The 113,554-nt window shown below is 71.8% G+C and carries 104 protein-coding genes, 1 pseudogene and 1 riboswitch (1 of these 106 running past the window's edge); of the genes and pseudogenes, 22 read left to right on the top strand and 83 right to left on the bottom strand.

The genetic code is table 11. The features are described 5' to 3' along the window. The first annotated feature begins 142 nt into the window (after window positions 1-142). Window positions 143-577 (top strand): hypothetical protein, encoded by a 435-nt coding sequence (locus ABB07_RS32160; RefSeq protein WP_055706973.1) that lies wholly within the window; start codon window positions 143-145, stop codon window positions 575-577. Between the two features lie 6 nt (window positions 578-583). Here ABB07_RS32160 and ABB07_RS32155 read toward each other — a convergent pair whose 3' ends face one another. From ABB07_RS32155 to ABB07_RS32145, 3 genes are all read right to left on the bottom strand, one after another. Further along, on the bottom strand, window positions 584-1,681 hold the full coding sequence (locus tag ABB07_RS32155; protein WP_208902005.1) for a phosphotransferase family protein: 1,098 nt from the start codon (window positions 1,679-1,681) through the stop codon (window positions 584-586). Between the two features lie 14 nt (window positions 1,682-1,695). Next, entirely contained in the window at window positions 1,696-2,796 is a 1,101-nt protein-coding gene (locus tag ABB07_RS32150; RefSeq protein WP_208902004.1) for an Rv3169 family protein, read from the bottom strand. A gap of 343 nt (window positions 2,797-3,139) precedes the next feature. Beyond that, window positions 3,140-4,312, bottom strand: coding sequence for an acyl-CoA dehydrogenase family protein (locus tag ABB07_RS32145; RefSeq protein ID WP_208902003.1), 1,173 nt, complete (start codon window positions 4,310-4,312; stop codon window positions 3,140-3,142). 345 nt (window positions 4,313-4,657) lie between these two features. Here ABB07_RS32145 and ABB07_RS32140 point away from each other — a divergent pair, with 345 nt between their 5' ends. Further along, window positions 4,658-5,890, top strand: a complete 1,233-nt coding sequence (locus tag ABB07_RS32140) for a glycoside hydrolase family 18 protein (protein WP_208902002.1) — start codon at window positions 4,658-4,660, stop codon at window positions 5,888-5,890. Between the two features lie 57 nt (window positions 5,891-5,947). Here the strand turns inward: ABB07_RS32140 and ABB07_RS32135 are convergent, their stop codons facing one another. The 5 genes from ABB07_RS32135 to ABB07_RS32115 form a co-directional block, all read right to left on the bottom strand. After that, on the bottom strand, window positions 5,948-6,601 hold the full coding sequence (locus ABB07_RS32135; RefSeq protein WP_208902001.1) for a TetR/AcrR family transcriptional regulator: 654 nt from the start codon (window positions 6,599-6,601) through the stop codon (window positions 5,948-5,950). Between the two features lie 127 nt (window positions 6,602-6,728). After that, window positions 6,729-6,875, bottom strand: a complete 147-nt coding sequence (locus ABB07_RS32130) for an SCO1431 family membrane protein (RefSeq protein ID WP_208902000.1) — start codon at window positions 6,873-6,875, stop codon at window positions 6,729-6,731. A gap of 80 nt (window positions 6,876-6,955) precedes the next feature. Next, window positions 6,956-8,326 carry a peptidase C39 family protein gene (locus ABB07_RS32125; RefSeq protein WP_208901999.1) on the bottom strand — a complete coding sequence of 457 codons (1,371 nt, stop codon included), beginning with the start codon at window positions 8,324-8,326 and terminating at the stop codon, window positions 6,956-6,958. Window positions 8,327-8,593: 267 nt separating this feature from the next. After that, window positions 8,594-10,138, bottom strand: a complete 1,545-nt coding sequence (locus ABB07_RS32120; protein ID WP_208901998.1) for an amino acid permease — start codon at window positions 10,136-10,138, stop codon at window positions 8,594-8,596. A gap of 63 nt (window positions 10,139-10,201) precedes the next feature. Beyond that, window positions 10,202-11,158: a hypothetical protein gene (locus tag ABB07_RS32115; protein ID WP_208901997.1), complete on the bottom strand. Its 957-nt coding sequence runs from the start codon at window positions 11,156-11,158 to the stop codon at window positions 10,202-10,204. 224 nt (window positions 11,159-11,382) lie between these two features. Here ABB07_RS32115 and ABB07_RS32110 point away from each other — a divergent pair, with 224 nt between their 5' ends. Next, window positions 11,383-12,003 carry a uridine kinase family protein gene (locus ABB07_RS32110; protein ID WP_208903700.1) on the top strand — a complete coding sequence of 207 codons (621 nt, stop codon included), beginning with the start codon at window positions 11,383-11,385 and terminating at the stop codon, window positions 12,001-12,003. A 429-nt stretch (window positions 12,004-12,432) separates the two neighbouring features. Beyond that, window positions 12,433-14,295: an AAA family ATPase gene (locus ABB07_RS32105; protein ID WP_208901996.1), complete on the top strand. Its 1,863-nt coding sequence runs from the start codon at window positions 12,433-12,435 to the stop codon at window positions 14,293-14,295. A gap of 186 nt (window positions 14,296-14,481) precedes the next feature. Here ABB07_RS32105 and ABB07_RS32100 read toward each other — a convergent pair whose 3' ends face one another. The 9 genes from ABB07_RS32100 to ABB07_RS32060 all read right to left on the bottom strand — a co-directional run bounded on the left by ABB07_RS32100 (window position 14,482) and on the right by ABB07_RS32060 (window position 21,902). Beyond that, on the bottom strand, window positions 14,482-15,579 hold the full coding sequence (locus tag ABB07_RS32100; RefSeq protein WP_208901995.1) for a hemolysin family protein: 1,098 nt from the start codon (window positions 15,577-15,579) through the stop codon (window positions 14,482-14,484). Continuing rightward, on the bottom strand, window positions 15,576-16,910 hold the full coding sequence (locus ABB07_RS32095; RefSeq protein ID WP_208901994.1) for a hemolysin family protein: 1,335 nt from the start codon (window positions 16,908-16,910) through the stop codon (window positions 15,576-15,578). Before ABB07_RS32095 ends, ABB07_RS32100 begins: the two co-directional genes overlap by 4 nt. A gap of 225 nt (window positions 16,911-17,135) precedes the next feature. After that, window positions 17,136-17,600: a PH domain-containing protein gene (locus ABB07_RS32090; protein ID WP_208901993.1), complete on the bottom strand. Its 465-nt coding sequence runs from the start codon at window positions 17,598-17,600 to the stop codon at window positions 17,136-17,138. Window positions 17,601-17,613: 13 nt separating this feature from the next. Beyond that, on the bottom strand, window positions 17,614-18,462 hold the full coding sequence (gene hisG, locus ABB07_RS32085) for an ATP phosphoribosyltransferase (RefSeq protein ID WP_208901992.1): 849 nt from the start codon (window positions 18,460-18,462) through the stop codon (window positions 17,614-17,616). A gap of 54 nt (window positions 18,463-18,516) precedes the next feature. Beyond that, window positions 18,517-18,789 (bottom strand): phosphoribosyl-ATP diphosphatase, encoded by a 273-nt coding sequence (locus tag ABB07_RS32080; RefSeq protein ID WP_208901991.1) that lies wholly within the window; start codon window positions 18,787-18,789, stop codon window positions 18,517-18,519. 34 nt (window positions 18,790-18,823) lie between these two features. After that, a complete protein-coding gene (gene ribH, locus ABB07_RS32075; protein WP_208901990.1) occupies window positions 18,824-19,309 on the bottom strand; it encodes a 6,7-dimethyl-8-ribityllumazine synthase in 486 nt (161 codons plus the stop codon). Window positions 19,310-19,375: 66 nt separating this feature from the next. Beyond that, window positions 19,376-20,659, bottom strand: a complete 1,284-nt coding sequence (locus tag ABB07_RS32070) for a bifunctional 3,4-dihydroxy-2-butanone-4-phosphate synthase/GTP cyclohydrolase II (RefSeq protein ID WP_208901989.1) — start codon at window positions 20,657-20,659, stop codon at window positions 19,376-19,378. Next, on the bottom strand, window positions 20,656-21,297 hold the full coding sequence (locus ABB07_RS32065) for a nicotinamide mononucleotide transporter family protein (protein ID WP_208901988.1): 642 nt from the start codon (window positions 21,295-21,297) through the stop codon (window positions 20,656-20,658). The genes ABB07_RS32070 and ABB07_RS32065 overlap by 4 nt, the downstream gene beginning before the upstream one ends. Then, window positions 21,294-21,902 carry a riboflavin synthase gene (locus tag ABB07_RS32060; protein WP_208901987.1) on the bottom strand — a complete coding sequence of 203 codons (609 nt, stop codon included), beginning with the start codon at window positions 21,900-21,902 and terminating at the stop codon, window positions 21,294-21,296. The genes ABB07_RS32065 and ABB07_RS32060 overlap by 4 nt, the downstream gene beginning before the upstream one ends. 154 nt (window positions 21,903-22,056) lie before the next feature. Beyond that, window positions 22,057-22,187: riboswitch (FMN riboswitch) on the bottom strand. A 339-nt stretch (window positions 22,188-22,526) separates the two neighbouring features. On the opposite strand from ABB07_RS32060, the gene ABB07_RS32055 reads away from it, so the two are divergent. Continuing rightward, entirely contained in the window at window positions 22,527-23,417 is an 891-nt protein-coding gene (locus tag ABB07_RS32055; RefSeq protein WP_208901986.1) for an RNA polymerase sigma-70 factor, read from the top strand. A gap of 102 nt (window positions 23,418-23,519) precedes the next feature. Next, on the top strand, window positions 23,520-24,263 hold the full coding sequence (locus ABB07_RS32050) for an SDR family oxidoreductase (protein ID WP_208901985.1): 744 nt from the start codon (window positions 23,520-23,522) through the stop codon (window positions 24,261-24,263). Window positions 24,264-24,453: 190 nt separating this feature from the next. Here the strand turns inward: ABB07_RS32050 and ABB07_RS32045 are convergent, their stop codons facing one another. Then, window positions 24,454-25,776, bottom strand: coding sequence for an ROK family transcriptional regulator (locus ABB07_RS32045; RefSeq protein WP_208901984.1), 1,323 nt, complete (start codon window positions 25,774-25,776; stop codon window positions 24,454-24,456). Window positions 25,777-25,917: 141 nt separating this feature from the next. On the opposite strand from ABB07_RS32045, the gene ABB07_RS32040 reads away from it, so the two are divergent. After that, window positions 25,918-27,132, top strand: coding sequence for an MFS transporter (locus ABB07_RS32040; RefSeq protein WP_208901983.1), 1,215 nt, complete (start codon window positions 25,918-25,920; stop codon window positions 27,130-27,132). Here ABB07_RS32040 and ABB07_RS32035 read toward each other — a convergent pair. Continuing rightward, a complete protein-coding gene (locus ABB07_RS32035) occupies window positions 27,092-27,550 on the bottom strand; it encodes an acyl-CoA thioesterase (RefSeq protein ID WP_208901982.1) in 459 nt (152 codons plus the stop codon). The genes ABB07_RS32040 and ABB07_RS32035 overlap by 41 nt on opposite strands. 87 nt (window positions 27,551-27,637) lie before the next feature. Next, complete coding sequence (locus ABB07_RS32030) at window positions 27,638-28,894, bottom strand: alginate lyase family protein (protein WP_208901981.1); 1,257 nt, start codon at window positions 28,892-28,894, stop codon at window positions 27,638-27,640. Window positions 28,895-29,040: 146 nt separating this feature from the next. Here ABB07_RS32030 and ABB07_RS32025 point away from each other — a divergent pair, with 146 nt between their 5' ends. From ABB07_RS32025 to ABB07_RS32015, 3 genes are all read left to right on the top strand, one after another. Next, the gene (locus tag ABB07_RS32025) at window positions 29,041-30,447 is read left to right on the top strand and encodes a uracil-xanthine permease family protein (RefSeq protein ID WP_208901980.1); all 1,407 of its coding nucleotides are present in this window, start codon (window positions 29,041-29,043) and stop codon (window positions 30,445-30,447) included. 127 nt (window positions 30,448-30,574) lie between these two features. Continuing rightward, window positions 30,575-31,261: a DUF5995 family protein gene (locus ABB07_RS32020; RefSeq protein WP_208901979.1), complete on the top strand. Its 687-nt coding sequence runs from the start codon at window positions 30,575-30,577 to the stop codon at window positions 31,259-31,261. 97 nt (window positions 31,262-31,358) lie between these two features. Further along, complete coding sequence (locus ABB07_RS32015) at window positions 31,359-32,288, top strand: LLM class F420-dependent oxidoreductase (RefSeq protein ID WP_208901978.1); 930 nt, start codon at window positions 31,359-31,361, stop codon at window positions 32,286-32,288. 39 nt (window positions 32,289-32,327) lie between these two features. On the opposite strand, the gene ABB07_RS32010 is transcribed toward ABB07_RS32015, so the two are convergent. Together ABB07_RS32010 and ABB07_RS32005 are read right to left on the bottom strand one after the other, a co-directional pair. Beyond that, window positions 32,328-34,025: a flavin monoamine oxidase family protein gene (locus tag ABB07_RS32010; RefSeq protein WP_208901977.1), complete on the bottom strand. Its 1,698-nt coding sequence runs from the start codon at window positions 34,023-34,025 to the stop codon at window positions 32,328-32,330. Window positions 34,026-34,078: 53 nt separating this feature from the next. Then, window positions 34,079-34,867 carry a carbon-nitrogen hydrolase family protein gene (locus tag ABB07_RS32005; RefSeq protein WP_208901976.1) on the bottom strand — a complete coding sequence of 263 codons (789 nt, stop codon included), beginning with the start codon at window positions 34,865-34,867 and terminating at the stop codon, window positions 34,079-34,081. A gap of 212 nt (window positions 34,868-35,079) precedes the next feature. On the opposite strand from ABB07_RS32005, the pseudogene ABB07_RS41085 reads away from it, so the two are divergent. Next, window positions 35,080-35,366: pseudogene (locus ABB07_RS41085) on the top strand (Repetin); the annotation flags it as partial. Between the two features lie 27 nt (window positions 35,367-35,393). Here ABB07_RS41085 and ABB07_RS32000 read toward each other — a convergent pair. From ABB07_RS32000 to ABB07_RS31965, 8 genes are all read right to left on the bottom strand, one after another. Beyond that, complete coding sequence (locus tag ABB07_RS32000) at window positions 35,394-35,774, bottom strand: DUF742 domain-containing protein (protein ID WP_234357790.1); 381 nt, start codon at window positions 35,772-35,774, stop codon at window positions 35,394-35,396. A gap of 7 nt (window positions 35,775-35,781) precedes the next feature. Further along, window positions 35,782-36,219 carry a roadblock/LC7 domain-containing protein gene (locus ABB07_RS31995; protein ID WP_208901975.1) on the bottom strand — a complete coding sequence of 146 codons (438 nt, stop codon included), beginning with the start codon at window positions 36,217-36,219 and terminating at the stop codon, window positions 35,782-35,784. Then, window positions 36,209-39,241 (bottom strand): sensor histidine kinase, encoded by a 3,033-nt coding sequence (locus ABB07_RS41080; RefSeq protein WP_244189576.1) that lies wholly within the window; start codon window positions 39,239-39,241, stop codon window positions 36,209-36,211. The genes ABB07_RS31995 and ABB07_RS41080 overlap by 11 nt, the downstream gene beginning before the upstream one ends. Window positions 39,242-39,335: 94 nt before the next feature. After that, window positions 39,336-40,802 carry an HAD-IA family hydrolase gene (locus tag ABB07_RS31985; RefSeq protein ID WP_279617410.1) on the bottom strand — a complete coding sequence of 489 codons (1,467 nt, stop codon included), beginning with the start codon at window positions 40,800-40,802 and terminating at the stop codon, window positions 39,336-39,338. A gap of 14 nt (window positions 40,803-40,816) precedes the next feature. Then, the gene (locus ABB07_RS31980; protein WP_208901974.1) at window positions 40,817-41,887 is read right to left on the bottom strand and encodes an ABC transporter ATP-binding protein; all 1,071 of its coding nucleotides are present in this window, start codon (window positions 41,885-41,887) and stop codon (window positions 40,817-40,819) included. Between the two features lie 5 nt (window positions 41,888-41,892). After that, on the bottom strand, window positions 41,893-42,714 hold the full coding sequence (locus ABB07_RS31975) for an ABC transporter permease (RefSeq protein WP_208901973.1): 822 nt from the start codon (window positions 42,712-42,714) through the stop codon (window positions 41,893-41,895). Continuing rightward, on the bottom strand, window positions 42,699-43,598 hold the full coding sequence (locus ABB07_RS31970) for an ABC transporter permease (protein ID WP_208901972.1): 900 nt from the start codon (window positions 43,596-43,598) through the stop codon (window positions 42,699-42,701). Before ABB07_RS31970 ends, ABB07_RS31975 begins: the two co-directional genes overlap by 16 nt. After that, window positions 43,595-44,755, bottom strand: a complete 1,161-nt coding sequence (locus ABB07_RS31965) for an ABC transporter substrate-binding protein (protein ID WP_208901971.1) — start codon at window positions 44,753-44,755, stop codon at window positions 43,595-43,597. The genes ABB07_RS31970 and ABB07_RS31965 overlap by 4 nt, the downstream gene beginning before the upstream one ends. A 213-nt stretch (window positions 44,756-44,968) precedes the next feature. On the opposite strand from ABB07_RS31965, the gene ABB07_RS31960 reads away from it, so the two are divergent. Beyond that, window positions 44,969-45,709 carry a GntR family transcriptional regulator gene (locus tag ABB07_RS31960; RefSeq protein WP_208901970.1) on the top strand — a complete coding sequence of 247 codons (741 nt, stop codon included), beginning with the start codon at window positions 44,969-44,971 and terminating at the stop codon, window positions 45,707-45,709. Between the two features lie 178 nt (window positions 45,710-45,887). Here the strand turns inward: ABB07_RS31960 and ABB07_RS31955 are convergent, their stop codons facing one another. The 11 genes from ABB07_RS31955 to fmt form a co-directional block, all read right to left on the bottom strand. Then, window positions 45,888-46,340 carry an Lrp/AsnC family transcriptional regulator gene (locus ABB07_RS31955; protein WP_031174468.1) on the bottom strand — a complete coding sequence of 151 codons (453 nt, stop codon included), beginning with the start codon at window positions 46,338-46,340 and terminating at the stop codon, window positions 45,888-45,890. 27 nt (window positions 46,341-46,367) lie between these two features. Next, complete coding sequence (locus ABB07_RS31950; protein WP_208901969.1) at window positions 46,368-47,858, bottom strand: amino acid permease; 1,491 nt, start codon at window positions 47,856-47,858, stop codon at window positions 46,368-46,370. Between the two features lie 288 nt (window positions 47,859-48,146). Continuing rightward, a complete protein-coding gene (locus ABB07_RS31945) occupies window positions 48,147-49,589 on the bottom strand; it encodes a GuaB1 family IMP dehydrogenase-related protein (RefSeq protein ID WP_208901968.1) in 1,443 nt (480 codons plus the stop codon). A gap of 153 nt (window positions 49,590-49,742) precedes the next feature. Further along, window positions 49,743-50,171: a hypothetical protein gene (locus ABB07_RS31940; protein WP_208901967.1), complete on the bottom strand. Its 429-nt coding sequence runs from the start codon at window positions 50,169-50,171 to the stop codon at window positions 49,743-49,745. Further along, window positions 50,168-50,569 (bottom strand): P-loop NTPase family protein, encoded by a 402-nt coding sequence (locus ABB07_RS31935; RefSeq protein ID WP_208901966.1) that lies wholly within the window; start codon window positions 50,567-50,569, stop codon window positions 50,168-50,170. Before ABB07_RS31935 ends, ABB07_RS31940 begins: the two co-directional genes overlap by 4 nt. An 89-nt stretch (window positions 50,570-50,658) precedes the next feature. Beyond that, on the bottom strand, window positions 50,659-50,964 hold the full coding sequence (locus tag ABB07_RS31930) for a barstar family protein (protein ID WP_208901965.1): 306 nt from the start codon (window positions 50,962-50,964) through the stop codon (window positions 50,659-50,661). Continuing rightward, the gene (locus tag ABB07_RS31925; RefSeq protein WP_208901964.1) at window positions 50,961-51,404 is read right to left on the bottom strand and encodes a guanyl-specific ribonuclease; all 444 of its coding nucleotides are present in this window, start codon (window positions 51,402-51,404) and stop codon (window positions 50,961-50,963) included. Before ABB07_RS31925 ends, ABB07_RS31930 begins: the two co-directional genes overlap by 4 nt. A 364-nt stretch (window positions 51,405-51,768) precedes the next feature. Continuing rightward, window positions 51,769-52,812 carry a sugar-binding transcriptional regulator gene (locus ABB07_RS31920; RefSeq protein WP_055704927.1) on the bottom strand — a complete coding sequence of 348 codons (1,044 nt, stop codon included), beginning with the start codon at window positions 52,810-52,812 and terminating at the stop codon, window positions 51,769-51,771. Between the two features lie 90 nt (window positions 52,813-52,902). Further along, window positions 52,903-53,589, bottom strand: a complete 687-nt coding sequence (gene rpe, locus ABB07_RS31915; RefSeq protein ID WP_208901963.1) for a ribulose-phosphate 3-epimerase — start codon at window positions 53,587-53,589, stop codon at window positions 52,903-52,905. 133 nt (window positions 53,590-53,722) lie between these two features. After that, window positions 53,723-55,141, bottom strand: coding sequence for an RsmB/NOP family class I SAM-dependent RNA methyltransferase (locus tag ABB07_RS31910; protein ID WP_208901962.1), 1,419 nt, complete (start codon window positions 55,139-55,141; stop codon window positions 53,723-53,725). 79 nt (window positions 55,142-55,220) lie between these two features. Next, window positions 55,221-56,153, bottom strand: coding sequence for a methionyl-tRNA formyltransferase (fmt, locus tag ABB07_RS31905; protein WP_208901961.1), 933 nt, complete (start codon window positions 56,151-56,153; stop codon window positions 55,221-55,223). Between the two features lie 582 nt (window positions 56,154-56,735). Here fmt and ABB07_RS31900 point away from each other — a divergent pair. Next, window positions 56,736-57,284, top strand: coding sequence for a hypothetical protein (locus tag ABB07_RS31900; protein WP_208901960.1), 549 nt, complete (start codon window positions 56,736-56,738; stop codon window positions 57,282-57,284). A gap of 184 nt (window positions 57,285-57,468) precedes the next feature. Here the strand turns inward: ABB07_RS31900 and ABB07_RS31895 are convergent, their stop codons facing one another. Beyond that, complete coding sequence (locus ABB07_RS31895) at window positions 57,469-59,628, bottom strand: primosomal protein N' (RefSeq protein ID WP_208901959.1); 2,160 nt, start codon at window positions 59,626-59,628, stop codon at window positions 57,469-57,471. Window positions 59,629-59,852: 224 nt separating this feature from the next. On the opposite strand from ABB07_RS31895, the gene ABB07_RS31890 reads away from it, so the two are divergent. Then, window positions 59,853-60,644, top strand: a complete 792-nt coding sequence (locus tag ABB07_RS31890; protein WP_244189575.1) for a S1 RNA-binding domain-containing protein — start codon at window positions 59,853-59,855, stop codon at window positions 60,642-60,644. A gap of 81 nt (window positions 60,645-60,725) precedes the next feature. Here ABB07_RS31890 and metK read toward each other — a convergent pair whose 3' ends face one another. The 13 genes from metK to pyrR form a co-directional block, all read right to left on the bottom strand. Then, window positions 60,726-61,934: a methionine adenosyltransferase gene (gene metK, locus ABB07_RS31885; RefSeq protein ID WP_208901958.1), complete on the bottom strand. Its 1,209-nt coding sequence runs from the start codon at window positions 61,932-61,934 to the stop codon at window positions 60,726-60,728. A 251-nt stretch (window positions 61,935-62,185) separates the two neighbouring features. Next, window positions 62,186-63,388 carry a bifunctional phosphopantothenoylcysteine decarboxylase/phosphopantothenate--cysteine ligase CoaBC gene (gene coaBC / locus ABB07_RS31880; protein ID WP_208901957.1) on the bottom strand — a complete coding sequence of 401 codons (1,203 nt, stop codon included), beginning with the start codon at window positions 63,386-63,388 and terminating at the stop codon, window positions 62,186-62,188. Between the two features lie 89 nt (window positions 63,389-63,477). Then, the gene (gene rpoZ, locus ABB07_RS31875) at window positions 63,478-63,750 is read right to left on the bottom strand and encodes a DNA-directed RNA polymerase subunit omega (protein WP_003982715.1); all 273 of its coding nucleotides are present in this window, start codon (window positions 63,748-63,750) and stop codon (window positions 63,478-63,480) included. A gap of 53 nt (window positions 63,751-63,803) precedes the next feature. Next, complete coding sequence (gmk, locus tag ABB07_RS31870) at window positions 63,804-64,397, bottom strand: guanylate kinase (protein WP_208901956.1); 594 nt, start codon at window positions 64,395-64,397, stop codon at window positions 63,804-63,806. A 60-nt stretch (window positions 64,398-64,457) separates the two neighbouring features. Continuing rightward, entirely contained in the window at window positions 64,458-64,781 is a 324-nt protein-coding gene (locus ABB07_RS31865; RefSeq protein WP_003977346.1) for an integration host factor, read from the bottom strand. Window positions 64,782-65,081: 300 nt separating this feature from the next. Beyond that, window positions 65,082-65,927: an orotidine-5'-phosphate decarboxylase gene (gene pyrF / locus ABB07_RS31860; RefSeq protein WP_208901955.1), complete on the bottom strand. Its 846-nt coding sequence runs from the start codon at window positions 65,925-65,927 to the stop codon at window positions 65,082-65,084. After that, on the bottom strand, window positions 65,924-67,030 hold the full coding sequence (locus tag ABB07_RS31855) for a quinone-dependent dihydroorotate dehydrogenase (RefSeq protein ID WP_208901954.1): 1,107 nt from the start codon (window positions 67,028-67,030) through the stop codon (window positions 65,924-65,926). Before ABB07_RS31855 ends, pyrF begins: the two co-directional genes overlap by 4 nt. 65 nt (window positions 67,031-67,095) lie before the next feature. Continuing rightward, entirely contained in the window at window positions 67,096-70,404 is a 3,309-nt protein-coding gene (gene carB / locus ABB07_RS31850; protein ID WP_208901953.1) for a carbamoyl-phosphate synthase large subunit, read from the bottom strand. Beyond that, window positions 70,397-71,539, bottom strand: coding sequence for a glutamine-hydrolyzing carbamoyl-phosphate synthase small subunit (gene carA / locus ABB07_RS31845; protein WP_208901952.1), 1,143 nt, complete (start codon window positions 71,537-71,539; stop codon window positions 70,397-70,399). Before carA ends, carB begins: the two co-directional genes overlap by 8 nt. Beyond that, window positions 71,536-72,096, bottom strand: a complete 561-nt coding sequence (locus ABB07_RS31840; protein WP_208901951.1) for a PH-like domain-containing protein — start codon at window positions 72,094-72,096, stop codon at window positions 71,536-71,538. Before ABB07_RS31840 ends, carA begins: the two co-directional genes overlap by 4 nt. After that, window positions 72,093-73,379: a dihydroorotase gene (locus tag ABB07_RS31835; RefSeq protein ID WP_208901950.1), complete on the bottom strand. Its 1,287-nt coding sequence runs from the start codon at window positions 73,377-73,379 to the stop codon at window positions 72,093-72,095. The genes ABB07_RS31840 and ABB07_RS31835 overlap by 4 nt, the downstream gene beginning before the upstream one ends. Before the next feature lie 5 nt (window positions 73,380-73,384). Next, window positions 73,385-74,371, bottom strand: a complete 987-nt coding sequence (locus tag ABB07_RS31830) for an aspartate carbamoyltransferase catalytic subunit (RefSeq protein ID WP_208901949.1) — start codon at window positions 74,369-74,371, stop codon at window positions 73,385-73,387. Window positions 74,372-74,462: 91 nt separating this feature from the next. Further along, complete coding sequence (gene pyrR / locus ABB07_RS31825; protein WP_208901948.1) at window positions 74,463-75,041, bottom strand: bifunctional pyr operon transcriptional regulator/uracil phosphoribosyltransferase PyrR; 579 nt, start codon at window positions 75,039-75,041, stop codon at window positions 74,463-74,465. Between the two features lie 253 nt (window positions 75,042-75,294). On the opposite strand from pyrR, the gene bldD reads away from it, so the two are divergent. Then, window positions 75,295-75,798 (top strand): transcriptional regulator BldD, encoded by a 504-nt coding sequence (gene bldD / locus ABB07_RS31820; protein ID WP_014671524.1) that lies wholly within the window; start codon window positions 75,295-75,297, stop codon window positions 75,796-75,798. A 230-nt stretch (window positions 75,799-76,028) separates the two neighbouring features. On the opposite strand, the gene nusB is transcribed toward bldD, so the two are convergent. The 13 genes from nusB to ABB07_RS31755 all read right to left on the bottom strand — a co-directional run bounded on the left by nusB (window position 76,029) and on the right by ABB07_RS31755 (window position 89,063). Beyond that, window positions 76,029-76,457 (bottom strand): transcription antitermination factor NusB, encoded by a 429-nt coding sequence (nusB, locus tag ABB07_RS31815; RefSeq protein ID WP_208901947.1) that lies wholly within the window; start codon window positions 76,455-76,457, stop codon window positions 76,029-76,031. A gap of 2 nt (window positions 76,458-76,459) precedes the next feature. Then, window positions 76,460-77,026, bottom strand: a complete 567-nt coding sequence (gene efp, locus ABB07_RS31810; protein ID WP_208901946.1) for an elongation factor P — start codon at window positions 77,024-77,026, stop codon at window positions 76,460-76,462. Window positions 77,027-77,075: 49 nt separating this feature from the next. Next, a complete protein-coding gene (locus ABB07_RS31805) occupies window positions 77,076-78,182 on the bottom strand; it encodes an aminopeptidase P family protein (RefSeq protein ID WP_208901945.1) in 1,107 nt (368 codons plus the stop codon). A 179-nt stretch (window positions 78,183-78,361) separates the two neighbouring features. Further along, on the bottom strand, window positions 78,362-79,279 hold the full coding sequence (locus tag ABB07_RS31800) for a Pro-rich N-terminal domain-containing protein (protein ID WP_208901944.1): 918 nt from the start codon (window positions 79,277-79,279) through the stop codon (window positions 78,362-78,364). 176 nt (window positions 79,280-79,455) lie between these two features. Beyond that, window positions 79,456-80,547 carry a 3-dehydroquinate synthase gene (gene aroB, locus ABB07_RS31795; protein WP_055705432.1) on the bottom strand — a complete coding sequence of 364 codons (1,092 nt, stop codon included), beginning with the start codon at window positions 80,545-80,547 and terminating at the stop codon, window positions 79,456-79,458. Continuing rightward, a complete protein-coding gene (locus ABB07_RS31790; RefSeq protein WP_208903697.1) occupies window positions 80,544-81,026 on the bottom strand; it encodes a shikimate kinase in 483 nt (160 codons plus the stop codon). Before ABB07_RS31790 ends, aroB begins: the two co-directional genes overlap by 4 nt. A 32-nt stretch (window positions 81,027-81,058) precedes the next feature. After that, window positions 81,059-82,243 (bottom strand): chorismate synthase, encoded by a 1,185-nt coding sequence (gene aroC, locus ABB07_RS31785; RefSeq protein WP_208901943.1) that lies wholly within the window; start codon window positions 82,241-82,243, stop codon window positions 81,059-81,061. A gap of 164 nt (window positions 82,244-82,407) precedes the next feature. Next, window positions 82,408-83,247, bottom strand: coding sequence for a shikimate dehydrogenase (locus tag ABB07_RS31780; RefSeq protein ID WP_208901942.1), 840 nt, complete (start codon window positions 83,245-83,247; stop codon window positions 82,408-82,410). Next, entirely contained in the window at window positions 83,228-84,916 is a 1,689-nt protein-coding gene (gene mltG / locus ABB07_RS31775; protein WP_208901941.1) for an endolytic transglycosylase MltG, read from the bottom strand. The genes ABB07_RS31780 and mltG overlap by 20 nt, the downstream gene beginning before the upstream one ends. Window positions 84,917-85,039: 123 nt before the next feature. Beyond that, window positions 85,040-85,504: a Holliday junction resolvase RuvX gene (ruvX, locus tag ABB07_RS31770; protein WP_055705437.1), complete on the bottom strand. Its 465-nt coding sequence runs from the start codon at window positions 85,502-85,504 to the stop codon at window positions 85,040-85,042. A gap of 73 nt (window positions 85,505-85,577) precedes the next feature. Next, window positions 85,578-88,250: an alanine--tRNA ligase gene (gene alaS / locus ABB07_RS31765; protein ID WP_208901940.1), complete on the bottom strand. Its 2,673-nt coding sequence runs from the start codon at window positions 88,248-88,250 to the stop codon at window positions 85,578-85,580. Next, window positions 88,250-88,621, bottom strand: a complete 372-nt coding sequence (locus tag ABB07_RS31760; RefSeq protein ID WP_208901939.1) for a hypothetical protein — start codon at window positions 88,619-88,621, stop codon at window positions 88,250-88,252. The genes alaS and ABB07_RS31760 overlap by 1 nt, the downstream gene beginning before the upstream one ends. Window positions 88,622-88,637: 16 nt before the next feature. Then, the gene (locus ABB07_RS31755) at window positions 88,638-89,063 is read right to left on the bottom strand and encodes a DUF948 domain-containing protein (protein ID WP_055705440.1); all 426 of its coding nucleotides are present in this window, start codon (window positions 89,061-89,063) and stop codon (window positions 88,638-88,640) included. Window positions 89,064-89,225: 162 nt separating this feature from the next. Between ABB07_RS31755 and ABB07_RS31750 the strand changes: the two genes are divergently transcribed. Then, the gene (locus ABB07_RS31750) at window positions 89,226-91,418 is read left to right on the top strand and encodes an ATP-binding protein (protein ID WP_244189574.1); all 2,193 of its coding nucleotides are present in this window, start codon (window positions 89,226-89,228) and stop codon (window positions 91,416-91,418) included. A 124-nt stretch (window positions 91,419-91,542) separates the two neighbouring features. Here the strand turns inward: ABB07_RS31750 and rpsD are convergent, their stop codons facing one another. The 3 genes from rpsD to ABB07_RS31735 form a co-directional block, all read right to left on the bottom strand. Next, window positions 91,543-92,157 carry a 30S ribosomal protein S4 gene (gene rpsD / locus ABB07_RS31745; RefSeq protein ID WP_031161776.1) on the bottom strand — a complete coding sequence of 205 codons (615 nt, stop codon included), beginning with the start codon at window positions 92,155-92,157 and terminating at the stop codon, window positions 91,543-91,545. Between the two features lie 317 nt (window positions 92,158-92,474). Further along, complete coding sequence (locus tag ABB07_RS31740; RefSeq protein WP_208901938.1) at window positions 92,475-93,830, bottom strand: replication-associated recombination protein A; 1,356 nt, start codon at window positions 93,828-93,830, stop codon at window positions 92,475-92,477. A 47-nt stretch (window positions 93,831-93,877) separates the two neighbouring features. After that, entirely contained in the window at window positions 93,878-94,534 is a 657-nt protein-coding gene (locus ABB07_RS31735) for a vitamin K epoxide reductase family protein (RefSeq protein ID WP_208901937.1), read from the bottom strand. Window positions 94,535-94,678: 144 nt separating this feature from the next. Between ABB07_RS31735 and ABB07_RS31730 the strand changes: the two genes are divergently transcribed. Genes ABB07_RS31730 through ABB07_RS31715 form a run of 4 tightly spaced genes read left to right on the top strand, consistent with a single transcriptional unit; the run spans window position 94,679 to window position 98,209 of the window. Then, window positions 94,679-95,545, top strand: a complete 867-nt coding sequence (locus ABB07_RS31730; RefSeq protein ID WP_208901936.1) for an ABC transporter ATP-binding protein — start codon at window positions 94,679-94,681, stop codon at window positions 95,543-95,545. Then, window positions 95,542-96,387, top strand: a complete 846-nt coding sequence (locus ABB07_RS31725) for an ABC transporter permease (RefSeq protein WP_208901935.1) — start codon at window positions 95,542-95,544, stop codon at window positions 96,385-96,387. Before ABB07_RS31730 ends, ABB07_RS31725 begins: the two co-directional genes overlap by 4 nt. Beyond that, window positions 96,384-97,586, top strand: a complete 1,203-nt coding sequence (locus ABB07_RS31720; RefSeq protein ID WP_244189573.1) for a sensor histidine kinase — start codon at window positions 96,384-96,386, stop codon at window positions 97,584-97,586. The genes ABB07_RS31725 and ABB07_RS31720 overlap by 4 nt, the downstream gene beginning before the upstream one ends. Beyond that, entirely contained in the window at window positions 97,583-98,209 is a 627-nt protein-coding gene (locus tag ABB07_RS31715) for a response regulator (RefSeq protein ID WP_208901934.1), read from the top strand. The genes ABB07_RS31720 and ABB07_RS31715 overlap by 4 nt, the downstream gene beginning before the upstream one ends. Window positions 98,210-98,251: 42 nt before the next feature. On the opposite strand, the gene hisS is transcribed toward ABB07_RS31715, so the two are convergent. Together hisS and ABB07_RS31705 are read right to left on the bottom strand one after the other, a co-directional pair. Continuing rightward, complete coding sequence (gene hisS, locus ABB07_RS31710) at window positions 98,252-99,514, bottom strand: histidine--tRNA ligase (RefSeq protein WP_208901933.1); 1,263 nt, start codon at window positions 99,512-99,514, stop codon at window positions 98,252-98,254. Between the two features lie 11 nt (window positions 99,515-99,525). Next, the gene (locus tag ABB07_RS31705) at window positions 99,526-100,233 is read right to left on the bottom strand and encodes an MBL fold metallo-hydrolase (RefSeq protein ID WP_208901932.1); all 708 of its coding nucleotides are present in this window, start codon (window positions 100,231-100,233) and stop codon (window positions 99,526-99,528) included. Between the two features lie 170 nt (window positions 100,234-100,403). On the opposite strand from ABB07_RS31705, the gene ABB07_RS31700 reads away from it, so the two are divergent. Together ABB07_RS31700 and ABB07_RS31695 are read left to right on the top strand one after the other, a co-directional pair. Further along, window positions 100,404-101,228, top strand: coding sequence for a peptidylprolyl isomerase (locus ABB07_RS31700; protein ID WP_208901931.1), 825 nt, complete (start codon window positions 100,404-100,406; stop codon window positions 101,226-101,228). Window positions 101,229-101,383: 155 nt separating this feature from the next. Continuing rightward, on the top strand, window positions 101,384-102,613 hold the full coding sequence (locus tag ABB07_RS31695) for a DUF349 domain-containing protein (protein WP_208901930.1): 1,230 nt from the start codon (window positions 101,384-101,386) through the stop codon (window positions 102,611-102,613). A 67-nt stretch (window positions 102,614-102,680) separates the two neighbouring features. Here ABB07_RS31695 and ABB07_RS31690 read toward each other — a convergent pair whose 3' ends face one another. The 10 genes from ABB07_RS31690 to pdxT form a co-directional block, all read right to left on the bottom strand. After that, complete coding sequence (locus ABB07_RS31690) at window positions 102,681-105,218, bottom strand: RelA/SpoT family protein (protein WP_208901929.1); 2,538 nt, start codon at window positions 105,216-105,218, stop codon at window positions 102,681-102,683. Between the two features lie 745 nt (window positions 105,219-105,963). Continuing rightward, complete coding sequence (locus ABB07_RS31685; protein WP_208901928.1) at window positions 105,964-106,503, bottom strand: adenine phosphoribosyltransferase; 540 nt, start codon at window positions 106,501-106,503, stop codon at window positions 105,964-105,966. Continuing rightward, on the bottom strand, window positions 106,500-107,603 hold the full coding sequence (secF, locus tag ABB07_RS31680; RefSeq protein ID WP_208901927.1) for a protein translocase subunit SecF: 1,104 nt from the start codon (window positions 107,601-107,603) through the stop codon (window positions 106,500-106,502). Before secF ends, ABB07_RS31685 begins: the two co-directional genes overlap by 4 nt. Before the next feature lie 3 nt (window positions 107,604-107,606). Further along, complete coding sequence (gene secD, locus ABB07_RS31675) at window positions 107,607-109,412, bottom strand: protein translocase subunit SecD (RefSeq protein WP_208901926.1); 1,806 nt, start codon at window positions 109,410-109,412, stop codon at window positions 107,607-107,609. A 141-nt stretch (window positions 109,413-109,553) separates the two neighbouring features. After that, window positions 109,554-110,057, bottom strand: a complete 504-nt coding sequence (gene yajC / locus ABB07_RS31670) for a preprotein translocase subunit YajC (protein ID WP_208901925.1) — start codon at window positions 110,055-110,057, stop codon at window positions 109,554-109,556. A 188-nt stretch (window positions 110,058-110,245) separates the two neighbouring features. Continuing rightward, window positions 110,246-111,340, bottom strand: a complete 1,095-nt coding sequence (gene ruvB, locus ABB07_RS31665) for a Holliday junction branch migration DNA helicase RuvB (protein WP_208901924.1) — start codon at window positions 111,338-111,340, stop codon at window positions 110,246-110,248. A gap of 26 nt (window positions 111,341-111,366) precedes the next feature. Then, on the bottom strand, window positions 111,367-111,972 hold the full coding sequence (gene ruvA, locus ABB07_RS31660; protein WP_208901923.1) for a Holliday junction branch migration protein RuvA: 606 nt from the start codon (window positions 111,970-111,972) through the stop codon (window positions 111,367-111,369). Further along, window positions 111,969-112,508 (bottom strand): crossover junction endodeoxyribonuclease RuvC, encoded by a 540-nt coding sequence (gene ruvC / locus ABB07_RS31655; RefSeq protein ID WP_208901922.1) that lies wholly within the window; start codon window positions 112,506-112,508, stop codon window positions 111,969-111,971. The genes ruvA and ruvC overlap by 4 nt, the downstream gene beginning before the upstream one ends. A 124-nt stretch (window positions 112,509-112,632) precedes the next feature. Next, window positions 112,633-113,385, bottom strand: a complete 753-nt coding sequence (locus ABB07_RS31650; RefSeq protein ID WP_208901921.1) for a YebC/PmpR family DNA-binding transcriptional regulator — start codon at window positions 113,383-113,385, stop codon at window positions 112,633-112,635. 60 nt (window positions 113,386-113,445) lie between these two features. Further along, window positions 113,446-113,554, bottom strand: partial view of a pyridoxal 5'-phosphate synthase glutaminase subunit PdxT gene (gene pdxT, locus ABB07_RS31645; protein ID WP_208901920.1) — the 3' portion only. The gene runs 485 nt beyond the window's last position; 109 of the gene's 594 nt are visible here — the last part of the coding sequence; its start codon lies off the right edge, out of view; its stop codon occupies window positions 113,446-113,448.

The raw sequence follows: 113,554 nt of genomic DNA, 5'->3' as shown, positions 1-113,554 counted from the left end.
CTGCACATGGCATGTGACGAACACCACACGCCCGCGGTGAGCTCCGTGATGTTCTCGTGATTACCGCCGAGGGCTGGCGGGAAGTGCTTGCTGTGGTCGAGGCCGCAGCGCCGTAACGGCCCAGCCTTAGGGGGAGAATCCCATGCAGAGTGTCCATCGCCCTGGTCGATCCGCGTCCAAGCGGCAGCAGCCCGTCGTCGAGCCCGAGCCGGAGGGCGTCGAACCCGACGCCTTCGACGACGAACCGGACGCCTACGACACCTTCGAGATGTACCGGGTGATCTGCCCGGACTGCGCCCAACCGATCGCGCTGCTGGCGGACGAGCAGGTCCTGCCCGAGCACGCGCTGTGCGCCTCGCCGTGGAACCCGTTCGGCCTCACGGTCTGCGCGGGCACGGGCCGTGCGGCGGCCGACGCCCGCCCCGCGGACGAGTCCGGCACGCCGCAGGAGCAGGACACCGCCCTGCTGCTGACGCTCCCCCAGGGTCTTGACTGGCGTACCCAGCCCTTCTCGCACGTCGGCGGCCCGGGCTCGCGCCCGATGCGCGTACCGGCGATGCGCCGCCAGGCCGCCTGAGCCGCCTCACCGCGTCCAGTACGTGCCCTGCACCATGGCACGCAGGCTGTCGTGGTGCAGGATCAGTGTGTCCGGGTCCGCCGGGACGGCGGCCTCCCCGAAGTGCACCTGCCGGTAGGCGACGCGCAGCATGACGATCGCGTGCCGCAGGGCGGCGTAGAGGGTGTGGAACTCCATGTCCCGTGGGGTGTGGCCGGTCAGGCGTGCGTAGCGGGCCTCGACGCGGTCCCGGCGCAGGAAGTCCGGCAGGCCGCGCTGTCCGGAGGCGACCGTGAGGTCGTGGAAGAAGCGGTGCAGATAGACGAGCCAGCCGAGGTCGACCTCGCGCGGGGCGAGTGCGGCCATCTCCCAGTCCAGGACGGCGACGGGGTCGAAGCCGTCGTAGACGATGTTGCCGATGCGTGCGTCGCCCCAGCTGAGGACGGGTTCGCCCGCCTCGCGCGGCCACAGCTCCGCCAGCCGGTCGAAGGCGGCCTCGATGAGGGGTGAGCGGGGCAGGCCGTCGATCACCCAGGCGTAGTAGGCGCGTTGGGCGGTCACATGGCGGCGCAGCGCGTCCTGCACACCGGACGGTGCGAGGAACTCGGCCTCCGTGAGCGGCACTTGGTCGTGCAGGCGGGCGAGCAGACCCACAGTGGCCGCCTCCAGGTGCTCGCGCTCGGCGTCGCTCGCCCCGTGCAGCCAACTGCCCTCGTAGGTGTACGGCATGACGTCCGGCGGCACCCGCCCGGCGACCCGCTCCATGACGAAGAACGGCGCTCCGAGCGGTCCGGGGTCCTCCTCCAGCCACAGCACGCGGGGTACGGGCACGTCGGTGCGCTCGGCCACCAGGCGCAGGGTGCGGTACTGGCGGGCCATGTCGTAGACGGGGAAGACGGTGTACGCCGCCGGGTCCGCCGCGAGCCGCAACGCGCAGGCGGTGCAGGGCGCTTCGGGGTGCTCCAGGTCGAACAGCAGGGTTTCGCTGGACATGCCGTTGGAGGCGGGGACGGTGACGCCGGTGGCCTTGGCGCCGGGCAGCCGGGTGCCGAGCCAGGCGGTGAGGCGCCGGGCCAGGTCCTCGGGGTCGCGGGTGGTGGTGCGGGGGCGCGGTGCCGTGGCCATGCGGAGCCCCTTTCTCACGGTGCGACCGAGTCGAAGCCGGTGAAGCCGCTCGGATCGTGCCGGCCGAACGAGCCGTGCTCGAAGATGCCGTGACCGGTCTGTTCGTCCAGCCGGAAGCGGGCGGAGTGGTCGGTGACGCCGTAACCGGCCAGGGGGTGCGGCCGGGTCATGTCGTAGGTGCGCCGGTCGGTCCAGCCGGGCCCGCGCCAGGTCCCGTGCTGCCAGTCGTCCGCCGGCGGGTAGCCCGCGCCGAGGGCGAGTGGCGAGGAGGTGAGGATCTCGACGTCAAGCTTCCGTGATTCGCGCGCGTCCCCCAGATGGATGACCGCGCGTTCCGGGTGGCGGGTGCCGGAGCGGTAGCCGATCTCGGCCTGCGGCCAGCCCAGTTGGCGGTCGCGCCGGCCGGGGCGGACCAGGGTGGCGTCGTTCAGAGAGCGGTGTCCGTCGGCGTCCTCCTGGGTGATGACCATGAGGAAGCGGTCCTCGAACCGGACCGGGCACCAGATCCAGTGGAAGCCCTCGGCGGGGTGGTCCGCGGCGAGCCGCCCGCCGTCCTCGCCCGGGACGGGGCGCACGCCCCAGCTGCGGTCCCGGGTGCCGGTCCAGTCGTCCCCGGTGACCCGGAACTCCGCTCCCCCGGCCCGGATCACGCCCTCCGCGGTGCCCGCCTGGACGAAACGGCGGCCTTCCAGGGTGAGCCGGTCGCCGCGGCGCTGGAGGTGGTGCGGCTCCCAGAGCGCGGGGAAGGCGGCCGTCCAGGTGAGGTCGTACGACAGCCGCTCGTCCTCGCAGATCAGGCGCAGTTCCCGCAGCGGCCGCGGGACCTCGATGCGCAGCGGTCCGACGGCGAGCCGCATCCGGTCCTCGCCCAGGGCGTCCGAGGCGCGCACGGCGTGCAGGGTGTCCCCGGTGCGCAGGGTGGCGTAGGCGTCGATCACGCCGAGGTTGGGGTAGACGCCGAGGCCGAGGATGAGCAGGGCCCGGCCGGCGTGGTCGAAGACGTGGAAGATGCAGCGGTCGTACGCGTTCCGGTCGCCGGTCGCCACGTGCTTCATGGACAGCGGTACCTGGTGCACCGGATACTCGTCGAGCGGTACGGGACGGTCGTCGGCCACGGACACCCCCTGCAGCGATGGTCGGCTGACGGTACGTCAGTTGACCGCAGGAGGCCAGAGCGGGGGCGGGACGCGCATGAACTGACGCTCGATTCCGCGGGGCGGTGACCTGTCCGGGCGCCGGCGCGTTGCGCAGGTATGACCGCCTTGCACTCGGCCACCGGGCGTCAGCGCCGGATCTTCGTCCCCCGCCCGGCAGAATCGGTTCCCCCGCCCGTGCCGCAGGACCCGCCCATCTACCGCGATCTCATGCGGACCTGGGCCGACCGGGGCCGGACGCTGCCGGGCCGCCACGATCCGGAGTGGATCAGGCTGGCGGCCCCGACCGTGCTCACCGGGCAGTTCAGCGGCCTTCGGGTCCCGCCACGTGACGTGCGATGACCATCCGCTGGATCTGGTTGGTGCCCTCGACGATCTGCAGGACCTTGGCCTCGCGCATATAGCGCTCGGCCGGGAAGTCGGCGGTGTAGCCGTAACCGCCGAGTATCTGCACCGCGTCCGTGGTGACCTTCATGGCCGCGTCGGTGCAGTGCAGCTTGGCCATGGCGGCCTGCTTGGCGAACGGCTTGCCGGCGTCGCGCAGCCGGGCCGCCGCGAGGTAGAGCGCGCGGCCGGCCTCGATCTGGGTGGCCATGTCCGCGATCATGAAACGCAGGCCCTGGAAGTCGGCGATGGGGTGGCCGAACTGGCGGCGCCCGGTGGCATAGCGGACCGCCTCGTCCAGCGCGGCCTGGGCGAGGCCGATCGCGCAGGCCGCGATGCCGAGCCGCCCGGAGTCGAGGGCGGACAGGGCGATGGAGAAGCCCTGGCCCTCCTCGCCGATCCGCCGGTCGTCGCCGACCCGGACGTTGTCCAGGTGGACCTGCGCGGTGGGCGAGCCCTTCATGCCCATCTTCTTCTCGGGCAGCGCCCCGCTCAGCCCCGGCGCGTCCCCGGGGACCAGGAAGGCGGTGATCCCGCGCGGGCCGTCCTCGCCGGTGCGGGCCATCACGGTGTAGAAGTCGGCGATGCCGCCGTGCGTGATCCAGGCCTTGGTGCCGTTGATCACCCACTGGTCGCCGTCACGGACCGCCTTGGTGCGCAGGGAGGCCGCGTCGGAGCCCGAGGACGGCTCGGAGAGGCAGTACGCGCCGAGCAGGCCGCCGCCGAGCATGGCGGGCAGGTGCTCGACCTGCTGCTGCTTGGTGCCGTAGGTGGCGAGTGCGTAGGAGGCGAGCGTGTGCACGCTGACGCCGAGGCCCACGGTGAGCCGGGCCGCGGCCAGCTCCTCCAGGACCTGGAGGTAGACCTCGTAGGGCTGGTCGCCGCCGCCGTACTCGGCGTCGTACGGCAGGCCGAGCAGGCCCGATTCGGACAGCAGGGTGAAGACCTCGCGCGGGAAGCGGCCCGCGTCCTCCTCCTCGGCGGCCTTCGGCGCGATCTCGCGCTGGGCGATGTCCCGGACGAGGGCGAGCAGATCCCGCGCCTCCTCCGTCGGCAGCTGACGCTCCACCGGCTGCGGGTCGCGGTCGGACATGGCGTCGGTCTCCTCCCTGGTCGGGCACCGGCGGTCTGGCCCGTCGGGTGGGGGCGGCTCCGCCTGGTCGTTCCGTGATGGCCGAAGGCGCCCTCTTCCGGGTCTCGGAAGCGGCTGACCAGCGGCTGTGCGCTGTGAGTATGCCCGATCAGCGACCTCCCGTCACCAGTTAACGACCGCTTACTCCAAGAATCCAGCCGGAACGTTACACACGGGTGGAGCGGCGGGCGAGATTGGTCCGAACCATTGACTGATTGGTCTAGTCCTCCTACTGTGCATGACCAACGCTTTACCGCGTTCATGCCAATCGGCCCGCGTTCCCCTCACCCCACGAGGAGACACCCGATGCACACTCCCCACCGCTCGCGCCTGCGGGCGTTCACCGCGACCGCCTGTACCGCCGTCCTCGGCGCCGCACTGCTCGCCGGCGCGGGCACCGCCACCGCGGCGGCCCCGGCCGCACCCCAGGCCAAGGCCGGCTCGAAGGTCGTCGGCTACTTCACCGAATGGGGCACCTACGACCGCAAGTACTACGTCAGGAACATCCAGACCTCGGGCTCGGCCGCCAGGCTGACCCACATCAACTACGCCTTCGGCAACGTCACCGGCGGCAAGTGCGCCATGGGCGACTCCTACGCGGCCACCGACCGCGCCTACACCGCCGCCGAGTCGGTGGACGGCGTGGCCGACACCTGGGACCAGCCGCTGCGCGGCAACTTCAACCAGCTGCTGAAGCTGAAGAAGAAGCACCCGGGGCTGAAGATCCTGTGGTCCTTCGGCGGCTGGACCTGGTCCAGCGGCTTCGGCGAGGCCGCGAAGAACCCCGCCGCCTTCGCCCAGTCCTGCTACGACCTGGTGAAGAACTCCAAGTGGTCCGGGCTGTTCGACGGCATCGACATCGACTGGGAGTACCCGAACGCCTGCGGCAACACCTGTGACACCAGCGGCCGTGAGGCCTTCAGGAACGTCATGGCGGCGCTGCGGTCGAAGTTCGGCGGCAGCGCGCTGGTCACGGCGGCGATCACGGCGGACGCCTCCGGCGGCGGCAAGATCGACGCGGCGGACTACGCGGGCGCCGCGCAGTACGTGAACTGGTACAACCCGATGACCTACGACTACTTCGGCGCCTGGGACGCCACCGGCCCGACCGCCCCGCACTCCCCGCTGACCTCGTACTCGGGCATCCCGAAGGCGGGCTACAACACCTCCGCGACCATCGCCAAGCTCAAGGGCCTCGGCGTCCCGGCGTCCAAACTGCTGCTCGGCATCGGCTTCTACGGCCGCGGCTGGACCGGGGTCACCCAGGCGGCACCCGGCGGGACGGCCACCGGGCCGGCGGCGGGGACGTACGAGCAGGGCATCGACGACTACAAGGTGCTCAAGGCCAAGTGCCCGGCGACCGGCACCGTGGGCGGCACGGCCTACGCCAAGTGCGGGAAGGACTGGTGGAGTTACGACACACCGGCGACCATCGCCACGAAGATGACGTACAAGAACCAGCAGGGCCTCGGCGGCACCTTCTTCTGGGAGCTGAGCGGCGACACCGCGAACGGTGAGCTGATCAAGGCCATCGACTAGCCCCCGGGACGGGGGACTTGGGAGCGGAGGACCACGAGCCTCCGCTCCCCCGGTGTGTCAGGTGTCCCGGCGGGCCGGCTGCGGCGCCGGGTAGGCCGGGTCCAGCTCCTCGACGGCGCGCAGGGCTCCGCCGAGCGTCTTCACGAGCAGCTCGCGCATGGTGTCGCGGGACAGCTCGGAGTGGTCGATCCAGTCCAGGGTCGCGCCCTCCACGCTGCACACCCAGGAGAGCAGGCCCATCCGGGCGAGCGGGCCGATGTCGCTGCGGCCGTAGGCCCCTTCGGCGATGGTCGCGATGATCGCCTCGCGGACGCCGTCCCGGATGGCGTGGACCTCGGCGTCGAAGCCGACGCCGCCGCTGACGATGGTGCGGTAGGCGGCCTGGTGGTGCTCGGCATAGCGCAGATAGGCGTCGATGGTGCGGTGGACCCGGTCCACGGCGGGCATCTCCAGGCCCTTCGCGGCAAAGGTGACCAGGTCGGCGACGGAGTCCTGGACGATCGCCAGGTAATAGCCGCGCTTGGACTGGAAGTAGTAGTAGATCAGCCCCTTGGCGACATGCGCCTGGCGGGCGATGTCGTCCATGGACAGCGCGTCGTAGGACGTGTCGGCGAACAACTTCCGCCCGATGGCGATGAGTTCGGCGCGACGCGCCACCGAGCGCTCGGTACCGCGCGTCCGGGGACGGACGGCGGCACGCTGATGCGGCATGTTCACGTTCGGCCCTGTTCCAGGCGGTCGGCGGGACCTCCGCAGTATGTCAGAACATGCCGCACACGTGAGCGGTTCGACTCGGAGCAGGCCGAGCGCGGGCGTCAGAGCAAGCCCAGCCCGGGCGTCAGAGCAGGCCGAGCTGGGTCACGAGCATCGCGAGGACCGCGACGAGCACCCAGCCCATGACGTGCTCGAGGATCTTCGGGCCGTCTTCGCGGGGGCCGCCGGTGCGGACGCGGGGGCCGGTGGCCGGGTGTGCGGTCGTGTCCATGCGGCCACCTTGCCACCCGCGACCGCGTTGGCGGCGATGAGCTTGCTCACACGGTCGTGCTCGCTGGTCGTACTCGCTGGTCAGTGCACACCCACCGCCGCCAGCGCCTTGCGCTGGCGCGGGCTCGGACGGGCCGGGAAGTAGAGGTAACAGACCCCTCCGGTGCCGGAGACGACCTTGCCGGAGGCGTTGTACCGCTTGGTGCGCAGCCAGATGTTCTCGAACTCCCGGCGCAGATAGACCCGGCGTACCGCGTCGTCGGTCGGCGAGGCCGGGTCGTTGGCGATGACGTCGCCGTCCGCGGTGAAGCCGATCACCGTCATCAGATGGCCGGAGGTGCCGTAGCCGGCGCCGGTCAGCTCGGTCTTCAGGAACGACTGGGACGTTATGGCCGGGATGCCGGCCGCGATCAGCGTCTCCAGGTCGGTCAGCGAGGCGAGGCGCGTGACCACGCCCTGCAGGCCCTCGAAGGTGGCCGCGTAGGCGGCGTTGAACGGCCAGTTGCCGCAGCCCTGGTACTGGTAGTCGTAGGTGAAGCGGGCGGCGTTGTCCACCTGGGGGTCGGTGTAGGAGGGGTCGACCCAGGACAGCTGCCCGGGGGTGAGCCGGCCGCCCCAGTACTCGATGATCATCTGCGAGGAGGTGGGACTGCACCAGGCCTCGCCGCCGTTGTCGTACTGCGGGTACTGGCCCTTGTGGATCTCCTGCGAGTAGCGCGGTACGGCCAGTTCCTGGGCGAGGCCGGGGGTGGAGGCCGGGACGGTGAAGCGGTCGGGGATGTCGGAGCCCATGGCGCCGAGCCGCCACACGGTCGGCGTCAGGTGCGTCCCCGGCCTGCGGTAGAGGGTGAGCCGCAGCCGGTACGACGTCAGGCGCAGGCCGGTGCTCGCGTCGTCGATGGCGAAGGTGTCGGTCCAGATCGTGCTCTTGCCGTCGGCCTGGCCGTCCACCGAGGTCCGCCTGATGTCCTGGTCACCGGCCGCCCAGCGGCCCATCACGTACCACGGGGTCTCGGTGCCGTCGGAGTACGTGCCCCGCAGTTCCACCTGGAGCCAGGTGCCCTCGGGGGTGTGGGCGTTCCAGGAGGAGACGACCTCGGTCGCGGGGACGGCGAGCCGGTGGACCGGGGAGGTCCAGGTGGCGTACTCCCAGGTGGCGGTCGTCCCGGTGTGCGGGTCGGTGTAGTCGGTGCGGCCGGCGGGGGCGCCGATCAGGACGCCGGGGCGGGAACCCGCGACGGCCCGGACACCCTGGGCGGCGCCGAGCCGCCACTCGCCGTACGTGGTCCAGGCGTGGTAGTCGATCGGGCGGGCCGGGGCCCGGCCGGGGTCGTCGGCATCGGTGCCGGGTCGCTGCGCGGCGGCGGCAGTGGGGGCCGTTCCGCCGGCGACCGCCGCGGCGACGGCTGCGGTGAGGACGGTTCTGCGGGACGGCTGTCGGGCTCTGCTCATGGGCGCGATTACCCCCAGGTGTCCGGTGATCCGGTGCGGTTCGTGCGCCAACTATGGAGCAGCCGGCAGGGCCCTGCCAGCACTTCGGCGCATGCCGCGCCACCAATATTGGTCTGGTCCACTGGAAGGGGTAACAGGGCGGTGCGGCTGCGGCTGCGGGGCGCCCGCGAGGGGCGCGGGGAACTGCGCGAACAGCCCCCACGCGCCCGCACCCGGACCTGGCGCGCCACCACCCGAGCGCCGCGCTCCTCGGGAAGGCGCTCGGCGTCAGACGAGGTCCATCGCGGCGACCTCGTCGGGGCTCCCGTAGCTGACCGGCCCCTGGAAGCGGCGGCGGGCCGTGGCGAACCACCACACCGTCGCGACGACCAGGACGGCGGCGAGCGCGATCGGGGCGTAGTTGAAGGTGTCGACGGTGATCGGCGAGGCCTGCGGCAGCATGAACAGGACGCTGCTGAGCACGATCCAGATCACCGCGAGCCACCCGACCGGCCGCCCCCAGCGGCCGAGGTGCCAGGGCCCCGGCTGGAAGGCGGCACCGAGCCGCAGCCGCAGGAAGATCGGCACGGCGTAGGCGAGGAAGAGACCGACCACGTTGACGCTGACGATCGCGGTGAAGGCGGTGTGCGACCACCAGCCGGGCACGACCAGGGCCAGCGAGCAGGCCACCGCGAGCCACACCGCCTTCACGGGCGTACGGGTGCGCGGCGAGACCGAGTGCCACCAGCGGGAGCCGGGCATGGCGCCGTCGCGGGAGAAGGCGAAGATCTGACGGGTGTTGCTGGTGAGGTTGGCGAGACCGCAGAAGAGCATCGCGCCGATGACGATGAGGAGCATGACCTTGGCGGCGCCGAGGCCCAGGCCGTCGATGAGGATCTGGACGGGCGGACCCACCGGCGAACCGGCCTCCTTGGCGTAGTCGCCGATGCTGTAGACCAGTGCCAGCATCAGGATCAGCCCGGTGATCGCCGAATAGCCGATGGCGCGGGTGATCCCCTTGGGCGCGTTCACCGTGGCGTGGACCGTTTCCTCGGACATGTGGAAGCTGCCGTCGAACCCGGTGAACGTCCAGCTCGTGACCAGCAGGCCGAGCATGCCGCCGTAAAGCCCGCTCGTGAAGCCGGTGTTGTTCGCGAAATGCGTCACGAAGGACGCCGGCTGATGATGATCCGGCATCACGATGAGTGCGCCGACGATCACCACGAGTCCGATCAGCAGCCACCACACGGAAATGCGGTTCAGTACGGCGACGAGCTGCACGGTGTAGGTGTTGGCGAGGCCCTGCACGACGATGATCAGGGCCGTGATCAGCACCGTCTGGTGCGGGGTCGGCTGGTAGGAGGGCCACTGCAGCTGCACGAAGGCCTGGATGAAGGTGGCGGCCGCGTAGCCGGTGGCCGCGGTGCCGCCGATCTGGCCCACGAAGTTCAGCCAGCCGGTGAACCAGGACCAGGCGCCCTTGTGGCGCTTTGCAAGTTTACCGGCGGAGAAATACAGGGCACCGCTCGTCGGATAGGCCGAGGCGACTTCCGCCATGGCGGCACCGATGAGCAGCACCATGACACAGACCCCGATCCAGCCGAACACGAGAACACGGGGCCCGCCCGCGTTCATACCGAATCCGAAGGACGAGAAAATCCCCGAGAGGATATTGATGATCGTGAACGAGATCGCGAAATTGTCGAACGCCTGGAAACGCCGGGTGAGTTTCCGCGGATAACCCATCGCGTGCAGGGTCGCGTCGTCGTCGAGCGCGACCGCGTCCTTGCCCGCGCGGGCCTTCGCCCGGGACGTCGATGTCCGTTCCGACACAGTTCGGCCTTTCTCTGAGTGGATCCGGGGTGAATCCGAGGGGAGGGGCGGAGCATGGGCGGATCAGCCGGGCCGCGGTACGGGCAGTCCGCAGGCGCGCCGGGCCCGGGAGAGCTGATCGGCGGGGTCGCCGAAGACGCTCCAGGGCATGCGCGAGGCGTACGGGCCCATCGCCGCGAACACCGCCCGGGCCTCGAACGCGCACTGGCCCATGACCAGCGCGTGCGCGAGGTAGGCCAGGTCGAGCACCGGGGTGAAGCGGTAACGGCCCACCGTCGGCAGCCAGTTCTGGTAGATCGCCAGCGCGGTGGAGCGCCACTGCGGCTGTTCCCAGACGCGGTCGGCGAGCAGCTGGGTGGGGTTGTAGCTCTCCACCAGCGCCACCAGGGGCAGCAGCCGGAGGGCGGAGTCGGCGGGCGCCCGCTGGCTGAGGAAGGCGGCCACGTCCCAGGCCGCGTTGACCGAGCCGCCGTACCGCGTGAAGAAGCAGGACAGGAAGCGGTGGTGGCCCTCACGGTGCCACGGGTCGAGCGACAGGACGTGCGTGAACAGCCGCCAGGGGCCGGGCGGGGCGGTGAGCAGGCCGCGCGGAGCCGGGTCGCGCAGCCGGTGCAGCCGGGCCATGGCGAGCTTGGCGACCCAGGGCGTGGGGTCCCGGGGGGCCATGGCGGCGGCGCGGTCGCAGGCGGTCAGCGCGATCCGCTCCAGCGCCTCGGCGCGCTCGTCGCGGGCGTCGGCGGCCCGCAGCGCGCGCTGCACGGCGACCCGGGCCCACATCAGCGCCGCCTCGGGCGTCGGCTCCTCGGCGAGCCAGCGCTCGACCAGATCGGTGCCGGCCGCCTCGGAGGCGAGGACCAGCGAGCGATGGGCGCGCAGCGCGAAGTCGGTGCGCGTCTCGGCGAGGGCCTCGTACGCGTATCGATAACGTCCGGCGCGCACATCGACGCATACGCTCGCCAGGACACGGTCGTCGGCCGCCGGGTGCCACACATAGTGCCCTTCGAATAACTCCGTGGCCATGTCCCCCTGCCAGTCCCCGTACGGCGCACAGCGGTTGCGCTGGAGGGCACCTTACTCAGCGGCGGGCACACCCGGAACGCCTAATTCGACATATCGGTCAGGGGATTCGCGCATGTTTATCGGGGGCCATTGACTGGCCGCCAGCCGATGATTCAAACCGCGACCACCGCTACTACACTGTTTCCGGAAAACCGCCCACACGTACCCACCCCGGGGGAACCACCATTCGCGACCTCGCCGCCCGGCTGCGCCGGCTTCCCCCCTCCCTCGGTCCGGTCAGGCTGATCGGGGTCGACGGGCACGCCGGCTCGGGAAAGTCCACCTTCGCCGGGCACCTGGCCGACGCGCTCGGCGGGGCTCCGGTGCTGCACCTCGACGACATCGCCAGCCATGAGCGGCTCTTCGAGTGGACCGACCGGCTGATGGCCCAGGTGATCCACCCGCTCGCGCACGGCGGGAGCGCGGCCTACACACCGTACGACTGGCGCGAGCGCCGCTTCGGCGCGGCGCGCCCGCTGCCGGCCGCGCCCGTGGTCCTCGTCGAGGGGGTCGGGGCCGGGCGGCGCGCGCTGCGGCCGCATCTGGCCCTGCTGCTGTGGATGGAGCTGCCCCGGGAGGAGTCCTGGAACCGCGGGCGGCTGCGGGACGGGGCGGAGCAGCGGGAGTTCTGGGAGGGCTGGGTCCGGGCGGAGCAGGCGCACTTCGTCCGGGACCCTTCGCGCCCCCACGCCGATCTTCTGGTACTGCAGTCGCCGAAGGGGTATGAGGTGCTGCCGGGACCTGGGTCAATCTCTGGACCGGACCAGAGCGTGACCCAGAGTGATGGGTCGTCCGCGTTGTGGTGAAGTGGTGAAGACCCTTGCGGGGGAACTTCTCCGAGTGCCCCAACTCCGCTTGACCGGGGGGCCGTACAGGTCTTACGTTCTCAATGAGCGGTCATCGGTGACCGCCCCCACACGCGAAGCCCCCGGTTGTTCCCCCGTGACCGGGGGCTTCGTTCTGTCCGCTCGCGGTTTTCCGGGTGCCCCGCGCGCCGATCCGCTCACCCTCGGTCACGAAGGGCGCGCGCGCCCCGTCTGCTCCCGCCTCGTCGAACGGCCGGTGCGGCACCCTTCGGCCCGCGGTCGTCGCGCGGGTACGATGCCCTCGGTGCGACCTTCGAGGCTGCCTCGCGCACCGGTAACTCCGGTCCGCGGCCCGGCGGTTCGACCGCGGCGGCCGTCGGGTGACTGCCCGGTGGTGAACCACGGGGACACGGTCTGTGGGGGGACGGGATGGACTTCGGCACGCAGGGCCCCGAGGCCCCGGCCGACCTGGCCTGGCTGCGCGGGGTGGACGCCTACACCATGGGTGCCTACCCGCAGGCCGAGGAGGAGTTCCGCGCAGCGGTGCGGATGGACCCCGGCATGGCCGACGGCTGGCTCGGGCTGCACGCGCTCCGGGTCGACACGACGACCTCGCTGCTCAGGATGTTCCGGCACCGGGACCGCTTCGGCGAACAGCGCGCCCGGCACCGCCGTACGCTCAACTCCTGGTACTGGCTGGGCTGGTGGGTGCAACCGGTGCTGGAGAGCCCGCGCGATCTGCTGCTCGCGCACGCCTCGCACTGGCTGGACGGCCGGCACGTGCCCGAGCTGGACCGGGCCCTCGCCGGGCTGCCCCCGGTCGACACCGATCCGCAGGTCCGCTTCCTGCACGCCTGCCGCTCCTATCTGGTCAAGGACTGGGAGCAGCTGGTACGGCACACCGACCCGCTGCTGGACGATCCCATGCTCGGCATCGAGGCGGGCCTGTTCGGCGGCATGGCCAGGGTCCGGCTGGAGATGTACGGCCAGGCCGAACCGCTGCTGTCGGCGGCGCTGATGCGCTGCCGCAGCGAGCAGCCGCAGCGCAAGGAGCTGCGCTACTGGCTGGCGCGGGCGCACGAGGGCACGGGACGCTCGGCGGCGGCGCTCCCCCTGTACCGGGCCGTCCACCGCGTCGACCCGGCCTTCATGGACACCTCAGCACGGCTCGCGGCGATCGCCGAGGGGGACGGGTACGACGACACCGCCGACCTGGCCGCGATCACCCTGACCGGTGCCGGGCAGGACAGCGTGGACGGGCCCGACGGCTTCGATCCGCTCTTCGGCACCGAGGGCCGTGATCTGCGGCTGCCGGAGCCGGATCTGCCGACGGGGCCCCTGCCGTCGGTGACCGATCCGGCGGTGCGGGTGAAGACCGGTGTCTCCTCCTCTCCCCTTCCGGCCGGTCCGACCGATCCCGCCCTGCTCGAGGAGGCGCTCGCCGAGCTCGAGCGCATGGTGGGGCTGGAGCCGGTGAAACGCCAGGTCAAGGCGTTGTCCGCGCAGTTGAACATGGCCCGGCTGCGGGCCGGTCAGGGGCTGCCGGTGCAGCCGCCGAAGCGGCACTTCGTCTTCTCGGGGCCGTCGGGGACGGGGAAGACCACGGTGGCCCGGATCCTGGGGCGGGTGTTCTACGCCCTCGGGCTGCTCGGCGGCGACCACCTGGTCGAGGCGCAGCGGGCCGACCTGGTCGGCGAGTACCTCGGGCAGACGGCCGTGAAGGCCAACGAGCTGATCGACTCCGCGATCGGCGGCGTGCTGTTCGTGGACGAGGCGTACTCGCTGTCCAACTCGGGGTACGGCAAGGGGGACGCGTACGGCGACGAGGCCCTGCAGGTGCTGCTGAAGCGGGCCGAGGACAACCGGGACCACCTGGTGGTGATCCTCGCCGGCTACCCCGAGGGCATGGACCGCCTGCTGGCCGCCAACCCCGGGCTGTCCTCCCGCTTCACGACCCGCGTCGACTTCCCCTCCTACCGGCCGCAGGAACTCACCGAGATCGGCAAGGTGCTGGCCGCCGAGAACGGGGACGAGTGGGACGAGGAGGCGCTGGAGGAGCTGCGCTCGATCGCCGGGCACGTGGTCGACCAGGGGTGGATCGACGAACTGGGCAACGGACGGTTCCTGCGCACCCTGTACGAGAAGAGCTGCGCGTACCGGGATCTCCGGCTGTCGACGTACCCGGGTTCCCTGTCCCGGGAGGACCTCGCCACGCTGCGGCTGCCGGATCTGATGCAGGCGTACGGGGAGGTGCTGTCGGGCAGGGGGCCGCAGGATCCGCCGGGTATGTGAGGCGCTGTGACCCGGGGCCGTCCCGGGGTGGGTCGCTTGTCCGCGGAGCGGGGCGCCGCTGCGAAACCGACGGCACTGCAGCTCCCCAAGGGGCGCGGGGCTGTGTGGGACATGCGGCTCCGCCGCGCGGGCGCGAGCAACCCACCACCGGGCCGCACCCGCGCGGTTCCCGCACCACCCGAGCTCCTAGGCGAGCGCTCCCTCCGGCTCCCCGCTCACCCTGGGCTCCGCCAGCTTCACGTCGGCTTTCACCGCGGGCACCTCCCGGTGCGCCGGATCCCGTACCTCGCCCACCAGCAGCTCCAGTGCGTCCTCCAGGGCCACCAGGCCCAGCACCTTGCCGGAGGCGTCGGCGACCTGGGCCAGGTGGGTGGCCGCGCGCCGCATGACCGTCAGCGCGTCGTCGAGCGGCAGCTCGGCCCGCAGGGTGGTCATCGGGCGCCAGACGTGCTGCGGGACGGCGCGGTCGGAGTGCTCCAGGTCCAGGACGTCCTTGACGTGGACATAGCCCATGAAGGGGCCCTTGTCCGTCGCCGAGACCGGGAAGCGGGAGTACCCCGTGCGGGCCGTCAGCTCGACGATCTCGCCCGGGGTGACCGACGGAGCCACCGTGACCAGGGACTCCCGGCGCAGCAGGACGTCGGTCACCGGGCGGGAGCCCAGCTCCAGCGCGTCCTCCAGGCGTTCCCGCTCCTCGGGGTCGAGCAGCCCCGCCTGGCCGGAGTCCTCCAGCAGGCGGTTGAGCTGCTCGCTGGTGACGACGGCCTCGACCTCGTCCTTGGGCTCGACCCGGACGAGCCGGAGGATCCCCTGGGCGCAGGCGCCGAGGGTCACGGTGATCGGCTTGCACAGGCGGGCGAAGTAGACCAGCCCGGGGCTCAGCCACAGCGCCGCCTTCTCGGGGGCCGCCATGGCCAGGTTCTTCGGCACCATCTCGCCGATGACCAGGTGGAAGAAGACCACCGCGGCGAGGGCGATGACATAGCCCAGCGGGTGGACCATGCCGTCGGGGAGGTGGACCGCCGTGAACACCGGCTCCAGCAGATGCGCCACCGTCGGCTCGGCCACCGCGCCCAGCGTCAGCGAGCAGACAGTGATGCCGAACTGGGCCGCGGCCATCATCTGGGGCAGGCGCTGCAGGCCGTAGAGGACCTGGCGGGCCCGTGCCGTGCCCAGCGGTTCGATCTGGCTGCGGCGCACGGAGACGAGCGCGAACTCGGCGCCGACGAAGAAGCCGTTGGCGAGCACCAGCAGCGCGGCGAAGACCAGTTGGAGGACGCTCATCGGGCGGCCTCCATCACGTTCACCGCGGGCGCCGTCCGGACCAGGCGGACCCGTTCGGCGCGGTAGTGGCCGACCTGGCGGACCGAGAGCCGCCAGCCGGGCAGTTCGGCCCGGTCACCGGGGGCCGGGATGCGGCCGAGCAGGTCGGCGACGAGTCCGGCGACCGTCTCGTACGGCCCCTCGGGCACGTCGAGGCCTATGCGCTGGAGGATGTCGACGCGGCAGCTGCCGTCGGCGTCCCAGGCGGGCCGGCCGTCCTCCGGCGGGGCGGGGGCCAGCTCGGGGATGTCCTTGGCGTCGTGCTCGTCGCGGACCTCGCCGACGAGTTCCTCGACGATGTCCTCCAGGGTGACGACGCCCGCCGTGCCGCCGTACTCGTCGATGACGACCGCGATGGGCTGCTCGGAGCGGAGCCGGGTCAGCAGGGGCTGGACCGGCAGGGTCTCGGGGACCAGCAGCGCCTTGCGGGCGATGCGGCTCACGGGGGTGCGCAGCCGGTCGTGCACGGGGACGGCGAGGGCGTCCTTCAGGTGGGCCATGCCGACGATCTCGTCGATCTTCTCCCGGTAGACGGGGAAGCGGGACAGGCCGGTGGCCCGGGTGAGGTTGACGACGTCCTCGGCGGTGGCCGTGTCCTGCAGGGCGCTGACCTTCACGCGCGGGGTCATGACGTGCTGTGCGGTCAGCTCGCCCAGGGACAGGGTGCGCACGAACAGGTCGGCGGTGTCCTGTTCCAGGGCGCCGGCCTGCGCGGAGTGCCGGGCCAGGGAGACGAGTTCGCCCGGGGTGCGGGCGGAGGCCAGCTCCTCGGCGGGTTCGACGCCGAGGGCCCGCACCAGCCGGTTGGCGACGGTGTTGAGCGCGGCGATCACCGGGCGGAACAGGCGGGAGAAGCGGGCCTGCGGTCCGGCCACGAACCGGGCCACCGGCAGCGGCTTGGACACCGCCCAGTTCTTCGGCACGAGCTCGCCGACCACCATCTGGACCGCGGAGGCCAGCAGCATGCCGACGACCACGGCGACACCGGAGACGGCGCCGTCCGGTATGCCGAGGGCGGCGAACGGGCCGTGCAGCAGCCGGGCCAGGGCCGGTTCGGCGAGCATGCCGACGACCAGGGAGGTGATGGTGATGCCGAGCTGGGTGCCGGAGAGCTGGAAGGACAGCTCCTTCAGCGACTCGGCGACCCTGCGGGCCCTCCGGTCGCCCTCGGCGGCCGCCTTCTCGGCGTCCGTCGCCTCGACGGTCACCAGTCCGAACTCGGCCGCCACGAAGAAGCCGTTGGCGAGGATCAGCAGGAAAGCCGCTCCCAGGAGCAGCAGGGAGATGGTCACGCTGCCACCGCCTTCCCGGTATGTCGGGTCGGGGCGGCGCAGGTACTACAGGACGATCCGTCCATCGCTGGAGGGAGTCACTCCTCGGGTAGCAGGAACCCCTGTGCACCGGGTGGTGTCCAGGGGCGGAGGCGCAGCGAAAGGGCCTCCGCCACCAGATTAATCAAGACACGGGCCACTCGGGCAGGGTGGACGCCCCTGAGTCAGCCCTGATCTTGCCCCGGGTCAGCCCCGGCCGTCCGCCAAGTGGGTGGTGGCACGGGCTTCGGCGAGGGCGCGCAGGGCCTGCGCGTCGGCGATGGCGCGCTGCCTGGCGAGGCCCGGCTGGATGCCGAGCGCGGGCAGGCTGGTGCCGTCGCTGAGGTTGAGGAACACCCAGGGGTCCCCCGGACGGAGGTTCACCTGGACGATCTCGGCCCACTCCAGGCGCCGCTTGCTGGCGATGTTGACCACGGTGACGCCGGACTCGTCGGCGACGACCTTGACCCGGGCCAGCTGGGCCAGCACCCAGAAGATCAGCGCCCCGGTGACGACGAAGCTCGCCCGCTCCCCCGGGCCGAGCTGCTCCAGCAGCAGCCCGACCCCGGAGATGGTCAGGAAGATCACCACGCCGGCGGTGAGCAGGATCGCCCGGGTGTGGCCGGGCCGGAAGGTGACGGGAAGGGAGGGGGTGGTGGGCGTGTCGGACATCTCGCGCGGACCCTTAGAGGCGGCAGGCGTGGATGGCCGTGGTCAGGATGGCGCGGGCGCCGATGGCGTAGAGGTCGTCCATGATCCGCTGCGCCTCCTTGGCGGGTACCATGGCGCGGACCGCGACCCAGCCCTCGTTGTGCAGCGGGGAGACCGTCGGGGACTCCAGGCCGGGGGTGAGGGCGACGGCCTTCTCCAGCTGCTCGACCCGGCAGTCGTAGTCCATCATCACGTACGTCCGGGCGACCAGGACACCCTGGAGGCGGCGCAGGAACTGCTGGACCTTCGGTTCCTCGCCGTCGGTGCCGGTGCGGCGGATGACGATCGCCTCGGACTTCATGATCGGCTCGCCGAAGACCTCCAGGCCGGCGTTGCGCAGGCTGGTGCCGGTCTCGACGACGTCGGCGATGACCTCGGCGACGCCCAGCTGGATGGCGGTCTCCACGGCGCCGTCCAGGTGGACGACGGAGGCGTCGACGCCGCTGTCGGCGAGGTGTCCCGCCACGATGCCCTCGTAGGAGGTGGCGACCGTCCTGCCCTTGAGGTCCTCGATGCCGTTCGCCGTGCCGGGCTTGGCGGCGAAGCGGAAGGTGGAGCGGGCGAAGCCGAGCGGCAGGATCTCCTCGGCGTCGGCGCCCGAGTCGATGAGCAGGTCGCGGCCGGTGATGCCCAGGTCGAGGCGGCCGGAGGCGACGTAGATCGCGATGTCGCGGGGGCGGAGGTAGAAGAACTCGACCTCGTTCTCCGGGTCGACGATCCGCAGCTCCTTGGACTCGCGGCGCTGCTGGTAGCCGGCCTCATGCAGCATCTCCGCCGCAGGGCCGGACAGTGAACCCTTGTTGGGGACGGCGATGCGCAGCATGAGGTCGGCTTCCTTTGCGTGAAGGGGTTTCTACGGCTGTTTCGGCGGGGCGGCTTACAGGTGGGCGTAGACGTCGTCCAGGGAGATCCCGCGGGCGACCATCATCACCTGGACGTGGTACAGCAGCTGGGAGATCTCCTCGGCGGCCGCGTCCTTGCCCTCGTACTCGGCGGCCATCCAGACCTCGGCGGCCTCTTCGACGACCTTCTTGCCGATGGCATGGACGCCCTTGCCGACCAGCTCTGCGGTGCGGGAGGTGGCGGGATCGCCTTGGGCGGCCTTCTGCTGGAGCTCGGTGAAGAGCTCCTCGAACGTCTTCTTGGACATGGTGGTCCTTACCCTACGCGCTCCGGCCGGTGCCTCAGTGCCAGGGTTCGGATACTGAGCGGAGCGTCGCGGCGGTCGCGACCGCCGCGGTCACCGCCTCGTGGCCCTTGTCCTCGTTCGAGCCCTCCAGGCCGGCCCGGTCCAGGGCCTGCTCCTCGGTGTCGCAGGTGAGCACGCCGAAGCCGACGGGCACCCCGGTCTCGATGCTGACCTGGGTGAGGCCCTGGGTGACGCCCTGGCACACGTAGTCGAAGTGGGGGGTGCCACCGCGGATGACGACGCCGAGGGCGACCACGGCGTCGTAGCCGCGCCCGGCCAGCACCTTGGCGGCCACCGGGAGTTCGAAGCTGCCCGGGACCCGGATCAGGGTCGGCTCGTCGATCCCCAGTTCGTGCAGGGCGCGCAGGGCGCCGTTCACCAGACCGTCCATCACCTTCTCGTGCCACTGCGCCGCGATGACGGCGACCCTGAGGTCGCTCGCGTTGCGTACGGACAACTCCGGTGCACCCTTGCCGCTCACGTGTCTCCTAAGTGCCTTGCTGTCGTGCTTCAGTACGTCTGTCGTGCTTCAGTGCGTCTGTCGTGCTTACTGGCCCGCCGCCACGGCCGGGGTGTCCAGCCAGGGCAGGTCGTGTCCCATGCGGTCGCGCTTGGTGCGCAGGTAGTGCAGGTTGTGCTCGCCGGCCTGGACCGGCATCGGCTCCCGGCCGGTGACCTTCAGGCCGTGGCGCAGCAGCGCGTCGGTCTTGTCGGGGTTGTTGGTGAGCAGCCGGACGCTGCGCACGCCCAGGTCGGCGAGGATCCGGGCGCCGGCGCCGTAGTCGCGGGCGTCGGCGGGCAGGCCGAGTTCCAGGTTGGCGTCGAGCGTGTCCCGGCCGCGCTCCTGGAGCTCGTACGCCCGGAGCTTGGAGAGCAGGCCGATGCCGCGTCCCTCGTGGCCGCGCAGGTAGACCACGACTCCCCGGCCCTCCTCCTGGATGCGCTGGAGCGAGGCGTCCAGCTGGGGGCCGCAGTCGCAGCGCAGCGAGCCGAACACGTCTCCGGTGAGGCATTCGGAGTGGACGCGGACCAGGACGTCCTCGCCGTCGCCGAGCTCTCCGTGGACGAGGGCGACGTGTTCGACGCCGTCGACGGTGGAACGGTAGCCGTAGGCGGTGAAGGTGCCGTGCCGGGTGGGCAGGCGGGTCTCGGCCTCCCGGCGGACGGTGGGCTCGCTGCTGCGGCGGTAGGCGATCAGGTCCTCGATGGAGATGATCGTCAGGCCGTGCTTGCGGGCGAACGGGATGAGCTCGGGCAGGCGGAGCATACGGCCGTCCTCACCGGCGATCTCCACGATGGCACCGGCCGGGCGGAGCCCCGCGAGCCGGGCGAGGTCGACGGCGGCCTCGGTGTGGCCGTTGCGGACGAGGACGCCGCCGGGCTTGGCGCGCAGCGGGAAGATGTGGCCGGGCCGGACGAAGTCCGTGGGCTCCGCCGTGCCGCTCGCGAGCAGCTGGAGGGTCGTCGCGCGGTCGGAGGCCGAGATGCCGGTGCTCACACCGTGAGCGGCCGAGGCGTCCACGGAGATGGTGAACGCGGTTTTCATCGACTCGGTGTTGTCCTGGACCATCTGCGGCAGCCGCAGCCGGTCCAGTTCCTCGCCCTCCATGGGGGCGCAGATCAGTCCCCGGCACTCGCTCATCATGAACGCGACGATCTCGGGGGTGGCCATCTCGGCGGCGATGACGAGGTCGCCCTCGTTCTCCCGGTCCTCGTCGTCCACGACGACCACCGGGCGGCCGGCCGCTATGTCGGCGATGGCCCGCTCGACGGGGTCGAGGCCGAAGTTCTCGGGGGCGTCCGTGTCGTACAGGGGCAGTGCCGAGGTCATGCCGGGACTCCTTCCAGGACGGGCTGCGGGCTCCGGCGGGAGCGCAGCCACCAGTCGCGCATGCCCCACAGGACGAGTGCGCCGTAGATGACGTAGACGAAACCGGAGAACGCGTAGCCGTTGGCGAAGTTGAGGGGCACGCCGACGAGGTCGACCAGCAGCCAGGCGATCCAGAACTCGACCATGCCCTTGGCCTGGGCGTACATGGCGACGATGGTGCCGACGAAGATGTAGGCGTCGGGCCAGGGGTCCCAGGACAGCGACGGGTAGGCCGTGAAGAGCAGGGCCACCGCGACGGTGCCGGCGGCGGCCGCGCCGAGCATCGCCGCGCGCTCGCGCCAGGTGGCGAACCGCGGGGCGATGTGCCCGTCCTCGGCCCGGCCCTGGCTGCGCCGCCACTGCCACCAGCCGTACAGCGCGACGGCCATGACGACGGCCTGCTTGCCGGCGCTGCCGGTGAGGTGGCCGTAGAAGGCGGCGAACAGGACGAGGCCGGAGAGGAACTGCACGGGCCAGGTCCACAGGGAGCGGCGCCAGCCGAGGGCCAGGGTGATCAGGCCGAGGATGTTGCCGGTCATGTCCGACCAGATGATGCGCTGGCCGAAGAGCGTGAAGGCCCCGGAGTTCAGCCAGTTCACTTGCCGGCCCCCTGGGCGCGGTCGCCGAGCAGCCGCTCGACGTACTTGGCGACGACGTCGACCTCGAGGTTGACCGGGTCGCCGGGCTGCTTGTGGCCGAGCGTGGTCAGGTCGAGGGTGGTCGGGATGAGGCTGACGGTGAAGTAGTCCGGGCCGGCGTCCACGACCGTGAGGCTGATGCCGTCGACGGTGATGGAGCCCTTCTCGACGACGTAGCGGGAGAGGTCCGCGGGGAGCGAGATCTTGACGATCTCCCAGTTCTCGGAGGGCCTGCGCTCCAGCACCTCGCCGGTGCCGTCGACATGGCCCTGCACGATGTGCCCGCCGAGACGCGCGCCCACGGCCATGGGGCGTTCGAGGTTGACGCGGGAGCCGACGGTGAGCGCGCCGAGGCTGGAACGCTTCAGGGTCTCCGCCATCACATCGGCGGTGAACTCGTCGCCCTCGTGCTCCACGACGGTGAGACAGACCCCGTTCACGGCGATGGAGTCGCCGTGCTGCGCGCCCTCGGTCACGACGGGGCCGCGGAGCCGGAAGCGGGAGGCGTCGTCGAGGTTCTCGACGGCGGTGACCTCACCCAGCTCTTCGACGATTCCGGTGAACACTTCCCGGGTCCTCCTGCCTCTTCGGGCACGGACTCCGGGGCCTGTCGATGACGACAGCATGTACGGGTGAGCACGCCAGGCGACGCCGAAAGAGGGCCGTCCGCGTACGGACCAGCCCCAGATACGGCGACGCGCACAGGGATGTGCCCGCCCGCCGCGCACTGCCTCCCATCCGGACTTTAACCGTCGGTCCAGGAATTTCACCTGGTCAACCGGCCGCTGGAAGCGACCGGGTCGCGGACTGTAACCGCCGGTTCGGACTTTCACCGACCCCGGAGTGCGCTGCTTCTGGTACAGGGCCAGTGTGCCACGCCTTACGGCACTCCAGACAGGCGGAGGGTGTGGGTTCCCTCACAGCACGTGTCGCCGGCCTTGCGCGGCGCTGCCGGGAACGCACAACTGCGGGACACCCAGCGCGGATTGACCTTTGGCCCGGACCATTGACCGTACTGGTCTAGTCCTTTTATCGTGCGGGCGGGTCCGGTGGCGGTGACGACGGCCCTTGCCCGCCGCCGGGCCGCCAGGACGCCGCGTCGGGACGCCGGGGCACCCGGGACGCCGGGGCACCCGGAGCGGCGGGGCACCATGATCAGGACAGCACCGGCCTCTGGCAGGCTGAGGCGCATGACGCCATCGCCGCCCTCCGACGAGTTCGAGTCCCACCGGCCCCGCCTCTTCGGCCTGGCCTACCGCCTGCTGGGCTCCGCCCACGAGGCGGAGGACGCGGTGCAGGACGCGTATCTGCGGTTCAGCGGCGCCGACCGGACGGCGATCGAGCACCCGGGGGCCTGGCTCGCCAAGGCCGTCACCAACCTCTGTCTGACCCGGCTGACCTCCGCCCGGGCGCGGCGCGAGGAGTACCCCGGGACCTGGCTGCCGGAGCCGGTGGCCACCTCCGACGGGACGCTCGGCCCCCTGGAGTCGGCGGAGCGGCGCGAGCAGGTCTCCATGGCGCTGCTCGTCCTGCTGGAGCGGCTGACGCCGACCGAGCGCGCGGTGTACGTGCTGCGCGAGGCGTTCGGTTACGCCCACCGGGAGATCGCGGACGTCCTGAACCTCGGCGAGGCCAACTGCCGCCAGCTGTACCGGCGGGCGGTGGCCCGGGTCGCCGTGCCGGAGGGCCGCTTCGAGCCGGCGCCCGAGCGGCAGGAGGAACTGCTCATGTCCTTCCTCACGGCGGCCCGCGAGGGTGACCTGGCCGGTCTGGAGAAGATGCTCGCGGCGGACGTCACCTACTGGGGCGACGGCGGCGGCAAGGTGTCCGCGGCCCGGCGGCCGGTCGAGGGACGCGAGAAGGTCGTGCGCTTCCTGGTGGGCGGGGCCGAGCGGTTCACGGGCGGCCTGGACATCGTGGTGGCGGAGGTCAACGGCGCGAGCGCGCTGGTCGCGTGGGCGGGCGACGTACTCGCCGGGGTGGCGTCCTTCGAGCTGCGGGACGGGCTGATCGCTCATGTGCGCACCGTGATGAACCCGGACAAGCTGACCTACTTGCGGCGGCAGCTGGCGCGGTCGTAGCGGGGCCGGCCGGGGGCTTGTCACATTTGCGGGGGCTGCGCGGTCTCAGCTGGCGAAGGTGCCCCGAGCGGGGCACACGGAGTCCGAAGGGACGGGAACAGCATGCCCACGATCCTGGTGACCGGCGGGACCGGCACGCTCGGCCGGTGCGTGACGGAGCGGCTGCGGACGGAGGGGCACGAGGTGCGGGTGCTCAGCCGGCACACGCAGCCGTACGCCGTCGATCTGCGCGTGGGCGGGAGCGGTCTGGATGCCGCGCTCGACGGCGTGGACACGGTGGTGCACTGCGCGACCACGCAGCGGGGCGGCGACGAGACGTCGGCCGATCATCTGATCGCGGCGGCCCGGCGGGCCGGGGTGGGCCATCTGGTCTACATCTCCATCGTCGGCGTCGACCGGGTGCCGCTCGGCTACTACAAGACCAAGCTGGCCGTGGAGCGGCGGATCGAGGAGTCGGGGCTCGGCTGGACCGTCCTGCGCACGACCCAGTTCCACGACCTGCTGGTCACGGTCCTCGGCGGACTGGCCAAGTCGCCCGTCCTGCTGGTCCCGGCCGGGATCCAGGACCAGCCGGTGGAGGTGACCGAGGTCGCGGACCGCCTGGTGGAGCTGGCGCTCGCCGCGCCGGCCGGGCGGGTGGCGGACCTGGGCGGCCCCGAAGTACGGTCCCTGGACTCGCTGGCCCGCGCCTATCTCCGGGCGACCGGGCGGCGCCGGGCGGTGGCACGGCTGCCGCTGTTCGGCCAGGCCTACCGGGCGTGCCGCGAGGGCGGGCTGCTGGCGCCGGAACAGGCGGTGGGCAAAACCACGTTCGAGGAGTACCTGGGGCGCCGCTTCGGCGGCTGACAGGCCGGCGGCGAAGGGGACGCGGTGGACGCGCGGGCGCCCGCGCCCGACGAACTCGCCCAGGGTGTGCGGCCACTGCCGGAGGGGGTCACCTGGTTCGCCGGGGGGGGGCGGCGGCGCGGCGGCCGGACGGGCGGTCTGCGGGGCATGCGTCCCCGTGGGCGCCTCGCCCGGAACTCCTGACGGTCCGTCAGTTCCGGTTCTGGTGGCCGAACACGTCCTCCTGGGCGCGGTCACGGGCGGTCAGCAGGGCGCCGCGCAGGACCGCCGTGCCGCCGAGGGTGCTCGCCCGCACCTCTGTGAGCAGGGGTGACATTCGGCGCAGCCGCTCCTCCACGAGCCCGGCGAGCACCGGGCCGCCCGCCTGTCCGGCCTCTCCGCCGAGCACCACGCACCCGGGGTCCAGCACGGCCACCACGGACGCGGCGCCGATGGCGATCCGGTCGGCGAGGGCGTGGAGAAACCGCTCGGCGGGCCGTTCGGCACCCGAACCCTCTGGTCCTGAGGACCCTGGACCAGCTGAACCCGCTGAACCCGCGAGCCCTCCGGCCTCCGGACGAGCCGCGCCGGAGTCGCCCGCCTCTCCCGTCACCTGCGCCACAGCTTCCGCCGTCACCTCCGCCACGGCCTCCCGGATCACCACCGCCGCGCCCGGTCCGTCCATCGTGGCCGGTACCGGCAGGCCGTGCTGCGCCGCCAGGACGCCGATCGCCGCCGCGCCCGCCAGGGAGTGGAAGCCGCCGTCGCAGTCGCTCGACGAGGGCAGAGAGGCGGTGCCCGGGACCGGGAGGAAGCCGATCTCTCCGGTGCCGCCCGAGGCGCCGCGGCGGAGGGTGCCGTCGAGGACGACCGCCGCGCCCACGCCGTGCCCCAGCCAGAGCAGGACGAACGTGTCCCGGTCCCGGGCGGCGCCCTCGCGCTGCTCGGCCAGGGCGGCGAGGTTGGTCTCGTTCTCCACGGTGACGCGGGTTCCGGACAGCCGTTCCTGCAGGGCCGCGGCCAGGCTGCGGTGCCAGGCGGGCAGCCCGCCGGAGTCGCGCAGGTCGCCGGTGGCGGGGTCGACGAGGCCCGGCGCGCCGATGCCGAGGGTGTGCAGCCGGTCCGCCCCGGCCTCCTTCGCGGTCCGCTCCACCGCGGCCACCGCCTGCTCCACGGCGGGGCCGGTCCCGGTGTCGCCGCCGATCGGCACGGACGCCTCGGCCAGCACCCGTCCGACCAGGTCGGAGACCAGGACGAAGACACCGCCGGTGCGGACGTCGAGCGCGGCCAGGTGGGCGCGGTCGGCGACGATGCCGTACAGCCGGGCGTTGGGCCCCCGGCGCTGTTCGCCGGACTCGCCGACCACCGTGATCAGTCCGGCGGCGGTGAGCCGTTCCACGAGGTCGGCGACCGTCGGCCGGGACAGACCCGTCAGCTGCTTCAACTGCCCGGCCGTGAGCGGCCCTTCCTGCTGCAGCAGGCGCAGGGCGAGGCGGTCGTTGATGGCCCGGGCGGTGCTGGGTGATGCGGGCATGACGGGAATCCTTCCAGATCGGCGCGCAGAAGGGCCCGGACCGCTGGGCGTGGCGGCGACCGTAAACCGGCTATCTATCAGGCAGGGTCCCTGATAGTTTACGGCGCATGCCGCAGCGGCGACCCTGGGGAGGGATCGGACATGAGTGACGTGGGATGCGCGCGCGACGACGTCAGGCGCGCCCGGTACGCCGTGGCGGCCGTGTTCGCCGTGCACGGCGCCGTGACCGGCTCCTTCGCCACCCGGGTGCCATGGATCCAGGAGCACGCCTCGCTCAGCGCCGGCCAGTTGGGCTTCGCGCTGGCCTTCACCGCGTTCGGCGCCTCCTGCGCGATGCCGCTGGCGGGCCGGACAAGCCACCGCTTCGGCAGCCGTACGGCCCTGCGCGGGCTGCTCGCGCTGTGGACGCTCTCCCTGGTCCTGCCGTCCCTCGCGCCGAATCTGTACACCCTGTGCCTGGCGATGTTCACCTACGGCGCGAGCGCGGGCATGGCCGACGTGGCGATGAACGCGCTCGGTGTCGAGATCGAGCGGCTGCTGGACAGGTCGATCATGTCGGGGCTGCACGGCATGTGGAGCGCGGGCGCGCTGATCGGCTCGGCGGCCGGCACGCTCGCCGCGCACCTCGGCTCGGACGCCCGCCTGCACTTCGCGCTCGCCGCGGCCGTGCTCACCGCGCTCGGCGTGGTGGCCTGCACCTGGGTGCTGGACCTGCAGCCGGCCGAGGACGAGGAGCCCCCGCCGCGGTTCGCGCTGCCACCGCGCTCGGCGCTGCTGATCGGCACGGTCGGTTTCTGCGCGGTGTTCGCCGAGGGCGCGAGCCTGGACTGGTCGGCGGTGTTCCTGCGGGACCGGCTGGACAGCTCGGCCGGAGTCGCCGCGGCCTGCACGACCGGCTTCATGCTGACCATGGCGGCGGCCCGGATCGCGGGGGACGCGGTGGTGAACCGGTTCGGCGCGGTCCGCACCGTGCGGGCCGGCGGTGTCCTGGCCGTGCTGGGCGGTCTGCTGATCGTCGCCGCCGGGCACCCGGCGGTGGCTATGGGCGGGTTCGCGCTGATGGGGCTGGGTATCGCGGTGGTCGTACCGCTGTGTTTCGCGGCGGCCGGGCACGCCGGGCCCCACCCCAGCCAGGCCATCGCCGGCGTGGCGACGATCACCTACACGTCGGGCCTGATCGCGCCGAGCCTGATCGGCGGGGTGGCCCAGGCGACCAGCCTGGTGGTGTCGTTCGCCGTGGTGACGGCCCTGGCGTGCGGGCTCGCGGCGTTCGCCGGTGTGCTGCGCACCGCCGAGCGTGGCGGCCGGACCGAGGTCAGCCGGCCGGCCGCAGCAGTTCCCGGCCAGCGGCCCTGAAGGCGTCGGTCCACGGCGTGGGCCGCAGGGTCGACGCGTCCAGGCGGACCAGCACCCGGGCGCCCTGGGCGTAGGTCCGCGTCCCGTCGGCCGAGCAGAAGCGGAAGCCGTAGGTCAGGCCGGTGGTGCCGAGGCGGTCCAGCCAGAGGTGGACGGCGTAGAGGCCGGGACTGGTCACGGGTGCCTCGTAGCTGATGCGCAGTTCGCGGACCGCGTTGCAGGCGTCGCCGGCCGCGTGCCAGTCGCCGTCGAAGCGGACACCGTGCTCGCTCCACAGCTCGGTCCAGGCCCGCTCGACCAGCAGGGGGTAGCGGGCGTTGTGCAGGAGTCCGAGCGCGTCGAGGTCGTCGAAGTGCACGGTGACGGGGATCAGCCGGCCGTAGGAGACGACGGGGGCGGTCGGGGCTTCGGCGGTCACGGGAGGGGCTCCTGAACGGCTGCTGGAACGGTACATCGCTGACGGACCATACTAAGCGACCGCTCAGGAGCCCACTGCCGGGTGCCCTCAGCCCGCGATGGAGTCCAGCTGTTCGGCGGCGGGCCGCAGCGCCCACAGGTCTCCTCCGGGCGGCGCCTCCAGCTGCGCCACGGCCGCCCGGGCCGCCGCGTCCCCGGCGTCGGCGGCCGCGTGCACGACATCGGTGGCCGCGTACCGGTGGAACTCCAGCTCCGGATGCGGCCACGCGGCGGCGCCCGTCGCGGCCGGCAGCAGATAGTCGACGGCCTTGAACAGGCTCTGACCGTCCGGCCCCCGGTACGACCACAGGTCCACGCCCACGTGCCGGCCGATGGCCGCGAGCCGGGTGTAGGCGACCAGGTCGAAGGCGGAGTAGTGCCAGCTGCGGGTGCGGGCGAGCTCCTGGGGCTGGCTGCCGTCGGCCGCGATCTGCGGGTCGATCCGCCGGGCGCGCGCGTCCAGCACGGTCCGCCGGGCCAGGGCGGTGTCGCCGGTGGCACAGGCGAGGGCGGCGAGCTGCAGGTCGTAGAAGGTGCCGTGGTTGTTGGCGGCCGCACCCTCCTGCTTGCCGAAGTCACTGGTCTTCAGCCAGTTCAGGAAGTCGGTGTTCCACCGTCCCATCGCGCCGCGGTCCTTCGCGCTCCAGCCGGGCGCACCGGTGGCGAGGATCGCCTGGGCGTCGAGGACGCCGGTGTACGACTGGGAGAAGTCGATGATGCCGATGGCCCGGCCGTCGTACCTGCACGGGATGAACTGGGCGTGCTCCAGGTCGGGGTTCATCCGGGTGGCCGGGTCGAGGAACCAGGTGCGCAGGATCTGCCCGGCCTTGACCGCGTAGGCGGGCTTGCCCGTGTAGTACCAGGCGAGCGAGAGGTCGTACGTCGAGTCGAAGACCTTCTCGGCGTCCTGCCGGTCCGTGCCGCTGTCGACCTCCGGGTTGCGCTGCCCGTCACGCTGGACGTACGGGCAGCCCCAGGGGTTGTCGGCGGTGGGGGTGGTCGTGGGCCACCAGTAGGGGGCCTGGCTCAGGTACTCGTGGACGTCGCCGCCGGGCGCGGGCCTCGGCTTGTCGACGACCGTCCACGGGCCCTGGTCCAGCCAGGTGTCGGCGCGAGCGGTCAAGTCACCGAGTGCGCGCCGCAGTCGAGGGTCGCGGTCCAGGCGGGCGCGGGTCTGCTGGAGCCGGGCGCCGTCGAGGACGACGGTCCGCGGAGCCCGGGGCGCGGCGTGCGCGGACGGCACCAGCGCGGCCCCGAACGTCACCACCGCGGCCAGCAGCACGGCCGCACGGGATCTTCCACTCATCAAGCACTCCGATCTGCGTCCGATGACCTACCGAAACAAATATGTGAACCATGTTCATGAACAGGACCGTGCGAGCGTAGAACCGCTCGTTACCCCTGACAATGGTTCGGACCGTCTTCACGTACGTAAGAAAGCGAAACCCCACCATGGACCTCGGCGTGCGCTGGAAGCTGCACGGTGACGGGCGTACGCCCGCGCCCGGAGCGGTGGTACGCCCCGACGAACGGCTCTCCTGGCCCCGCACCGTGGGACTGGGCGCCCAGCACGTGGTCGCGATGTTCGGCGCGTCCTTCGTCGCGCCCGTCCTCATGGGCCTCGACCCGAACCTGGCGATCATGATGTCGGGCGTGGCGACCGCGATCTTCCTGATCGCCACGCGCGGCCGGGTGCCAAGCTATCTGGGCTGTTCCCTGTCGTTCGTCGGCGTGGCCGCCGTCATCCGCGCCCAGGGCGGCACCAGCGCCACGGTGACCGGCGCGGTGTTCGTCGTCGGCGTGGCGCTGTTCCTGGTGGGCCTCGCGGTGCAGCGGTTCGGGGCGCGGATCATCCACGCGGCCATGCCGCCGATCGTCACCGGCGCGGTGGTCATGCTGATCGGCTTCAACCTGGCCCCGGTGACCGCCTCCACCTACTGGCCGCAGGACCAGTGGACTGCCCTGCTGGTCATGCTGTTCACGGGGCTGGCCGTGGTCTGCCTGCGCGGATTCTGGTCCCGCATCGCGATCTTCCTCGGGCTGGTCTTCGGGTACGGCGTCTCCTGGGCCTTCGACCGGATCTTCGGCAGGATCCACTCCATGAGCCCGAGCGGCAAAGTCACCGACCACTGGCGCCTGGACCTCTCCGGTGTCTCCAAGGCCGACTGGATCGGCCTGCCGCACTTCCACGGACCGTCCTTCCAGTGGTCGGCGGTCCTGGTCGCGCTGCCGGTCGTGATCGCGCTGGTCGCGGAGAACACGGGCCATGTGAAGGCGGTCGGCGAGATGACCGGCGACCCGCTGGACGACAAGCTCGGTACGGCGATCTCGGCGGACGGCGTCGCCTCCATGCTGTCCACCGCGGTGGGCGGCCCGCCGAACACCACCTACTCCGAGAACATCGGCGTGATGGCCGCGACCCGCGTCTACTCCACCGCCGCCTACTGGGCCGCGGCCGGTTTCGCCCTGCTCTTCGGCGTCTGCCCGAAGTTCGGCGCGGTCGTGGCCGCGATCCCGGGCGGTGTCCTCGGCGGCATCACCGTCATCCTGTACGGCATGATCGGCCTGCTCGGCGCCCAGATCTGGCTGCACGCGAAGGTGGACCTGCGCAATCCGCTGAACCTGGTGCCGGCCGCCGCGGGCATCATCATCGGCGTCGGCAATGTCAGCCTGAAGTTCACCAGCACCTTCTCGCTCAGCGGCATCGCCCTCGGCACCCTGGTCGTCATCACCGGCTACCACGCGCTGCGCGCCTTCGCGCCCGCCCATCTGAAGCGGCAGGAGCCGCTGCTGGACGAGGGCGCCTCGGCCTACGACGAGGAGGCCGGCCACCGGGACACGCCGCGCGCCACGTCATAGGAGTACGGCGGCGTCGACGTCCCGGCCGGGCCACGGCAGCCGTCGGACTCCCCCCGGGTTCCCCCGTTCCGGCGATGTGTCCGGCCGGTCGGTCCGTCGGCCGGGCCGGGGCTGGGACCCTTCCCCCATGGCGCAGCTGGAACACTTCACGACCCCCGTCGACGCGGTCGTCTCCCGGATGCGGTCCCTCGACGCGACGCTGCCCGAGCGGGACGGTGTCGCGGTGTTCAACCGCGTTTACCTCACCGTCACCGAGGAGATCGACCGGCGCCTGGACTCCGGGGAGTTCCCGGACCCACGGGCGGCGACCGCGCTGGACGTGCGGTTCGCCGAGCGGTATCTCGCCGCCGTCGACGCGGTCGCCCACGACCGCCGGCCGCCCGCCTGCTGGCGTCCGCTGTTCCAGCTCCGCCGCCATCCCGGGGTACGGCCGCTGCAGTTCGCGCTGGCGGGCATCAACGCGCACATCGGGCACGACCTGGCACTCGCCGTGGTGGACGCCTGTCGTACGCTCGGCTGCGAACCGGCCGATCTGGAGGACGAGTTCGACCGCGTGGGCGAGGTCCTCGTCTCGCTGGAGGAGCGCATCCGCGAGGACCTGATGCCGGGCCCGGATCTGCTGCAGATCGCCGACCCGCTCACCCATCTGCTGGACTCCTGGAGCCTGGAGCGGGCCCGCGACGCGGCCTGGGTGGCGGCACGGGCCCTGTGGGCGCTGCGGCACCGCGACGGCGTGTCCGAGGAGTTCGCCGAACGGCTGGACGCGGCGGTGGGGTTCGCGGGGCGGATGCTGCTGACACCGCTCGCCGACTGAACCTGGCCGGATTCCGCCCCTGCGCGAGCCGCCTCGGAACACCCCGCTCGTCGTCGTACGTTGCCCGGCGGACATCCGATCGCAGAGGAGCAGCGGTATGGCGACCCGGCTCGGCCTGAGTCTTCCCCAGATGCGGCAGTACTCGATCGGCACCGACGTGCCCGCGGTGGCACGCGCCGCCGAACGGATCGGCTACGACAGCCTGTGGGTCTTCGAGCGTGCCCTGTTCCCCGAGCCCGCCACCCAGGGTCTGTACGGCGTCGAGGGCCTGCCCTGGCCCGACCAGTACCGCAGTGTGGCGGACCCGCTGGTCACCCTCACCCTGGCCGCGGCGGCCACCGAGCGGGCGGAGCTGGGCTCCAGCGTGCTGGTGGCGCCCCTGCACCTGCCGTTCCAGCTCGCGAAGGCCCTGGCCTCGCTGGACGCGGCGAGCGGGGGCCGGGTGATCGCGGGCTTCGGCACCGGCTGGTCCCTCGACGAGTACGCGGCCTCGGGCGTCCGGCCGATCGCCGAGCGCGGCGCGGTCCTGGACGAGATCATCGCGGTGTGCCGGGCCGTGTGGGGTCCGGATCCGGTCGTCCACGACGGACGGCTGGCCAAGATCACTTCCGCCGTGGTGGGGCCCAAGCCCGCCCGGCCGATCCCGGTGCTGCTGGCGGCGAGCAACGAGCGGGCCTTCCGCAGGCTCGTCGACCATGCCGACGGCTGGCTGCCCGCGGGGTTCAGCGCGGAGGGAGTCGGCGCCCAGTGGCGGCGGCTGCGGGAGCTGGCCGAGGAGCGGGGCCGTACGAAGCCCATCCGGACGGTGCTGCGGGTGAACGCCGACCGCCGGGCGAAGCCGTACGCCGAGGCGGACCGCCGGCCCTTCCAGGGCGATGCCGACCAGATCGTGGCGGACCTCGTGGAGTTCGCCGGCCTCGGCCTGGACGAGATCCTCATCGACCTGCAGGGCACCGCGCGGGACGCGCGGGAGCTGGCGGACGTCGCCGCCGAGGTGTTTGAAAAGGCGCGGGCGGCCGGAGTCTGAGTCCGGGCGCCCGCGCCTTGGTCCTTGCTCGTCGTTCGGTCAGTCCTCGGGCAGCTCCACAGGGGCGATCTCGTCGTACACGTCACCCGGGCCGGGGTTGGCCGGGTCGGTCTCGCCGCCGAGGTGGTGCATCACGCCCCAGACCGCGTTCAGCGCGGTCTGGACGGCGCCCTCGGCCCAGCCGGCCGTCCAGGAGATGTCGTCACCGGCGAGGAAGATGCCGCGCTTGTCCGCGGGCAGCCTCTCCTGCATGAAGTGGGTGAACAGGCGCCGCTGGTAGCGGTAGTGGCCCGGCAGGTTGGCCTTGAACGCGCCCATGAAGTAGGGCTCGTTCTCCCAGGAGACCGTCACCGGGTTGCCGATGATGTGCTTCCTGATGTCGACCTTCGGGTAGATCTCGCCGAGCGACTTCAGCATGACCTCCATCCGCTCGTTCGCGGACAGCGGCAGCCACTTCAGGCTGTCGTCGCACCAGGTGTAGGAGAGGCAGATGACGGCGGGCCGGTCGGGGCCGTTGTCGAGGAGGTAGGTGCCGCGGGTCATGCGGTCGGTGAGCGTCATCGACATGACGTCCCGGCCGGTCTCCTCGTCCTTGTCCAGCCAGAACGGCCGGTCCACGGGGACGAACAGCTTCGAGGACTCCATGTAGTGCGTGCGCTCGATCGCGGTCCAGTGGTCGATCGGGAAGAGCGAGTCGTCGCAGGCGATCTTGGAGAGCAGCATCCAGGACTGGGCGGTGAAGATCGCCGCCTTGTAGGTGCGGATGTCGCCGTTCGCGTCGGTCACGGTGATCTGGTTGCCCGCGGTGCGGTGCAGCCGGGTCACGGCCGGGCGGGGCTCGCCGTCGACGTGCAGGGACTTCAGCGAGGTGCCGTACGGCCAGTGGACGATCTTCTCCGGCGCGCGCTCCCACAGGCGCAGCGGCAGCTGCTGGGAGCCGCCGACGATGCCGCGGTGGTGGTCGTCGGCCTCGGTGTAGACGACGCGCAGGATCTCCAGGATGGAGTTCGGGAAGTCGGTGTCCCAGCCGCCGGTGCCGAAGCCGACCTGGCCGAAGATCTCGCGGTGCCGGAAGGACTTGAAGGCCTCGGAGTCACAGAGGAAGCCGTAGAAGGTCTGGTTGTCGAGCTTCTCGACCAGCTTCGCCCAGATCTCCCGGATGCGCGGGACGTCGCGCTCGCGCATGGCGCGGTTCATGTCGGAGAAGTCGGCGCCCTCGTCGAGGCACTTGTTCCAGGCCTCGGCGACGTCCCGGTAGACCTGGGGCAGGTCGTCGATGGTCTCGGCGTAGTGCGACTCGCCCTTGAGGTCCACGACGGTCGAGGGGGTGGCCTCGGCCAGCGGGTTCGGGAAGGGACGGGTCTCCAGGCCCACCATGTCGATGTAGTGCTGCAGGGCGGTGGAGGACGGCGGGAAGCGCATCGCGCCCAGCTCGCAGTTGAGCGACTCGTCGCACCCCTCGAAGCCGACCGTGCGCAGCCGGCCGCCGATCTGGTCGGCCTCGTAGACGACGGGCTTGAGACCCATCTTCATCAGCTCGTACGCGGCCACGATGCCGGACAGGCCACCGCCGATGATCGCGACCTCGGTGCCGTGCTCGGTCGCCGGTATCTGGCCGAGGCCCGCCGGGTGGGCGAGGAAGTCGTCGTAGGCGTACGGGAAGTCCGGGCCGAACATGGTGATCGGCGGCTGCTGCTCGTCGGTGTGCTCGACGGCGTTGGGCACCGTGGACGTCATGGGGTACGGACTCCTTGCACGAGGTGAAACAGGGGGCAGGCTGTTACGGCGGCTCAGCCGAGGGACCCGTACAGACCGGGGCGGCGGTCCCGCAGGTACGGGTTGGCCTCGCGGGAGGCGGCCAGGAAGGCGGGGTCGGCGTCGGCGCACACCAGCTGCTCGGCGCGGCCGGCCCGGGCGCGGGCGACACCGTCGGGACCGGCGAGGACGGAGAGGCCGACGAACTCGAACTCCCCTTCCTGGCCGACCCGGTTGACGTACGCGACGTACATCTGGTTCTCCCAGGCGCGCACCGGGATCATCGACTCGGCGACGAACTGGAAGGGGTGCATCTGCGCGGTCGGGACGACGAGGAGGTCGGTGCCGGCCAGGGCGTGGGCGCGGACGTTCTCCGGGAACTCGACGTCGTAGCAGATCATCAGGCCGACGGTGAGGCCGTTCAGCTCGGCCTGGACGACCGGCTGCTCGCCCGGGGTGAAGTGGTCGCGTTCGAAGCAGCCGAAGAGGTGGGTCTTGCGGTAGTTCGCGAGCCGGGTGCCGTCGGCGGAGATCAGCTGGGCGGAGTTGTAGACGGTCGCGCCGTCGCGCTCCGGGTAGCCGTAGGCGATGGCGATGCCATGCCGGCCGGCGGTCTCGGCGATGGCGTCGGCACAGGCGCCGTCGGCGGGGTCGGCGAGGCGGGCGATGTCGTCACCGATCGCGTACCCGGTCAGGTACATCTCCGGTGCGGCGAGCAGCGCGGCACCCGCGGCGGCGGCACGGCCCGCGGCCTCGTCGAGGACCTTGAGGTTCTCGGCGATCGAGCCGGGGCGGCCGGAGCTCTGGAGCAGGGCGGTGCGCATGCGGATCCTCACCGGGAAGGGGCTTCGGGGTGGGCCTCGACGTTGTGGGGCCATGAAGAAGGTACGGTCGGCGCGCTCGGCCGGACAAGAAGGAGCCGTTGCGCGCCCGTGCGCGGTTCATTGCGTGGTGTGCGGCCCGGACGGCGATTCGTTGCGCGCCCTCGGGACCGGTTCCGTCCTCCCTGGGGCGCAGGTGACGGCTGGGGTTCCCGGGGCGCGGAGGCTGGGCCAGGGTCAGGGTGGACTGCCTGGTCACCGGCGGTCAGGTCGCCGTCGTCTCCGGGGTGATCACCACGTCCGACCTGCCGGGGGCCGAGGAGCGGGCGGGTCGGCGTCACGGTCCACGACCTCGGACACCATGAACGGCCGGGCTGCAGCTGGGCGGGTCGGCAGCCCCACGGACACCAAGGATCCGCCGCCGTGTGTGTCCTCCGCCCCCTTCGAGAAGGTGAAGCGGGGCACCGGTGACTTCAGGGTCGCGCCCTGGCAGCCGACGCTCCAGGTGGCGGCCGCATGCCGGTGCCGGCTAGATCTCCCGCAGTCGCTCCATGATCTCCCGCAGCAGCCCCGGGTCGGTGGCCGGGCCGCCGGTCCGGTGGCGGCGGGGCTCGTCGATCCGGATCAGGCCCGCCTCGGCCAGGTCACCGAGCAGCACCCGGAGGACGGTCAGGGGCAGGTCGGCGTCCGCGGCCAGCTCCACCACGGGGCGCGGTCCGCGCCGGATCAGGTCGAGCAGGGCGGCCCGGGCGTGGTCGACGCGCGGTCCCGGCGCGTCGGCGTCCAGCGCGGTGACCCGGGACATCAGGTCGATGGCGTGCGCGCCCGAGGGCCGGGTGCGGCCGTGGGTGACCGTGTAGGGCCGCACCATCGACCCGGTCTCGTCCTCGTACCAGTGCTCGTCGCTCACCGCGGGATCATCTGGGGGTGCGGGCCGCCGCGTCGAGGTGGCGGCCGAGGCGGCGGACGAGCAGGGCCATCTCGTGCGCGAGCTGGCCGACGTCGGTGCCGGCCTCGCTGAGGACGGCGAGCCGGCTGCCGTGCCCGGCCGGGGTGATGAAGAGGTAGGCGTCGTCCAGCATCACCATGGTCTGCCGCACCTCGCCCGCGCCGAACCGCTCCCCCGCCGAGCGGGCCAGGCCGTGGAAGCCGGAGCAGACGGCGGCCAGATGCTCGATGTCCCGTCGGCGCATCCCGTCCGAGCTGCTGATCGGAAGGCCGTCGGCGGTCAGCAGCACGGCCTGGCGGACGTGCTCGGTGCGCGCCACGAGGTCGTCCAGCAGCCAGCCGAGGTCCGTGCCGGGCGCTCCGCCGGGCGGATCCTGCGGCTCCGGGGTCTGGTCGTCACCGTTCATGACCAGTGTCGGTCCCTTCGTCGGCGTGGCTGGTCAGGGGGTCGGGGGTGGCGTCGGTGGGGGCTTCGTGGGGGTCGTCGGGTGCGGACTCGGGTGACGGTGCCCGGTCGGGCGCGGGTACGCGTGCGTGGGCGGGGGCGGGCGCGTGGTCGGGGGCGGGCGCATGTTTGGGTGCGGGCGCATGGTCCGGTGCGGGCCCACGGTCCGGTGCGGACGCATGGTCCCGTGCGGACGCATGGTCCGATGCGGGCCCACGGTCCGATGCGGGCCCACGGTCCGATGCCGGCGCGTGGGGGCTGGTCGCGCCGTTCCCCGCGCCCGTGGGCTGCTGCCGTGCCGTCGGCTTCGTGGTACCGGAGCTGCCGGCAGGTGCGTCGGTCGCCGGCAGGCCCTTGCGGCCGCGGTCGAGGCCGCGCTGGAAGGCGCCGAAGATCGCCCGCATCTCCTCGGCGCCGACCTCGCGCCCGGGTGCCGTCTCCGGCGGAGGCGGGTCTTCCCGCAGCTCCCGGGCGAGGGAGGCCTGGCGGACCCGGGTCGGGAGGGCGGGCGCCTCCGGCTCGGGAGCCGACGTGTGTACCGGTTCCTGCCCGGAGGACGGCTCCGGGGCGACGGCACTCCCCAGGTCGCCGGAACGCCCTGCCCCGGGCCGCCTCCGCCTGGGCAGCCCGCTGGCACCGGAACCGACGCGCTGTCCCGACGGCGACTCGGCCACACCCTCGGCCCCTTCGGAACGCCCGGTGGACGGCACCTCACCCGAGTCCGCGGGCACCTCGTACCGCCCGGTGGACGGCACCTCACCCGGGTCCGCGGGCACCTCGGATCGCCCGGTGGACGGCAGCTCCCCCACGCCCGCGGATGCCCCGGACTGGCTTCCCGGCGGCAGGTCCCCCGTCTCCGGAGCGACTGCCGGCCGGCCCCGCGGCGGCAGCTCCCGTACGGTTGCGAGGCCGTCGGCGCGCCCGTGCCCGGACGGCGTCCGGTCTTCCGGGGTGTCCGCGCCCGGCCGCGCGTATCCGGGCCAGGCGTCCTCCGCCCCGCCGCTCTGCCGTACGCCACTGCGCGCTGACCGTTGCACCGGCCCCGCTGCACGGGGCTCGACGGGGTGGGCGGGCACCGCCTCCGCCAGCACCCCCTCCGGCAGCAGGATCACCGCCGTCGTGCCGCCGTACGGCGAGTCCCCGAGGCTCACCTCGATGCCGTGGCGGGCGGCGAGGCGGCCGACGACGTAGAGGCCGAGGCGGTCGTGGCGGGTGGGGTCGAAGGCGTCGGGGTCGGTGAGGGTGGCGCGGGCGTGGGTGCGCGCCTCGGCGTCGAGGCCGAGGCCCCGGTCGTCGATCTCGATCACGAACCCGCTGCCGACCCGCCCGGTGCGCAGGGTGACCTGGGTGTGCGGCGGCGAGAACACCGTGGCGTTCTCCAGGAGTTCGGCGACGAGATGGACGACGTCGGCGACCGCGTCCGCGGCGACGCCGACCTCCGGCATCGGCGGTACCACCACGCGCGCGTAGTCCTCGATCTCGCCGACGGCCGAGCCGACGACGTCGGCGACCGGCACGGGCCGGCGCCAGCGGCGGCCGGGGGCCGCGCCGGAGAGGATGATCAGGCTCTCCGCGTGCCGGCGCATGCGCGTGGTGAGGTGGTCGATGCGGAACAGCTCCCGCAGGACGTCGGGGTCGTCGGTGCGCCGTTCCAGGGTGTCGACCAGCTTCAACTGCCGGTGCACCAGCGCCTGGTTGCGGCGCGCGATGTTGAGCAGCACCGCGAACAGGCCCCGGCGCAGGGTCGCCTGCCTGACGGCGGCCTCGACGGCGGCGAGCCGCGCGGTGTTGAAGGACCGGCCCACCTGCCCGATCTCGTCGTCGCGGACCTCGTCGGCGGCCAGCGGCGGCGCCTCCGCCACCGCGTCCACGTCCTCGCCGGCACTCAACCGGCGCATCACGTCGGGAAGCTGACGCTGGGTCAGCACGTCCGCCGCGTCCCGCAGGGTCTCCAGGCGCCGCGAGATGCGCCGCGCACCGCGCACCGCGAACCACAGCGACAGCCCCACGGCCGCGAGCCCCACCACGCCGGCGACGGCCGACTTGGTCAGCTCCCGGTAGGCGAAGGCCCTCCCGCGTGCCGCGGAGTTCTCGGCGGACCGCGTGCACAGCTGCATGTACCGCTTGACGGCCCGGTCGGTGGTGGACCGCCAGGTGTCCGCCGCGACGGCCCGGCCGGCGCCCGCCGCCCCGGCCCGCAGCAGCGCGTCCTCGCCGCGCACCAGCGAGCCGTACAGGTCCCCGCGCTGGAAGTCCTCGAACAGGGCGCGCGAGTCGGCGGGCAGGTCCGGCACGTACGTGCGCTGGAACACCCGCCGGTCCTCGATGGTCGCGGTCAGCGTGTCGTACTGCCGGTCGGTCAGTGTGCCGGCCGCCCGCGCCCCGGCGACCAGCGCGTCCTCCCGGGAGACGAACTCCCGTACCCGCACCAGCTCGATGACGACCTGCGCCTCGCGGGCGAGCTGCCCGGCCTGGAGCGCGGTGAGCGTGGACTGCACGTCGAAGCCGGGCTCGACCAGCGCGCTGTACTCGTCCACGGCCCGGTCCCAGGTGATGTGCCGGGACAGCACCTGCGAGCGCAGTCCGTCCAGTTTCCCGGTCGCCGCGTCCATGGCGTCCAGTGCCTGCCGCTGCCGGTCGGTGAGCCGGCCGCGATCGCCGTCGCGGATGGCCTGCCGCATGGCGTCCACGGCCCGGTCGGTACGGCGCTGCTGTTCGAGCAGTTGACCGGCCGTCGCCGTGTCGAGGCGGGCGCCCAGGTAGGCGGCGGACATCCGGCGCTCGATCTGGATCTGCCCGACCGCGGTGTCCACGGGGGTGCCGAAGTCCTCGTACACCCCCTGGAGCCGGATCAGCGCGCGCAGTTCGGCGGTGACGGACACCATCGCGAAGCTCCACAGCGCCATCAGCGCGACGGCCGGGGCGAGCGCGAGCGCCACGATCCGCGTACGGACGGTGGTGGGACGGCCGAGGGGCCAGCGCATGGAGAACCTGCCGGTGTTACCAGTCGGTAGAAAGTCCGGCACAACCTACGGGATGGTCACCCGGACCGCAATGGTGACCTGCGGTAACCCCGGGTTATGTCCGGGGCGGGGCGAAGGTGGTGACGACCGCCGCGTGGTCGGAGGGCCAGTCGTTGCCCGCGACGTCGGGCCAGGGCCGCGGGCTGCCGGTGACCAGGGTGCGCGCGTCCCGCACGGTCAGGCCCCGGTGCAGGACGTAGTCGATCCGGTCCTGCGGCTCGGGCCGTCCGCTGCCGTCCTCGTGCACCGGGTGGATCGGCGACCAGGTGTGGCCGGGCTCGGCCACGGGGTCCGGGTGGGCCTCGCGGTAGGAGTCGGCGAAGCCCGCGTCCTCCGCGGCCCTGGTCACCGGCCAGGCGACGTCCGGCCAGTCCAGGTGGGAGGGGCAGTTGAAGTCGCCGACCAGGACGACCGGGATGCCTTCGGCGGACGATTCGGCGATGCGGTCCAGCGCGTCCCGCATCTGCGCCAGCCGCAGCTCCTCATGGGCGATCAGCTCGGAGGCGCCGAGCCCGTCGAAGGCGGCCTCGTAGGGCCCGTACGGCGTGTAGTGCAGGTGCGCGGTCCAGACGTCGACCTCGCGGCCGGGCGCCACGGCGATCCGGACGCCCGCCGCGCCGTAGAAGCCGACGTCCGGGTCGCCGAAGCGGGCGGTGATCGGGTGGCGGCTGATGACGCCGAGGTTCTCGCCGGCCCGGTGGTGGTACCAGCCGAGCGCCTCGGCGAGCTCCTGGGCGGCGGTTCCGCCCGTCTCCTGGAGCCCGACGACGTCCGCGCCGCTCTCCAGGATGACCTTGACCTGCTTGGCCCGGTGGTCGTCGACCTCGCTGCCGCCGAGCCACAGGTTCCAGCTCATCACCCGCAGCTCGGGCGCGACCATCCGCCCCAGTTCCTCGACCGTCACGCCGGCGAGGCTCTCCCGTACGATCCGGCCGGGCGCCGTACCGATGGGCGCGAGGGACGGTACGGCGAGGACGGCGCACCCGGCGGCCTCGGCGGAGGCGACGCCGGTCTCGGTGTCCTCGACGGCCACACAGGCGGCGGGGTCGACGCCGAGGGCCCGGCAGGCGGCCAGGTAGGGGTCGGGGTCCGGCTTGGTGCGGGCGGTGTCGTCGGCCGTGACGGAGGCCGCGAACCGGGCGGCGCCGAGGGCGTCGAGGACGACGTCGGCGACCGCGCGCGGGGACGCGGTGACCAGGGCGACGGGGACGCCGGCGGCGGCCAGCGCGTCCAGCAGGGCCGGCGCGCCGGGCCGGGGCACGATCCCGGTGCGGACGCGGTCGGCGAACTCGCGGTGCAGCTCGGCCGCGAGGTCCGCCGCCGCCCGGCCCGTCGCCGTACCGAGCCAGGCGGCGGTGTGCTCCACCGGGCGGCCGAGCACGTCCGGCTGGTCGGCCTCGGTCAGCGGGCGCCCGGCGACCTGCTCGACCGCCTCCCACCACAGCCGCTCGGTGTCGACGAGCGTGCCGTCCATGTCGAACAGGACGGCCTGCAGCGGGAGTTGAGGGATGTGGGAGGTCACGTTCGGGAGATTCCTCACTTCTCGGTACGTTCGGCCACGAGCACCAGGCGCTCCGGCAGGGACACGCCGACGGGGGTGCCGGCGCCGAGGCCGGTGGCCTCGTGCGCGGGGAGGTCGGCCTTGGCCTCGGTGCCGTCGGCGAGGCGTACGGTGACCCGGACGACCGCGCCGAGGAAGGCGGTGGCGACGATCCGGGCGCTGCCCTGCTCGTCCGGGCGCACCTGGACGGCCTCGGGCCGCACCAGCACGTCCACCGTGCCGTCCGGCACCTCGCCGTCGGCCGGCAGCCGCTGCCCGAGCACCTCGACGGTGCCGTCCTTGAGCTCGCCCGGGATCCGGCTCATGGTGCCGACGAACTCGGCGACGAAGGCGGTGGCGGGGCGGCCGTACAACTCGGCGGGCTCCGCGCACTGTTCGAGGCGGCCGGCGCGCATGACGGCGACCCGGTCGGCGACCGACAGGGCCTCCTCCTGGTCGTGCGTGACGAACAGGGTGGTGATGCCGAGTTCCTGCTGGAGGCGGCGGATCTCCTCGCGCAGGGTGAGCCGCACCTTGGCGTCGAGCGCGGACAGCGGCTCGTCGAGCAGGAGCACGCGCGGGCGCAGGGCCAGGGCGCGGGCCAGCGCGATGCGCTGCTGCTGGCCGCCGGAGAGCTGGTGCGGATAGCGCTCGCCCTTGTCGGCGAGCCCGACCAGTTCCAGCAACTCGGCGGCGCGGGCGCGCCGTTCGGCCGTGCGGACGCCGCGCATGCGCAGCCCGAAGGCGACGTTGTCGACGGCGTTCAGGTGCGGGAAGAGGCTGTACGACTGGAAGACCATGCCGGCGTCACGGCGGTGGGCCGGGACGTGGGTGACGTCCTCGCCGTCCACCAGCACGGCGCCGGAGTCGGGGTGTTCGAACCCTGCGAGCATGCGCAGCGCGGTGGTCTTGCCGCAGCCGGAGGGGCCGAGCAGGGCCAGGAACTCCCCGGGGCGAACGGTCAGGTCGAGCCCGTCGAGGGCGACGGTGGCGCCGAACTCCCGCCGCAGCGAACGGAATTCGACGGTGGCGGCCTGGGTGCGGGTCTCGGGCAGGGTGGCGGTCATGTAGGTCATCCCCGGGAAGGAGCGGTTCGGTTGCGGCCGCCGCCGGCACCGGCGAGCGCGAGGAGCAGGGCCCAGGTCACGAGCAGGCTGAGCACGGACACGGCGACGGACATCTGGGCCTGCTCGCCGCCGACGTTGTAGATCCACACGGCGAAGGGCGCGTATCCCAGCAAGTGGGAGACCGTGAACTCGCCGAGGACCAGGGCCAGCGTGAGGAAGGACGCGTTCAGCAGGGCCCCGCGCAGATTGGGCAGGACGGCCCGGAGGAGGGCCTTGGGCCAGGAGGCCCCGCAGCTGCGGGCCGCCTCGACCAGGGTCCGTACGTCGATGGCGCGCAGGCCGGCGTCCAGGGCCCGGTAGACGAACGGCAGGGCCATCACGACGTAGGCGAGGACGAGGACGACGGGGAAGCTGTCGTCCTGGATCACCACGAACGTCTCGAACAGCGGCGTCCTGGAGAGATACTCCGGCCCCCACTTCAGCACGGTGGCGATCCCGGTGACGAACGCGATGGGCGGCACCACCAGCGGCAGCGAGCACACCACCTCCACCACCGGGCGCAGCCGGGGCGCGCCGAGCCGGAGCGCGACCACGGCGGGCACCATCAGCAGCAGCACGACCGCGATGGTGGCGACGGCCAGCTCCAGCGAGAGCAGCAGGCTGGTCAGGAAGCCGTCGGCGGAGAGGATCTTGGTGTAGGCGTCGAAGGTCAGGCCCTGGCCGGGCACGTCCACCGTGAAGATCGCGGAGGCGACGAGCGGCACCAGGAAGTACAGGGCGGCGAGGCCGAGGACGACCCACCGCCAGAGGGTCAGGCGTCGAGCCATCGGGCGCTCCTTCGCTGAAGGGGCAGGTACACGGCCATCACCAGGCCCGCCACCAGCACCATGTCGAGGCTGAGGGCGAGGGCGACGTTCTCCTGGCCGACCAGCACGTTGCCGGACAGGGCGTCGGCGATCTGCAGGGTGACCAGCGGGACCGCGCTGCCGACCATGGCGGCGGCGGTGGCGTAGGCGGCGAAGGCGCTGCCGAACAGCAGCACCAGGCCGCCGAGCAGCGAGGGCGCGAGCACGGGCAGGGCCACGTGCCGCCAGTACTGCACGCCGGTGGCGCCGTTGTTCAGCGCGGCCTCGCGCCACTGGGAGCGCAGGCCGTCCAGCGCGGGGGTGATGGTGAGGACCATGAGCGGGATGAGGAAGTAGAGGTAGACGAGGACCAGGCCCCAGAAGCTGTAGAGGTCCCAGCCGCTGTCCTTCAGGCCGAGGTGCACGGTGAGGACGCCCGCGTTGCCGAGGGTGGCGACGAAGGCGAAGGCCAGCGGGACGCCGCCGAAGTTGGCGAGCACGCCGGAGGCGGTCAGCACGGCCTCGCGCAGCCAGCGGGAGCGGGAGGAGACCACGGCCTGGGCGAGCGGCAGCCCGAGCAGGGCGCCGAGGGCGGCGGAGAGCGCGGACAGCTTGACGCTGCCGAGCAGGGCGGTGAGGTACGGGCCCCGCAGCGAGGCCGTCATGTTGGCGCCGGTGTAGGTGGTGGTGCCCGTGGTGGCGTCGTCGACCGAGAAGGCGCCGTTCACGATGGCCACGGCGGGCAGGCCGAAGGCGATCGCGACGAAGACCAGCAGCGGCACGACGGCGAGCCAGCCGGGGGCGCGGCGCCGCCGCTTCGCCGAAGCGACGGGCGCCACGTCCGCGCGCGGGAGGGCGGCGGTCATCCGGAGACGGCCTTCCCCCAGCCCTGCGCGATGACCGTCTTGGCCTTGCTCTGCTGGGTCTCGGTCGGGAAGGACGGCGTACCGGTGACCTTGGGCAGCTTCGCGGCGGCCGTCTTGTCGAGGGTGCCGGCCTTCTCCATCGCGGCCATGAGAGCCGGGCGGGCGTAGCCCTTCAGCCACAGGTTCTGGCCCTCGGTGCTGTACAGGTACTCCTGCCACAGACGGGCGGCCGCCGGGTGCGGGGCGTCCTTGTTGATGCCCTGGCAGTAGTACTGGGCGTACTGGCCGTCGCTCGGGACGGCGACCTTCCAGTCCAGGCCCTTGGACTTGAACTCGTCGGCGTAACCGGCGTTCAGGTAGTCCCAGTCGATGGAGATCGGCGTCTCGCCCTTCTCGACGGTGGCCGGGGTGGACTCGACGGGCGTGTAGTTGCCGCTCTTCTTCAGCTTGGCGAAGAAGTCCAGGCCGGGCTGGATGTCGTCGAAGGAGCCGCCGTTCGCGAGCGCCGCCGCGTAGACGCCGCCGAAGGCCGAGCCGGACTTGGTGGGGTTGCCGTTGAGGGCGACCTGGCCCTTGTACTCGGGCTTGAGCAGGTCCTTGAAGCTGGTGGGGCACTCCTTGACGCGCTTGGCGTCGCAGCCGATGGAGACATAGCCGCCGTAGTCGTTGTACCAGCGGGCCTGCGGGTCCTTCTGGGCCTCGGGGATGTCACCGTAGGAGGACACCTTGTACGGGGCGAGCAGTCCCTGCTGGGCGGCGCTCAGCGCGAACGAGGAGCCCAGGTCGAGCACGTCGGGGGCGCGGTCCTGGCCCTTGCGGGTGGTGACGGCGTTGATCTCCTCCTCGCTGGTGCCGTCGGGGCTCTCGTCCTGGATCTTGATGCCGTACTTCTTCTGGAATCCGTCGATGATCGCGCCGTAGTTCGCCCAGTCGCGGGGCACCGCGATGATGTGCAGCGTGCCCTCCTTCTTGGCGGCCTTGACCAGGGCGTCCATGCCGCCGAAGGCGGCCGCGGAGGTGGCGGTGGCGGCGCTCTTGCCGTCCTTGGTGGTGGTCGACGCGTTGTCGGGAGCGGCGCCGCAGGCGCTGAGTGCGAGCGCGGCGACGACGGCGATACAGCCGCCGAGTGCGGCGTTTCTCGGCAGGGACACGGTCACGGTCTCTCCAGGGGTGCACACGAGGGTTGAGGCAGTGCGGAGAACTTGTCTGAACAAGTTGCGTCACAGTACGCCCGCTCGCGGTGTCCTGTCTGTAAACGTGAGCGAAACTTTGAGCCCTGCTTGGCTGCACATTCCAGACCGTTGCAGATCACGCTCAGGTCTCGATTAGGCTGGTCACGCTGTGCACAGCGACCTGAGCAGAGGGGAAGCATGACGGCGCGACACGAGGAGATCGCCGACGAGCTGCGGCGCGCGATCGACCGCGAGGAGTACACGGTCGGCAGCCGGCTGCCCTCGGAGTCGGAGCTGGCCGCGGCCTACGGCGTCTCACGCGGCACGGTCCGCCAGGCCGTCGCGACCCTCACCTCCGAGGGCCTGATCGGCTCCCGTCAGGGCGCCCGGCGCGTCGTGCTCGCCAGCCGCCGCAGCCAGAGCTTCGAGGAACTGCGCAGCTTCGCCCAGTGGGCCCGCGCGATGGGCCGCGAGGCGACGGGGCACGTGGTGGCCCAGGAGTACCGCCCGGCCACGGCCGAGGACGCCGTACGTCTCCAACTGGCCGTCGGCACCCAGGTGTTGCACGTGCTCCGGGTGCGCGGCCTGGACGGCGAACCGGTGCTCCTGGAGCGCACGGTGTACGCCGACTGGATCTCCCCCGCGGTGGAGTCCATCGAGCCGGACTGCCCCTCGGTCACCCAGCGGCTGTACGACGACACGGGTCTCGTCTTCGCGTACGGCGAGCACGTGATCGACGCGGTCGCCTGCGGCGCGCGGGACGCCGAGTTGCTGGGGATCCGCCGTACCAGTCCGCTGCTGCGGGTGCGGCGCGTCACCACGACCCGCGAGGGCCGGCCCGTCGAGTGGTCCGATGACCGGTACCGCCCGGACGCGGTCAGTTTCAGCGTGCGGAACTCGATAGGCAACAACGCGTTGGCGCGGAAGACCGCGGAGTAGAGCTCGGGGCGCCCCTCACCGTCGCCGGGTGCGGGCATGCCGTGGTTTCTCGCGCAGTTCCCCGCGCCCCTTCAGGGAGCTGCGGTCCAGCATGCCTGAAGGGGCGCGGGGAACTGCGCGACCAGCCACACACAACCCGCACTCGGCAACGGCGCAGGCGCCCCGAGTCGGAAGCCGCCTACCCCGGCGCCCCGGAGGAGAAGCGGCGCAGCAACGGCGACAGCACCAGCACCGACTTGGTCCGCTCCACGAACGGTTCCCCGGCGATCCGCTCGAGCACCCGCTCGAAGTGGCGCATGTCGGACGCGAAGACCTGCGCGATCGCGTCCGCGTCGCCGGTGACGGTCGACGCGGCCACGACCTCCTGGTAGCGCTCCAGGCCCCGCTGGATGGTGTCCGGCGAGGTGTTCCGCCGGCAGTAGATCTCGATGTACCCCTCGGTCTCCCAGCCGAGCGCCGCCGGATCCACCCGGACGGTGAATCCGGTGATCGCTCCGGTGGCGCGCAGCCGGTCCACGCGCCGCTTCACCGCGGGCGCGGACAGGCCGACCATCTGCCCGATGTCCGCGTAGGAGCGGCGGGCGTCCTCGGCGAGGGCGTGCACGATGCGTTCGTCGAGATCGTTCAGCACAGGGGGTGGTTCACTTCTTCGGTCCGGTCACTTCTCTGCCGTCACCGCGAGGCCGTCACCGGTCGCGAGACGGGAACGGCGATAGCCGTACACGAAGTAGAACACGAGCCCGACGGCCATCCAGACACCGAACACGATCCAGGTGACGGTGGACAGGCTGCCCATCATCCAGACGCAGAAGGCGAAGCCCAGCGCGGGCAGCACCGGCGACAGCGGCACCCGGAAGGAGCGGTGCATGGCGGGGCGGGTCCGGCGCAGCACCACGACGGCCACGTTGACCAGCGCGAAGGCGAACAGCGTGCCGATGCTGGTGGCGTCCGCGAGCTGTCCCAGCGGGATGGCGGCGGCGAGGACACCGCAGAACACCGAGACGATGACCGTGTTGGCGCGCGGGGCGCCGGTCTTCGGGTGGACCTTGGCGAAGATCTTGGGCACCAGGCCGTCCCGGGACATGGCGAACAGGATGCGGGTCTGGCCGTAGAGCACGGTCAGCACGACGCTCGCGATGGCGATCACCGCACAGAAGGCCAGCAGGGTGCCCCAGAAGCTCTGCCCGGTGACGTCCTTCATGATCTGGGTGAGCGTGGCCTCGGAGTCGCTGAAGCTCCGCCACGGCCTGGCACCGACGGCGACGGCGGCGACCAGCACGTACAGGGCGGTCACGATGACCAGGGACAGCATGATCGCGCGGGGCAGGTCGCGCTGGGCGTCCTTGGCCTCCTCACCGGCGGTGGAGGCTGCGTCGAAGCCGATGTACGAGAAGAACAGCGTGCCGGCGGCCCCGCTGACGCCCGCCATGCCGAGCGGCATGAAGTTCGAGTAGTTGCCGGACTTGAAGCCCATGAAGCCGATCGCGCAGAACAGGATCAGCGCGGCGATCTTCACGGACACCATGACGGTGTTGGCCCGCGCGGACTCCTTGGCGCCGCCGATCAGGAACACCATCGCGAGGATCACGACGATCAGGGCGGGCAGGTTGAAGACACCGCCGTCGACGCCGGGCGGGTTGGCGAAGGCCTTCGGGATGGTGACGCCGATGGTGCCGGACAGCAGCTCGTTCAGGTACTCGCCCCAGCCGACGGCCACGGCGGCGACCGACACGCCGTACTCCAGGAGCAGACACCAGCCGCAGACCCAGGCGATCAGTTCGCCCATCGTTGCGTATGCGTACGAGTACGAGGAGCCGGAGACCGGGATGGTGCCGGCCAGCTCGGCGTAGGACAGGGCGGAGAACAGCGCGGTGAGACCGGCGATCACGAAGGAGAGGGTGACGGCCGGGCCCGCCTTGGGGACGGCCTGGCCGAGCACGACGAAGATGCCGGTGCCGAGCGTGGCGCCGATGCTGATCATGGTCAGCTGCCACAGGCCGAGGGAGCGCCGAAGCGAGCCTCCCTCGCCCTGGCCGCCCTCCGCGACCAGGCGTTCCACGGGCTTGCGCCGCATCAGGCGCGCGGCGACGCCCTGGGCTGCGGGGGCGGTCGCTGTGCGGTCGTGCGGGGGTGCGCCTTGGTCGAGCACGCGCTGGCTCCTTCATCCTGCCGGTCATTGCGGTCGGGGACCGGGGGCAGCCCTGCGCGGGCAGGGGCCCGCCGAGCGGGGTCCCCGCCACGCCACGTACAGCGCAGCACCTTACGGGGGTGGCCTTCACGGGCGTAATGCAGCAACCTTGCGCGTCCCCGCATGATCATTGCGTTCCTCGGCCCGGAATGACAAATCGTTGTGCACCGGCTGTCGACCGTTGCAAGGCGACGGCCCCCGTTCTCCCGGCGAGCGGGAACAACGGGGGCCGTGGGCAAGGGAGTTGGATCAGGTCCAGCTGGCGTGCAGCGGCTTGCCCTCCGCGTAGCCGGCCGCGCTCTGGATGCCGACGATGGCCTTCTCGGCGAACTCCTCCAGGGAGGCGGCACCGGCGTAGGTGCAGGAGGAGCGGACGCCCGCGATGATCGAGTCGATCAGGTCCTCCACGCCCGGGCGGGCCGGGTCGAGGAACATGCGCGAGGTGGAGATGCCCTCCTCGAACAGCGCCTTGCGGGCGCGGTCGTACGCCGACTCCTCCGACGTGCGGTTGCGCACCGCGCGCGCGGAGGCCATGCCGAACGACTCCTTGTAGGCACGGCCGTTGGCGTCGTGCTGGAGGTCGCCCGGCGACTCGTACGTGCCCGCGAACCACGAACCGACCATCACGTTGGACGCGCCGGCCGCGAGCGCCATGGCCACGTCGCGCGGGTGCCGGACACCGCCGTCCGCCCACACGTGCTTGCCGTACTTCCTCGCCTCGGCGGCGCACTCCAGCACCGCGGAGAACTGCGGCCGGCCCACGCCGGTCATCATGCGGGTGGTGCACATGGCGCCGGGGCCCACACCGACCTTGATGATGTCCGCGCCGGCGTCGATCAGGTCCTTGACGCCCTCGGCGGAGACGATGTTGCCGGCGGCGATCGGCACCTGCGGGTCGAGCGCGCGCACCAGCTTGATGGCGCTGATCATCGACTCCTGGTGGCCGTGCGCGGTGTCGATGACGAGCGTGTCCACGCCCGCGTCGAGCAGCTGCTTGGCCTTGCCCGCCACATCGCCGTTGATGCCGACGGCGGCGGCGATGCGCAGCCTGCCGTTCGCGTCGACGGCCGGGGTGTACAGCGTGGCGCGCAGGGCGCCCTTGCGGGTGAGGATGCCGGCCAGCTTGCCGTCCTTGTCGACGGCCGGGGCGTAGCGGCGGTTGTGGTGGTCGAGGGTGTTGAAGGCCTCGCGCGGGTCGATGTCCGCGTCCAGCAGGAGCAGGTCCTTGGACATGACCACTTCGAGCTGGGTGAAGCGGTCGACGCCGGTGAGGTCCGCGTCGGTGACGACGCCGACGGGCCGCTGCTCGTCGTCCACGACCACACCGGCGTTGTGGGCGCGCTTGGGCAGCAGCGCCAGCGCGTCGGCGACGGTCTGGTGCGGGGCCAGCACGATCGGCGTGTCGAGCACCAGGTGGCGGCTCTTCACCCAGGAGACGACGTCGGTGACGACGTCGATCGGGATGTCCTGCGGGATGACCACCAGACCGCCGCGGCGGGCCACCGTCTCGGCCATGCGCCGGCCGGCGATGGCGGTCATGTTGGCGACGACGAGCGGGATGGTGGTGCCCGTGCCGTCCGGCGAGGCGAGGTCCACGCCCTGACGCGAGCCCACCGCGGAGCGGCTCGGCACCATGAACACGTCGTCGTACGTCAGGTCGTACGCGGGCTGGTTGTCATTGAGGAAACGCACGTGCTGCACATCCCAGTCGATCAGAGGTGACCCCCCGACGGGTGCGCCAGGGGGAAAGAGCACGTACTTCATTGTCCCATGGCGCGGCCCGGGCCATGCCCGGGCGGAACCTCCAGGGTGCCCAGTGGATCTTCGGAGGATCCGCCGAACGCCTCAGTGGAGGGCGCGGCGCGCGGCCTCCAGGAAGGCCTCCCGGGCGCCGTCGAGCGCGTCGGGGCGGGCATCGCGCCGGACCGGATCCACCAGGGCGCGGGCGGCGGCCGCCACCTCGGCGGGGCCCTCCAGCTGCACGACGTCGAGCGCCCGCTGCAGGTCGGTACGGTCGTCGGGCCGGCCCGCGCCGGTACGGCGGGTCTCGGTGACGGCGCCCACCGCGTCCAGGAAACGGACGTACGCCTGCCGACGCTGGTCGTGCACGCGCGCCGCCCGCTGTTCCTCGGCACTCAGCCGCAGTGCCTCCAGCGCCGCCTCCGCCTGCCGCTCCCCCGCCGCCCGCGTGGAGCGAGCGGAGATGACGCTGCCGCCGAGCGCGGATCCGGCGCCGATGAGAGCGGCGGACAGGGCGATGAGCCATTCGTTCATGCGGCGCATTCTGCAGGGACACGGCAACCCGGCGGTGCGGATCCGGCCACCGGTACGATCGCCACGCCGAGCCCGGGAAGCATCGGCGGGCCCGCACCGACCTGCGGAAACACCCGCAGCAGCTCGCCGAGGACGTCCGCGACCTCCACGGCGCCGTCCCGGCGGACGTCGTCGAGGTCGACGTACAGCACACCGTCCGGGTAGCGCCCGTGCAGGGCCCGGGCCAGCCGGAAGGCCAGCTCCGTCTTGCCGGTGCCGCCGTACCCGCTCAGCAGCAGGCACAGCGGCCGGGCCGCGCCGCCCGCCGTCTGCCGCTCCGTGACCAGTTGCAGGACCCGTGCCTGCTCGCGTTCACGGTCCACGAAGTGCGCCGGCCCCGGCGGAATCTGGTACGCCACCTGTCGCTGGACCCCCGTCCCGAATCGCTCCGCGTCGGCAGGAGCCTATCCAGCGGCGGAAGTTGACGCACCATCACCCGGTCATGCCGTCATTCCAGCGTGAGGGCGACCGTGAGCGGGCCGGTGCGGTCGGCGGCCTCGGTGAGCACCTCCCGTGCCACCCGCCACTCCTCCGGGTGGCCGTCCGCGTACGGCCGCCAGCCGGTGACGACGAGGAGGAGCCCCCGGTCCGCCGCCTCCCGGGGCCAGACCGACGGATCGGAGAGGCTGTCGAGGAGCGCGTCCCAGTTCCGGCCGAACCAGTCGGGCAGGGCCAGCGTCCGCGCCACGGCGTCCATCAGACCGGCCTTGTCGGTGACGCCGCCGAGGTCCAGCGTGACCACGACCCGTGTCATTTGAGCACCGCCCGGAACGTGTTGTAGTGATCATCGGTGTAGTAGATCTCCCCGCCCTGGCCGGTGATGATGCGCCGGGGGCCACGGTCGCGCGAGCCGGGCGTCCGCACCGTGTACTCGTGGTAGTAGCCCCGCTGGTGCTTCGGCAGGCGCCCCTCGAAGTTCCCGAAGACGATCCCGTCCCTGGCGTACGGGTAGGGGCCGCCCTTGTCGATCAGGGCGAGGGTCTGCCGGGCCTCGGCCGGCAACTGGGACTCCCGGACGGTGGCCATGCCGTGCGCCCAGGCGGGAGTGGACACGGCCGCGGCGGACGCGCCGGTGGCACCGGACGGGCCCGAGGAGCACCCTGCCAGCAGCACTGCGAGGACGAGGCCCAGCAGCCCCGCGAGCGCGGGGAGCAAGGACCGGCGAGGCCTGTGAGCGACGATCCGCGGCACCATGCCGACGATGCTGCCACGCCCGCCCGGCAGCGCCCCCGCCACGACCCGCCCGGACCGGACCCGCCCCACCAGTACCGGACACGCCCCGCCAGGACTGACACAGCACGCCAGGACCGAGGCACGCCCCACCATGACTGACATAGCCCACCGGGACCGGAGCACGCCCCGTCAGGACTGGCATGCCCGCCGGAACCAGACACGGCCCGCGAGACCCGGTCACGGCCCGCTGATGTCGGACGCGGGCCCCGCCCGCGTGCCTTACTGATTGCCGGACACGGTCGTTTTCCTCGGCCGCGCGCCCTGCCGATGCCGGGCCCGGCCCGCCGGGCCCGGCGCGGCGAGCCCGTGGCGGCCCGTGGGGCGGTCAGTGCCCGTCGGGGTCCGCGCGGCCGAGCGTCGGCTTCGGCGTCGGCCCGGCCGTCATCAGGTAGTCCGCGGCGGAGGTGTCCGTGACCAGGCTGGTGACCAGCCCGGAGCGCAGCACCGCGTCGATCGCGGACGCCTTGCGCTGCCCGCCGGCGATCGCCACGACCTCCGGGATACGGCGCAGCTGGTCGGCCTTGACCGTGATGCACCGCTCCCCCAGGTCCCGCCCGATCCGGCGCCCCTCGGCGTCGAAGAGGTGCGCGGCCATCTCGGCGGCGACGCCGAGCGAGGCGTAGTGCGCCCGCTCCTCGTCGCTGAGCATGTCGTGCACGGTCGAGATGCCCGGCTCCCAGGAGCCGATGGAGACACACGCGACCGTGACCTTGTCGAAGTACTCGAAGGCCCGGGCGATCCCGGTCTGGTTGCGCAGCGCGGCCGCGGTGGCCGCGTCCGGCAGCAGCATGGGCGCGTAGATGGGGTGGGCGTCGCCGCCCGACACCTGGGCGGCGCGGCGCACGGCCTCGACCGAGCCGCGCTCCGAGGTCCCGGCGTCGTACACGCCCGTCAGCTGCACCACCGTGCACGGCGGCAGCCGGTCGAGCGCCGCCGCCATGTGGATCGTGGACCGGCCCCAGGCCAGCCCGAGCACGTCCCCCTCGTTGACGAGCTCGCCGAGCAGGTCGGCGGCGACCTCGCCGAGGTTCTCGGGGTCGGGGGTCTCCTCGGCCTCGGCCGGGGACTCGACCACGACGGCGTGCCGCAAGCCGTAGCGGGCGCGCAGCGCGTCGGAGCGCTCGGCGTCCAGCTCGGCCGGGACACGGATCTCGATGCGTACGAGATCCCGTTCGAGAGCGGTCTCCAGGACCCGGGCCACCTTGAAGCGGCTGACGCCGAACTCCTCCGCGATCTGGATCTTGGACTTGCCCTCGAGGTAGAAGCGGCGGGCCATGGCCGCCGCCTGCACCAGCTCAGCGGGTCCCATCCGCATGGCTGACCGGCCCGCCGACATACCCGACACGGCGATCTCCTCACTGCTGTTCACACTCTGGATTCGCCGTTCATCCTTGCAGATTCGGCGCTACGGATCCGCCCTGATAGCGGCCGTTCACTTAACCGTTCATGTATCTGTGGCTCAGTGGTCGCATGCCCAGGATGCCTTGGCGGTAGCCGTTTCGGCCTGCGCGCGCAGGGCACGGACCGCCTCCGCCGGGTCCTTCGCGCCGTACACCGCCGAGCCGGCCACGAAGACGTCCGCTCCCGCGTCCGCGCACCTCTCGATCGTCGAGGCCGAGACACCGCCGTCCACCTGGAGCCACAGCTGCAGGCCGTGCTTGCCGATCAGCTCACGGGTGCGGCGGATCTTGGGCAGCATGATGTCGAGGAACGCCTGGCCGCCGAAGCCGGGCTCGACCGTCATGATCAGCAGCATGTCGAGTTCCGGGAGCAGGTCCTCGTACGGCTCGATCGGCGTCGCCGGCTTCAGCGCCATCGAGGCGCGGGCGCCCTTGGCACGGATCTCCCGGGCGAGCCGTACCGGGGCGGCGGCCGCCTCCACGTGGAAGGTGACGGAGGAGGCACCCGCCTCGACGTACTGGGGCGCCCAGCGGTCGGGGTCCTCGATCATCAGGTGGCAGTCCAGCGGGGTGTCCGTCGCACGCGCCAGGGACTCCACGACCGGCACGCCGAGCGTGAGGTTCGGGACGAAGTGGTTGTCCATGACGTCGACGTGGAGCCAGTCGGCGCCTCGGACCGCCTCGGCCTCCTCCGCGAGGCGGGCGAAGTCGGCGGACAGGATGCTGGGGTTGATCTGCACGGCCATGCCCCAAGCCTGCCATGCCGCTGCGCTGGGCTGTAACGGCGGTCCGTTTCGGTTGTGGTTTGTCTGCGGGTCGGTGGGGGTTGATCGCGCAGTTCCCCGCGCCCCTTACGGGGCGCTGTGCCCCGGCGGTGTTTCAGCCCGTTCTGCGGATCAGGGCCAGGTACATCGCGTCCGTGCCGTGGAGGTGGGGCCACAGCTGGATGTCGGGGCCCTCGCCCAGCGCGGGGACGCCCGGGAGCAGGGGGCGGGCGTCGATGAGCTCCGTTTCCGGGTGCTGCTTGAGGACGTCGGCGACGACCGCGCGAGTCTCCGCCAGGTGCGGGGAGCAGGTGGCGTAGCCGACGACTCCGCCGACGCGTACCGAGTCGAGGGCGGTGCGCAGCAGGGCGCGCTGGAGGGGGGCGAAGTTGTCCAGGTCCTCGGGGCGGCGGCGCCAGCGGGCCTCGGGGCGGCGGCGCAGGGCGCCGAGTCCGGTGCAGGGCACGTCCATGAGGACGCGGTCGAAGGTGCCGGGGCGCCATGGCGGCCGGGTGCCGTCGGCGGCGATCACCTGGTACGGCCCCGGGTTGCCGGCCAGCGCCTTGGCGACGAGGCCCGCGCGGTGCGGCTGCTTCTCGGAGGCGAGCAGCGTGGCCCCGCGCTCGGCGGCGAGGGCGGCCAGCAGCGCGGCCTTCCCGCCGGGCCCGGCGCACCCGTCCAGCCACGTGCTGTCGGAGCCCTCCACGGGCGCGCCCGCGAGCGCGAGGGCGACCAGCTGGCTGCCCTCGTCCTGCACCCCGGCCCGTCCCTCGCGCACGGCCCGTACAGCGCCCGGCTCCCCGCCCTCGGCGAGCCGCACCGCGTACGGCGACCAGCGCCCCGGCACGGCGGCGTCCTCGCGCAGCAGCTCCTCGGTGGTGGCCCGGCCCGGCCGCGCCACCAGGGTCACCTCGGGCCGTTCGTTGTCGGCCTCCAGCAGTTCCTCGATGCCGGCCCGCCCGCCGCCGAGGGAGTCCCAGAGCGCGGAGACGACCCAGCGGGGATGCGAGTGCACGACGGCGAGGTGGTCCTCCGGGTCCTCGTCGTACGGCGGCGCGACCTTCGCCAGCCACCCGTCGAGATCGTCCTGGGCCACCTTGCGCAGCACCGCGTTGACGAACTTGGCGCGCCCGTCGCCGAGCACCACCCGGGCCAGCTCCACGGCGGAGGACACGGCGGCGTGCGTCGGGATCCGCGTCCCGAGCAGCTGGTGCACACCGAGGCTGAGCACGTCGAGCACGGGCGGGTCGACCTCGCGCAGCGGCCGGTCGACACAGGCGGCGATCACGGCGTCGTACGTCCCCTGGCGGCGCAGCGTGCCGTAGACCAGCTCGGTGGCGAGGGCGGCGTCCCGCGCGTCGAAGTCGCCCTTCTCGCGGGCCTTGCGCAGCAGCGGGGGCAGCACGAGGTTGGCGTACGCGTCCCGCTCGTCGACCGCGCGCAGCGCCTCGAAGGCCAGGATGCGGACGGGGTCCTTCTGCGGACGACGGTAGGGCTTGGCGGGCTTACGGGGCCGCCGGGACTGCTCGCTCACGAAAAAGGTGCTCCGGATGTGAAGAAGGGGTGCGGTGTCCAGCCTACGTCGGCGGACCGCCGCCCCCGCCGGCCGGGACTCAGCCGCCCAGCGTCTCGCCCTCGGCGATGCGCACGCCGCGCGCCCAGTCGGCCGCCCGCATCGGCTTCTTGCCCTGCGCCTGCACCCAGAGCAGCTCGACGGCGTACGAACCGGTGCCCACGTGGACGCTGTTCTTGCCGACGGCCATCCGCCCCGGCGCGAGGTCGGTGCGCTCGGGGACGGGGGTGACCTGGATGAGCTTGAGGCGCTCGCCGCGGAAGGTGGTCCAGGCGCCCGGCGCCGGGGTGCAGCCGCGCACGACCCGGTCGACGCGCAGCGCGGGCGTCGACCAGTCGACCCTGGCGTCCTCGACGGTGATCTTCGGTGCGAGGGTGATGCCCTCGGCGGGCTGCGGTACGGCCTTCAGGGTGCCGTCCTCGATGCCGTCCATGGTGGCGGCGAGCAGCCCCGCGCCCGCGAAGGCGAGCCGGGTCAGCAGGTCGCCGCTGGTGTCGGTGGGCCGGATCGCCTCGGTCACGGTGCCGTAGAGGGGCCCGGAGTCGAGTCCCTCCTCGATGAGGAACGTCGACGCCCCGGTGATCTCGTCGCCGGCCATGATGGCGTGCTGCACGGGGGCGGCTCCGCGCCAGGCGGGCAGCAGCGAGAAGTGCAGGTTGACCCAGCCGTGGGCGGGGACGTCGAGGGCCACGCGGGGCAGCAGGGCGCCGTAGGCGACGACCGGGCAGCAGTCCGGGGCGATCTCCCTCAGCCGCTCCAGGAACTCCGGCTCGCGCGGCCTGACCGGCTTCAGCACCTCGATCCCGGCCTCCTCCGCCCGCTCGGCCACGGGCGACGCGACCAGCCTGCGCCCCCGCCCGGCCGGCGCGTCGGGCCGCGTGACGACGGCGGCCACCTCGTGCCGCCCGGAGGCGATCAGAGCGTCCAGAGCGGGAACGGCGACCTCGGGGGTACCGGCGAAGACGAGCTTCATGGGCGGGATCGGGCCTCTCGGGCGGGGGTTGGACGGGCAGCGCACCAGTCTATGACCAAGCAAGCAGGGACAAGCCATACGCACCTGATGCCGACGGACGAGGGAAACGGCGGAGACGGCGAACCACGGTGAACACGGCGCAGGCGGCGCAGGCGGCGAACCACGGTGAACACGGCGCAGGCGGCGCAGGCGGCGGACAACCGTGAACGCGGCGGAGGCGGTAGACGGCGGTGAGCCCCGTGGATGCGGACGGCAGTGAACCCGGTGGACGCGGTACACGGCAGAGTCACAGAACGCCGGACGCGACGACGGCCGGGCGCAACGCACGTGCGGACGCCGACGGCGAGCACCCCCACAGGTTGTCCAGCCTCTCGACCGACTGGAAACGGGTGGTGCGCGGGCGGGAGAACAAACAACCCGAACCCCCCACGGCGCGCACCCGAACGACCGGCGTACGCATATGCCCGTACGCCCCCACCCCGTGACCAGCGGAGCGCCCACGCGTTGGTCAAGAAAGAGTTGACCACATAGGGCCGTTTTCGCGGCCCAATTCCTTTCAACGCCGGTTCGAGAGGCTTGTTCATGGCCGACCACGCCACCCACGACGCCCAGGCCCGGGCCAGCCTGCACTTGCTGGTGCGGGACATCGAGCGAGTCCGCCGGCAGGTGGACGCCTTGCGCACGCTCACCGCCCAGTTGGGCAACGTCTACCGCCCGCGCCGCTCCGGCCCGTCCACGGGCTTCGTCGTCTACGGCCGCGCCCCCGCCCCGACGGTGCGCCTCGCCCAGGAACTCCGGGACAGTGTCGAAACCCTGGTCACGGCCGCCGTGGACTTCGACCGCTCACTCGGCTTCTCGTGGGACGCGGTGGGCTCGGCGCTCGGAGTCACCAAACAGGCGGTGCACCGCCGTTACGGCGCCCGCCGCGCCGCGGCCCAGGCGGCCGCCGAGGCCGAGCGGGCCACGGAGCCGTCCGGCACCCGCACGCTCAATGTGAACACCGGCCTGCCCACGGTCCCGACGGTCCCCGCGGCCCGCTCGATGCCCACGCAGCCCACCGCCGGCAGCCCGGCCCTCCGCGACCGCGACGAGGCCCGCCCGACGGCCTTCCCCAGCCCCCGCAACGGCTGACGCCTCCCCCTGCCCTCCCGGCACCACCCGGGAGGGCAGCCACGCACCCCCTCCGCACAACGGGCCCCACCACGGCGACCGGACAGCCGCCGACGGCGGGCAACCCGCACAGGTTGTCCAGCCTCTCGACCGACCGGAAACGGGCGGGGCGCGAGTGGGAGAGAGAACCCGGGAACGCCACCCGTCACCCGATGTCCGGCGGATCGATCCGCACCCGCACCGCCTCCCCGCTCCCCCGCGCCAGCCGAGCAGCCTGCGCGGTCTTCAGCGCGGCAGCCAGCGCCGCCCCGCTACCGGGTGGCACGCGGACCAGCGCCCGCTCCCAGTGCTCCCCCGGTGGCGGCGCCCCGGCCCTGCGGGGCCGCCCGGGCGGCGTCGGCGGCATCGGCACCGGCCCCAGCACCTCCGCGTCCGGCGGAAGTTCCACGGCGGCCAGGAACTCGGCGACGGCCGCGGGCGGCCCGGACACGGCCGCCATCCGCGACACCGGCGGGAAGCCCAGCTCGGCCCGCTCGGCCAGTTCCCGCACCGCGTGCCCGACGGGGTCCCAGCGCACCAGCGCCTGCACCGGCCGCAGGGTCGGCTCGGCCACCACGACCACCGTGCCCCCCTCGCTCTGCGGCCGCACCAGCGCGCCCGCCGCGATCCACCGCCGCAGCGCGTCCTCCCCGGCCCGCAGGTCGGGTCGTACGAGCATCGCCCAGCCGTCCAGCAGCAGGGCCGCCGCGTAGCCGCCCTCGGCGACCGGTTCGGCCCCCGGTGTGCTCACGACCAGCGCGGGCGTGCCCGGCACCGTGTCCAGCACGTGCTCCCGCCCCGAGGTGCGTACCGGGACGGCGGGAAAGGCGCGGCCCAGCTCCTCGGCCGTGCGCCGGGCCCCCACGACCTGGGCCCGCAGCCGGAAGCCGCCGCACTCCGGGCAGTGCCACGCGCTCTCGTCGCGCCCGCACCAGCCGCAGCGCAGCACCCCCGCGTCCTGCCCCTGCAGCGGCCCGGAGCAGTGCCGGCACCGGGCCGGCGCCCGGCACCGGTCACAGGCCATGCGGGGCGCGTAGCCACGCCGCGGCACCTGTACGAGCACCGGTCCGTGCCGCAGCCCCTCGCGGGCCGCCTGCCAGGCGAGCGTCGGCAGCCGGGCGGCGCGGGCGGCCTCGTCGCGGGCGAGGTCGTCGTCCCCGACCGTCCGGACCAGCGGGGCGGCCCGCCGCACCTGGTCCCGCCCGGCGACCAGCGGCCGGGCCCAGCCGCTCTCCACGAGCTGGGCGGCCTCCACGGTGCAGCTCCAACTCCCCAGCAGGAAGGCGCACTTGTCGAGAGCGGCCCGCAGCAACAGCACATCCCGGGCGTGCGGCTGCGGGGCGTGCTGCTCGCTGTGGCTGTCGTCGCCGTCGTCCCAGACGGCGACGAGCCCCAGGTCCTGCACGGGCGCGAACATCGCGGCCCGGGTCCCCACCACGGCCCGCACGGACCCCCGGCGCACGGCGAGCCACTGCGCGTACCGCTTCTCCGGCCCCGCCTCGGCCGTGAGCAGCGCGTGCCGGCCCGCGCCGAGCAGCGCGGTGAGCGCGGCGTCGACCCGCGCGGCGGACCGCCCGTCTGGTACGACGACGAGGGCGCCGCGGCCCGAGGCGAGCGCGGCGGCGACGGCCCGGGCCAGTTCCTCGCTCCACAGCGGGCCCGGCAGCGCGTTCCAGACGGCCCTGGGCGACCCCCCGGAGGCGAGGGCCTGGAGGAATGCCTCCCCGTGCTCGTAGCGGCCCCAGGAGGCCGTTTCCGGCGGCTTCGGTGGGGGCAGGGGCGCGGGCGACGGCCGCTGCTCGGCCCGGGCGCTGCGCGGCGGCACGGCCAGCTGGAGCACGTCGGCGAGGCTTCCGGCGTACCGGTCGGCGACGGCCCGCGCGAGGCCCAGCAGTTCCTCGCTCAGCACCGGCTCCGGCGACACGACCTGGGCCAGGGCGGCCAGCGGCCCGGAGTAGTCGGACTCGGCCCGCCGCTCGACGAGGAACCCGTCGATGAGCCCGCCGCCCTCGCGGCGCCCTTCCCGCACCCGGCCCCGGCCGGCGCCGAACCGCACCCGGACCCGCACGCCGGGCTGGGCCTGCTCGTCCAGCTCCGCGGGCACGGCGTAGTCGAAGTACCGGTCGAGATGCAGCACGCCCTTGTCGACCAGCACCCGGGCGACGGGCAGCCGCGGGGCGAGCGCGGCTCCCCGCCAGGTCCGCGGCTTGGCCCGGGGCACCTGCGCCTTCCGCACGCTCTCCCGGATGAGCGCGAGCTGCTCCGGCGGCGCCCCTTCGGCCCCGCCGTCCCCTTCTGGCCGGGGCGCCCCGTTCTCGCTGCTCACGCTTGCATTCTTACCAAACGGCACTGACAACCGACGTCCGCCCGAGATCAGGATCGGCAGCGGTACGGATTCAGCTTCACCGCACGCCCCGAAGGACGCACTCCACGAAGTAGCCGCGGCCTTCGCACCGTGCGGCGTCGGCGGCGCCAGGGTAGGTTCCGCCCGGCCGGGCCCGCCACTCGATTCGCTACCCGAGGCGGGAGAGCGGACCTAGGCTCACGGCCATGACCGAGCCGACGCCGAACCCGCTGGAACGCCTGCGAGAACGACTGACGGGCCGCGGGGAGGTGAGGTCAGGAACCGTGGCCGGGTTCGACGGCGACGACGTGCTCGTGCTGCTGGACGACGACCCGGGAGAGCCGACGGGCCGGATCCCCCGGCACCTGGTGTCCTGGACCGCGTTCGAGCACCCTTCCGAGGTCGTCGCGGTCGGTCGGCGCATCACCGCCGAGGTGCAGGCCGTCGACGAGCGCGGCGGTCACGTCTTGCTCTCCTCGAAGGCGTGTGAGGACGAGGCCCTCCACCGCCATCTGCTCGGAGCGCGGCCCGGGGACGTCGTGACCGGCACGGTGGCCGCGGTACACGACTTCGGGGTGTTCGTGCGCCTCGACGGGGAACCCCCGCACCCCGTGTATCCCGGCACCGGTTTCGTCCGCGTCCCCGATCTGACCTGGTCGCACGTCGACCACCCGCACGATGCGGTACGACCGGGGCAGAGGGCCCCCGGCGAGGTGATCACCGCCGACTCGTACCAGGGGGAAGTGGTCATCTCGCTCAAGGCCCTCCAGGAGGACCCCTGGGACCGGCACCCTCTGCGGGTCGGGGACGTCGCGAGGGGCCCGGTCACCAAGACGCTCCCCTTCGGTGCCTTCGTCCGCGTCGCCGAGGACGTGGAGGGCCTGGTGCACGTCGACGACCTGGGCGGAAGGGCCGTCGAGGAAGGACAGGAGCTCCGGGTCCGGATCCTGGAGATCGACCGTCCGCGGCGCCGGATCCGGCTGGCGCCGGCCGACTGACCCGCGACACGCCGAGGACACGCCGAGGCCCGGCCCCCCGGAGAGGGGGAACCGGGCCTCGGTGCGAAGGGTGACCGGGGCTTACAGGCCCACGGCGGCGCGCAGGGCGTCCACGCGGTCCGTGCGCTCCCAGGTGAAGTCGGGCAGCTCGCGGCCGAAGTGGCCGTAGGCGGCCGTCTGGGCGTAGATCGGGCGGAGCAGGTCGAGGTCGCGGATGATCGCGGCCGGGCGGAGGTCGAAGACCTGGTCGATCGCCTTCTCGATCTTCTCGGCGTCGACCTTGGCGGTGCCGAAGGTCTCCACGAACAGACCGACCGGCTCGGCCTTGCCGATCGCGTAGGCGACCTGGACCTCGCAGCGGGAGGCCAGGCCCGCCGCCACGACGTTCTTGGCGACCCAGCGCATCGCGTACGCGGCCGAGCGGTCCACCTTGGACGGGTCCTTGCCGGAGAAGGCACCGCCGCCGTGGCGGGCCATGCCGCCGTAGGTGTCGATGATGATCTTGCGGCCGGTCAGGCCGGCGTCGCCCATCGGGCCGCCGATCTCGAAGCGGCCGGTCGGGTTGACCAGCAGGCGGTAGCCGTCGGTCTCCAGCTTGATGCCCTCGTCCAGGAGCGCCTTCAGCTCCGGCTCCACGACGAACTCGCGGATGTCGGGCGCCAGCAGCGACTCCAGGTCGATGTCGGAGGCGTGCTGGGAGGAGACGACCACGGTGTCGAGGCGGACGGCCTTGTCGCCGTCGTACTCGATGGTGACCTGCGTCTTGCCGTCCGGGCGCAGGTAGGGGATGGTGCCGTTCTTGCGCACCTCGGACAGGCGCTTCGACAGGCGGTGCGCCAGGAAGATCGGCAGCGGCATCAGGGTCGGCGTCTCGTCGGACGCGTAGCCGAACATCAGGCCCTGGTCACCGGCGCCCTGCCGGTCCAGCTCGTCGTCGTCGCCCTCGACACGGGTCTCGTACGCCGTGTCCACGCCCTGCGCGATGTCCGGGGACTGCGCGCCGATCGACACCGACACGCCGCAGGAGGCGCCGTCGAAGCCCTTCTTGGAGGAGTCGTAACCGATCTCGAGGATCTTGTTGCGGACCAGGGTCGCGATGTCCGCGTAGGCCTTGGTCGTCACCTCGCCGGCCACGTGCACCAGGCCGGTGGTGATCAGCGTCTCGACGGCGACCCGGGAGGTCGGGTCCTCGCGCAGGAGCGCGTCGAGAATGGTGTCGCTGATCTGGTCAGCGATCTTGTCGGGGTGACCCTCGGTCACGGACTCCGAGGTGAACAGGCGACGGGACACAACGCTCCCTGTGGTTGCAGCGGCTGCTGGCTGATCATTTGCGGCGACGCGCGGGGCTGCGCCCGGCGTCGACCGTGAACAGTTTATCGGTCGCACTCGGCCGATGGGGCACGTGTCTCGCCTCTCGGGAGCGCTGTGACCTGCGGCACGGGCATTCTGCACAATGCCGGGCGGCCTTGGCCAGGGCCGCCACACCCGAATCGAACGTGGCGTGAACCCGCTGCCGCGGCCGTCCGGCGGCCCGTGCGCGGTCAGCCGAGCCGCGGTACGACCAGGTCCCACACGGTGTCGGCCAGGGCTTCCTTGGGGCCGTACGGCACGGGAGTCTCGCTGCCGTCGGCGCCCAGCACCACGGCCTCGTTCTCCTCGGAACCGAAGGTCCTGCGCTCCCCGACCTCGTTGACCACGAGCAGGTCACAGCCCTTGCGGGCGAGTTTGGCGCGGCCGTTGGCGAGGACGTCGTCGGTCTCTGCGGCGAAGCCGACGACCACCTGGCCGGGGCGGGCCCGCTCGGCCGAGATCTCCGCGAGGATGTCCGGATTGCGCACCAGGACGATCGGGTCGGGGTCCTGGCCGTCCTTCTTCTTGATCTTGCCGGCGGCGTAGGCCGCGGGGCGGAAGTCGGCGACGGCGGCGGCCATCACGACCGCGTCGGCGTCCGCCGCCGCCTTCAGGACGGCCTCGCGCAGCTGGACGGCCGTGCCGACCGGTACGACGTCCACGCCCGCCGGGTCGGGCAGGGCGGTGTTGGCCGCGATCAGCGTGACCCGGGCGCCGCGGGCGGCGGCGGTGCGGGCGAGGGCGTAGCCCTGCTTGCCGGAGGAGCGGTTGCCGAGGAAGCGGACCGGGTCGAGGGGCTCGCGGGTGCCGCCGGCGGAGACCACCACGTGCCGTCCTTCGAGGTCGGGCCCGGTGGCGCCACGGACCAGCACCCGGCGGCAGACCTCGAAGATCTCCACCGGGTCGGGCAGCCGGCCCTTGCCGGTGTCGACGCCGGTGAGCCGGCCGACGGCGGGCTCGATGACGACGGCGCCCCGGCGGCGCAGCGTGGCCACGTTCTCCTGGGTGGCCGGGTGCTCCCACATCTCGGTGTGCATGGCGGGCGCGAAGACGACCGGACATCGGGCGGTGAGGAGGGTGTTGGTCAGCAGGTCGTCCGCTAGGCCGTGGGCGGCCTTGGCCAGCATGTCGGCGGTGGCGGGTGCGACGACCACCAGGTCGGCGTGCTGGCCGATGCGGACGTGCGGGACCTCGTGGACGTCGTCCCACACGTCCGTCGAGACGGGGTTGCCGGACAGCGCGGACCAGGTGGCGGCGCCGACGAACTGCAGCGCCGAGGCGGTGGGGACCACGCGGACGTCGTGGCCCGACTCCGTGAACCTTCTCAGCAGCTCACAGGCCTTGTAGGCGGCGATGCCGCCGCTGACGCCCAGAACGACTCTCGGCTTGTCCACCGGGACTCCCATTCGTTGAACCTACGCCTCCATGACACACCACAGGCCCGGCGGTCGCGCCGCCGGGCCTGTCATGCGAGAACGAACGGTTACTGCGCGGGGCCCTCGACGGCCTCGGACGTCAGCAGACCCGCGTTGATCTCACGCAGGGCGATCGAGAGCGGCTTCTCGTGGACGTGGGTGTCGACGAGCGGACCGACGTACTCGAGGAGGCCCTCGCCGAGCTGCGAGTAGTACGCGTTGATCTGGCGGGCACGCTTGGCCGCGTAGATCACGAGGCTGTACTTCGAGTCGGTGGCCTCGAGAAGCTCGTCGATCGGCGGGTTGATGATGCCCTCGGGCGCGGTGATGGAAGAGGACACGCTCTACCTTCCGATGGATGGAAAAGAATGAAACATCGTGATCACAGTCACGATCACACAACGTCCATCAAGGCTAGCAGCTCGCGCGCCACGTCCTCGACGGAGGTGTTGACCAGGGTCGTATCGAACTCCGGCTCGGCCGCCAGCTCGGTCCTGGCCGCCTCCAGGCGGCGCTCGATGACCTCGGGCGACTCGGTGCCCCGGCCGGTCAGCCTGCGCACCAGCTCCTCCCAGGAGGGCGGAGCCAGGAACACCAGCCGGGCGTCGGACATCGACTCGCGGACCTGCCGGGCGCCCTGGAGGTCGATCTCCAGCAGCACCGGCTCACCCTTCTCCAGCCGCTCCAGCACGGCCGCACGAGGCGTGCCGTAGCGGTTGCCGGCGAACTCGGCCCACTCCAGCAGCTCGCCGTTGGCGATCAGCTTGTCCATCTCCTCGTCGGTGACGAAGAAGTAGTGGACTCCGTGCTGCTCGCCGGGGCGCGGCTTGCGGGTGGTGGCCGACACGGAGAGCCAGACCTCGGGGTGTTCCTTGCGCATATGGGCGACGACCGTGCTCTTGCCGACCCCCGAGGGGCCGGAGAGCACGGTCAGCCGCGGACGTACGTCCGGGGGCTCGGGGGTCGTCCCCCGGAATGTTGCAGCCATGCAGCGATTATTCCAGCAATCCCGGAGTGCCCGGGACTCCCGGTCCGGCAAGGCCCGGACTCAGGAGCCGGTGCTGCCGAACTCACGCTCCAGGGAAGCGATCTGGTTGGAACCGAGACCGCGCACGCGGCGGCTCTCGGAGATGCCCAGACGCTCCATGATCTGCTTGGCGCGGACCTTGCCCACGCCGGGCAGCGACTCGAGCAGTGCGGAGACCTTCATCTTGCCGATGACGTCGTTCTCCTGGCCCTGCTTGATGACCTCGTGCAGGGAGGCGCCGGAGTGCTTGAGTCGATTCTTGACCTCGGCCCGCTCCCGGCGAGCCGCGGCGGCCTTTTCGAGCGCGGCTGCGCGCTGTTCGGGGGTAAGGGGCGGAAGAGCCACGCCTACGTCACCTCGGATGTCGAACTGTCGGATACGGACCGGTGAGGAACCTAGTCGCCCCACACCTGGGGAGCTACGAGCAACACGCTTCGCCCGCTCTCCCCCACTACCTGATGGGTGTGGGGGTGTCCCCACAGCTCGGAGACTAGCGGTCAAGTCCGCCAGAGTCAGCGAGAACAGCGGAAAAGTCCTGGTCAGCCTCCGCCAGGTCGGACATTTCAGACATAATGCCCCCGATTTGAGGATGTATTCACACTCAAGTCGCCCCCGGGCCGCTCACCCGAGCACGTATCGGAGGTGTCAGGCGCCGGAGACGGCCGCCTGGATCTCCTCCGCGAAGCGCTCGGCGGCCCCGCGCAGGGCCCCCACGTCGGGTCCGTGCCGCAGGACACCCCGGCTGACGTTCGGCACGACGTTGCGCACGGCCGGCCCGAAGACCTTCGGAAGGTCGGCCGCCGTCGCGCCCTGCGCACCGACGCCGGGCGCGAGGAGCGGGCCGTTGATGGCGAGGTCGTACGACGACAGCTCGCCGACCGTGGCCCCCACGACGGCCCCGAAGGAGCCCAGCGGCTCCTCGCCCGCGTTCTCGGCGGCCAGGTGGGCCAGCATGGTCGCGCCGACGGTGCGGCCGTCGGCACGGACCGCGTGCTGCACCTCGGGGCCCTCCGGGTTGGAGGTCAGCGCCAGCACGAACAGGCCGGTGCCGCTCTCCCGGGCCAGCGCGACGGCCGGGCTGAGCGAGCCGTAGCCGAGGTACGGCGAGACGGTCAGGGCGTCGGAGAACAGCGGGGCGTCCTTGTGCAGGTAGGCCTCGGCGTACCCGGCCATGGTCGAGCCGATGTCGCCGCGCTTGGCGTCCATCACGACGAGCGTGCCGGCCGCGCGGGCCTCCTGGACGACCTTCTCCAGGACGGCGACACCCCGGGAGCCGAAGCGCTCGAAGAAGGCGCTCTGCGGCTTCATCACGGCAACCCGGCCGGCCACCGCCTCGACGACCGTGCGGCTGAACCGCTCCAGACCGGCCACGTCGTCGTTCAGGCCCCACTCGGCGAGCAGGGAGGCGTGCGGGTCGATGCCGACGCACAGCGGGCCGCGCTCGTCCATGGCGCGGCGCAGCCGGGCGCCGAAGGGCTCCATCTGGCTCATGCGGGCTTCCTCACGTCGGCGCCGACCGCGTCGGCGAGGGTGGCGTACGGGCTGGTGCGCAGGCGCGCGGCGAGGCCCTTGTGGATCGCTCGGGACCAGAAGGGGCCCTCGTAGATGAAGGCGCTGTAGCCCTGGACCAGCGTGGCACCGGCCAGGATGCGCTGCCAGGCGTCCTCGGCGGTCTCGATGCCGCCCACGCCCACGAGGGTGATCCGGTCGCCCACGCGCGCGTACAGGCGGCGCAGGACCTCCAGGGAGCGCTGCTTGAGCGGGGCGCCGGACAAACCGCCGGTCTCCTTCACCAAGGACGGTTTGGATGTCAGACCGAGTCCCTCGCGCGCGATGGTGGTGTTGGTCGCGATGATGCCGTCCAGGCCCAGCTCCACGGCCAGGTCGGCGACGGCGTCGATGTCCTCGTCGGCGAGGTCCGGGGCGATCTTCACCAGCAGCGGGACGCGGCGATGCGCGACCGTGCGGTCGGCGGCCTCGCGGACGGCGGTGAGCAGCGGGCGCAGCTGGTCCACCGCCTGCAGGTTGCGCAGGCCGGGCGTGTTCGGCGAGGAGACGTTGACGACCAGGTAGTCCGCGTACGGCGCGAGGCGCTCGGCCGACTTCACGTAGTCGCCGACGGCCTCCGCCTCGGGGACGACCTTGGTCTTGCCGATGTTGACGCCGACGACCGTCCTGAAGACCGGCTCCCGGGTGGCGAGGCGGGCCGCCACGGCCAGCGAGCCGTCGTTGTTGAAGCCCATGCGGTTGATCAGCGCCCGGTCCGCGACCAGGCGGAACAGCCGCTTCTTCGGGTTGCCGGGCTGCGGCTCGCCGGTGACCGTGCCGATCTCGACGTGGTCGAAGCCCAGCATCGACATGCCGTCGATCGCGACGGCGTTCTTGTCGAAGCCGGCGGCGAGCCCGAAGGGGCCGTGCATGCGCAGCCCGAAGGCCTCCGTGCGCAGCTCCTTGTAGCGGGGCGCGAGGGCGGCCGCGACGAAGGTGCGCAGCACGGGGACGCGCACGGCGAGGCGGATCCAGCGGAAGGCCAGGTGGTGGGCCTTCTCGGGGTCCATCCGTTTGAAAACCAGACGGAAGAAGAGGTCGTACATCTCGGAAAGTCCTCAGGGTCCTCATGAAGAGGGGGACACCGTTTCCGGTGTCCCCCTCAGGGCTGCTAGTCGCGGGCCGCGGTCAGGTGTTCCGCGTGTTCCTGGAGCGAGCGGACGCCCACGTCGCCGTGGTTGAGGGCGTCGATGCCCTGCACGGCCGCGGCGAGCGCCTGGACGGTCGTCAGGCACGGCACGGACCGGGCGACGGCCGCCGTACGGATGTCGTAGCCGTCGAGGCGGCCGCCGGTGCCGTACGGGGTGTTGACGATGAGGTCGACCTCGCCGTCGTGGATCAGCTGGACGATGGTCTTCTCGCCGTTCGGGCCGGTGCCCTCGGACTGCTTGCGCACCACGGTGGCGTTGATGCCGTTGCGCTTGAGGACCTCGGCGGTGCCGGAGGTGGCGAGCAGGTCGAACCCGTGAGCGACCAGCTCGCGCGCCGGGAAGATCATCGAGCGCTTGTCGCGGTTGGCGACCGAGATGAACGCGCGGCCCTTGGTGGGCAGCGGGCCGTAGGCACCCGCCTGCGACTTGGCGTACGCCGTGCCGAAGACGGAGTCGATGCCCATGACCTCGCCGGTGGAGCGCATCTCCGGGCCGAGGACGGTGTCGACGCCACGGCCCTGGATGTCGCGGAAGCGCGACCATGGCATGACGGCCTCCTTGACCGAGATCGGCGCGTCCAGCGGCAGCTCGCCGCCGTCGCCCGTCCTCGGCAGCAGGCCCTCGGCGCGCAGCTCGGCGATGGTCGCGCCCAGCGAGATCCGGGCGGCGGCCTTGGCCAGCGGCACCGCGGTCGCCTTCGAGGTGAAGGGGACCGTGCGGGAGGCGCGCGGGTTGGCCTCCAGGACGTACAGGATGTCGCCCGCCATCGCGAACTGGATGTTGATCAGACCGCGCACCCCGACGCCGCGCGCGATGGCCTCGGTGGAGGCGCGCAGCCGCTTGATGTCGAAGCCGCCGAGGGTGATCGGGGGCAGGGCGCACGCCGAGTCGCCGGAGTGGATGCCGGCCTCCTCGATGTGCTCCATCACGCCGCCGAGGTACAGCTCCTCGCCGTCGTAGAGGGCGTCGACGTCGATCTCGATCGCGTCGTCCAGGAAGCGGTCGACCAGGACCGGCCGGGAGGGGCTGATCTCGGTGGACTCGGCGATGTAGGCGGCGAGGCGGGTCTCGTCGTACACGATCTCCATGCCGCGCCCGCCCAGGACGTACGACGGCCGGACCAGGACCGGGTAGCCGATCTCATCGGCGATGGCCTTGGCCTCCTCGAAGGTGGTGGCCGTGCCGTGCTTCGGGGCGGGCAGGCCCGCCTCGGCGAGCACCCGGCCGAAGGCGCCGCGGTCCTCGGCGGCGTGGATCGCCTCGGGCGAGGTGCCCACGACCGGCACGCCGTTGTCCTTCAGGGCCTGCGACAGGCCGAGCGGGGTCTGGCCGCCCAGCTGCACGATCACGCCCGCGACCGGTCCGGCCTGCTGCTCGGCGTGGACGATCTCCAGCACGTCCTCCAGCGTCAGCGGCTCGAAGTACAGCCGGTCGGAGGTGTCGTAGTCGGTGGAGACGGTCTCCGGGTTGCAGTTGACCATCACGGTCTCGTACCCGGCGTCGGACAGCGCGAAGGAGGCGTGGACGCAGGAGTAGTCGAACTCGATGCCCTGGCCGATGCGGTTCGGGCCGGAGCCGAGGATGATGACGGCCGGCTTCTCGCGCGGGGCGACCTCCGTCTCCTCGTCGTAGGCCGAGTAGAAGTACGGCGTCTTCGCGGCGAACTCGGCGGCGCAGGTGTCGACCGTCTTGTAGACCGGGCGGATGCCGAGGGCGTGCCGGACCTCGCGGACGACGTCCTCGCGCAGGCCGCGGATCTCGCCGATCTGCTGGTCGGAGAAGCCGTGCCGCTTGGCCTCGGCGAGCAGGTCGCGGGTCAGCTCGGGGGCCTCGGCCAGCTCGTCCGCGATCTCCTTGATCAGGAAGAGCTGGTCCACGAACCAGGGGTCGATCTTCGTGTACTCGAAGATCTCCTCGGGCGTGGCGCCCGCGCGGATGGCCTGCATGACCGTGTTGATCCGGCCGTCGGTGGGACGCCGGGACTCCTCCAGGAGCAGCGACTTGTCACCGGGGACACCGGTGAAGGCGAACTGGCTGCCCTTCTTCTCCAGCGAGCGCAGCGCCTTCTGGAAGGCCTCGGGGAAGTTGCGGCCGATGGCCATGGCCTCGCCGACCGACTTCATGGTGGTGGTCAGCGTGGAGTCGGCCTGCGGGAACTTCTCGAAGGCGAAGCGCGGGGCCTTGACGACCACGTAGTCGAGCGTGGGCTCGAAGGACGCCGGGGTCTCCTGGGTGATGTCGTTCGGGATCTCGTCCAGGGTGTAGCCGACGGCCAGCTTGGCGGCGATCTTGGCGATCGGGAAGCCGGTGGCCTTGGAGGCGAGCGCGGAGGACCGCGACACACGCGGGTTCATCTCGATGACGATCACGCGGCCGTCCTCGGGGTTCACCGCGAACTGGATGTTGCAGCCGCCGGTGTCGACGCCGACCTCGCGGATGACGGCGATGCCGATGTCGCGCAGGATCTGGTACTCGCGGTCGGTCAGCGTCATCGCGGGCGCGACGGTGATCGAGTCGCCGGTGTGCACGCCCATCGGGTCGAAGTTCTCGATGGAGCAGACGACCACGACGTTGTCGTGCTTGTCGCGCATCAGCTCCAGCTCGTACTCCTTCCAGCCGAGGATGGACTCCTCCAGGAGCACCTCGGTGGTCGGGGAGAGCGTGAGGCCCTGGCCTGCGATGCGGCGCAGCTCCTCCTCGTCGTGCGCGAAGCCGGAGCCGGCGCCGCCCATGGTGAAGGACGGGCGGACGACGACCGGGTAGCCGCCGAGCGTCTCCACGCCCGCGAGGACGTCGTCCATGGTGTGGCAGATGACCGAGCGGGCGGACTCGCCGTGCCCGATCTTCTTGCGGACCTCCTCCACGACCTCCTTGAACAGGTCGCGGTCCTCGCCCTTGTGGATCGCCTCGGGCTTGGCGCCGATCAGCTCCACGCCGTACTTGGCCAGGACACCGTTCTCGTGCAGCGAGATGGCGGTGTTCAGGGCCGTCTGGCCGCCCAGAGTGGGCAGCAGGGCGTCGGGGCGCTCCTTGGCGATGATCTTCTCGACGAACTCGGGCGTGATCGGCTCGACGTACGTGGCGTCGGCGATCTCCGGGTCGGTCATGATCGTCGCCGGGTTGGAGTTGACGAGGATCACGCGCAGGCCCTCGGCCTTGAGCACGCGGCACGCCTGGGTGCCGGAGTAGTCGAACTCGGCGGCCTGGCCGATGACGATCGGGCCGGAGCCGATGACCAGGACGGACTGGATATCGGTGCGCTTAGGCACGCTGGCCCTCCATCAGGGAAACGAAGCGGTCGAACAGGTAGGCGGCGTCGTGCGGACCCGCTGCCGCTTCGGGGTGGTACTGGACGGAGAAGGCCGGCTGGTCGAGCAGCTGCAGCCCCTCCACGACGTTGTCGTTCAGGCAGACGTGCGAGACCTCGGCGCGGCCGAACTTCGTCTCGCTGACCTTGTCGAGCGGCGCGTCGACGGCGAAGCCGTGGTTGTGCGCGGTGACCTCGACCTTGCCGGTCGTACGGTCCTGGACCGGCTGGTTGATGCCCCGGTGGCCGTACTTCAGCTTGTAGGTGCCGAAGCCGAGGGCGCGGCCGAGGATCTGGTTGCCGAAGCAGATGCCGAACAGGGGCGTCTTCCGCTCCAGGACGGCGGTCATCAGGGCCACGGGACCGTCGGCGGTCGCCGGGTCGCCGGGGCCGTTGGAGAAGAACACGCCGTCCGGGGCGACCGCGTAGACCTCGTCGGCCGTGGCGGTGGCGGGCAGCACGTGCACCTCGATGCCGCGCTCGGCCATCCGCTGGGGGGTCATGCCCTTGATGCCGAGGTCGATGGCGGCGACGGTGAACTTCTTCTCGCCGATCGCGGGGACGACGTACGCCTCCTTGGTCGCGACCTCCTCGTAGAGGCTCGCGCCCTTCATGTGCGGCTGGGCCTGCACGCGCGCGAGGAGCTCGGACTCGGCGGCGATCGCCTCCCCGGAGAAGACGCCGGCGCGCATCGAGCCGCGCTCGCGCAGGTGGCGGGTGAGGGCGCGGGTGTCGATGCCGGAGATGCCGACCACGCCCTGCCGCTCCAGCTCGTCGTCCAGGGAGCGCTTGGCCCGCCAGTTGGACGGCACGCGCGCGGGGTCGCGCACGACATAGCCGGAGACCCAGATGCGGCTCGACTCGTCGTCCTCGTCGTTCCAGCCCGTGTTGCCGATCTGGGGGGCGGTCGCGACGACGATCTGCCGGTCGTACGACGGGTCGGTCAGGGTCTCCTGGTAGCCGGTCATCCCGGTGGAGAACACGGCCTCGCCGAAGGTCTCCCCCACGGCCCCGTAGGCACGGCCGCGGAAGATGCGGCCGTCCTCCAGGACGAGTACGGCGGGAACCCTGGCAGCTCCCCTGGTGGAGGTCGTCATCGTGCGCCTTCCGTGTCGTTGATCATGTGGTTCAGGGTGTCGACCCACTCGGTGTGCTCGGCCGCGTGGTCGGAGCGGAAGCCGGAGTCGATCAGCTTGTCGCCGAGCGCCCAGGTCACCACCAGCAGTCCGCCCTCGGTGAGGACCTTGCCGGCGATGCCCTTGTCCAGCCGGGCCCCGCGCAGCGCTGCGGTGGGGATGAAGAAGTCGCTCGCTCCGGGACGCTCGACCTCCAGCCCCTGGTCGGTCAGGGTGAGCTCGGCCCGGCTGCGGGTGCCCAGGCCGTGGGCCACGATCCGGTCCAGCCACTGACCCGCGGTGGTGGAGCCGTGGTAGCGGCCGCTCAGCTCAAGTCTGGCGGGGCCGGTCTCCTCCGGCGCGCTGGGCGGCGCGGGCAGGTCGCTCTGCAGGGTGCCGCGCCACTTCCAGCCCTCGCGCATCAGCCAGTAGACGAGCGCGATGAAGAGCAGGAGTCCGACGAGCCAGCCGATGCGCGCCGGCCAGTCGGTGACCTCGGCCGACCTCTTCGCCTCGGCCAGCAGGATTACAGGTGTCACGTGAGCTTCCCGTCGACGAGCGTGGCCTTGCCCCGCAGCCACGTGTGCGTCACACGGCCCGGCAGCTCGCGCCCCTCGTAGGGGGTGTTGCGGCTGCGCGAGGCGAAGCCCGCGGGGTCCACCTGGCCACGGTATGCCGTGTCGACGAGGGTGAGGTTGGCGGGCTCACCAGCCGAGACGGGACGGCCGTGCCCGGTGGCCTGTCCGATCTGCGCGGGCTTGACGGACATGCGGTCGGCGACGCCGGCCCAGTCCAGCAGGCCCGTGTCGACCATGGTCTCCTGGACCACTGACAATGCGGTCTCCAGGCCGACCATGCCCATGGCGGCCGCGGCCCACTCGCAGTCCTTGTCCTCGTGCGGGTGCGGGGCGTGGTCGGTGGCGACGATGTCGATCGTGCCGTCCGCGAGCGCCTCGCGCAGGGCGTGCACGTCGCGCTCGGTGCGCAGCGGCGGGTTGACCTTGTAGACGGGGTTGTACGTCCGCACCAGCTCGTCGGTGAGGAGCAGGTGGTGCGGGGTGACCTCGGCGGTGACGTCGATCCCGCGGGACTTCGCCCAGCGGACGATCTCGACGCTGCCGGCGGTCGACAGGTGGCAGATGTGGACGCGGGAGCCGACGTGCTCGGCGAGCAGCACATCGCGGGCGATGATCGACTCCTCGGCGACGGCCGGCCAGCCGCCCAGCCCCAGCTCGGCGGAGACGACTCCCTCGTTCATCTGGGCGCCCTCGGTCAGCCGCGGCTCCTGCGCGTGCTGGGCGACGACACCGCCGAAGGCCTTCACGTACTCGAGCGCGCGGCGCATGATCACGGCGTCGTCCACGCACTTGCCGTCGTCGGAGAAGACGGTGACCCCGGCGGCCGACTCGTGCATGGCGCCCAGCTCGGCGAGCTTCCTGCCCTCCAGGCCGACGGTGACGGCGCCGATGGGCTGCACGTCGCAGTAGCCGTGCTCCCGGCCGAGCCGCCAGACCTGCTCCACGACACCGGCGGTGTCGGCGACGGGGAAGGTGTTGGCCATGGCGAAGACGGCCGTGTAGCCGCCGGACGCGGCGGCGCGGGTGCCGGTCAGGACCGTCTCGGAGTCCTCGCGGCCCGGCTCGCGCAGATGGGTGTGCAGGTCGACCAGGCCGGGGAGCAGCACCTTGCCGCCGGCCTCGACCACCTCGGCGCCCTCGGCGGACAGCCCCGTGCCCACCTCCGCGATCGTCTCGCCGTCGATCAGCACGTCCTGCGGCTCGCCGCCGAGCACCTTCGCACCACGGATCAGGATCTTGCTCATGGGTCTTACTTCTCCTCGGGACCGGTGGGGCGGGTGTGGGTGACGGCGGGCTCGTTGCCACCGAGCAGCAGGTACAGCACGGCCATCCGGATGGAGACGCCGTTGGCGACCTGCTCGACGGCGGTGCAGCGGTCGGAGTCGGCGACCTCGGCGGTGATCTCCATGCCGCGCACCATCGGGCCGGGGTGCATCACGATGGCGTGCTCGGGCAGCCTGGCCATGCGGTCGCCGTCGAGGCCGTAGCGGCGGGAGTACTCGCGCTCGGTGGGGAAGAAGGCGGCGTTCATCCGCTCGCGCTGGACGCGGAGCATCATCACGGCGTCGCACTTGGCCAGTGCGCCGTCGAGGTCGTACGACACCTCGCAGGGCCAGGTCTCGACGCCGACCGGCACCAGGGTGGGCGGGGCGACCAGGGTGACCTCGGCGCCGAGGGTGTGCAGCAGGTCCACGTTGGAGCGGGCGACCCGGCTGTGCAGGAGGTCGCCGACGATGGTGATCCGCCTGCCGGACAGGTCCTGGCCGAGCCCGGCGTCCCGGCCGATCAGCCGGCGGCGCATGGTGAAGGCGTCCAGCAGGGCCTGGGTGGGGTGCTGGTGGGTGCCGTCGCCGGCGTTGATGACGGCGGCGTCGATCCAGCCGGAGTTCGCCAGGCGGTAGGGCGCCCCGGAGGCGCCGTGCCGGATGACGACGGCGTCGACGCCCATGGCCTCCAGGGTCTGCGCGGTGTCCTTCAGGGACTCGCCCTTGGAGACGCTGGAGCCCTTGGCGGAGAAGTTGATGACGTCGGCGGACAGGCGCTTCTCGGCGGCCTCGAAGGAGATCCGGGTGCGCGTGGAGTCCTCGAAGAAGAGGTTGACGATCGTGCGGCCGCGCAGGGTCGGCAGCTTCTTGATCGGCCGGTCGGCGACCCGGGCCATCTCCTCGGCGGTGTCGAGGATCAGGACGGCGTCGTCGCGGGTGAGGTCGGCGGCCGAGATGAGATGACGCTGCATCTGTCAGGCTCCGTAAGGCAGTTCATGGAGGGAGATTCGGGGCGAACCGGCGCGCGTGCGGGCATGCCTGAGCAGCCCGGCGCCCGAGTTGCTACTGGCCGGCCTTCACACCGAGCAGCACGGTGTCGCGACCGTCCTCCTCGGCGAGCTGGACCTTGACCGTCTCCCGCAGCGACGTGGGGAGGTTCTTGCCGACGTAGTCGGCGCGGATGGGCAGTTCGCGGTGGCCGCGGTCGACCAGGACCGCGAGCTGGACCGCACGGGGGCGCCCGATGTCGTTCAGGGCGTCGAGGGCGGCGCGGATGGTGCGGCCGGAGAAGAGCACGTCGTCGACGAGGACGACCAGCTTGCCGTCGATGCCGTCACCGGGGATCTCGGTGCGGGCCAGCGCACGCGGCGGGTGCATGCGCAGGTCGTCGCGGTACATGGTGATGTCGAGGGAGCCGACCGGGATCTTGCGGTCGGTGATCTGCTCCAGCTTGGCGGCGAGCCGCTGGGCGAGGAAGACGCCCCGGGTCGGAATGCCGAGGAGCACCACGTCGTCGGCGCCCTTGGCGCGCTCGACGATCTCGTGGGCGATACGGGTCAGCACCCGTGCGATGTCGGGGCCCTCGAGAACGGGCCGCGCATCGGACGCATGCGGGGTCGCGTGCGAGTCCTGCTTGTCCATACGAAAAGGACCTCCTTCTCCGCCTCACGGGACGGACCTTAAAGGACGCCTGATTTGCGCCATCAACCCTAGCAGGTCACACAGAGGCCCCCGGTCACCCCCCTGGCCCAATGCGCCGTCACTACCACGGAAGAGTCGGTGTGGACCATTCGGCTTGACGCAGCAGAGTCACGCTGCGTAACCTCACAGTGAGTTACCAGCCGCGCGGCGGGAAGCCAGTCCGGCCGCGTCGACACAGTGTCCGGGGAGCTATATGTCCAGCGAATACGCCAAACAGCTCGGGGCCAAGCTCCGGGCCATCCGCACCCAGCAGGGCCTTTCCCTCCACGGTGTCGAGGAGAAGTCCCAGGGTCGCTGGAAGGCCGTGGTGGTGGGGTCCTACGAGCGCGGCGACCGTGCGGTGACCGTACAGCGGCTCGCCGAGCTGGCCGATTTCTATGGCGTTCCGGTGCAGGAGCTGCTGCCGGGCACCACGCCGGGCGGTGCCGCCGAGCCGCCGCCGAAGCTGGTCCTGGACCTGGAGCGGCTGGCCACGGTGCCGGCCGAGAAGGCGGGCCCGCTGCAGCGCTACGCGGCCACGATCCAGTCCCAGCGCGGTGACTACAACGGCAAGGTGCTCTCCATCCGCCAGGACGACCTGCGCACACTCGCCGTCATCTACGACCAGTCCCCCTCGGTCCTCACCGAGCAGCTGATCAGCTGGGGCGTCCTGGACGCGGACGCCCGCCGCGCGGTGGCCACGCACGAGGAGGCGTAGCCGCTTCGACCGCCTCAGCAGAAACGTGCCGCCGGGGTGGCCGGAACTTTGCGGTTCCGGCCACCCCGGCCGGGTTTTGTACGCCTTACCAGCGCCTTCCTGGTGCCGGGTGGTGCCGGGGAGCGCAAGCATGCCTGAGGGGCGCGGGGAACTGCGCGAGCAACCACGAACGACCCGAAGTCGCCCGGTTGCCGCAGTCCCACGGCGCCCCTCTTGCGGCTTTTCCCCGGCTAGTCCCGGCGCAGCGAAGGCTTGAGCTCCTTCAGGCGGCCCAGCAGACCGTTCACGAACGAGGGCGACTCGTCCGTGGAGAACTCCTTCGCCAGCTGCACCATCTCGTCCAGGACGACGGCGTCCGGGGTCTCGTCGACCCAGATCAGCTCGTACGCGCCCAGCCGCAGGATGTTGCGGTCCACGACCGGCATCCGGTCGAGCGTCCAGCCGACCGCGTACTGGGCGATCAGCTCGTCGATCCGCCTCGCGTGCTCGGCGTAGCCCTCGACCAGCTGCATCGTGTACTCGCTGACCGGCGGCTGCCGGGTGTCGGACCGGGACAGCCGGATCCAGTCCGCGAGGACCGTCAGGACGTCGGCGCCGCGCTGGTCGCCCTCGAAGAGGATCTGGAAGGCGCGCTTGCGGGCCGTGTTGCGGGCAGCCACGGTTAGCTGTTCACCCGGCCGAGGTAGTCGCTGGTGCGGGTGTCGACCTTGATCTTCTCACCGGTGGTGATGAAGAGCGGGACCTGGATCTGGTGGCCGGTCTCCAGGGTGGCGGGCTTGGTGCCACCGGTGGAGCGGTCGCCCTGGACGCCCGGCTCGGTCTCGGCGATGGTCAGCTCGACCGCGGCGGGCAGCTCGACGAAGAGAACCTCGCCCTCGTGCTGCGCGACGGTGGCGGTGAAGCCCTCGATCAGGAAGTTCGCGGCGTCGCCGACGGCCTTCCGGTCGATGTGCAGCTGGTCGTAGGTCTCCATGTCCATGAAGACGAAGTACTCGCCGTCCATGTACGAGAACTGCATGTCGCGCTTGTCGACAGTGGCGGTCTCGACCTTGACGCCGGCGTTGAAGGTCTTGTCGACCACCTTGCCGGACAGCACGTTCTTCAGCTTGGTGCGCACGAAGGCCGGGCCCTTGCCGGGCTTGACGTGCTGGAACTCGACGACGGACCAGAGCTGGCCGCCTTCGAGCTTGAGCACCATGCCGTTCTTGAGGTCGTTCGTGGAAGCCACGGTTGCGGAATCTCCTGGACTGACGTACGACCCCGGGGCACGCCGCTGCCTAGAGGGCGAGCAGCTCCTTGGTCGTGATGGTGAGTAGCTCGGGTCCGCCGTCCGCCTCGGGGCGTACGACGAGCGTGTCATCGATCCGGACACCGCCCCGGCCCGGGAGGTGGACCCCCGGTTCGACGGTGACCGGCACGCAAGCGTCCAGTTTACCCATGGCCGAGGGCGCCAACTGCGGGTCCTCGTCGATTTCGAGTCCGACGCCGTGTCCGGTCAGCGGAGGCAGGGCCTCCGCATAGCCGGCGGAGTCCAGTACCTGGCGTGCGGCGCGGTCCACATCGCCGTAGACGGCGCCCGGTGCCAGGCACTCGCGTCCGGCGCGCTGGGCGGCGAAGACGAGGTCGTACAGCTCGATCTGCCACTCGGCGGGCGAGGTGCCGATCACGAAGGTACGGCCGATCTCGCAGCGGTAGCCGCGATAGGTGGCGCCCAGGCACACGGAGAGGAAGTCGCCCTCCTCCACCCGCCGGTCGGTGGGGCGGTGCCCGCGCCGGCCGGAGTTCGGCCCGGTGGCCACCGAGGTCGGGAACGCCGGCCCGTCGGCGCCGTGGTCGACCAGCCGGCGCTCCAGTTCCAGGGCGAGGTGCCGCTCGGTGCGGCCGACCAGGATGGACTCCAGCAGCTCGCCGAGGGCCTGGTCGGCGATCTCGGCGCCGATGCGCAGGCAGGAGATCTCCTCCTCGTCCTTGACCACCCTGAGCTGCTCCACGGCTCCGCCGAGGTCGGCGAGCCGCAGCTTGGGGGCCACCGAGGCGAGGGCTCTGTGGCGGGCCACGGTGAGGTGGTGCTCCTCGACCGCGAGGGAGTCGGCACCCTGGCTCCCGGCGAGACCGGCGGCTGCCACGGCGGGGTCGCCTCCGGGCTCGGGAAGGACGTGGAGCGCCAGCGCCTCGTCGGGACGCCCCTCTGTGGGCCGGTCGTCCGGCGGAGCGGCACAGAACAGCACGTCTTCGCGCTTGCCCAGCAGCAGGACGGAGCCCTGCGGGGCCGCGGCGGCGAGGTAGCGCACGTTGGCCGGGCGGGTGACGAGCGCTGCCGCGGAGCCGGCCGCGGTGAAGTGGTCCCTCAGCCGGGATCGGCGGTTCGCGTACACCTCTGACATGAGATGAGCGTAGGAGTTTTGGGCGGGTTATGCCGATTTTTAGGGGCCGAGTGGGGTTTGTGGGGGGTGGTTCCCGTGGATCGCCAGGTGCGGGTGCGTGGGAGCTTGTCGCGCCCACGCGGCGGAGCCGCATGTCGATACAGCCCCGCGCCCCTTGGGTTGGACCACTTACCCCCTGTTCACCAGCTCGGTGGGCTCGCTATGGCCCTCGCCAGGACCTCGTCCAGGACGTGGGCCGTCCCGGGAATGTCCAACTGCGAGTTGTCGATGATCGGCAGGCCCGAGCCGTACCAGCCCGCCATGCGGCCGTGGATGCGGGCCACCTCCTCGTCGGTGAGGCGGCGGTTGCCGGTGCGTTCGGCGTTGCGTTCCAGGACGATGTCCAGGCCGGGGAGGAGGACGACGGGCAGCAGGCCGGGGCCCACGTGGCGCTTCCAGCCGCCGAGGCCGACGACCGGGCGGTCCGGGAAGACCGCGTCGTCCAGGATGCAGGAGATGCCGTTGGCGAGGAAGTTGCGCGCGGCGAAACCGCAGGTGCGGCGGGCCAGGCGGTACTGGGCCTCGGAGTTGTCGTTCCAGCCGGACTGAGGGTCGGCGAAGCCCGAGCGGACCCATTCGCGGACGTCGTCCAGGCTGATGTGCGCGGTGGGCACGCGGCGGTGGTCCGCCCAGTACTTGGCGACGCTGGTCTTGCCGGCGCCGGCCGGGCCGATCAGCAGCACGGCCAGCGTGGTGGTCGCGGGATCGGGTGCCGCGGCGGGAGCCGGGGGAACCCTGGGCACGCCGACGGGGCCGCCGGGCGGCAGCGGGACGTGACCGGTGGTGTCGGGGGCCGGCGGGACGGCCGCGGGCTGTGCGGCCGGCGGCTGTGGCGCCGGGGGCTGGGGCGCCGGGGGCTGGGGCGCCGGGGGCTGCGGGGGTGTCGGCGGGACGGCGCCGGCGGGGGCGGGAAAGCCCGGCGGCGGAGGCACGGGGGCGGGACCCTGGGAGGCTCCCGGGTGCGGGCCCGGGTGGTGTGCGGCCGACGCCCACCCGGCGTGCGGCACCTGCCCCGGCTGGTGGGGCGGCGGCAGCGGAGACCCCACTGCGTGCTGCATCCGTTGCCACTCCGTCTCGTACAAGCAGTTCGCGCGGGCAGCGGGGCGAACCCCGCTGCCCACCGAACGGTACCGTCCCCCGCCGTCGTTTGGTGAAACGGCCGGGGGCGGCCGGAAGTGCCCATTCCGCAAAGGAAGTCGAGATCTGGAATCGGGCGGACGGAGCAGCGTGGGACTTACTGGCCCACTTCGCCGTACGCGGCCAGCAGCACGGCCGGGTCCGGGCCCTCCAGGACGGTCGGCTTGGCGAGGCCGTCGAGGACGATGAAGCGCAGCAGGTCGCCACGGGACTTCTTGTCGATCTTCATCGTCTCCAGCAGCTTGGGCCACTGGTCGTAGCGGTAGTGCAGCGGCAGGCCGACCGCTTCCAGCACCGTGCGGTGGCGGTCCGCCGTGGCGTCGTCCAACCGGCCCGCCAGACGGCCGAGTTCGGCGGCGAAGTGCATGCCGACCGCGACCGCCGCGCCGTGCCGCCACTTGTACCGCTCGTTCTTCTCGATGGCGTGGCCGAGCGTGTGGCCGTAGTTGAGGATCTCGCGCAGACCCGACTCCTTCAGGTCCGAGGAGACGACCTCCGCCTTCACCCGGATGGAGCGCTCGATCAGTTCGGCCGTGTGCGGGCCCGCCGGGGTCCGGGCGGCCTCCGGGTCGGACTCGATCAGGTCCAGGATCACCGGGTCGGCGATGAAGCCGGCCTTGATGACCTCGGCGAGTCCGGAGACGTAGTCGTTGACCGGCAGGGAGTCCAGCGCGGCCAGGTCGCACAGGACGCCGGCCGGCGGGTGGAAGGCGCCGACGAGGTTCTTGCCCTCGGCCGTGTTGATGCCGGTCTTGCCGCCGACCGCCGCGTCCACCATGGCGAGCACGGTGGTCGGCACGGCGATCCAGCGCACCCCGCGCAGCCAGGTCGCGGCGACGAAGCCGGCGAGGTCCGTGGTCGCGCCGCCGCCCACGCCCACGACGACGTCGGAGCGGGTGAAGCCGGACTGGCCGAGCGCCTTCCAGCAGTAGGCCGCGACCTCGGCGGTCTTGGCCTCCTCGGCGTTGGGCACCTGGATGGCGATCGCCTCGTAGCCCTGCCCGGCCAGGTCGGCGCGGAGCGCGTCACCGGTCTCGGCCAGCGCCTCCGGGTGGATCACCGCGACCCGCTTGGCCCGGTCACCGATCAACCCGCCCAGTTCGCCGAGCAGTTGGCGCCCGACCAGCACCTCGTAGGGGTCGGTGCCCGCGCTGCCGGCGACCTGGATCCGGGTGACTGCCTCGCTCATGCTTCCTTCAACTCCAGTGCGTCCAGCGCTGCTTGGGTGACCTCTTCGGGCGTACGGCCGTCCGTCGGTACGACCGCGGTGGCGACCTCCTCGTACAGGTGCCGCCGGGCCTCCATCAGCTCGCGCCACTGCCTGCGCGGGTTGACCGCGAGCAGCGGCCGGGCCGCGTTCAGGCCGGTGCGCTTGACGGCCTCCTCCACGTCCATGGCGAGGTAGACCACCCGGTGCCCGGCGAGCAGCGCGCGCGTGTCGGCGTCCAGGACGGCCCCGCCGCCGAGCGCGAGGACACCCTCGTGCTCGGCGAGCGCGGTGTGCACGGCCCGCTTCTCGAGCGCGCGGAAGGCGGGCTCGCCCTCGTCGACGAAGATCTCGGCGATGGTGCACCCCTCGGCGGCGACGATGTCCTCGTCGGTGTCCCGGTAGCCGAGCCCGAGGCGCTCGGCGAGCAGCCGGCCGACGGTGGACTTGCCGACGCCCATCGGTCCGACCAGTACGACGGCGGGCACGGCGCTCACCGGATCCGCAGGTTGTCGAGGTACGACCGCACGTTGCGGCGGGTCTCGGCCACGGAGTCGCCGCCGAACTTCTCGGCGACGGCGTCCGCGAGGACGAGCGCGACCATCGCCTCGGCGACGATGCCGGCGGCCGGGACCGCGGAGACGTCGGAGCGCTGGTGGTGGGCCTGGGCGGCCTCGCCGGTGGCGACGTCGACGGTCCGCAGGGCGCGCGGCACGGTCGCGATCGGCTTCATGGCGGCCCGCACCCGCAGCAGCTCGCCGGTGCTCAGGCCGCCCTCGGTGCCGCCAGCCCGGCCGGAGACGCGCTTGATGCCCTCGGGCGTGCCCACGATCTCGTCGTGCGCCTTGGAGCCGGGCACCCGGGCCAGCTCGAAGCCGTCGCCGATCTCGACGCCCTTGATCGCCTGGATGCCCATCAGGGCACCGGCGAGCCGGGCATCCAGCTTGCGGTCCCAGTGCACGTGCGAGCCGAGGCCGACCGGGACGCCGTACGCCAGCACCTCGACCACACCGCCGAGCGTGTCGCCGTCCTTGTGGGCCTGGTCGACCTCCGCGACCATCGCCTTCGAGGCGTCCGCGTCCAGGCAGCGCAGCGGGTCGGCGTCCAGCTTCTCGACGTCGGCCGGCGTCGGGTACACGCCCTGCGGAGCCTTCACCGAGCACAGCTCGACGACGTGCGAGACGATCTCGATGCCGGTCGTCTCCTTCAGGTACGACCGCGCCACCGCGCCGAGCGCCACTCGGGCCGCCGTCTCGCGGGCGGAGGCGCGCTCCAGGATCGGGCGGGCCTCGTCGAAGCCGTACTTCTGCATCCCGGCCAGGTCGGCGTGGCCGGGCCGGGGCCGGGTCAGCGGGGCGTTGCGGGCCAGGCCCGCGAGGATCTCCGGGTCGACCGGGTCGGCCGCCATGACCTGGTCCCACTTGGGCCACTCGGTGTTGCCCACCATGATGGCGACCGGGGAGCCGAGGGTGAGGCCGTGCCGGACGCCGCCAAGGAAGGTGACCTCGTCCCGCTCGAACTTCATCCGCGCACCGCGGCCATAGCCGAGCCGCCGCCGCGCCAGGTGGTCCGCCACCATCTCCGTGGTGATCGGCACGCCGGCGGGAAGCCCCTCCAGCGTCGCGACAAGTGCGGGACCGTGGGACTCCCCCGCGGTCAGCCAACGCAGCCTGCTCAACGGTGCTCCTCAGTGTTCGCGCCCGGTACTGCCCTGTGTACACGCGTCCTCGCGTACGGCGACGGCGCGACCGGGTGCGCGACCCCGGCCCGCCACCTCCGATCCTCCCACGTCCGGGGCCGGAATCCGGTCGCCGGTCCAGCAGGCGGACGCGCGCCGGACGGTCAGCTCGCGGCGAGCGCCTTCTCACCGGCGCGGCGCATGGCCTCCAGCGGCGCCGGGGAGCGGCCGGTCATCTGCTCGACCTGCAGCACGGCCTGGTGGACCAGCAGGTCGAGGCCGCTGACCACGGCCCCGCCGAACATGGACCAGCGGGCCGCCAGCTCGGTGGGCCAGGGGTCGTAGAGCACGTCGAAGAGGGTGGCGGGGCGCTCGGGCACGGCGGTGGCGAGGGCGTCGGTGGTGCCGGCGGGCGTGGTGGCGATCACCAGCGGGGAGCGCAGGGCCTGCTCGGCGTCCGTCCAGTCGGCCGTGCGCACGTCCACGTCGAGCCGCTCGCCCCACTGCCGCATCTCGGCGGCGCGAGCCTCGCTGCGGACGTAGGCGACGACCTCGCCGGTGCAGATCCGGGCGAGGGCGGCGAGCGCGGAGGAGGCGGTGGCACCCGCGCCCAGGATGGCGGCGGATTCGACCTGCTCGATGCCGTGCTCGCGCAGCGCGGCCACCATGCCCGGGATGTCGGTGTTGTCGCCGAGCCGACGGCCGTCCTCGGTGAGGACGACGGTGTTGACGGCGTCGACGGAGGCGGCCGTCTCGCTGATCTCGTCCAGCAGCGGGATCACCGCCCGCTTCAGCGGCATGGTCAGCGACAGCCCCGCCCACTCGGGGCCGAGCTGCTCGAAGAAACCGGGCAGACCGGCCTCGTCCACCTCGAAGCGGTCGTACGACCACCCGCCGAGCCCGAGCTCGTCGTACGCGGCCCGGTGCAGCACCGGGGAGAGGGAGTGGGCGATGGGCTTACCGAGCACGGCGGCCCGGCGGGCGTCAGTTGCCCGAGGAGGCATTGAACTTGTCCCTGAGTCTCTGGAATTCCGCGTTGGTCTTGGCGAATTCGGTGTTGTTCACTCCGTCGGTCGCCACGAAATACAGCCAGCCGTCGTGCGTCGGGTTCAGGGCCGCACTGATCGCGTCCTCGCCGGGGTTGCCGATCGGGCCGGGCGGGAGCCCCTTGTGGGTGTACGTGTTGTAGGGGCTGGGGTAGCTGTTGATCTCCTTGGTGGAGATATGGATGTGGCTGGTGCCCCTGGCGTAGTTGTACGTCGAGTCGAACTGCAGCAGCTGGTTCGTCTCGGTGTTCGTGGGCTTGAGACGGTTGTAGACCACTTCCGCCATCTTGCGGAAGTCGTCGTGCGTCTTGCCCTCCGCCTGCACCAGGCTCGCGACGGTGACGAGTTCGAACGGGTTCTTCAGGCCCAGGGCCTGGGCCTTCAAGCTGAGGCCGTACGCGTCGTACTTGGACGCGGCCTCGGCGACCATCTGCTTCAGGATCGCGTCCGGCTTCATGCCCTTGGCGGCCGGATAGTTGCCCGGGAAGAGGAAGCCCTCCAGTGGGTCCTTGATCTCGCTGCTGTTCGCGGTGTTCTGCGCCCAGGCCGGCAGACCGAGGCTCTTGTACTCCTTCTTGGCGACCTTCTCGGTGGTGCCGGCGGAGAGTTCGAGTTTCTTGTCGATCGCCTGGTAGACGCCCGCGTTGCGCTCGCCCGGAGTGACCATGACGATGTTCTGGCTCTTCGGGTCCAGCATCATTTTCACGGCGCTGGCGGCGGACATCTCCTTCTTCAGGAGGTACACGCCGGCCTGGATGCTGCCACCGCCGGGGACGGAGCTCTGCGCGTGCACGAACGCCTCGGCGCTCTTGACGACCCCGGCCTCCTTCAGGCGGTTGCCGATGTCCCAGCCGCCCGCGCCCTTGGGGATCTCGACGGTCACCGTCTGGTTGATGCCGTCGCCCGTGTAGTCGGGCGCCGGGGCGAAACGATTTTGGTAGAACCGGTAGCCGAAGTAGCCGACCGTGCCGATGCCGCCGCCGAGGACCAGGACGACGACCATGCAGGCGCAGCCGTTGCGCCGTTTCTTGCCCTTCTTCGTGGGCTTCTTGCTGCCGCCGCGCCGGTCACGGCGGCTCTGGAGCTCGTGCTCCTCGTCGTCGTCATCGTCGCCGCCTCCGGTGAAGAAGGGGTGCTCCTCCTCGGGGACGGCCTCGGGCTCGGGGTGCGCTTCCGGCTCGGAGTGCCTGCGGCCGGGCGGCACCGGCGGCGGGTAGGCGTCCTCGGTGCCGTAGAAGTCGGGCTGCTCCCCGCCGTAGCCGACGGGCTGCTGGCCGTACGGGTCGCCAGGGTCGGTGGGGTAGGGCATCTGGCCGTGGGGACCGGCCGCCTCCCAGCCGCCCTGCTGCGGGTACTGCTGCTGGGCGTGGCCGGCGTACTGCTGGTGACCCTGTTCGTCGTAGTACGGGTACTGCTCCTGGCCGTATCCGTTGTGCTGCTGCTGGTTGTGCTGCTGCTGGTTCCAGTCGCCGTACTGCGGCTGCTGCGGGTACTGCTGCTGCGGCTGGCCGCCGTAGGCAGGCTGCCGGCCCATGTGGGCCTGCTGCCCTTCCCATCCGCCGTCCCCGTACAACGGGTCCTGCGGATGCCACGGTTCGGAGCCCGGGCTCCGGCCATACTCAGTCATCGATCCCCTAGAGCCGCGAGGCCGACCGGTCACGTGCCCGGTCGGCCCGCTTCCGTTCCGCCTCTTGCTGTGTGCCGGCTGTTCGAACACCGGCACATCGCGCGGAACGTTACCGTATCGCGATCAGATGACCACTTCGACGCCCTCGCCGGGTGCTTTACCTGACACTCGTTCGGATTCCAGGGCCTGTTGCAGGATGATCACGGCGGCGGCCTGGTCGATGACGGCCCGGCCCTTCTTCGATTTCACGCCCGAGGCGCGCAGTCCCTGACTGGCGGTCACGGTCGTCATCCGCTCGTCCACCAGGCGCACCGGCACCGGCTTGATGCCCTTGGCCAGCTCTTGGGCGAAGGCGCGGACCTTGGCGGCGGCCGGGCCCTCGCCCCCCTTGAGGGAGCGAGGGAGTCCGACGACGACCTCGATCGGCTCGTACTCCTCCACCAGTTGACGCAGACGGCGGTGGGCGGCGGGGATGTCCCGTCCGGGGACGGTCTCCACCGGGGTGGCGAGGATCCCGTCGGGGTCACACGAGGCGACCCCGATCCGGGCGTCCCCGACGTCGATCGCAAGCCGACGCCCTCTGCGCATTTCCGACCGTTTCCTTACTTCGCCGTCTTTTTTGGCGTCTTCTTCGCCGTCTTGTTCACCGTCGTCTTCGCCGTCACTTGGCGGTGTCGGCGACGAGACGCTCGACGGCCTCGACGGCCTCACCGACGGCGGCCGGGTTCTGGCCGCCGCCCTGGGCCACGTCCGGCTTGCCGCCACCGCCGCCGCCGAGGGTCTTGGCCGCGGTGCGGACCAGGTCACCGGCCTTCAGGCCACGCTCGCGGGCGGCCTCGTTGGTGGCGATGACGGTCAGCGGCTTGCCGTTGTTCACCGTGAACAGGGCGACCACGGCGGCACGTCCGCCCTGGATCCGGCCGCGAACGTCGAGGACCAGCTTGCGCAGGTCGTCCGGGGTCGTGCCGTCCGGGACCTGACCGGTCACCACGGCCACGCCACGCACGTCCTTGGCGGACTCGGCGAGGCCGGCGGCGGCCTGCAGCACCTTCTCGGCGCGGAACTTCTCGATCTCCTTCTCGGCGTCCTTCAGCTTGCCGAGCATCGAGGAGACCTTCTCCGGCAGCTCCTCCGGGCGGCCCTTGAGCAGCTCGGTCAGCTGGTTGACCACCGTGTGCTCACGGGCGAGGAAGGTGTAGGCGTCCACGCCGACCAGGGCCTCGATACGGCGGACACCGGAGCCGATGGAGGACTCGCCGAGCAGCTTCACCAGGCCCAGCTGGGCGGTGTTGTGCACGTGCGTGCCGCCGCACAGCTCCTTGGAGAAGTCGCCGATGGTCACGACACGGACCCGCTCGCCGTACTTCTCGCCGAACTCGGCGATGGCACCCTGCTTCTTGGCCTCGTCGATGCCCATGATCTCGGCGTGCACGTCGAGGTCCCGGGCGAGCACCTCGTTGATCTTCTGCTCGACGTCGGTCATCACGGCCGTCGGTACGGCGGACGGGGAGCCGAAGTCGAAGCGGAAGCGGCCGGGCTGGTTCTCGGAACCGGCCTGGGCGGCCGTCGGCCCGAGGGCGTCGCGCAGGGCCTGGTGGGTCAGGTGGGTGGCCGAGTGGGCGCGGGCGATGGCCTTGCGGCGGCGGGAGTCGATCGAGGCGTGGGCCTTGGCGCCGACGGTGACCTCGCCGACCTGGACGACGCCCTTGTGGACGTACACACCCGGGACCGGCTTCTGGCAGTCGCGGATCTCGATCACGGCACCGGAGTCGACCTTGATCCGGCCGGTGTCGCCGATCTGGCCGCCGCCCTCGGCGTAGAACGGGGTGCGGTCCAGGACGACCTCGACCTCGTCGCCCTCGGTGGCGGCCGGGGAGGAGATGCCGTCGACGAGGAGACCGACGATGGTGGACTCGCCCTCGGTGTCGCTGTAGCCGATGAAGTCGGTCTCGCCGGCGGTGTCGGCGATCTCGCGGTAGGCGCCCATGTCGGCGTGGCCGGTCTTCTTGGCCTGGGCGTCGGCCTTGGCGCGCTCCCGCTGCTCCTTCATCAGGCGGCGGAAGCCCTCCTCGTCCACGGAGAGGCCCTGCTCGGCGGCCATCTCCAGGGTGAGGTCGATCGGGAAGCCCCAGGTGTCGTGGAGCAGGAAGGCTTTGTCGCCGGAGAGGACGGTGCCGCCGGCCTGCTTGGTCTCGGTGACGGCGGTGTCGAGGATGTTGGTGCCGGCCTTCAGCGTCTTGAGGAAGGCGTTCTCCTCGGCGATGGCGACCTTCTCGATGCGCTCGCGGTCGGTCACCAGCTCGGGGTACTGCCGGCCCATCATCTGGATCACGGTGTCGAGGAGGTCCTTGACGACCGGGCCGGTGGCGCCGAGCAGGCGCATGTTGCGGATGGCGCGGCGCATGATGCGGCGCAGGACGTAGCCGCGGCCCTCGTTGCCGGGGGTGACGCCGTCGCCGATGAGCATCGTGGCCGTACGCATGTGGTCGGTGACCACGCGCAGGGACACGTCCGAGTCGTGGGCGTCGCCGTAGCGGACGCCGGTCAGCTCGGTGGCCTTGTCGATGACGGCCATGGAGGTGTCGATCTCGTACATGTTCTGCACGCCCTGCAGAATCATGGCGAGGCGCTCCAGGCCGAGGCCCGTGTCGATGTTCTTGCTCGGCAGCTCGCCGAGGATCTCGAAGTTGTCCTTGCCGGTGCCCTCGCCGCGCTCGTACTGCATGAAGACGAGGTTCCAGATCTCCACGTACCGCTCGTCGTTGACGGCGGGGCCGCCCTCGACGCCGAACTCGGGGCCGCGGTCGTAGTTGATCTCGGAGCAGGGGCCGCAGGGGCCGGGGACGCCCATGGACCAGTAGTTGTCCTTCATGCCCAGGCGCTGGATGCGCTCCTTGGGCACGCCGACGACCTCGTGCCAGATGCGCTCGGCCTCGTCGTCGTCCTTGTAGACGGTGATCCACAGGCGCTCGGGGTCGAGGCCGTAACCGCCCTTGTCCTGGGGCGTGGTGAGCAGCTCCCAGGCGAGCTTGATGGCGCCTTCCTTGAAGTAGTCGCCGAAGGAGAAGTTGCCGCACATCTGGAAGAACGTGCCGTGGCGGGTGGTCTTGCCGACCTCTTCGATGTCGGGGGTGCGCACGCACTTCTGCACGCTGGTGGCGCGCGGGAACGGCGGCTTGACCTCACCCAGGAAGTAGGGCTTGAAGGGCACCATGCCGGCGGGGACGAGGAGCAGAGTCGGGTCGTCCGCGATGAGCGACGCCGAAGGGACGACGGTGTGCCCGCGCTCCTCGAAGAAGCTCAGCCAGCGGCGGCGAATCTCGGCCGACTCCATCAGTGGTCCTCATTCCGGTTGTACGAGTGCTTCGCTTGCGAAGAAAACGACGTTTCGATGTACTTCGGTGTGCTGCTGTTGTCGCGGGGGTTCTCGATGGCGGTGTACCGCCGGGGCGAGGGGAGTTCGGGGTTCTCGTGGATCCCGAGGGCCTCCTCGAGCTCGGCCTCCCGCTGGGCCATGTTGTCGCGGACGTCGAGCGCGAAGCCCACCGCGCGGTCCTTCAGGCGCTGACCGGTCTCCAGGGCCTTGTTCGCCGCGGTCGCGGCGAGGCTCTCCGGGGTCAGCTGCTTGAGCTTGCGGTTGACCTTGGTGGTCGCCCACACACCGGCGGCTACACCGGTGGTGAACCAGAACGTACGGCGGAACATCGCTCGGTCTCAGTCCTTACTTCCGCTTGCGTCGTGCGGCGGGGACCGTGCGGCCCACGATCACGGTACGCCGGGGCGCCTTCGCGGGCACGCCCTCCTTGCGGCCGCCCAGCGCCCGGCGGACGCCGTAGCCGAAGGCCGCGACCTTGACCAGCGGGCCGCCGAAGGTGGAGGCGACCGTGGTCGACAGCGCGGAGGCGTTGGACGTGACCTCCTGGACGTCGGAGGCGATCGCGTCGACGCGGTCGATCTGGGTCTGCGCGGAACGCACGGCTGCCGAGGCGTCGGCGAGCAGCGGGACGGCCTGGTCGGTCACGTCCGCCACCAGCTTGGTGGTCGCCTTGAGCGTCTGGGCCAGCCTCGCGAGAGCCACCGCGAGGAAGGAGACCAGGATCGCCCAGAAGACGGCCACCAGGATCCCGGCCACCTCTCCACCGGACACTGTGCGCACCCGCTCCCTGAAACGTGCCTCACCATCGAAAAAGTCGTGTCCGAGCCTATCGCGCCGTGGCCAGGGCTCCGTACCGGATTACCGGGGCGGCGGGGACGGAGTTGCGGGAAGTGATTGTACGCAGTGAACACGGTTCAGTACGCTCCGTGTCCCATGCGAGGTCCTCAGCGTCCAGATCCGTTCTCCGACGGCGATCCGCCCCTGGAACTGACCACGTTCGTCGGGCGCTCGGCCGAACTCGCCGGGCTGACGGACGCGCTCGGCGGGGCGCGGCTGGTCACCGTCACCGGGCTCGGCGGGGTCGGCAAGTCCCGGCTGGCCGCGCGGGTCGCCGCCGGCTGGGAGTCCGGGGCGGGGCGGGTGGAGCTGGCGCCGGTGCGCGATCCGCAGTTCGTGGAGTACGCGGTGGCGGAGGCGCTGGGACTGACCGACCACACCGCCCGGCTCCCCCGGGAGACCCTGCTGGACCATCTCGCCGGCCGTCCGGCCCTGCTGGTGCTGGACGGGTTCGAGCATCTGGTGGACGCCTGCGCCGAGTTGACGGCGGAGCTGCTGCGGAAGCTGCCCCGGCTGCGGGTGCTGGCCGTGGGCCGGCGTCCGCTGGGGCTGGCGGGCGAGCGGCTGTTCCCGCTGGCGCCGCTCGGCGAGGAGGAGGCGGTGGAGCTGTTCACCGACCGGGCCCGGGAGCAGGGCCTGGAGGTGACCGACGGCCCCGAGGTGCGCGAGCTGTGCCGGCGCCTCGAGGGGATCCCGCTGGCGCTGGAACTGGCGGCCGGGCGGCTGCGGGCGCTGTCCCCGGCGCAGCTGCTGCAGCGGCTGGACGACCGGTTCCGGCTGCTGGCCACGGGCGCCGGACCGCGCTCCGTCCCCGGGGGACCGCCGGCCCGCCATCAGACGCTGCGCACGGCGATCGGCTGGAGCCACGAGCTGTGCACGCCCGCCGAGCGGCTGCTGTGGGCGCGTCTCTCGGCGTTCGCGCAGACCTTCGACCTGGAGGCGGCCGAGTATGTGTGCAGCGGGGACGGGCTGCCCGCCGAGGACGTCCTGGACGTGCTGCCGCAGCTGCTGGCCCAGTCGGTCGTGACCCGCGAGGAGACCCCGGCCGGCCCCCGCTACCGGATGCTGGACACGGTCCGGGCCTACGGCGCCGAGTGGCTGGAGGGCATCGGGGACGCGGGCCGGCTGCGCAGGCGGCACCGGGACTGGTACCTGGGCCTGGCGACCTGGTGCGAGCTGTACTGGTTCTCGCCCCGGCAGGGCGAGGTCGCCGCGCGGGTCGAGGCGGAGCTGCCCAATCTGCGGGCGGCTCTGGAGTTCTGTCTCACGGAGCCGGAGGAGGCGCATCTCGGGCAGTACCTCGCGGGCTCGCTGTGGTTCTGCTGGGTCGGCTGCGGGCGGCTCGCGGAGGGCCGCCGCTGGCTGACGCGCAGCGTGGAGCTGGAGTCGGAGTACGAGCAGTCACGGCTGAAGGCGCTGTGGGTGCTCGGCTATGTGGCGGTCCTCCAGGGCGACACCGTGCCGGCGCTGGCGGCGTTGCGGGAGTGCCGGGAGCAGGCCGAGCGGGTCGCTGATCCCACGGCGGTGGCGTACGCGGAGCACCGCACCGGCTGTCTGGCGCTGGTCACCGATGACATGGCCCGTGCGGAAACGCTGCTGCGGTCGGCGCTGGACCGCTACCAGGAGATCGGCGAACTCAACAGCAACGTGCTGATGGGCCAGGTGGAGCTGGCGATGACCCGCGCCTTCCAGGGGGACCTGCCGGACGCCGTACGGCTGTGCGAGGACGTGCGCCGGGTGTGCGAGGACCACGGGGAGCGCTGGGCCCGCTCCTACGCGCTGTATGTGCTGGCGTACGCGGCCTGGCAGGACGGGGACACGGCGGGCGCGCGGGAGTTGCTGGCGGACTGTCTGGCCAACGCGCACGCCTTCCACGACCTGCTCGGCACGGTGCTGTCGATCGAGCTGCTGGCGCTGGTGACGGCCGCCGAGGGGGACCCGGCCGAGGCGGCGGTGCTGCAGGGCGCGGCGGGCCGGCAGTGGCCGTCGGTGGGGCTGCCGCTGTTCGGCTCGGCGTACTACAACGCGCCGCACGAGCTGTGCGAGGGGATGGCGCGGCAGGCACTGGGGGATGCCGGGTACGAGGCGTGCGTGCGGGAAGGTGCTCTGCTGGACCGCGCGACGGCGGTGGACCGGGCGCTGGGGCATGGTGCGGTTCGACCGTTGGGTGCGCTGCCGGCTCCGCGGGGGGCGGTGCCGCGGGGCGGCGCGCCCCAAAGGGGCGCGGGGCAGGGCCAAGATGCGGCTCCGCCGCGGGGCGCGACCAGCCCCCACCGGCCCGCACGGTAGAAACGACCTCTTTGCCGGCGGCGTCGACAGCGCAGAACATCGGTAGGCCGCGCAACGCAAACCCGCCGCCTCCCTCGCCCGAAGGGCGGGGAGACGGCGGGCTCCGGTGCTCCGCCGGGGCGGATCAGCGGGCGTAGTACTCGACGACGAGCTGCTCGTCGCAGATCACCGGGATCTCCTTGCGGTTCGGCTCGCGGTCCAGGCGGAACGCCAGGGCCTTGAGGTTCACCTGGAGGTAGCGCGGGGTCTCACCCTCGGGGGCGAAGCCACCCTCGCGGGCGATCGTGAAGAGCGTCTTCTCCTTGGAGCGGTCGCGGACCTGCACGACGTCGTCCGGACGGACACGGAAGGACGGCTTGTCGACCTTCTGGCCGTTGACCTGGATGTGGCCGTGGACGACCATCTGACGGGCCTGGTAGATGGTGCGGGCGATGCCCGAACGCAGGACCAGGGCGTCGAGACGGCGCTCGAGCTCCACGATCAGGGCCTCACCGGTCTTGCCCTGGACCTTGGACGCGCGCTCGTAGGCGCGGACCAGCTGGCGCTCGGAGATGTCGTACTGCGCGCGCAGACGCTGCTTCTCCAGCAGACGGACCTTGTAGTCCGAGTTCTGCTTGCGGCCACGGCCGTGCTCACCCGGCGGGTAGGGGCGGGCCTCGAAGTACTTCACGGCCTTCGGGGTCAGCGCGATGCCGAGGGCACGCGACTTCTTGACCTTGGGGCGGGACTGGTTCGCCACTGTCTCAATCTCTTTCGTAGTTTTCGGCTCGTCAGGGTTGAGGGAGGTCGCATCCGCAGCCGGGGAAACCCGCCGGGTCCCCATGGGACCTGCCGGGCAGCCGCTCCCCTGGTCTGGGCACATACGTGCAGCACGCGAGTGGCCCACCGACCGTCCCGGAGCTCCGGGTGGTGGTGGGCTGCCCGCGACACCGTTCGACGGTGCGCGACGCTCCTGGAGTCCGTTTTCCCGGGGACTGGCCCCGGGGGCCGGACTCCGGCTGGGTGTCCCGCTCTGACTGCGCGGGACTCAGCACTTCGGGCAAGTCTACAGGGCGCTCAGGACGGCCTGCGACCGAGGTGCTTGCGGGTCCACTCCACCGCGTCCGCGTACCGCGCCTCGGCGCCGTGCCGGCCCGGGGTGTAGTACTCGCGGTCCTTCAGGGCGTCCGGGGCGTACTGCTGCTGGGCGATGCCCTCGGGCAGGTCGTGCGGGTACACGTACCCCTGCGCGTGGCCGAGCTTGGCGGCGCCCTTGTAGTGCCCGTCGCGCAGGTGCGGAGGGACCGGTCCGGCCAGGCCCTTGCGTACGTCCTCCATGGCGGCGCCGATCGCGGTGGTCGCCGAGTTGGACTTGGGGGCGAGCGCGAGGGCGATGGTGGCGTGGCTGAGGGTGAGGGCGGCCTCGGGGAAGCCGATCATGGCGACGGCCTGGGCGGCGGCGACCGCTATGGGCAGGGCGTTCGGGTCGGCCAGGCCGATGTCCTCGCTGGCGGAGATCATCAGGCGGCGGGCGATGAAGCGGGGGTCCTCGCCGGCCTCGATCATGCGGGCCAGGTAGTGCAGGGCGGCGTCGACGTCGGAGCCCCTGATGGACTTGATGAGGGCGCTGGCGACGTCGTAGTGCTGGTCGCCGTCGCGGTCGTACTTCACCGCCGCCCGGTCGACCGTCTGCTCCAGCGTCCGCAGGCTGATCTCGCTCTCGCCCTGGTCCAGGGCGGCTCCGGCGGCGGCCTCCAGCGCGGTCAGGGCCCGGCGGGCGTCGCCGCCGGCGATGCGCACCAGGTGCTCCTCGGTGTCCTCGGGCAGGCCGACGGCGTCCTTCAGGCCGCGCTCGTCGGTCAGCGCCCGCTTGAGCAGGCCCCGGATGTCGTCGTCGGTGAGCGGTTCGAGGGTCAGCAGGAGCGAACGGGACAGCAGGGGGGAGATCACCGAGAAGTACGGGTTCTCCGTCGTCGCCGCGATCAGGGTCACCCAGCGGTTCTCGACCGCCGGGAGCAGGGAGTCCTGCTGGGCCTTGCTGAAGCGGTGGATCTCGTCCAGGAAGAGGACGGTCTCCTTGCCGAAGCCGCCGGTGGCGCGGCGGGCGCCGTCGATGACCGCGCGGACCTCCTTGACGCCGGCGGTGATCGCGGACAGCTCCACGAACCGCTTGTTCGTCGCCTTGGAGACGACGTACGCCAGGGTGGTCTTGCCGGTGCCGGGCGGGCCCCAGAGGATCACCGAGGACGGTCCGGCCGGGCCGCCGGAGCCCTCGCCGACCAGCCGCCGCAGCGGCGAGCCGGGCTTCAGCAGGTGCTGCTGGCCCACCACCTCGTCGAGCGTGCGCGGGCGCATGCGCACCGCCAGGGGACTCGCTGCCGGGTCCTTCTCCTGGCGTTCTTCCGCTGCCGCGGTGAACAGGTCGGGTTCCACGTCCAAAACCCTAAATCACCGCACTGACAACGCGGCCGGGGCCGGGGTCAGGCCCAGAGCTGGCTGCCCCAGCGGGTCAGGATCAGCATGGCGATGATGCCGCAGTGCGTGACCGGCACCACCCAGGTGAACTCGCCGAAGAAGGACTTCAGCCAGCGGGGGGCCGGCAGGAAGTCGTTGCGGACGTTGAACGAGGTCACGAACCAGAACATGGTGATCGTGGCGACCCAGGCCAGCGAGCACCACAGGCACAGCGCGTTGATCCGGTACAGGGACTGGAACTGCAGCCAGGTGCAGAAGCCGACGCCGAAGAGCGTGCCGAAGTTGAAGGTCAGCCAGTACCAGCGGGGAAACCGGGCTCGGCTCAGCAGGCTCATGCCGACGCAGATGACGATGCCGTAGCAGACCAGGCCGAGCCAGGGGTTCGGGAAGCCGAAGGCCGCCGCCTGCTTGCTCTCCATGACGCTGCCGCAGGACACGATCGGGTTGACGCTGCAGCCCGGCGTGAACGTCTTCCCGGCGAGCTTCGCCTCGAGGATCTTGTTCTTGTCGAGCGTGATGACCCAGGCGGCCAGCAGTCCGGCCGCGCCGGTGATCACCAGCAGCAGGGCGAAGGCACGGCTGCCGCCCACCGCGCGCGGGGCGCCGGCGGCACGCTCGGGACCCGACTCCGTGGAGACGTCGTTGACTGTCGTCTTGCTCATCACGCCGATCCGTCACTTGAGAGTTGGACCTTCTTCGGGCACGGCTCATTGTGCCGCACGCACGTGTGTGTCCACCGTTCGAAGGACATAAGGAGGTACGCACGGTGGTGACGGATCGTTCGGTTCCGGCCGATGCTCGTGGCCATGACAGCACACGCGAACGAACTCGCGGTGGACGTCCGGGGGCTGCGCAAGCGGTACGGGGGCGTGACCGCGGTGGACGGGCTCGACCTGGGCATCCGGCACGGTGAGGTGTTCGGCCTGCTCGGGCCCAACGGCGCCGGCAAGAGCACCACGGTGGAGATCCTCCAGGGCAACCGGTCACGGGACGGCGGTGAGGTCCGTGTCCTCGGCGCGGACCCGGCGACGGGCACGCGCGCGTGGAGATCCCGTGTGGGAATCGTCTGGCAGGACGAATCGACGCCCGCGGAGTTGACGGTCGGCGAGACGGTACGGCACTTCGCCCGCTACTACCCCCGCCCGCGCGACCCGGCGGAGGTCATCCGCCTGGTGGGCCTGGAAGCGAAGGCGGACAGCCGGATCAAGGCCCTGTCCGGCGGCCAGCGCCGCCGCCTGGACGTGGCGCTCGGCGTGATCGGCGATCCCGAGCTGCTGCTCCTGGACGAGCCGACCACCGGCTTCGACCCGGCCGCCCGGCGCCGGTTCTGGGACCTGATCCGGCTGCTCGCCGACGAGGGCACGACGATCCTGCTCACCACGCACTACCTGGAGGAGGCCGAGGCTCTCGCCGACCGGCTCGCGGTCGTCGCCAGGGGTCGGGTGGTCGCCGAGGGCACGCCGGCCGGCCTGCGCGAGCGGTACGGCGCCGGTGCGACGGTCGGCTGGACGGAATCCGACGGCTCCGCGCGCGTGGAGTACACCTGCACCCCCACCAAGACCGTCGCCGCGCTCATGCACCGCTTCGACGGCGAGATACCCGGACTGACCGTGACCCGCCCGACCCTGGAGGACGTCTACCTCCGGCTGACCGGCCAGGAGGCCGCCCGATGACCACGACCGCCGTACGGGCCACCGACCGCGCGTCCGCCGGATCCCCGCCCGGCGCCTGGCGGCTCGGACTGCTGCGGGGCGGGCTGGAGATCAGACAGTTCTTCCGGCTGCGCGAGCAGGTGGTGTTCACGTTCTCCTTCCCGGTGGTGTTCCTGTTCCTGTTCGCGTCGATCTTCCACGACGACGTCGGGCACACCGGGGTCACCGCCTCCCAGCTGTACGTGCCCGCGATGACGGCCTCCGGGATCATGTCGACGAGTTTCCAGTCGCTCGGCATCTCCATCGCCGTCGAACGGGACGAGAAGGTGCTGCGACGGCTGCGGGGCACCCCGATGCCGCCCGCGGCCTACTTCCTGGGCAAGATCTGGCTGGTCCTGTTCACCGCCGTCCTGGAGACCGCGATCCTGCTGGCCGTCGGCACGGTGTGCTACGACGTCCGCCTGCCGTCCGACCCCGGCCGCTGGTTCGACTTCGCGTGGATCTTCGTGCTCGGGCTGACCGCGTGCGCGCTCCTCGGCATCGCCATCAGCTCGGTGCCGAAGTCGGCGAAGAGCGCCAGCTCCGTCGTCGTCCTGCCCTTCCTGGTGCTCCAGTTCGTCTCCGGGGTCTACATCGCCATCGACGCCATCCCCGGCTGGATGCTCGACATCGGCGCCCTGTTCCCGCTCAAGTGGCTGTGCCAGGGCCTGCGGGGCGTCTTCCTGCCGGACTCGGCGAAGGTCCTGGAGCAGGCGCACGCCTGGGAGTTCGGGCGGATCGCGTGGGTGCTGGGCGCCTGGTGCGTCGGAGGATTGGCGCTGTGCTTGCTGACCTTCCGGTGGAAGAACCGGCGCGAGGGGTGAGGGGGGACCGCGCCCGCGGAGCCCACGCCTGGGACCGTTCGATCCTGTTCTGGGACGTGTACTTCGCCGTGGCCTGGGCGGCCACGCAGACCATGCTGCTGGGCGCCGGTCATCCGGCGTGGCCGTTCCGGGCCGTCGCGGCGGGGCTTCTCGTGCCGCTGGTGCCCTGGTACACAGCCGTGGGGCGGCGTCTCCTCGGCGGGGACCCGCCGGATGAGCGCCGCGCCCGGTACTACCTGGCCGTGGCGATGGCTCTGTTCCTGCCGTCCGCGGTCCTGGCCGGCGAGACCCGGCTCCTGGCCTTCGCGCTGATCCCCCAGTGCTTCATGGCCCTGCGGATGCGCGGTGCCTTGATCGCGGTGACCCTGATCAACGTGGTCCCGGTCGCGGGCTGGGCACTGCTGTGGCGGCCGGGTGCCGAGGATCTCCTCGTCAACGCGCTGTCCGCCCTGGTGACCCTGGTGTTCTCGCTGGTCGTCGGCGGCTGGATCATCCGGATCATCGAACAGAGCTGGGAACGGGCCGAGCTGATCGCGGAGTTGGAGTCCAGCAGGAGCGAGGTCGCCCGGCTGTCGGCCGCGCACGGTGCCCTCGCCGAGCGCGAGCGGCTGGCCCGGGAGATCCACGACACGCTCGCGCAGGGCTTCACCAGCCTGCTGATGCTGGTGCAGGCCGTGGACGCGGAACTCGACTCCGACCCCGCGCAGGCCCGCCGCCATCTGGCCCTCATGGAGGACACCGCCCGCCGCAACCTCGCCGAGGCCCGTGCGCTGGTCGCCGGCGGCGCGCCCGCCGACCTGGCGGGCGCCAGCCTCCCGGACGCGCTGGAGCGTCTGGCCGCCCGCCACGAGGCGGTCCTCGACGTCACCGGCCCGGTGCGCGCGCTGCCGGCCGGAGTGGAGGTGGTGGCCCTGCGCGCCTGTCAGGAGGCGCTGACCAACGCCCGCAGACACGCCGGGAGTTCGACGCGGATCGAGGTCCGCCTCGGCTACGCCGACGGCACGCTGACGCTCTCCGTCCGCGACGACGGCTGTGGCTTCGACCCCGCCGCCGTCCACACCGGATACGGTCTGGCGGGGCTGCGCGCCCGCGCCGCCGAGGTGGGCGGCACGGCGGCCGTCCGCAGCGCACCCGGCGACGGTACGACGGTGACCGTACGCCTGCCCGTTCCTGCCGCTGTCGTGAGTGAGGTGCCGTGATCCGGATCGTCCTGGCCGACGACCACCCCGTGGTACGGGAGGGACTGCGCGCCATGCTGAGCGCCGAACCGGACCTCGAGGTGGTCGGCGACGCGGCGAGCGGGCCGCAGGCGGAGGCGCTGGCGGCCGAACTGCGCCCGGACATCGTGCTGATGGACCTGCGGATGCCGGGCGGTGGCGGCGTGGACTCGATCGTGCGGATGACGGCGGCCGGTCTGCCGTGCCGGGTGATCGTGCTGACGACGTACGAGACCGACCGGGACATCCTGCGGGCCGTGGAGGCGGGCGCCGCGGGTTACCTGCTGAAGGACCTGCCCCGCGGGGAACTGGCGGACGCGGTACGGGCGGCCGCGCGCGGCGAGACCGTACTGGCCCCGTCGGTGGCGGCCCGCCTGGTGGATCAGCTCCGCGCCAAGCCGGAACGCCCCCGGCTGTCGGAGCGGGAGACGGCGGTACTGCGGCTGGTGGCCGAGGGCTGCACGAACGCGGAGATAGGCCGGCGTCTGTACATCGGGGAGTCGACCGTGAAGACCCATCTGCTGCGGATCTTCGGCAAGTTGGGGGTGGACGACCGGACCGCGGCGGTCACCAGCGCGATGCGGTACGGCCTGCTGGAACAGTGAGAGGGCGCCGGGAGCTGCTCCCGGCGCCCTCTGCCCGCTCGACTAGCCGAGCCGGGACTCCAGTTCCGCCACGATCTCGTGCACGCCGATCGCCGTCTGCTCGCCGGACTCCATGTCCTTGAGCTGGACGACGCCCTCGGCGAGGTCGCGTTCGCCGGCCACGAGTGCGTAGCGGGCGCCGCTGCGGTTGGCGTTCTTCATGGCGCCCTTCAGGCCCTTGCCGCCGTAACTGAAGTCAGCCGAGATGCCGACCTTGCGCAGCTCGGTGACCTTGGCGAACAGCACCCGGCGGGCCTCCTCGCCGAGCGGGACGGCGTACACCGACGTGGTGGACGGGAGGTCCAGCTCCACACCCTCCGCCTCCAGGGCGAGGACCGTGCGGTCGACGCCGAGGGCCCAGCCGACCGACGGCAGCGCGGGGCCGCCGATCATCTCGGACAGTCCGTCGTAGCGGCCGCCGCCGCCCACCGCGGACTGCGAGCCCAGGCCGTCGTGCACGAACTCGAAAGTGGTGCGGGTGTAGTAGTCCAGGCCGCGCACCAGCTTCGGGTCGTCCTCGAAGACCACACCCGCCGCGGTGATCAGCTCGCGGACCTCCTCGTGGTACGCCTTGCAGGCGTCGCACAGGTAGTCGCGCAGGAGCGGCGCGCCGGTGAGCTGCTTCTGGACCGACTCGCGCTTGTCGTCGAGGACCCGGAGCGGGTTGATGTCGACGCGGCGGCGGGTGTCCTCGTCCAGGTCGAGGCCGAGCAGGAACTCCTGCAGCGCGGCCCGGTACACCGGGCGGCACTCGCGGTCACCGAGGCTGTTCAGCAGGATGCGGAAGTCACGCAGGCCCAGCGAGCGGTACGCCTGGTCGGCCAGGATGATCAGCTCGGCGTCGAGGGCCGGGTCCTCCGCGCCGATCGCCTCGGCGCCGACCTGGGAGAAGTGCCGGTAGCGGCCCTTCTGCGGGCGCTCGTAGCGGTACTGCGAGCCCGAGTACCAGACCTTCACCGGGAGGTTGCCCGTCTTGTACAGGTTGGCCTCCAGGACCGCGCGCAGCACGGGCGCGGTGGTCTCCGGGCGCAGGGCCAGCTTGTCGCCGCCCTTCGTCTCGAAGACGTACATCTCCTTCGTCACGATGTCGGTGGACTCACCGACACCGCGCGCGAACAGTTCCACGCTCTCGAAACCGGGCGTCTCGATGTAGCCGTAGCCGGAGCTCCTGAGCGGCGCGGCGATCGCCTCGCGGACGGCCAGGAACTTGGCGCTGTCGGGCGGCAGCAGGTCGTAGGTGCCCTTGGGGGCCTTGAAAGTGCTCACGGAATCTCTCGTCACATTCCTCGTCGGGGAGCCGGGGAGGCTCCCTGGCCGGCCGCCACCTGCCGCAGGTAGGGGTTGGTGGCGCGCTCCTGGCCGATGGTCGTCTGGGGGCCGTGGCCGGACAGCACCACGGTGGAGTCGTCGAGCGGCAGGCACACCCGGGCCAGCGACTCGAACATGTCCTCCATGGATCCGCCCGGCAGGTCGGTGCGTCCGATGGAGCCGGCGAACAGCAGATCCCCGGAGAAGAACACCGACGGGATGTCGGCGGTCTCGGGCATCCGGAAGGTCACCGACCCCTTGGTATGGCCCGGCGCGTGCGCGACGGAGAACTCCAGGCCGGCCAGTTCGAGGGTGGTGCCGTTCGTCAGCTCCCGGACGTCGTCCGGCTCCCCCACGGTCAGCTCGCCCAGCAGCGGCATCCCGATGGACCGGCCGAGCGCCTTCCCGGGGTCGCTCATCATGTACCGGTCCTCGGGGTGGATCCAGGCCGGCACGTCGTGCGCGCCGCAGACCGGGACGACCGAGGCCACGTGATCGATGTGCCCGTGGGTGAGGACGACGGCGACGGGCTTGAGCCGATGCTTCTTCAGTGCTTCCTCGACGCCTTCGGCGGCCTGGTGGCCGGGGTCGATGATCACGCACTCCTCGCCGGCGGCGGGGGCGACGAGATAACAGTTCGTCCCCCAGGCCCCGGCGGGGAACCCGGCAATGAGCACGATCGTCCTTCGTTGTGTCGATACGGGTGACCACAAGCTGTGGTCCAGAGCCTACCGGCGCTGCCGTTTCCTCAGCGAACCCATATACGGTACGGGGCTACACGCAACGGTCGGCTCACGAGCACGCACGCGTACCGGTCGACACACGACACGCATGAGGAGAGAACCCGGTGGTCAGCCAGGAGCAGCGGCGGCGTCAGCTCGCCCGGGAGAAGTTCTTGCGGCAGCAGCAGCGGCGCACGCAGGCGCGCCGCAAGGCCCGCGTGCGCAACTCGGTGATCGCGTCGGTACTGGGCGTGATCGTCATCGGCGGTGTCGTGCTGTACACGACCGATGCGTTCAAGGGCACCGACAAGAAGACCAACACCGCCGCGGACGTCACGCCCAGCGCCACGCCGACCGCCCAGGACCCGTGCGCGAAGCCGGCGGCCGGCTCGGTGAAGAAGCTGAGCTGGAAGAAGGAGCCGGCGATGACGATCGACACGTCGGCGAAGTACACGATGAAGCTCGCCACGACGTGCGGTGACATCGACATCGCGCTGAAGACGGCGGCCGCCCCGCACACGGTGAACTCGTTCGACTTCCTGGCGGGCCAGGGCTTCTTCGACCACACCAGGTGCCACCGGCTGACCACGGACGGGATCTTCGTGCTGCAGTGCGGCGACCCGCAGGGCACCGGCATGGGCGGGCCGGGGTACACGCTTCCCGACGAGAACCTGAAGGACAAGAGCCTGAAGGGCAACTCGTACCCGGCGGGCACGGTGGCGATGGCCAACACCGGTCAGAAGCACACCGGCGGCAGCCAGTTCTTCCTGGTCTACAAGAACAGCCCGTTGCCGCCCAGCTACACCCCGTTCGGCACGGTGTCGGCCGCGGGCATGAAGGTGCTGCAGAAGATCGCCGCCGCGGGTGCCCAGCCGGCCGATCCGACCTCCGGCAACACCGCGCCCAACGCGACCGTGGTGATCAACAAGGCGACGGTGACGAAGTCCTGACGCCGGCCTGAGGCCCAACACGGCCAACTGCGGAATTTCGGTCGCGCTGGATGCGGACAGGCAACCCGCTGGTCGCCTATGTTGGCCGTGACGAAACTGTGGACGATGCCCGGGGGTGCTGAGGCCCTCCGCAGGCATCATGTGGAGGAGGCGCTGTGAGCAGCGACCCGTGGGGCCGCGTCGACGAGACGGGGACCGTGTACGTGCGTACGGCCGACGGCGAGCAGGTCGTCGGTTCCTGGGCGGCCGGCTCCCCTGAGGAGGCGCTGGCCTACTTCGAGCGCAAGTACGAGGGCCTGGTTGTCGAGATCGGCCTCCTCGAGAAGCGAGTGCAGACCACCGACCTGTCGGCGAAGGACGCCCAGGCCGCGATCGCCCACCTGCGCGAGCAGGTCGACGCTCACCACGCGGTGGGCGACCTGGACGCGCTCCGGCAGCGGCTGGACAAGCTCGTGCAGACGGTCGAGGCGCGCCGCGAGGAGCGCAAGGCGCAGCGGGCCAAGCAGTCCGACGAGGCCCGCAAGGCCAAGGAGGACCTGGTCGCCGAGGCGGAGCAGTTGGCGCAGTCCGACCAGTGGCGGGCGGCCGGTGAGCGGCTGCGGTCGCTGGTGGACACCTGGAAGGGCCTGCCGCGTCTGGACCGCAAGTCCGATGACGAGCTGTGGCACCGCTTCTCGCACGCCCGGTCGGCGTTCTCCAAGCGGCGCAAGGCGCACTTCGCGCAGCTGGACGCGCAGCGCGAGGAGGCCCGCCGGATCAAGGAGCGGCTGGTCGCCGAGGCCGAGGCGCTGTCCGGTTCGACGGACTGGGGTCCGACGGCGGCCCAGTACCGCGATCTGATGGCGCAGTGGAAGGCCGCGGGCCGCGCCCAGCGCGAGCACGAGGACGACCTGTGGAACCGCTTCCGCGGCGCCCAGGACGTGTTCTTCGCCGCCCGCAGCTCGGTGTTCGCCGAGCGGGACGCGGAGCAGTCCGAGAACCTCAAGCTGAAGGAGGAGCTGGCCGAGGAGGCCGAGAAGCTCCTGCCCATCGGCGACCTGAAGGCCGCGCGCGCCGCCTTCCGCTCGATCAACGAGCGCTGGGAGGCCATCGGTCACGTCCCGCGGGACGCGCGTCCCAAGGTCGAGGGGCGGATGCACGCGGTCGAGCGGGCGATCCAGGAGGCCGAGGAGGCCGAGTGGCGCCGGACGAACCCGGAGGCACGCGCGCGTGCCGAGGGTCTGACCGGTCAGCTGCAGGCCGCCGTCGACAAGTTGAAGACGCAGATCGAGCAGGCCCGCGCCCAGGGCAACAGCTCCAAGGCCGACAAGCTGGAGCGCGAGCTGGAGGGCCGCCAGGCACTCCTGGACCAGGCTCTGAAGGGCCTGCAGGAGTTCGGCGGCTAGATCCCCTCAGCCCGCATGGACAAGGCCCCGTACGGCGCGTACGGGGCCTTGTCCGTGCTATGGCTGCTTACGACCGCGAGCGTCCGGACGTCACGCGGTAGACGTCGTACACGCCCTCCACACCGCGTACGGCCTTCAGGACGTGCCCGAGGTGCTTGGGGTCGCCCATCTCGAAGGTGAACCGGGAGGTGGCCACCCGGTCGCGGGAGGTCTGGACGGCCGCCGAGAGGATGTTGACGTGCTGGTCGGACAGCACGCGGGTGACGTCCGACAGCAGCCGGGAGCGGTCCAACGCCTCCACCTGGATGGCGACCAGGAAGACCGAGGACTGCGTCGGCGCCCACTCGACGTCGAGGATGCGCTCCGGCTCGCGGGACAGCGACTCGACGTTGAGGCAGTCGCTGCGGTGAACCGATACGCCGCTGCCGCGCGTCACGAACCCGATGATCGGGTCGCCCGGTACCGGCGTGCAGCAGCGGGCCAGCTTGACCCACACGTCGTCGACGCCCTTGACGACGACACCCGGGTCGGCGCTGGAGCGGCGCTTGCGGCCACGGGTGCGGGACGGCGGGACCGTCTCGTCGATCTCCTCGGTCGCCGCCTCCTCGCCGCCGAGCGCCTGCACGAGCTTCTGCACGATGTGCTGCGCGGAGACATGCCCCTCGCCGATCGCCGCGTACAGCGCGGAGATGTCCGAGTAGCGCATCTCGTGCGCGAGCGTGACCAGCGAGTCCCCGGTGAGGATGCGCTGGATCGGCAGGTTCTGCTTGCGCATCGCCCGCACGATCGCGTCCTTGCCCTGCTCGATCGCCTCGTCCCGGCGCTCCTTGGAGAACCAGGCCCGGATCTTGTTGCGGGCGCGCGGGGACTTGACGAAGCCGAGCCAGTCGCGGGACGGTCCGGCGCCAGGCGCCTTCGAGGTGAAGACCTCCACCAAGTCGCCGTTGTCCAGGGTGGATTCGAGCGGTACGAGCCTGCCGTTGACCCGCGCTCCTATGGTGCGGTGGCCGACCTCGGTGTGGACGGCGTACGCGAAGTCGACGGGGGTGGCCCCGGCGGGCAGGGCGATGACGTCGCCCTTGGGGGTGAAGACGAAGACCTCGTTGCGGGACAGGTCGAAGCGCAGGGACTCCAGGAACTCGCCCGGGTCCTCGGTCTCCTTCTGCCAGTCCAGCAGCTGCCGCAGCCACGCCATGTCGTTGATGGCGTCCTTGTCCTTGCCGGAGGCCTTGGGCACATCCGTGCGGACCTTGGAGGCGCCGGCGACGGCCTCCTGCTTGTACTTCCAGTGCGCGGCGATGCCGTACTCGGCGCGGCGGTGCATGTCGAAGGTGCGGATCTGCAGCTCGACCGGCTTGCCGTTGGGCCCGATGACCGTCGTGTGCAGCGACTGGTACATGTTGAACTTGGGCATCGCGATGTAGTCCTTGAACCGGCCGGGGACCGGGTTCCATCGCGCGTGCACGGTGCCGAGGGCGGCGTAACAGTCGCGGACGGTGTCGACGAGGACACGGATGCCCACCAGGTCGTAGATCTCGGCGAAGTCGCGGCCCCGCACGATCATCTTCTGGTAGACGCTGTAGTAGTGCTTCGGGCGGCCGGTGACGGTCGCCTTGATGCGGGCGGCGCGCAGGTCGGCCTGGACCTCGTCGGTCACTATGGCCAGGTACTCGTCACGCTTCGGCGCCCTCTCGGCCACCAGCCGTACGATCTCGTCGTACATCTTGGGGTAGAGGATCGCGAACGCGAGGTCCTCCAGCTCCCACTTGATGGTGTTCATGCCGAGGCGGTGGGCGAGCGGCGCGTAGATCTCCAGGGTCTCGCGCGCCTTCTTCTCCTGCTTCTCGCGCTTGAGGTAGCGCATGGTGCGCATGTTGTGCAGGCGGTCGGCGAGCTTGATGACCAGGACGCGCGGGTCCTTGGCCATCGCCACGACCATCTTGCGCACGGTCTCGGCCTGCGCGGCCTCGCCGAACTTGACCTTGTCCAGCTTGGTGACGCCGTCCACGAGCAGGGCGACGGTGTCGCCGAAGTCGCGGCGCAGCTGGTCCAGGCCGTACTCGGTGTCCTCGACGGTGTCGTGCAGGAGGCCGGCCATGAGCGTGGCCGGGTCCATGCCCAGCTCGGCGAGGATCGTGGTCACGGCGAGCGGGTGCGTGATGTACGGGTCGCCGCTCTTGCGCTTCTGGCCGCGGTGCCAGCGCTCGGCGACCTGGTAGGCGCGCTCGATCTGCCGCAGGGTCGAGTTCTCGATCTTCGGGTCGTTGCTGCGCACTATCCGCAGCAGCGGCTCGAGAACCGGGTTGTACGGGTTCGCGCGCTGTACGCCGAGGCGGGCCAGGCGGGCGCGGACGCGGTTGGAGGAGCCGGTGCGGCCGGGCTGGACCATGGGCGGGCGCACCACGGGCGGCTGGGCCGGGCGCTCCGTGGGTGCGGGCTTGGGACGCGAGGCCTCGGCAGCCTTCTCGACGGGCGCGGACTGGGCGTGCTCGATCGGCCCGCGGGTGTCGTTCTTCGCGTTGGACACGTGCGGCGCGGGCTTCGCCGCGGCGGCCGAGGCGGGCTCGGGCTTTGCGGCGGTCAGGTGCTGGGCCTCGTCTGGCAAGAGGACTCCTCGTGCGCGATCCGGGTCCCCCGGTCAGGCTCCGGAGAACCCATGGTAGCGATCCTGCGGCTGGTCATCGCCTTCAGGCGGAAGTGAGGACCGTCTACCCGTGAAACGCGCGAGGTTTCCGTGGGATTCCTGCCGGATTCCTCCGGGGGTCTTGCCGGTGGCCTGCCTCGGCTTCGCCTTCGGCCGGCTTCGTGTTCCCACCCGCACCACCCGTGCGCCTTTCGTCGCCGGGTGCGGGTGGCCCTGGTGGGGCACGATCACCGTCGGCGGCTGCCGGGGGGCGGTCGTGGGCCTGGAGCGGGCACCGTCGCCGTCGACGGCTGCGGGTGGTCCCAGGCCGCGGGTGGTTCCAGGGCCCGGAGACGGCCGACTGTCGACCGCCGGAGCCGGATGCAGATGGCCCTGGTGGGCCACAGCCCACACCCACACCCACACCACCAGCACCAGCACCAGCACCAGCACCAGCACCAGCACCAGCACCAGCATGGGCACGCGCACCGACACCACACTCACACTCACACTCACACTCACACTCACACTCACACTCACACTCACACCCACAGCCACAGCCACAGCCACAGCCACAGCCACAGCCACAGCCACAGGATCACCGGCACCCTGCACCCGGCACCCGTACCCGGCACCGCGTGCCGCACGAATGGGCCCGCGCGTGATGGCGGTGGGAGACGCGGAGCGGCCTGCGGTGGTGTCGCAGGCCGCTCGTGCAGTGGTCCGGTCAGACCTGGAGGAGTGCCTCCAGCGGGGCTCCGGCCAGGGCGGGCTCCAGGCGGGCGCGGCCGCCCAGGAAACCGAGTTCCATCAGCACCGCCAGTCCCGCGACCTCGGCACCGGCGCGCTGGATGAGGTGGATCGCGGCCTCGGCCGTACCGCCCGTGGCGAGGACGTCGTCGACGATCAGGACGCGGTCGCCGGAGGTCAGGTCCTCCGCGTGCACCTCGATCTCGGCCGAGCCGTACTCCAGGTCGTACGCCTGGCGCAGTGTCGCTCCGGGCAGCTTGCCCGCCTTGCGGACCGGGATGAAGCCGAGGCCCGCGCGGACGGCGACCGGGGCGCCGAGGATGAAGCCCCGGGCCTCCAGGCCGACGATCTTGGTCGCGCCGGAGTTCGCGGCGATCTCGGCCAGTGCGTCGGTGAGGGCGGTGAAGGCCGCCGGGTCGGCCAGGAGCGGGGTGATGTCCTTGAACATCACACCCGGCTCCGGGTAGTCGGCGACGTCCCGGATGCGGCTGAGCAGCAGCTCCCTGATCTCGGTCATCGGCGCTTCCCTCCGGAGGGCCGGCCGCGGCCCCGGCTGCGGGACGCGGGCTGGTTGCGGGGGCCCACGACGGCGGGGGCCGCGTCGGAGTCGTCGTCGGCGCGGTCCGCGGCGAGGTCCTCCTCGGCGGCGGCCTGGGCACGCTTGGCCAGGACCCGCTTGGTGAGGGCCTTCATCGCGGGCTCGCGCTCCTTGAGGTCGGCGACGAGCGGCGTGGCGATGAAGATCGACGAGTAGGCACCGGCCGCGAGGCCGACGAACAGCGACAGCGAGATGTCGTTCAGCGTGCCGGCGCCGAGGAAGCCACCGCCGATGAACAGCAGGCCCGCGACCGGCAGCAGGGCGACGACCGTGGTGTTGATCGACCGGACCAGGGTGCCGTTGATCGACCGGTTGGCGATGTCGCTGTAGGTGAAGCGGGTCTGCTTGGTGATGTCCTTCGTCTGCTCCTTGAGGCTGTCGAAGACGACGACCGTGTCGTAGAGCGAGTAACCGAGGATGGTCAGCAGACCGATGACCGTACCGGGCGTGACCTCGAAGCCGACCAGGGCGTAGATACCGGTCGTGATCGTGATGTCGTGGATCAGCGCGACCAGGGCCGCGACGGCCATGCGCCACTCGAAGGCGATGGCCAGGTAGATCACGACGAGCACCATGAAGATCGCCAGGCCCTCCCAGGCCTTGTTGGCGATCTGCTGGCCCCAGCTCGGTCCGACCAGGTCGGCGGCGAGCTTCTCGGGGTTGAGGTTCAGGTCCTTGGCCAGCTCCTGCTTGATCTTGTCGGACTGGCCGGTGTCGATGCCGGCGATCTGGATGCGCAGGCTGCCGTTGCCGAGCTTCTGCACGATCGCCTCATGGCCCGAGGCGTCCTTGGCGTAGTTCTCCGCCTGGGCCACCGAGGTGCTCATGTGGGTCGGCGTGGTGAAGACCGCGCCGCCCTTGAACTCGATGCCCATGTTCAGCCCGCGCACCGCCAGGCCGAGGATGGCCGTGATGGTGATCAGGATGGAGACGCCGTACCAGATCTTGCGCTTGCCGACGAAGTCGTACGAGATCTCGCCGCGGTGCAGTCGAGCGCCGAGGTTGCCGAGTTTCGACATCGCTCACGCCTCCTTCGGGTCGACAGGGCCGGCGGCGGGACCGGCGGGACGGCGGGTGCGGCGCAGCGGCGGCTTGGCACCCAGGCTCTGCGGATCGAGGCCCGACCACTTGTGGCCGTTCGCGAAGAACTTGCGGCGGGCGAGGAGCGTCATCAGCGGCTTGGTGAACAGGAAGACGACGACGACGTCGAGCAGGGTGGTCAGGCCGAGCGTGAACGCGAAGCCCTGGACCTTGCCGACGGTCACGATGAACAGCACGGCGGCGGCCAGGAACGACACGAAGTCGGAGACGAGGACCGTGCGCCGGGCGCGCGGCCAGGCCCGCTCGACGGCGGGGCGCAGCGAGCGGCCCTCGCGGATCTCGTCCCGGATGCGTTCGAAGTACACGATGAACGAGTCGGCGGTGATACCGATGGCCACGATGGCACCGCAGACCGCCGGCAGGTTGAGCGCGAAGTGGATGGCCGGGCCCAGCAACGACATGATCACGTAGGTGAGGACCGCGGAGACCACCAGCGAGGCCATGGCGACGACCGACAGGCCGCGGTAGTAGACGACCAGGTAGATCACGACCAGGCCGAGCCCGATCGCGCCGGCCAGCAGACCGGCGTGCAGCTGCTCACCGCCGAGCGCGGCGGTGACGGTGGTGACGGACTGCTCCTGGAAGGAGAGCGGCAGGGCGCCGTACGACAGCATGTTGGCGAGGCTCTGGGCGTCCTGCTGGGTGAAGCTGCCGGAGATCTCCGCCTGGCCGCCCGTGATGGCCGTCTGCACGTACGGGCTGGAGACGACGTCGCCGTCCAGGACGATGGCGAACTCGTTCTGCGGCTGCTGGTTCTTCGCCAGCGCGCCGGTGATGTCGGCGAACTTCGTGGCGCCGCTGCTGCTGAAGGTCATCTGGACCTGCCAGCCGGAGGCGCCCTGGGTGTCGAAGACGGCCTGCGCCTTCTTCACCTCGGTGCCGTCGACGGCGACCGGGCCGAGGATGTACTTGTACCAGACCTTCCTGATCTGGCCGCAGGCGATGGTGGGCTCACCGGGCTTGGCGGCGCCTCCGACCTTGGCCCGCTCGGCGGGCTTGGTGCAGTCCAGGGCGGCGTACTGCGCCTGGAGCTTGGCGGCGGCGGTGGCGGCGCTGGAGGAGGCCGACGGGGTGGCCGAGGGGGTGGCCGACGGCTTGGTGCTGCCGGAGGCGGACGAGCTCGGCGTGGGGGTGGAGCCGGCCTTCAGCGCGTCGCTGACGGCACGGCCCTGGGAGGTCGCCGAGGCCGTGGGCGACGGGGAGCCCGAGGAGGACGAGGACGCCTTCTGCTTGGCGGAGGCGCTGCTGGAGGGGCTCGTGCCCGGCTTCGGCGAGGAGCTGCCGCTGGGGGTCGCGCTCGGCGACGGGGTCTGCGTGGCGCCGGTGCTGGGCTCGCTGGCCAGGACCGGACGGAAGTACAGCTTGGCGGTGGTGCCGACCTGCTGCTGGGCTTCCTTGGAGTTGGTGCCCTTGGGGATGTTGACGATGATGTTGTCGGTCCCCTGGGTCTGCACCTCCGCCTCGGAGACGCCGAGGCCGTTGACACGGCGGTTCATGATGTCGACCGCGGTGTCCATGTTGGCCTTGTTGATCGCGGACCCCTGGTCGGCCTTCGCCTTGAGCGTGATGCTCGTGCCACCGGCGAGGTCGATGCCGAGACGCGGAGTCTTGTTCCCGGACAGGAACATGCCTCCGGTGAGCGCCACGATGGCGATCAGGATGAGGGCCAGCGAGCGCCCTGGCTTGCTCTGGGCGCTCGCGCTCCGGCCCCTCTTGGGTGCTGCCACCTTCTCGTACTCCCTCTCGGGCCGCCCCACGCGGTCGGCGCGGTCGGCCATGACATGGTGTCGGGCTGTTCCGTGCGGGAAACAGACGCCCGGTGGTGCGCGGGGCGCGATCATGCCGCGCAGCGCACCACCGGGGCGTGACTACTTCGCGTCGGAGTCGCCGTCGGTCTTCTTCGGCTCGTCGTCCGCCTTGGCCTCGGCGGCCTCGGCCGTGTCGGTGCCGTCCTCGTCGGCGTCCTTCTTACCGAGGTCGACGGCCTTGTCGTCGGAGGCGGCGGCAGCGGGCGAGTCGGACTCGTCGCTCTCGGTGAGGGAGGAGGCGTCGTCCGGGACGATGTCGGCGTCGGACTTCAGGTCGTGCTCGATGCCGTGGACGATGCGGTTGTACTCGTCGTCGGTGAGGACGGCACCGATCGCGTTCTTGGCGAAGAGGAGCTCGACGCCCGGGCCGGCGTCGAGGAGGACCGTGTCCTCGTTGACCTCCTTGACCGTCGCGTACATTCCCCCGATCGTGCGGACACCGGAGCCGGGCTGCATCTCGTTCCGCATGTTGGCGGCCTGCTGCTGCTTCTTCTTGGCCGAGCGCGTCATCAGGAACATGGCCGCGATGAGCACGATGAAGGGGAGAAGGGTAAAGGCATTCACGGGACGGGGTTTCCTTCGCGCGACCGCGACGGAGAGCGGCCTGTTGATGGGGGTGTGGGTCGGCGCCGCCCGCAAAGGCGGCATCGGCGGAGTCTAAGCGAGTCCGCGTGCATGGAACAACGCTCAGCATTGCACCTGAGTTCCTGCCGAGGCCAATGCCCTCGCCGTCCGGAGACGACCTCGCGCCGTCAGGTCCCGAACAGGTCCTGTTGTCCGTTTCCCCCGGTCGTCCCCCCGGTCGCGCCCCCGCTCGCCGAGGGCGGCGGGGTGAGGCCGAGGTGCGCCCAGGCGGCCGGGGTGGCGATCCGGCCGCGCGGGGTGCGGGCCAGCAGTCCCTCCCGGACGAGGAACGGTTCGGCGACCTCCTCGACGGTCTCCCGCTCCTCCCCCACCGCGACGGCGAGCGTGGACAGGCCGACCGGGCCGCCGCCGAAGAGCTTCAGCAGGGCCTGGAGGACGGCGCGGTCGAGGCGGTCGAGGCCGCGCGCGTCGACCTCGTAGACGGCGAGGGCCGCTGCGGCGATCTCGCGGGTGATCACGCCGTCCGCCTTGACCTGCGCATAGTCGCGGACGCGGCGCAGCAGGCGGTTGGCGATGCGGGGGGTGCCCCGGGAGCGGCCGGCGATCTCGGCGGCGCCGTCCGGCTCGATCTCCACGTCCAGCAGGCGCGCCGAGCGGTGCACGACCCGCTCCAGCTCGTGCGGCTCGTAGAACTCCATGTGCGCCGTGAAGCCGAAGCGGTCGCGCAGCGGGGGCGGCAGCAGGCCCGCGCGCGTGGTGGCGCCGACCAGGGTGAAGGGCGGCAGCTCCAGCGGGATCGCGGTGGCGCCGGGGCCCTTGCCGACGATGACGTCGACGCGGAAGTCCTCCATCGCCATGTACAGCATCTCCTCGGCGGGCCGGGACATGCGGTGGATCTCGTCGAGGAAGAGGACCTCGCCCTCCTGGAGGGAGGAGAGGATCGCGGCGAGGTCGCCGGCATGCTGGATGGCGGGGCCGGAGGTGATGCGGATGGGGGCGCCCATCTCGGCGGCGATGATCATCGACAGAGTGGTCTTGCCGAGGCCGGGCGCGCCGGAGAGCAGCACGTGGTCGGCGGTGGCGCCCCGCGCGCGTGCGGCCCGCAGGACGAGGTCGAGCTGTTCGCGGACCTTCTCCTGGCCGATGAACTCGCCGAGGTCCTTGGGGCGCAGGGCGGCCTCGACCGCCTGGTCCTCCCGGTCGGCGGACGCACCGACGAGCCGCTCGGGGGCGGGGGTGCCGGCCGTGTCGTCCCAGTTCATGTGATGTGTGCCTTCGGCTAGGGGGGTCAGCGGGCGCGGTTCAGGGTCTGCAGAGCGGCCCTCAGCAGCTGTCCGACCTGCGGGGTGCCGCCCGCGGCCTCGGCCTGGGGCGCCACGGCGGCCACGGCCTCGTCGGCCTCGCGGGTGGCGTAGCCGAGGCCGATGAGGGCGGCGTGCAGCTGGTCGCGCCAGCCCTGGGTGACCGGGGCGCCGACCGCGGGCGCGCCGACGGGCTCGCCGAGCCGGTCCTTCAGCTCCAGCAGCAGCTTCTGCGCGCCCTTCTTGCCGATGCCCGGGACGGCGGTGAGCGCCTTCTCGTCACCGGTGGCGACGGCGCGGCGCAGCGCGTCCGGCGTGTGCACGGCGAGCATGGCCTGGGCCAGGCGCGGGCCGACACCGCTCGCGGTCTGCAGCAGCTCGAAGACCTGGCGCTCGTCGTCGTCGGCGAAGCCGTACAGGGTCAGCGAGTCCTCGCGGACGACGAGGGAGGTGTGCAGCTTGGCCGACTTGCCGATGCGGAGCGTGGACAGCGTGTTCGGCGTGCACTGGACGGCCATGCCCACGCCGCCGACCTCGACGACCGCGGCGTCCGGGGCGAGCGCGGCGACCGTGCCGCTGACGAAGGCGATCATGCCGTACGGCCTTTCGTTGCGTGGACTGTGTGGCGGGCGACCGCCTGCTGGAGCCGGTTCTGCGCGGGGGCGCGCCAGATGTGGCAGATGGCGAGCGCGAGGGCGTCGGCGGCGTCGGCCGGCTTCGGTGGCGCGGAGAGCCGGAGCAGCCGGGTGACCATGGCACCGACCTGCGCCTTGTCGGCGCGTCCTGAGCCGGTGACGGCGGCCTTGACCTCGCTGGGCGTGTGCAGCGCGACGGGAATGCCGCGGCGGGCGGCGCACAGCATGGCCACGGCGCTGGCCTGGGCGGTGCCCATCACCGTGCGCACGTTGTGCTGGCTGAAGACGCGCTCGACGGCGACGAACTCGGGCCGGTGCTCGTCCAGCCACTGCTCGATGCCCTGCTCGACGGCGAGGAGGCGGTGGCCGAGGTCGGCGTCCACGGGCGTGCGCACGACGCCGACGCCGAGCATGGTGAGCGGGCGGCCCGCGACCCCCTCGACGACGCCGACACCACACCGGGTCAGCCCCGGATCCACCCCCAGTACCCGCACCGAACCCTTCCCTTCCCGACTCGCTCAGCTGTTTGTGCAGGCTATCGGGTGCCACTGACAATGACGGCGGGCCGGTGGTACGTGTCCCACCGGCCCGCCGTGATTCCGCTGAACCCGCGGAGCGTTACGCGTCGACCTTCTCCATGATCTCGTCGCTCACGTCGAAGTTGGCGAACACGTTCTGCACGTCGTCGCTGTCCTCGAGCGCGTCGATCAGCTTGAAGATCTTCTTGGCGCCCTCCTCGTCCAGTTCGACCTGCATGGTCGGGACGAAGTTGGCGTCGGCGGACTCGTAGTCGATGCCGGCCTCCTGGAGGGCGGTGCGGACCGCCACCAGGTCGGTCGCCTCGCTGATGACCTCGAAGTTCTCGCCCAGGTCGTTGACTTCCTCGGCACCGGCGTCCAGGACGGCGCCGAGCACGTCGTCCTCGGTCAGCTCGCCCTTGGGGACGATGACGACACCCTTGCGGTTGAACAGGTACGACACCGAGCCCGGGTCGGCCATGGAGCCGCCGTTGCGGGTCATGGCGACGCGGACGTCGGAGGCGGCGCGGTTGCGGTTGTCGGTGAGGCACTCGATGAGCACCGCGACGCCGTTCGGGCCGTAGCCCTCGTACATGATCGTCTCGTAGTCGGCGCCGCCGGCCTCCAGGCCCGCGCCGCGCTTGACCGCGGAGTCGATGTTCTTGTTCGGGACCGACTGCTTCTTCGCCTTCTGGATGGCGTCGTACAGCGTCGGGTTGCCGTCCGGGTCGGCACCGCCCATGCGGGCCGCGACCTCGATGTTCTTGATCAGCTTCGCGAAGAGCTTGCCGCGCTTGGCATCGATCACGGCCTTCTTGTGCTTCGTCGTGGCCCATTTAGAGTGGCCGGACATCTGCCTGTCTCCTTCGCGTAACCAATCTCTGTACGAACGTCAGAGATCCTACAAGGACTCTCACGCTCGGTTGGCGCGCACCATGTCGACGAACAGGGAGTGCACGCGGTGGTCGCCGGTCAGTTCCGGGTGGAACGACGTGGCGAGCGCGTTGCCCTGGCGGACGGCG

Origin of the sequence: Streptomyces incarnatus (assembly GCF_001027185.1) — a bacterium.
Classification (GTDB): Bacteria; Actinomycetota; Actinomycetes; order Streptomycetales; family Streptomycetaceae; genus Streptomyces; species Streptomyces puniciscabiei.
The sequence above is the reverse complement of the archived record's forward strand: the minus strand, read 5'-3'. Positions and strand labels throughout refer to the sequence as shown.

Coding starts and splice junctions, on each gene's coding strand:
- ABB07_RS32160 (WP_055706973.1), top strand. CDS start 143: ATGCAGAGTGTCCATCGCCCTGGTCGATCCGCGTCCAAGCGGCAGCAG.
- ABB07_RS32155 (WP_208902005.1), bottom strand. CDS start 1,681: ATGGCCACGGCACCGCGCCCCCGCACCACCACCCGCGACCCCGAGGAC.
- ABB07_RS32145 (WP_208902003.1), bottom strand. CDS start 4,312: ATGTCCGACCGCGACCCGCAGCCGGTGGAGCGTCAGCTGCCGACGGAG.
- ABB07_RS32140 (WP_208902002.1), top strand. CDS start 4,658: ATGCACACTCCCCACCGCTCGCGCCTGCGGGCGTTCACCGCGACCGCC.
- ABB07_RS32135 (WP_208902001.1), bottom strand. CDS start 6,601: ATGCCGCATCAGCGTGCCGCCGTCCGTCCCCGGACGCGCGGTACCGAG.
- ABB07_RS32130 (WP_208902000.1), bottom strand. CDS start 6,875: ATGGACACGACCGCACACCCGGCCACCGGCCCCCGCGTCCGCACCGGC.
- ABB07_RS32125 (WP_208901999.1), bottom strand. CDS start 8,326: ATGAGCAGAGCCCGACAGCCGTCCCGCAGAACCGTCCTCACCGCAGCC.
- ABB07_RS32115 (WP_208901997.1), bottom strand. CDS start 11,158: ATGGCCACGGAGTTATTCGAAGGGCACTATGTGTGGCACCCGGCGGCC.
- ABB07_RS32105 (WP_208901996.1), top strand. CDS start 12,433: ATGGACTTCGGCACGCAGGGCCCCGAGGCCCCGGCCGACCTGGCCTGG.
- ABB07_RS32100 (WP_208901995.1), bottom strand. CDS start 15,579: ATGAGCGTCCTCCAACTGGTCTTCGCCGCGCTGCTGGTGCTCGCCAAC.
- ABB07_RS32090 (WP_208901993.1), bottom strand. CDS start 17,600: ATGTCCGACACGCCCACCACCCCCTCCCTTCCCGTCACCTTCCGGCCC.
- hisG (WP_208901992.1), bottom strand. CDS start 18,462: ATGCTGCGCATCGCCGTCCCCAACAAGGGTTCACTGTCCGGCCCTGCG.
- ABB07_RS32080 (WP_208901991.1), bottom strand. CDS start 18,789: ATGTCCAAGAAGACGTTCGAGGAGCTCTTCACCGAGCTCCAGCAGAAG.
- ABB07_RS32070 (WP_208901989.1), bottom strand. CDS start 20,659: ATGACCTCGGCACTGCCCCTGTACGACACGGACGCCCCCGAGAACTTC.
- ABB07_RS32055 (WP_208901986.1), top strand. CDS start 22,527: ATGACGCCATCGCCGCCCTCCGACGAGTTCGAGTCCCACCGGCCCCGC.
- ABB07_RS32050 (WP_208901985.1), top strand. CDS start 23,520: ATGCCCACGATCCTGGTGACCGGCGGGACCGGCACGCTCGGCCGGTGC.
- ABB07_RS32045 (WP_208901984.1), bottom strand. CDS start 25,776: ATGCCCGCATCACCCAGCACCGCCCGGGCCATCAACGACCGCCTCGCC.
- ABB07_RS32040 (WP_208901983.1), top strand. CDS start 25,918: ATGAGTGACGTGGGATGCGCGCGCGACGACGTCAGGCGCGCCCGGTAC.
- ABB07_RS32030 (WP_208901981.1), bottom strand. CDS start 28,894: ATGAGTGGAAGATCCCGTGCGGCCGTGCTGCTGGCCGCGGTGGTGACG.
- ABB07_RS32025 (WP_208901980.1), top strand. CDS start 29,041: ATGGACCTCGGCGTGCGCTGGAAGCTGCACGGTGACGGGCGTACGCCC.
- ABB07_RS32020 (WP_208901979.1), top strand. CDS start 30,575: ATGGCGCAGCTGGAACACTTCACGACCCCCGTCGACGCGGTCGTCTCC.
- ABB07_RS32015 (WP_208901978.1), top strand. CDS start 31,359: ATGGCGACCCGGCTCGGCCTGAGTCTTCCCCAGATGCGGCAGTACTCG.
- ABB07_RS32010 (WP_208901977.1), bottom strand. CDS start 34,025: ATGACGTCCACGGTGCCCAACGCCGTCGAGCACACCGACGAGCAGCAG.
- ABB07_RS32005 (WP_208901976.1), bottom strand. CDS start 34,867: ATGCGCACCGCCCTGCTCCAGAGCTCCGGCCGCCCCGGCTCGATCGCC.
- ABB07_RS31995 (WP_208901975.1), bottom strand. CDS start 36,219: ATGAACGGTGACGACCAGACCCCGGAGCCGCAGGATCCGCCCGGCGGA.
- ABB07_RS41080 (WP_244189576.1), bottom strand. CDS start 39,241: ATGCGCTGGCCCCTCGGCCGTCCCACCACCGTCCGTACGCGGATCGTG.
- ABB07_RS31980 (WP_208901974.1), bottom strand. CDS start 41,887: ATGACCGCCACCCTGCCCGAGACCCGCACCCAGGCCGCCACCGTCGAA.
- ABB07_RS31975 (WP_208901973.1), bottom strand. CDS start 42,714: ATGGCTCGACGCCTGACCCTCTGGCGGTGGGTCGTCCTCGGCCTCGCC.
- ABB07_RS31970 (WP_208901972.1), bottom strand. CDS start 43,598: ATGACCGCCGCCCTCCCGCGCGCGGACGTGGCGCCCGTCGCTTCGGCG.
- ABB07_RS31960 (WP_208901970.1), top strand. CDS start 44,969: ATGACGGCGCGACACGAGGAGATCGCCGACGAGCTGCGGCGCGCGATC.
- ABB07_RS31940 (WP_208901967.1), bottom strand. CDS start 50,171: ATGAACGAATGGCTCATCGCCCTGTCCGCCGCTCTCATCGGCGCCGGA.
- ABB07_RS31930 (WP_208901965.1), bottom strand. CDS start 50,964: ATGACACGGGTCGTGGTCACGCTGGACCTCGGCGGCGTCACCGACAAG.
- ABB07_RS31925 (WP_208901964.1), bottom strand. CDS start 51,404: ATGGTGCCGCGGATCGTCGCTCACAGGCCTCGCCGGTCCTTGCTCCCC.
- rpe (WP_208901963.1), bottom strand. CDS start 53,589: ATGGCCGTGCAGATCAACCCCAGCATCCTGTCCGCCGACTTCGCCCGC.
- fmt (WP_208901961.1), bottom strand. CDS start 56,153: ATGAAGCTCGTCTTCGCCGGTACCCCCGAGGTCGCCGTTCCCGCTCTG.
- ABB07_RS31900 (WP_208901960.1), top strand. CDS start 56,736: ATGGCCGACCACGCCACCCACGACGCCCAGGCCCGGGCCAGCCTGCAC.
- ABB07_RS31890 (WP_244189575.1), top strand. CDS start 59,853: ATGACCGAGCCGACGCCGAACCCGCTGGAACGCCTGCGAGAACGACTG.
- gmk (WP_208901956.1), bottom strand. CDS start 64,397: ATGGCTGCAACATTCCGGGGGACGACCCCCGAGCCCCCGGACGTACGT.
- pyrF (WP_208901955.1), bottom strand. CDS start 65,927: ATGAGCCAGATGGAGCCCTTCGGCGCCCGGCTGCGCCGCGCCATGGAC.
- ABB07_RS31855 (WP_208901954.1), bottom strand. CDS start 67,030: ATGTACGACCTCTTCTTCCGTCTGGTTTTCAAACGGATGGACCCCGAG.
- carA (WP_208901952.1), bottom strand. CDS start 71,539: ATGACGACCTCCACCAGGGGAGCTGCCAGGGTTCCCGCCGTACTCGTC.
- ABB07_RS31835 (WP_208901950.1), bottom strand. CDS start 73,379: ATGAGCAAGATCCTGATCCGTGGTGCGAAGGTGCTCGGCGGCGAGCCG.
- ABB07_RS31830 (WP_208901949.1), bottom strand. CDS start 74,371: ATGCAGCGTCATCTCATCTCGGCCGCCGACCTCACCCGCGACGACGCC.
- pyrR (WP_208901948.1), bottom strand. CDS start 75,041: ATGGACAAGCAGGACTCGCACGCGACCCCGCATGCGTCCGATGCGCGG.
- bldD (WP_014671524.1), top strand. CDS start 75,295: ATGTCCAGCGAATACGCCAAACAGCTCGGGGCCAAGCTCCGGGCCATC.
- ABB07_RS31805 (WP_208901945.1), bottom strand. CDS start 78,182: ATGTCAGAGGTGTACGCGAACCGCCGATCCCGGCTGAGGGACCACTTC.
- ABB07_RS31800 (WP_208901944.1), bottom strand. CDS start 79,279: ATGCAGCACGCAGTGGGGTCTCCGCTGCCGCCGCCCCACCAGCCGGGG.
- aroB (WP_055705432.1), bottom strand. CDS start 80,547: ATGAGCGAGGCAGTCACCCGGATCCAGGTCGCCGGCAGCGCGGGCACC.
- ABB07_RS31790 (WP_208903697.1), bottom strand. CDS start 81,026: ATGGGCGTCGGCAAGTCCACCGTCGGCCGGCTGCTCGCCGAGCGCCTC.
- ABB07_RS31780 (WP_208901942.1), bottom strand. CDS start 83,247: ATGCCTCCTCGGGCAACTGACGCCCGCCGGGCCGCCGTGCTCGGTAAG.
- mltG (WP_208901941.1), bottom strand. CDS start 84,916: ATGACTGAGTATGGCCGGAGCCCGGGCTCCGAACCGTGGCATCCGCAG.
- ruvX (WP_055705437.1), bottom strand. CDS start 85,504: ATGCGCAGAGGGCGTCGGCTTGCGATCGACGTCGGGGACGCCCGGATC.
- alaS (WP_208901940.1), bottom strand. CDS start 88,250: ATGGAGTCGGCCGAGATTCGCCGCCGCTGGCTGAGCTTCTTCGAGGAG.
- ABB07_RS31760 (WP_208901939.1), bottom strand. CDS start 88,621: ATGTTCCGCCGTACGTTCTGGTTCACCACCGGTGTAGCCGCCGGTGTG.
- ABB07_RS31750 (WP_244189574.1), top strand. CDS start 89,226: ATGCGAGGTCCTCAGCGTCCAGATCCGTTCTCCGACGGCGATCCGCCC.
- ABB07_RS31735 (WP_208901937.1), bottom strand. CDS start 94,534: ATGAGCAAGACGACAGTCAACGACGTCTCCACGGAGTCGGGTCCCGAG.
- ABB07_RS31730 (WP_208901936.1), top strand. CDS start 94,679: ATGACAGCACACGCGAACGAACTCGCGGTGGACGTCCGGGGGCTGCGC.
- ABB07_RS31725 (WP_208901935.1), top strand. CDS start 95,542: ATGACCACGACCGCCGTACGGGCCACCGACCGCGCGTCCGCCGGATCC.
- ABB07_RS31685 (WP_208901928.1), bottom strand. CDS start 106,503: ATGACCGAGATCAGGGAGCTGCTGCTCAGCCGCATCCGGGACGTCGCC.
- secF (WP_208901927.1), bottom strand. CDS start 107,603: ATGTCGAAACTCGGCAACCTCGGCGCTCGACTGCACCGCGGCGAGATC.
- ruvB (WP_208901924.1), bottom strand. CDS start 111,340: ATGAACTGGGACGACACGGCCGGCACCCCCGCCCCCGAGCGGCTCGTC.
- ruvA (WP_208901923.1), bottom strand. CDS start 111,972: ATGATCGCCTTCGTCAGCGGCACGGTCGCCGCGCTCGCCCCGGACGCC.
- ABB07_RS31650 (WP_208901921.1), bottom strand. CDS start 113,385: ATGTCCGGCCACTCTAAATGGGCCACGACGAAGCACAAGAAGGCCGTG.